Raw genomic sequence first — 111,805 nt, 5'->3', positions numbered from 1 at the left:
GGCTTCGGCGGACGTGGTGCTGATCGGCAGCGACCTGCGCCGCCTCGGCACCTGTGTGCGCTTGAGTCGCCAGTGTCGGCACACGTTGCAGGTCAATGTGATCATCGGTCTGGGCTGGACGCTGGCGATTGTGGTGTTCGCCGCATTTGGCTGGTTGGGGGCCGCAGGGGCAATGATCGCGGCAGTGTTGCACAACCTCAGCACGTTGCTGGTGCTGGGTAACGCCGGGCGTTTGCTACGCTTCCACGAGCCGCTTTTGAAACTCGACGAATAATTTTCAGCAATATTTGCGCACCGCTGTAACGCCGGTGGGGGGCCTCACTCTAGTGGTGTGTCGAGACTGAACAATCCGTTCAGACCGACGCCACTACTGATCATGAGGAATACAACAATGAACATTAAATCCGCTGCTGCTGGTGCCGCTTTCGCGATGGCCGCCGCTACCATGTTTGCTGGTGTCGCCACCCAGGTACAAGCCGCAGACGCGCCAGTGCATTGCTACGGCGTAACCTCCTGCAAGGGCATGAACGACTGCAAGACCGCTGAAAACGCCTGCAAAGGCCAGGCAGAGTGCAAGGGCCACGGCTTCAAGGCTATGACCAAGGCAGCCTGTGACGCGGCTGGCGGCAAAGTCGGCGAATAACCGGCAAACGAGTGCAACCGCAGCGGCAGCCCCCCTCCGCTGCGGACACACTTTCCCCAGGAGTCAGCCATGTCCGCTTCCCTTCCAAGTCTGGGTTACGGCCTGGGTTTACGCAGTGAGTACTACCAGCAGATCCTTGAACAATCGCCGGCCGTGGATTGGTTCGAAGTGATCTCCGAGAATTATCTGGTGCAGGGCGGTAAAGCCTTGTACTTCCTGGACGCGATAGCCGAGCGCTATCCCCTGGTGATGCACGGGGTGTCCCTGTCCATTGGCGGGCCCCACGCCATCGATATCGATTACCTCAAGCAGATCAAACAGCTCGCCGAGCGTATTCACCCGGCGTGGGTTTCCGATCATCTGTGCTGGAGCCGCGGCAGTGCGCACCAGTTGCACGACCTGCTGCCTCTGCCTTACACCGAAGAAAGCCTCTATCACGTCGCCAGCCGCGTTCGCCAAGTGCAGGACGTGTTGCAGCGCCCGCTGGTGCTGGAAAACGTCTCCAGTTACGTGCGTTCCAAGGCAGATGAATTCACCGAGTGGGAATTCCTCAACGCCTTGGCTCATCTGTCGGGGTGCCAGTTGTTGCTGGACGTCAATAATGTGTATGTCAGCTCTCGCAACCATGGCTTCGATGCCTGGACCTTTATCCGCAACCTGCCGCCCGACAGCATTCGTCAGCTGCATTTGGCGGGGCATATGGACTATGGCGACTACGTAGTCGATACCCACGACCATCCGGTCTGTGATCCGGTGTGGGCGCTGTACCAACAGACCCTGGAGCACGTGGGGCCTGTGTCGACGCTGTTGGAGCGCGATGACCATTTTCCGCCGTTCGAAGAGCTGCTCACCGAGTTGAGCAAGGCCCGCGAACTGGGCGCCACCGCCTTGGCCAGGAGAGCGGTATGCGCCTGACCGATTGGCAGTTGGCCTTCGAACAGCATTTATTAGCCCAAACTCCCGATGCCAACAGTGGCTTTGCCGCCACTTTATTGGGCGGGCCGACGCTGGACGTAGACACGGGCCTGGCGATCTATCACAACGCCTATATCGCGCGGTTGCAGGAAGTACTGCGGCACGACTTCAGCGCCATCCTCTATTGGCTGGGGGATGATGAGTTTGCGGCGCTGACCCACGCTTATGTACGCCGTTATCCGTCGGCCCATTACAGCTTGCGTTGGTTTGGCGAACGGTTGCCGGCGTTTATCCACGAGCACCTCGTGGCCGAACAAAGTGCACCGCTGGCAGAGCTGGCTAAGTTGGAGTGGGCTTTTACCCTGGCCTTCGATGCGCCGCAGGGTCAGCCGCTGTCCCTGAATGACATGGCGCTCCTGCCGCCCGAGGACTGGCCGGATTTGCAGGTTGCCCTGACGCCGTCCGTGCAGCAGCGACTGTGTCACTTCAACAGCGTGGGCATCTGGCGTGCCAGCAAAGATGGGGCGGATTTCCCAGGCAGCTACACCTTGGACCTGGCGCAGATCTGCCTGGTATGGCGCCTTCATCATGTGTGCCATTACCGCAGCCTGGAACCTGCGGAAGCCTTAGCATTGGCCGGTATGGTGACGACCGGTTGGACCTTCGCAGAACTGTGTGAGCAGCTAGCAGTCACTTATGCAGAGGGTGCGCCGCTGCAGGCTGTTACATGGCTGAAACAGTGGATCCAGGACGGTTTGCTCCAACGCCGAGCTCCATAGAAGAGGGCTATCAAATCGATAGCCTCCTACTTTTATTGGGATGGTCTACCCTCAGTTCAGACGTCTGAAACAAGGGGGGACTACTCATGCTCGCGCAACTTCCACCGGCCTTACAGAATCTTCAGCTACCGCTGCGTCTGCGACTCTGGGACGGCCATGAATTCAACTTGGGCCCAGAGCCCAGTGTGACCATCGTGGTGAAGGACCCCACGGTCGTCTCGCAACTGACCCATCCCACACTCGACTCACTGGGCGAAGCCTTCGTCGAGGGCAAACTGGAGCTGGAAGGTTCCATCAGCGAAGTGATCCGGGTCTGTGATGAGCTGAGTCATGCCTTGATCGAGGGCGACGGCGACAGTCATCCGGTGCGCTCGATCCACGACAAGGCCACGGATGCAGCGGCGATTTCCTACCATTACGACCTGTCCAATGAGTTCTATCAGCTGTGGCTGGATCAGGACATGGCGTATTCCTGCGGCTATTTCGAAACCGGCAGCGAATCCATCGACCAGGCCCAACAAGACAAATTCCGCCACCTGTGCCGCAAGCTACGCTTGCAGGCGGGGGAGTATTTGCTCGACGTCGGTTGCGGATGGGGCGGGCTGGCGCGGTTTGCGGCGCGGGAGTTCGGGGTGAAAGTGTTTGGCATCACCCTGAGCAAAGAGCAGTTGGTATTGGCTCGGGAACGAGTCAAAGCCGAGGGACTGGAAGACCAGATCGACCTGCAACTGCTGGACTACCGTGATCTACCCCAGGACGGCCGATTCGACAAAGTCGTAAGCGTGGGCATGTTCGAACACGTCGGCCACGCCAACCTGGCGCAGTACTGCCAGACCCTGTTCGGTGCGGTGCGTGAAGGCGGCCTGGTGATGAACCATGGCATCACCGCCAAGCACACCGATGGCCGCCCGGTGGGCCGTGGCGCCGGGGAGTTTATCGAGCGGTACGTGTTCCCGAACGGTGAGTTGCCACACTTGGCAATGATGACCGCCGAGATCAGCGAAGTCGGGCTGGAAGTCGTCGACGTCGAAAGCCTGCGCCTGCACTACGCCCGAACCCTGGACCATTGGAGTGAGCGACTGGAGGACAACCTGGAAGCGGCGGCCAAGATGGTGCCAGAACAGGCGTTGCGTATCTGGCGGTTGTACCTGGCCGGTTGCGCCTATGCGTTTGCACGGGGTTGGATCAACCTGCACCAGATCCTCGCGGTGAAGCCTCACGCGGATGGCAGCCATGAACTGCCGTGGACGCGGGAAGACATCTATCGCTGAGCTGATGTTCCAGAAAGGTGGAGATCCAACTGTGGGAGGGGGCTTGCTCCCGATAGCGGTATATCAGTCGCCACCCGTTGACTGACCCCCCGCTATCGGGAGCAAGCCCCCTCCCACATTTTGTTTTGTGTTGTCTGGTTAAAGGATTGGTGAGATCAAGCGCGCCACACGCATCCCAAGTTGTTGCAGGCGCCGTGTTTCGCGGCTTTCTTCCTGGCTGACTTCATGGGCCTGCGCGAAGTCATCGAGCAGCATATGCTCCACCTCCTGGGCGAAGGCTTCATCGACGGTCAGCAGCATCACTTCAAAATTCAGCCGGAACGAACGGTTGTCCATGTTGGCACTGCCAATGGCGCTGATCTCGCTGTCCACCAACACCACCTTCTGATGCAGAAAGCCCGGCGTGTAGCGGAACACCCGCACTCCGGCGCGCACGGCTTCGATGGCGTAGAGGCTGGAGGCGGCATACACAATGCGGTGATCCGGCCGCGACGGCAGCAGCAGGCGCACATCCACTCCGCGTAGTACCGCCAGGCGCAGGGCGGCAAACACCGCTTCATCGGGGACGAAATACGGGCTGGTGATCCATACCCGCTCGGTCGCTGCGTGGATGGCCTCGACGAAAAACAGCGAACAGGTTTCATACGGATCGGCCGGACCGCTGGCGAGCAATTGGCAGAGCACGCCATCTTCGGGATAGGTGTCCGGCAAGATCAGCGGCGGTAGTTCACGCGCGGCCCAGAACCAGTCTTCGGCAAACGACTCCTGCAGGCATGCCACCACGGGACCGGTGACCTGTACATGGGTGTCGCGCCACGGCGCCAATGGCGGTTTTTTGCCCAGGTATTCATCACCCACGTTATGCCCGCCGACAAACCCGGTGATGCCATCCACTACCACGATTTTGCGATGGTTGCGAAAGTTGACCTGGAAGCGGTTGAGCCATCCACTGCGGGTGGCGAAGGCCTTGACCTGCACGCCGGCGTCGCGCAGTGATTGCACGTAGCGATGGGGCAGGGCGTGACTGCCAATGCGGTCGTAGAGCACGTAGATGGTCACGCCTTGGGCAGCCTTTTCTTTCAGCAGCGTATGTAATTGGCGGCCAAGTTCATCGTCATGAATGATGAAAAACTGAAACAACACAGCGGTTTTGGCGTTGCGAATGGCTTCAAAGATCGCGCTGAAGGTGGCGTTGCCATTGATCAGCAGGCGTACTTCATTGTTGGCCAGGCACGGCATGCGACCCAGTTTAGGCATGGCGCGCAACGAGGCGTAAGCGCTGGAGTTGCGCGCAGCGAGCGCCTCCTCAACCCAAGGACGCCAGTTCAGCGCGGTGATGGCGGTGTGCATTTCCTGATTGGCCTGGCGCCGCGCCTGGATATAAGCGTCGAAGGTGCTGCGGCCAAAAATCAGGTAGGGGATCAACGTGAGATAGGGCATGAACATCAGCGACAAGGCCCAGGCTATCGAGCCTTGAGCGGTCCTGACGGTCAGCACCGCGTGGATCGCGGCGAGAGTCCCGAGAAAGTGCAGCGTGGCGATGAAGTAGGCGAGCAGGTGCGGGCCAAAGAAATCCATGGACGACAGTACTCCAGACAATCCAATGCCTAACAGACCATGTTCGGCTGCGAATGTCGCTATTTTATTTGGCGTGCAACACTGGCGCCTTTGCAGCGTCTAACGCCCACAATTGCCCAGGAGTTACCCGATGAATGCTCGTCTGCTCTGTTTATCCATGGTTGTTGGTTTGTCGTTGCCGGTGGCAGCGCAGGCGCAGATGCTGGCGCCGGGCTTGTGGGAATTGACCACCAGCAATATGAAAGTCGATAACCAGGACCTGCCGGACCTGTCGCTGATCCTCGGTCAGCTCAAGCAACAGATGACCCCCGAACAGCGCGCGATGCTCGAAAAGCAGGGCATCACCATGGCAGGTAAAGGCGTGCAGGTGTGCCTCACTCCAGCCCAGGTCGCCTCGGACTCAATCCCTTTGACCGACCCGCAATCGGGCTGCAAACAGGAAGTGACCGACAAAACCGGCAACCAGTGGAAATTCCGTTTCAGCTGCCCGAAAGCTCAGGGCACCGGAGTCGCCACTTTCCAAAGCCAGAAAGAATTCACCACGACCGTCAACGGCACCTTCAATGCCACCGGCATTCAGCAGAAGGGCAGCCTGGACACTCACGCCCAGTGGCTGGGCAACGATTGCGGTACGGTCAAACCACGCGCTTAACGCAGAAAGTGCAGCGGCAAACCCTGGCAGCTGTCGACCACCTTGCCGTTGTGCCAGGCCAGGTGGCCGGAGACCAGGGTGGTGCTGACGCTGTGGCGAAAGCTGCGCTCTGCAAAGGGCGTCCAGCCGCAGCGGGCAAGAATCGGCTCATCCCTGACCGGCTTACCTTCGGGCTCGGGTTTGATCAGCACCAGGTCGGCCCAATACCCTTCACGCAGATAACCACGGTCCGGGATAGCAAACAGGTCGGCGACCCGGTGGCTGGTCTTCGCGACCAGCGTGGCCAGCGGCAGCAGCCCGTCTGCCACCAGCTCCAGTAACGCCGGCAGCGCATGTTGCACCAGGGGCAATCCAGACGGCGCTTCGCGATAGGCCAGTTGTTTTTGCGCCCAGGTATGCGGCGCGTGGTCTGTGCCAATCACATCCAAACGATCATTCAATAACGCCTGGCGCAGCGCGTCGCGGTCGGCGCGGGTCTTGATCGCCGGGTTGCATTTGATCTGATGGCCGAGGCGGTGATAGTCCCGGTCATCGAACAGCAAGTGGTGCACACAGACTTCAGCGGTGATGCGTTTTTGTGCCAGGGGCTTGTCTTCAAACAGAGCCAATTCGCGCGTGCTGGTGAGGTGCAGCACATGCAGGCGCGTGCCGTGGCGCTGGGCTAACTCCACCGCGAAAGAGGATGAGCGATAGCAGGCCTCGGCGTCGCGGATCAGGGGGTGCGCGACGGCGGGGATGTCATCGCCGAAACGCTCGCGCAAGCGCCGTTCGTTGGCCTGGATACTGGGCGTGTGTTCGCAGTGGGCCAGGAGGATGGTCGGGACTTCGGCAAACAGACGCTCCAGGATCCGTGGGTCGTCCACCAGCATATTGCCGGTGGACGCGCCCATGAACACTTTGACTCCCGCCACCTCGCAGGGGTCGAGGGCGGCGACGATGTCGAGATTGTCGTTACTTACCCCGAAGTGAAAGCCGTAGTTGACCACCGAGTGCAGGGCCGCGCGGCGTTTTTTATCGGCCAGCGCCTCCAGGTTCAGGGTGGCCGGGTTGGTGTTGGGCATGTCCATCACACTGGTGATGCCGCCAGCCGCGGCCGCGCGGGACTCACTGTAGAAACTGCCTTTGTCCGGCGCGCCGGGGTCACGAAAGTGCACCTGGTCGTCGATCATGCCCGGCAGTAGCCATTGCCCCTTGGCGTCGATGGCCAGTGGCGCGTTACAGCCGGTGATGCTGCTGGCGATCTTTTCGATGCGGCCATTGGCGACCAGCACGTCGGCGTCGAAAATCTGGCCCTCGTTGACCAGGCGGGCGTTGCGGATCAGCAGGCGGCTCATGGCTTAGAACTCGTTTTGCAGGGCTTTGTAACCGCGCACCAAGTCGACGTTGGTAAGTGCCACGTCTTCGGAAAACTCCGAGGCGCTGACGCTCACCGGTGGGAATTGCGACAGGTCGGTATTCGGTCCGATGCGGGTGGTGGAGGGCACGTAGAACGCGGCGGGTAAATCACGACCGTCGACCACCGAGTTATGGCGCACCACGCACCCATCGCCCACGGCGCAGTTGAACAGCACGCTGTTGAAACCGATGAATACGCGGTCGCCAACTGAGCACGGGCCGTGGACGATGGAGCGGTGGGCGATGGAGGTGAACTCACCGATGGTCACTGCTGCGCCGGATTTGGAGTGGATGACCACACCGTCCTGAATATTGGAATTGGCGCCGATGGTGATCGGATCCATGGCGCCGCTGGCGTCGACTTCGTCTGCGCGGATCACCGCATACGGGCCGACGAAGACGTTCTCGCCAATGATGACCTTGCCGCAGATGATGGCGGTCTTGTCGACGTAGGCCGATTCGGCAATCACTGGCAGATCGCCGGAAGGGTTCTTGCGGATCATGCGCTGGGCTCCGTGATGATGTGGACGTAGTCGCCATCAATGGCGTTGTAGAAACAGGTGGGCCGGCCTGTGTGGCAAGCCGGGCCGAGTTGGTTGACGATCAGCAGCACCGCGTCGCCGTCGCAATCCAGGCGTGCTTCCACCAACTGCTGCCAGTGACCGGAGCGTTCACCTTTGCGCCACAGTTGCTGGCGCGAGCGTGACCAGTAGCAAACTTGCCCGGTAGCGAGGGTTTCGCTGAGGGCCCGGCGGTTCATCCAGGCCAGCATCAATACCTCGCCGCTGCTGTGTTGCTGGGCGATGGCGGCAATCAGGCCATCGCTGTTCCATGGCAGGGCATCGAGTACCGGTTTGAGTGGGAAGCGACTGCCTTTGGCAGCCCCTTCCAGTTCGAGCATGCTCAGGTTCATGGCTTGCTCAGGGCGGCGCACAAGGTGTTGAGGTTGTATTCGAACAGCCCTGTAAACGTGCTGGCCGGGCCTTCGGCGGCGAGGGCGTCGGAGTACAGCGTGCCGCCGATCTGCGCGCCGCTTTCGTCGGCGATTTGCTTGAGCAGGCGCGAGTCCTTGATGTTTTCCATGAACACGGCTTTGACCTTGTCTTTGCGGATCTGTGTGATCAGCGCAGCGACTTCAGCGGCAGAGGGTTCACGTTCGGTAGACAGGCCTTGGGGGGCGAGGAACTGAATGCCATAGGCCTGGCCCAGGTAACCGAAAGCGTCATGGGAGGTGACGATGCGGCGGTTGCCTGGGGGCAGAGCACTGAACTTGGTCTTGGCTTCGGCCAGCAGGCGGTAGATTTCTTTCAGGTAGGTTTGGCTGTTGCGCAGGTAGTCGGCCTTGTTGGCCGGGTCGGCAGCCACCAGCGCCTTGGTGATGTTGTTCACATAGATTTCAGCGTTGGCCAGGTTATGCCAAGCGTGCGGGTCGGGGATGGTTTCGCCATCCTCTTCCATGGTGTGGGAGATCACGCCTTTGCTGGCGGTGACCACCGTGGCTTTGGTTTCGGTGCTGGTGACTAAGCGGTCCAGCCAGGGTTCGAAACCGAGGCCGTTCTTGATGATCAGCTTGGCCTTGAGCAGCGCCTTGGCATCGTCCGGTGTGGGCTCGTAGGTGTGGGCGTCGGCATCCGGGCCGACCATGTTGCTGATCTGAATGTGGTCGCCACCGATCTGGTGCGTAATGTCATTGAGAATACTGAAGCTGGTGACCACCTGGAGTTTGTCGGCGGCCTGGGCCATCGACAGCGGCAGCAGCAGGCTGAACAGCACGAGTAGAGCGCGCATCGGGAGACACCTCATTGGGATGTAAGCAGGGGCGGGCGGCGCATCAAACCGTGCACCGGACCGAAGACCACGGACAGCAGGTACCCAGCGCCAGCCACCAGCACAATCGCCGGGCCGCTGGGCAGTGAGTAGTAGAACGACAACAACAAACCAAGCCATACCGACAGGCATCCCAGCACCGCCGACACCGCAATCAACACCGGCAGGCGCCGGCTCCAGAAACGTGAAGCGATGGCGGGTAACATCATCAGACCCACCACCATCAACGCGCCGATGGCCTGGAAACCGATCACCAGATTCAGCACCACCAGGGTTAAAAACAGCCCATGGGCCAGCGGGCCAAGGCGGCTGACGGTTTGCAGGAACAGCGGGTCGAGGGTGTCCAGCAGCAGTGGTTTGTAGATCAGTCCCATGGCGACCAGGCTGAACCCGGACACCCAGAGCATTCCGGTAAGGGTGGTTGCGTCGACGGCCAAGGCAGAGCCGAACAGCAAGTGCAAAAGATCCAGGCGTTTACCGGCGAGGCCGAGGATCAGTACGCCAGCGGCAAGGGAAATGGGGTAGATGGCGGCGAGGCTGGCGTCTTCGCGCAGGCCGGTACGGCGAGTGATCCAAGCGGAGAGGCCAGCCATGCTCAGGCCGGCGCCGAGGCCGCCGATGGTCAGCGCCGGCAGGCTGAGCCCGGCGAACCAGAAACCCAGCGCAGCGCCGGGCAGGATGCCGTGGGCCACGGCGTCACCGATCAGGCTCATGCGGCGCAGGATCAGGAAGACACCCAGCGGGGCAGTGCTGCACGCGAGTACAAGTCCGCCGATCAATGCGCGGCGCATAAAGACGAAGTCGAGGAAGGGCATCCATAAGTGGGCGGCGAAGTGCATCAGGCCACCTGCATCTGGGGCTGCGGGCGGATCAGCTCTTTGCTATCGCCGAACACACAACCGGTGTTTTTGATTTGCAGCACTTGTTCGGTGTGGTGGCGTACGGACGCCAAATCGTGGCAAACGATGACCAGCGTGCGGCCTTCGGCATGCCAGGCGTGGATATGTTTCCAGCACAGCGTCTGGCCGTCCTCATCGAGGGCTGCGTGGGGTTCATCGAGCAGCAACACCGGCGAATCGGCCAAACTCATGCGGGCGAGCAGGGCGCGTTGCAATTGGCCGCCGGACAACGCCATCAGCGGGCGCTGTTCCAGGCCACTGAGGCACCAGTCTTCCAGCACTGCTTGCAGGCGCTGATTGCGTTGTTGCGGGGGGAGTCGGGTGCCCCAGAAACCTGCGGCGACCAGTTCTTGCAGGCTAATGGGGAATTGGCGGTCAAGGTGTTGCTGCTGAGGCAGGAACGCTAGGCCGCCCCGGCGTGGAACATCGACGACCACCTTGCCGGCCAGCGGCTTTTGCAGCCCGGCGATGACTTTGAGCAGGCTACTTTTGCCGCAGCCATTGGGACCAATTACGCCGGTGAGGCTACCTTTTTCCAGGATGAGATCTATGGCGGGTGTGAGTGGTTGTCCGGGGGCGCCCCAGCGCAAAGCGTTGCAGGTGATCATTCAGGGTGTCTCGTCCAGCGGCTTTCAGCCACGGCATCGTGCGCGTGCAGGCTTTCGGCGTGGATCACTTTGAGGTGGAAGGCGTTGACGGCATCCGAGCGTTTCAAGGCGAGGTTCAGGCGGCGGGCGGCGTCTTCGCAGAACATTAGGTTCTGTCCGTTGGCCAGGGCGAAGGCTTGTTCGTCCGCACGTTTCACAGCGGTTTGTACGGCGGTGCCGAGAGCAGCTTCGGCGTCGTTGATGATGTCGGTCAGCGCCAGTTGCTCGCCTCGCAGGTGTACGTGCAACTGCGCGCTGCTGCGCTGGCTGTGGGGTGTGGCGACGATGCCGTCTGCGCTACCGAGCCAGGTCAGTACGTCTTCATGCTGCAACGGCGTGTCGGCGAAGTCTTCGAGAAATTGCTGCTGAATCAACTGCCTGGCCAGGGCAGCGGAACAGGGGCAAGTTGAGGAATAAGTAACGTTAATTTTTAGTTCCACGTGGAACATCTGGTTTTCCAGGCGCGCTTCGATGCTGACTGGGTAGCCTTTCCAGCCAGCTAAGGGGCTGACCAGCGCCGGGCGTTTCAACAGCAAATTCGTGTGCAGACGCAGGTAGGCGTTCTTAGATAAATCTTCATGACTGTCGAGAAAACGCTGAAGTACATTGCGCAGAAGTGCAGGCGTGAGGGGCTGCTGGTCGAGCATCTCCAGTGCCAGGTACAGGCGTGACATATGAATGCCACGGGCGGTACCGTCATCCAGGCTCACGCCGGCATCGGCGGTGGCGGTCAAGCGCTGACCGTCGATCAGGATTGGTAGGGCGATGCCGCACATGCCGACCCAGTCGAGTGGCAAGGCTTGGCGTGAAGCCTGCGCGGCGATATCCGGCAGAGTCAGCGCGTTCATGAGCAGGTCCATCGTTGGAAATAATTCGACATGTTATAGTATAACAATAGGGTCTACGATGAATTTTCTGTCGTAGCCTTTTTTCAGTCATGTCGAGTACGGACGCTCCTTTATCTGCGGTATTTGTCATGCACAGACGTCAGCTTCTCAACCTGCTCTTGGCCAGCCCCTTTTTTGTTTTGCCGCTCACGGCCTACGCCACGCAGATTCGTAACGCGCGTTTATGGCGCTCAGATGACAAGCTGCGGTTGGTGTTCGACCTCAGCGGTCCGGTGCAGTACAAGACCTTCTCCCTGACGGCGCCGGAGCGCCTGATCATCGACCTGAGCGGCGCGGCGCTCAGTGGCGACTTTTCTCAACTGGATTTGAAGAACAGCGGAATCACCTCGATTCGCTCGGGGCATTTCGGCAAATCGGATACGCGCATCGTGCTCGATCTGGCCGCACCGATGCGGCTCACCAGCTTTGTGTTGCCGCCTCAGGAGGGTCAGGGGCATCGCCTGGTGCTCGATCTCACTGGCGCCACTCAGGCGCCACGTCAGATCGCGGCTGGCCCTGCGCCTTTGGTGGCGCCAGAGGGCAAGGCGCATCCCAAGCGCGACATCATGGTGGTGGTCGACCCCGGCCACGGCGGCAAAGACCCGGGCGCTATCGGCTCCAAGGGCCAGCGCGAAAAAGACGTGGTGTTGTCCATCGCCCAACTGCTGGCCAAGCGTTTGAAGCGCGAGAAGGGCTTTGACGTGAAACTGGTGCGCAACGACGATTTCTTCGTGCCGCTGCGCAAGCGCGTGGACATCGCCCGTCAGCACAAGGCCGATATGTTTATCTCGGTGCACGCCGATGCTGCGCCGCGGCTCACCGCTTCAGGAGCCTCGGTGTATGCGCTGTCGGAGGGCGGCGCGACCTCGGCCACCGCACGCTTTATGGCCCAGCGCGAAAACGGCGCGGACCTGTTGGGCGCTACCACGTTGCTCAATCTGAAGGATAAAGACCCGATGCTGGCCGGCGTGATTCTCGACATGTCGATGAACGCCACCATCGCCTCAAGCCTGCAACTGGGCAGTTCGGTGCTCGGGAGCCTGCAAAGCATTACCAGCCTGCATCAGAAACGTGTGGAACAGGCCGCGTTTGCAGTGCTCAAGTCACCGGATGTGCCCTCGATCCTGGTGGAGACGGGCTTTATCTCCAATGCCCGAGACGCCCAGCGCTTGGTGACGGCGCGTCATCAACAGGCGGTGGCGGATGGCTTGTTCGATGGCCTGAAAAACTACTTCCAGAAGAATCCGCCGATGAACAGCTACATGGCGTGGGTGCAGGAACAAAAGAATGGTCAGGCCTAACAGCCGGTAATGCGGCTGCAGGTGAACTTGGCGCTGGCCCCGCCGGAGCTGGAGAAGCGATTGATCGTGGTCCAACCCACGCGCCGCGTGTAGCCGACCCACGCCTCCCCATCTGACGCCAAACCAGTAAAAAACGTCAGTTGCCCATAACGGCTGTTGGTCTGTGCCCAATAGCGTTTGCCGACCACCTCGAAACCGCGCAAATACGTGGTACTGCCCTCGGTCGACACACTGTAGGCGTTGCCCAGTGGGTCGACACAGGCCAGCAGGTTGGCGCTGCGCGTGCAGTTGGCCAGCAGGCTGGGCGCTTGGGCGCAAGCAGTCCCTGCCGCTGCCAGTAACAGGGCGCACAACAGGTATTTCATAAGGTTTCTCGGGGCAGGGATGCGTTCAAGCATTGCCCTCTTTGTCGAAGCGAGCAAGGGGGGATTGGCTTATTTGTATTGTTATACTATAACATTAAAAAACAGCCTGACCCGTGAACCTCTGCCCATGACTGAACAAGACCTGCTGACCCAACCGCCTGCCGACTACATGAATGAAGCCCAGCATGGCTTCTTCCGCGAACTGTTGTTGGCTCAGCGCACTGAACTGCAAGCGCGTATCGAAGGCGAATTCCTGGTGCTGCGCGAGCAGGAAACCAACAGCGACCCGGCTGACGTGGGCAGCGCCGAAGAGCAGCGCCAATGGCAACTGCGCCTGCTGGAACGGGAGAAGAAGCTGCTGGACAAGATCGACGACGCCCTCGAACTGTTGGCCCGTGGCGAATATGGCTGGTGCCGCGAAACCGGCGAACCCATCGGCCTGCAACGTCTTCTGCTGCGTCCCACCGCCACCCTGTGTATCGAAGCCAAAGAACGTGAAGAGCTGCGCGAGCGCCATAAACGGGCGATTTGACCGGCCAACCCTGATGAGGATTACCTGATGCCCAATCGTCTCCCCGTTACCGTGTTATCTGGCTTTCTCGGCGCCGGTAAAAGCACATTGCTCAACTATGTCCTGCGCAACCGCGAAAATCTGCGCGTGGCGGTGATCGTCAACGACATGAGTGAAATCAACATCGACGGCAGCGAGGTGCAGCGTGACGTCACCCTCAACCGTTCCGAAGAAAAGCTGGTGGAGATGAGCAACGGCTGTATCTGCTGCACCTTGCGTGAAGACTTGCTTGAAGAAGTCGGAAAACTCGCCAAGGAAGGTCGGTTCGATTACTTGTTGATTGAATCCACCGGTATCTCCGAACCGCTGCCGGTGGCAGAAACCTTCACCTTTCGCGATGAAAACGACCGAAGCCTGGCCGATGTTGCGCGCCTGGATACCATGGTTACCGTGGTCGATGGCATGAACTTCTTGCTCGACTACCAGGCCGCCGAAAGCCTGGCCTCGCGGGGCGAAACCCTCGGGGAAGAAGACGAGCGTTCAATCACCGACCTGTTGATCGAGCAGATCGAATTCGCCGACGTCATCTTGATCAGCAAGATCGACCTGATCAGCAGCAGCGAACGCGAAGAGCTGATGGCTATCCTTGAGCGCCTCAATGCTCAGGCGGAAATCATCCCGATGGTCATGGGCGAGGTGCCGCTGCACAAGATCCTCAACACCGGCCGCTTTGACTTCGAGCGTGCGGCCCAAGCGCCAGGCTGGTTGCAGGAGCTGCGCGGTGAGCATGTACCGGAAACCGAAGAATATGGCATCGCGTCCATGGCCTATCGCGCACGCCGACCGTTCCATCCGCAACGCTTCTTCGACTTTATCGATCGACCTTGGGTAAACGGCAAACTGCTGCGCTCAAAGGGCTTTTTCTGGCTGGCCAGCAAGCATCAGGACGCCGGTAGCTGGTCCCAGGCAGGCGGCCTGATGCGTCACGGGTTTGCCGGACGCTGGTGGCGTTTCGTACCGAAAAGCCAATGGCCACAAGACCAAGAAAGCGTCGCGGCGATTATGGGCAACTGGCAACTGAGCACCGGCGACTGCCGCCAGGAACTGGTGTTTATCGGGCAGAACATCGACTTCGCCCACATGCGCGTCGAGTTGGATGCGTGCTTGCTCACCGATGAAGAAATGGCCCTTGGCGTGGAAGGGTGGCGCCTTTTGGCTGATCCGTTTGGTCCCTGGTATGAAGAGGCAGCCTGATGCTGGCACCGGCTATCCCCCTGCGCCCCGTGATTCGCCAGACCCGCGGTGAAACCCCGCTGGCGTTGTCCGACATCCTCGAAGACGGCGTGAACCTGGCGCTATGGCAGCGCCAGTTGCCGCTGCATATCGCTGAGTTCGGCGCCTTGCTGGTGGCACTCAACGAGCCGTTGGCTGATTCGATCGTGATCGAACTCAACAGCGAAGACGCCAAGCCGAACTTGCGAGGATTGGCGTCCAGTTGCCGCGATCTTGAAGGTTATGAAGGCTTTGTCGCCGATGTGTCGTGGCTGGTCAGTGCTTTTGCCTGTCTGCTCGGCGCCAAGCGCATAGGCGTTCGTCTGCGATTGTTGGATAAAGCCATGTGCCCGCGTTTTCACGTCGATCATGTGCCGGTGCGGCTGATCACCACCTATGCAGGTATCGGCAGCCAGTGGTTGCGTGAAGGGGTAATGGACCGGCGCAAACTCAGCCAAGCGGACGCCGAGCCCAGCGAGCGCATTGAGCAGATTCAGTGCGGTGAAGTGGCACTGCTCAAGGGCACCAAATGGCATGGCAACGAAGGCTACGGCCTGATCCACCGCTCCCCCGCGCTGAAAGCGGATGAGCGCCGATTGATTCTGACGCTGGATTGGCTCGCGTAACCGCGTAGGATCAAACGCTCTACACGGTCCGAACGATGGCACTTATGCTGCAGAACATTCCCACCCACGTGATTGCCGGGCCCCTGGGCGCTGGCAAGACCAGCCTGATCAAGCACCTGCTCGCCCAACGCCCGGCCAACGAGCGCTGGGCGGTGCTGATTAATGAGTTTGGGCAGATCGGCCTGGATGCTGCGTTGCTGACCCAGGACGACGACGGCATTGCCTTGGGCGAGGTCGCCGGTGGCTGCCTGTGTTGTGTGAATGGCGCACCGTTCCAGGTAGGCCTGGGCCGGTTGCTGCGTAAGGCCAAGCCGGATCGGTTGTTTATCGAACCCTCGGGCCTGGGTCATCCTGCGCAGTTGCTCCAGCAGTTGCGCGAAGCGCCGTGGCAGACGGTGCTTGCGGTTCAGCCTTGTGTGCTGGTGCTGGATGCCCAAGCGCTGGCTGCGGGCAAACCCTTGCCGCCAGCGCAGCAGGAAGCGTTGGCCAGTGCCGGACTGTTGGTGTTGAACAAGGATGAGGGGCTGGATGCTGAGCAACGCGAGGCCGTCGAACGACAGCTACCCGACCGTGGCATTTATTGGACGCGGCAGGCGTACGTGCCGCTCGGCAAACTGCCAGGTTTGAATGCGCAGGCTGAAGAGGCTGTGGATAACGTCGAGGTGCCCAAGGGGCTGGCTCAATTGCCGGCTATCTGGAGCGATCCGGCATTGCCGATCTGCCTGAGCCAGGCCCAGGATGGCGGTTGGAGTATCGGTTGGCGCTGGCACCCGAGCCAGAAATTCGATTCCGAGCGTCTGCACCTGTGGCTGACATCGCTTGAGTGGCGCCGCGCCAAACTGGTTATCCACAGCCGTGATGGGTGGATATCGGCCAACGCTGTGGATAACAGCCCGCTCGCCTGGCACCCCAGTGAATGGCGCCGCGACTCACGTATCGAATTGATCTTCAGCACACCACAGGATATGGCTGCATTGCAGGCCGCGCTGACTGCCTGCCGTTACTGACGGTTTTTAGTCGCATGGTTCTGACGCCATTGGCTCAGCTCAATGACTTCAGCACTGGGCAGCGCTTCCTTGGCCTCGAACGGGTAGGGCGCCAGTTCGATCTGCGCGCTATGGGCGCCAAATTGCGTGATGGTCCCGCTGTGACGGGTCTCGCCCGTGACGGTGAACTCGAAATTATAGATACGCGCCAGACGCCGCCGGCCATTGGCGTCCTTCACAAAACCGATGCGTTTCAACGCTACGGCACCGTCGAGCAATTCGATATCGAGCTTGGCGCAATGCTGCTTCACCCGCGCGAGCGCCCGTTCGCGCAGGCCGTGGTTGTGCCAAACCCAGGCGGCGCCGGTCGCCAGCAGCATCAACACGAAGATGTTTCCCAGGGTCAGCATGCGAAAAACTCCAACAAAGTGAGAGCAGCTTAACTGTGTCGCTGGCCTGTCGTACAGGCTGTGTTTAGTCGCATACTGCGCGGCCAGAATTTCAATGGCTTTACGGAAATCCCCTGCATGAAACGCACACCTCATCTGCTTGCGATCCAGTCTCATGTGGTCTTTGGCCACGCCGGAAACAGCGCCGCCGTGTTCCCCATGCAGCGGGTCGGGGTGAACGTCTGGCCGCTTAACACTGTGCAGTTCTCCAACCACACCCAGTATGGCCAGTGGGCGGGCGAAGTGTTGGCGCCGCAGCAAATTCCGGCGTTGGTGGAAGGGATTGCCGCCATCGGTGAGTTGGGCAACTGTGATGCGGTGCTGTCCGGCTATCTGGGCAGCGCGGCCCAGGGCCGGGCGATTCTCACCGGTGTGGCGCGTATTAAAGCGATCAATCCCAAGGCCTTGTACCTGTGCGACCCGGTAATGGGTCATCCTGAAAAAGGCTGCATCGTGCCCCAGGAAGTCAGCGATTTCCTGCTCGATGAAGCCGTCGCCATGGCCGACTTCCTGTGCCCCAACCAACTGGAATTGGACAGCTTTGCCGGGCGCAAACCGCAGTCGCTGTTCGATTGTCTGGCTATGGCCAAGGCGTTGCTGGCTCGCGGGCCTAAAGCCGTGCTGGTCAAACACTTGGATTACCCGGGCAAGTTGCCGGATGGTTTCGAGATGCTGCTGGTGACCGCCGACGGCAGCTGGCACCTGCGTCGACCGCTGCTGGCGTTCCCGCGCCAACCGGTGGGCGTGGGCGACCTGACCTCGGGGTTGTTCCTGGCGCGGGTGTTGTTAGGCGACAGCCTGCTGGCCGCGTTTGAATTCACCGCAGCGGCCGTGCACGAAGTGCTGCTGGAAACCCAGGCTTGCGCCAGTTACGAGTTGGAGTTGGTGCGGGCCCAGGATCGCATTGCCCATCCACGTGTGCGCTTTGAAGCCACCCCGATCGGATTGTAAGTACACAACACCCAATGTAGGAGGGGGCTTGCTCCCGATGGCGGTGTATCAGCTACCTAAGTAATGGCTGACCCACTGCAATCGGGGGCAAGCCCCCCACATTTTTGATCGGGTTTGCGGCTTGGGACTTACAGCGCGTCTGCCTTGATTTCCTGGTAGCGCTTCTCCAGCTCCTGGCGAATCTGCCGGCGTTGCTGGGCCTGCACGAACCGGCGCTTGTCTTCACTGTTATGGGGTTGCAGCGGTGGTACGGCAGCGGGTTTACGCTGGTCGTCCACCGCCACCATGGTGAAGAAGCAGCTGTTGGTATGACGCACCGAGCGCTCGCGGATGTTCTCGGTCACCACCTTGATGCCCACTTCCATCGACGTATTGCCGGTGTAGTTGACTGATGCAAGGAACGTCACCAATTCGCCGACATGGATCGGTTCGCGAAAAATCACCTGATCCACCGACAACGTCACCACATAGCGACCGGCATAACGGCTCGCACAGGCGTAGGCCACTTCGTCGAGGTACTTGAGCAGGGTGCCGCCGTGGACATTGCCTGAGAAGTTGGCCATGTCAGGGGTCATCAATACCGTCATCGACAGCTGGGCGTTTCCGGGTTCCATAACACACTCACGGGTTGTAGGCATTGGTTGGGGTGCACCTCTGCGGGTGCTGGAATCTTTGCAGCGCCATCCCTTACGGGACGCCGGTGGGCGGCTTGCCGTCACGCCTGCACCGATCTGTTTCCATATATTGCACCGGCTTTCTGCTGGAAGTCGCGGTGTTAACCTTCAAAAGCCCATGTCAGGGCATTTCTTACGATCAAGGCAGACTTTTCCTTCCGCACTTTGCGCATTTTCATGTGCGTGGGCGGAAGTGGGAAAAGCGCCAGTACCCTCAAGGAGCCCCTCGCCATGCACGCCATCAGCTTTATCCAGGACTTGGCCGTGATCATGCTGGTGGCAGGGGTGGTCACCATCCTGTTTCACCGCCTCAAGCAGCCGGTGGTGCTGGGTTACATCGTCGCCGGCTTCATCATCGGTCCCCACACGCCACCGTTCGGTCTGATCCACGACGAAGACACCATCAAGACCCTCGCCGAGCTAGGGGTGATCTTCCTGATGTTCTGCCTGGGCCTGGAGTTCAGCCTGCGCAAGTTGTTCAAGGTGGGCGCGACGGCGTTTATCGCAGCCTTCCTGGAAATCATCCTGATGATCTGGATCGGCTACGAAATCGGCCGCTGGTTCGACTGGAACACCATGGACTCACTCTTCCTCGGCGCGATCCTGGCGATTTCCTCGACCACCATCATCGTCAAGGCCCTCAATGACCTGAAAATGAAGAACCAGCGTTTTGCCCAGCTGATTTTCGGCGTGTTGATCGTTGAAGACATCCTTGGCATCGGCATCATCGCCTTGCTGTCGAGCATCGCCGTCAGCGGCACCGTGAGCTCCGGCGAGGTGTTCTCCACCGTCGGCAAGCTCTCGCTGTTCATGATCGTCGCCTTGGTGATTGGCATCTTGCTGGTGCCGCGTCTGCTGGCTTACGTAGCTAAGTTCGAAAGCAATGAGATGCTGCTGATCACCGTATTGGGCCTGTGCTTCGGCTTTTGCCTGCTGGTGGTCAAGCTGGAATACAGCATGGTGCTGGGGGCTTTCCTGATCGGCGCGATCATGGCCGAGTCCAAGCAGTTGATTAAGATAGAACGCCTGATCGAGCCGGTTCGCGACATGTTCAGCGCCATCTTTTTTGTGGCGATTGGCTTGATGATTGACCCGCAGATCCTGCTGCAATATGCCTGGCCAATCGCGGTAATCACCGTGGCCGTGGTGCTGGGCAAGATGCTGTCCTGCGGCCTGGGCGCATTTATCGCCGGTAATGACGGCCGCACCTCACTGCGCGTGGGCATGGGGCTGTCACAGATTGGCGAGTTCTCCTTCATTATCGCCGCGCTGGGCATGACCTTGCAGGTAACCAGTGACTTCCTGTATCCGGTGGCGGTGGCGGTTTCGGCGATCACTACACTGCTCACGCCCTACCTGATTCGCGGTGCTGATCCCCTGTCGCTGAAGATTGCGGCAGTGATGCCCAAGCGCATGAGTCGGGTCTTCGGGATGTACGGCGAGTGGTTGCGCAGCATTCAGCCTCAGGGCGAGGGCGCGATGCTAGCGTCGATGATCCGCAAGATCATCCTGCAAGTAGGGGTGAACCTCGCGCTGGTGATCGCGATCTTCTTCGCTGGCAGCTTTTTTGCGGTGCGCATTGGCGGGTATCTGGAGGGTTGGATCAGTGATCCGAGCTGGCAGAAGGCGTTGATCTGGGGAGGGGCGTTGTTGTTGTCGCTGCCGTTCTTGATAGCGGCTTACCGCAAGCTCAAGGCGCTGTCGATGCTGCTGGCGGAAATGAGCGTGAAGCCGGAAATGGCCGGGCGACATACCCAGCGTGTGCGAAGGGTAATCTCGGAGCTGATCCCGATTCTGTCGTTGCTGGTGATCTTTCTGCTATTGGCAGCCTTGTCGGCCAGCATTTTGCCGACCAACAAGTTGCTGGTGCTGATTGCAGTAGTCGCGGCGGCGGTAGCGGCCGTTCTGTGGCGCTGGTTCATTCGCGTGCATACGCGGATGCAGGTGGCCTTGCTGGAGACTCTGGATAATCACAAGGACACGTCGGAGCACTAAGGTGCTGCGGTGCATTCGCTTGTGGCGAGCGAGCTTGCTCGCCACAAAAACCGGTCCGCCACGGGTGACAGGACTCAGCTTTCCAGCCAAACATCCCGCGCCCAGTGCCACACCGATTCCCACGTTTCTTCGGTGACGAGTTCTTCTTCGCCGGACCACAACACCACGGTGCCGTCTTCTTCAACGCAGTAGTAGTCGTCGCCGTCCTGGCAGATCGGGATCATGCTGCGGTCAACGCCGGCATCCCAGGCGTTGGCTGCCACATCCGGCAGGTACGTGTGGGATTGCGGGTCGGTGACGGTCACCGGTTCCAGGCTGCCGTACACCACATCGCTGACGGTCAGCAGGAATTCACGGAAGACAAACGGGATGTCGATGAACAGTTGTTCTTCGATTTCCACCAGTTGATCTTCGTCAGGCAGTTCCAGAGGAACCGGGACCGGTTCGTTGGCTTCACGCAATTGTTCGATGATTTCTTCCACGGCCGGGATCCTCTTGCTAGATGGCGCGGTTTATAGGGGCGTTTTATACAGTAGCTCGCTATAAGTGCAACCGTGAAATAGAAAACCCCGGACATGAGACATGTCCGGGGTTTTTCGTTACGGCGTGCTCAAGCGCGTGGGTATCAGCCGTTTTGGCGAATACCGGCGACCAGCCATGGCTGGTTCTCGCCTTGAGGGCGTTCCATGTTCCAGCTTTCGCTGAACACTTCGCCCTGGTCGAAACGCGAGGTCTTCGACACACCGCTGAAGGTCAGGGTAGCGATGGTCTTGTCGGCGCGATCATCCACACCGTCCAACTGAACGCGCAGGTCGTCAATGTAGGTCGACTGGAACGCGTCGCCGATCTCGGCACGTTCGCGTTTGAGGAACTCCAGCAGTTGCGGGGTCACGAACTCGGCGATCTTGTCCATTTCGTTGGCGTCCCAGTGTTGCTGCAGGGACTGGAAGTGGCTGCGGGCCGCTTCGACGAAGCGCTCTTCATTGAACCAGGCCGGTGCGTTGATCACCGGACGGGCCGCAGCAGGCGCTGCCGAACCACCAAAGATCGAGCCCATGGCTGGTTTCTGCTCGAACACTTCACGCTGCATTGGCGCGCCGGCTGGAGCCAGGTGCTCCTGCTGCTTGCGGCGACGGGCGGCGATAAAGCGGAAGACCAGGAAGGCGATGACGGCCATGATCAGGATGTCGAAGATCTGCATGCCCTCGAAGCCGCCGCCCATGAACATGGAGGCGAGCAGGCCACCGGCCGCGATACCGGCCAGAGGGCCAAGCCAGCGTGAAGCACCGCCAGCCTTGGCTGCGGCGCCAGCAGCACCGGCTGCGCCTGCGGAAGCGGCAGCACCGCCTGCACCGGCGGATGGAGCCATTTGGCTGGTCTGGTGAGTCGGTGCCGCACCCGAGCTTTTGCCGCCACCGAAGCGTTTGGCGTTGGCGTCGAGGCTCATCGTCAGGCCGATGCACAACGCCATGGCGATGCTAAGAAAACGTTTCATAAAGGGAATTCCCATTTGTGGATTGCACGCGCGCCATGTTGCACAGGTGTAGTGGCAGTGGCTAGCGGCATAATGTTTCGGGCTTTTGCGTAAGACCGATTCCGAAGGATCTGTAGGACTGATTACTGATATTGGCCCGCGCTCGTTGAATACAAGGGCGGGCCAATAAGCTTCATGTAGGCAAATGTTTCAGACTGCTTCGAGCTTCGCGTAACCCATCATCAGCCATTTGCTACCTTCGGCGAAGTTCACCTGCGCTCGTGCCTGGGCGCCAGCGCCTTCGAAATTGAGGATCACGCCCTCACCGAAGACCGCATGCCTGACCTGCTGGCCCAAGCTGAACGGAGTTTCCGGAATCTCGGAACCGGCAAACATACTGCTGGAGTTCTGCTGTTGGCCGCCACCGAACGGGCGGCTGACGCTGTTGGACAGGCGAACTTCCTGAATCAGGCCCTTCGGTACTTCACGTACGAAGCGCGACACTTTGTTGTAGGTCTCGCTGCCGTACAGGCGTCGGGTCTCGGCGTAAGTCATGACCAGGTTCTGCATCGCCCGAGTGATACCCACGTAGGCCAGGCGACGTTCTTCTTCAAGACGGCCGGGCTCTTCCAGACTCATCTTGTGGGGGAACAGGCCTTCTTCCATGCCCACCAGGAACACGTACGGGAATTCCAGGCCCTTGGCGCTGTGCAAGGTCATCAGCTGGATGCTGTCTTCATGCTCATCGGCCTGGGTATCACCGGCTTCCAGCGAGGCGTGGCCGAGGAATGCGGCGAGTGGAGTCAGCTCTTCGTCTTCTTCGGTGTTTTCGAACGCGCGGGCTGCGCTGACCAGTTCCTCAAGGTTTTCTACTCGGGCCTGGCCTTTTTCGCCTTTTTCCGCTTCGTGATAGGCGATCAGTCCGGACTGCTCGATCACGGTCTGGGTCATCAAGTGCAGGGGCATTTCCAGGCACTTGGCGGCCAGATTCTCGATCAGCTCTACAAACACGCCCAGCGCACCCGCTGCCCGCCCGGTCAGGCCTTTATTGGCGATCAGCAAGCGCATGGCTTCCCACATCGACACGTCGGCGTGGCGCGCGTGGTCGCGGATTGCTTCGACGGTTTTTTCGCCGATACCGCGGGCCGGGATATTGATCACTCGCTCCAGCGCCGCATCATTGCCGCGACCTTCCAGCAAGCGCAGGTAGGCCATGGCGTTCTTGATTTCCGCACGCTCGAAGAAGCGCTGACCGCCATAGATGCGGTACGGGATGCGTTCGCGCAGCAAGGCTTCTTCCAATACCCGCGATTGGGCGTTGGAGCGGTACAGAATCGCGATATCGCTACGTGCCAGGCCGGTTTTCAGGGCGCTTTCAATGGTTTCCACCACATAGCGCGCTTCATCGTGCTCGTTGAAGGCTGCGTACAGATTGATCGCTTCGCCTTCGCCGCCGTCGGTCCACAGCTCTTTGCCCAGGCGTCCGGTATTGTTGGCGATCAAGGCGTTGGCGGCCTTGAGGATGCCAGCGGTAGAACGGTAGTTCTGCTCCAGACGGATAGTGACCGCGTCCGGGAAGTCTTCGGAATACTGGTAGATGTTCTCGATTTTCGCGCCACGCCAGCCGTAGATGGACTGGTCGTCGTCACCCACTACCATCAGGCTGTCGCCGCCCTTGGCCAGCAGGCGCAACCAGGCGTACTGCACGGCGTTGGTGTCCTGGAACTCATCCACCAGAATGTGGCGGAAGCGTTTCTGGTAATGGGCCAGCAAGCCGGGGTTGTCGCGCCACAGGTCGAGGGCGCGCAGCAGCAGTTCGGAGAAGTCGATCACGCCGGCACGTGCGCAAGCAGCCTCATAGGCTTCATAAATGCTGCGCATGGTGGCCAGGAAAAGATCGCCGCTGGCTTGAATATGTTGCGGGCGCAGGCCTTCGTCTTTCTGGCCGTTGATAAACCACTGCGCCTGGCGCACGGGCCAACGCTGTTCGTCGAGGCCGAGTTCGCGGATCACGCGCTTGACCAGGCGTTGCTGGTCGTCGCTGTCAAGGATCTGGAAGGTCTGGGCGAGGCCAGCTTCCTGCCAATGGGCCCGCAACAGGCGGTGCGCAAGGCCGTGGAAGGTGCCGACCCACATGCCGGCCGGGCTGATGCCCATCAACTGTTCGATGCGATGGCGCATCTCGGCAGCGGCCTTGTTGGTGAACGTCACCGACAGGATGGAGTGCGGAGACGCGTTTTCGACCTGGATCAACCAGGCGATACGGTGCACCAGCACTCGGGTTTTACCGGAGCCAGCACCGGCCAGGACCAACTGACGGCCGACGGGGGCCGCTACGGCCTGGCGTTGGGCATCGTTGAGGGAGTTCAGCAAAAGAGAGAGATCATCGCGCATCGGCGCATTCTAGGGTGCTGGGGGGAGTCGGGCAAATCCCAATGCCGGGTGGTCGATGGAAAATATTCAACGTGATCCGGGCCGGCTCAATATTCTGCTCAGGGTGATGACCGGTCGGTCAATGCCCACAGCCCGCGCCGGGTCTCGCTGAAGCCGTCTGGCACCGAGCTTTGCGGCGTGTGACCACGCAGTTTTTATGACGTGGAGCAGTTTGGCCCAAGCGTTTGCTTGTGTATGCTCCGTCCACGTTTCGGGCTCACCATTATAAGAACACTGCCTATGACCCTCAGCACCGACCTGCCTGGCCCCTCGATGGCGCCTGCGCAGGTTATCCATAAACACTACGCCACTGAGATGGCGGTCGAGCGCACTCGCCTGTTGTATCAAGGTTCGCTGCTGCCGACCCTATTAATGTTGGTGAACGGCCTGGTATGCGCCTGGCTGCTGTGGAACCCCAAACAATACCTGCTCGACAGCATCTGGCTGGTGTGGCTCCTCGCCCTGGTGGCCATGCGCGTGATCCAGGTGGCGGCGTTTGATTCGGCGATGCCAAGCCGACAGGCGCAGCCGGTGTGGCGGCGCATGTTCATGCTCGGTTCGGCGGTCAGTGGCCTGACGCTGGCCACTGCGGCCATCGCCCTGGCGCCGGTTAACAGCTTCATGCAGCAAGCCTGGGTGTTCGGCCTGATCGGCGCGGCGACATTATCGGCCAGCGTGGCCTACGCCGTGAGCCTGCCGGCGTTTCTATCCTTCGCTGTGCCGTGCCTGGTGCCGTCTATTGTCTACCTGTTATGGGATGGTAGCCCGCAGCAACAAGGTTGGGGTGTGCTCGGCCTGATCCTGCTGGTGTCGCTGAACCTGGTGGCCTGGCAGGTCAACCGCCTGATCCAGCGTGAACTCCTGCGGCGTTTCCAGAACCAGGCGCTGATCGAGCATCTCCAGCAGGCGCAGCAGCGCAGCGAACAGTTGAATCAGGATTTGGTGCGTGAAGTCGAGCAGCGCCGTCAGGTCGAGCAAGAGCTGCGCGAAGCCCAGATCGGCCTGCAGGACCGTGTGGCGCAACGTAGTCAGGAGTTGGACGTCGCCAGCCTGGCCCTGAATAAAAGTGAAGCGCGTCTGGCCATGGCGTTGCAAGCCAGCGAACTGGGCTTGTGGGACTGGAACCTGCAAACCGACGAAGTCCATCACACCCAGCTCAAAGAGTTGTTCGGCCTGGAGCCGGAGTACGTCACGGCCATGCTCGGCCACCTCAAACCGCGCTTGCACCCGGATGACTTACCGTTGCTCAAACGCGCGTTGGTGGAGCACCTCAAGGGGCGCACCGAGGATTACCAGGTGGAATACCGCGTGCGCCATGGCGATGGTCACTGGGTATGGATCGAAGACCGTGGCCGCGCGGTGGAGCGCGCTGCGAGCGGGCGAGTGATTCGAATGCTCGGTACGCGGCGCGACATCAGTGCCGGCAAGGCGCTCGAAGAACAACAGCGGCTGGCCTCGACGGTGTTCGAAGCCGCCAGCGAAGGCATCGTGATCCTCGACCCGGATTACGCGCTGATCGCAGTCAACCAGGCCTTCAGTCGCGTCACCGGCTTTGACATCGATGACATGCTTGGTCGCAACGTGGTGGAGCTACCCAGCAGCCGCGATGCCCGCCGTCACTTCCCGGTGATCCGCCAAGCTTTGCTCAGTCACGGCACCTGGCAGGGTGAACTGGTGGAAACACGCAAGAACGGCGAGCTTTACCCGCAGTGGCTGCAATTAAATGTTGTGCGCGATGTTCGTGGAAAAGTCAGTCACATCGTGGGCTTCTTCGCTGATCTGTCGGCGCGGCGCGAGTCCGAGGAGCGCATGCGCTACCTCACTCACTACGATGAATTGACCGGACTGGCCAACCGCTCGCTTTTCCGCGAACGGCTGCGCGAAGCCCACCAGCGCGTGCGCCAGGGCGGGCGCAGTCTGGCGTTGCTGCATATCAACCTGGACCGCTTCAAGCTGCTCAATGACAGCTTGGGTCATGAGGTGGCCGATCAGTTGCTGCAAAAGATGGCCCGCCGGTTGATCAATGCCTTGCCCGAAGCCGACACCATTGCACGCCTGTCCGGCGATGAGTTCGCTGTCTTGTTCGACGCCTACGGTAGCCTGTCGAGCCTGGCGCGGGTGGCCACGCGGCTGCTGGCCAAGCTGCGAGTGCCGGTGACGGTGGAGGGGCATGAGCTGGTGGTTAGCGCTTCGATGGGCGTGAGTTTGCTGCCGGACAATGCGCGTGAAATTTCCGAGCTGGTCAACCAATCGAATATGGCCATGCAACACGCCAAGCACCTGGGCGGCAACAACTTCCAGTTCTACACCGACAGCCTGCAAGGCAGCACCCTTGAGCGCCTGCAGTTGGAAAACCATCTGCGTAAAGCCATCGAGGAGCGCCAGCTTTCGGTGTTCTACCAGCCGAAACTGTGCCTGGCCACCGGTAGGCTCAATGCTGCTGAAGCGTTGGTGCGTTGGGAGCATCCACAATGGGGCATGGTGCCGCCCTGCGACTTTATCGGCCTGGCCGAAGAAACGGGCCTTATCGTGCCGCTGGGCGAATTCGTGTTGCGCGAGGCTTGCTGGCAAGCCTGTGAATGGCAGCGCCAGGGGTTGGCTTCGATTCGGGTGTCGGTGAATCTCTCGGTTCACCAATTGCGCCAGGGCAAGCTGGTCAGCCTGGTGCGCCAAGTATTGGAAGAAACCGGCCTGGACCCGCAATACCTGGAGCTGGAACTGACTGAGAGCCAACTGCTCGACAGCGTTGAACACATCATCGCTACTTTCCAGCAACTGCGTGACCTGGGGGTGAAGCTTGCCATCGATGACTTTGGCACGGGTTACTCGTCCCTCAGCTACCTCAAGCGCATCCCTGTGGACTACGTGAAAATCGACCAGACCTTTATCCGTGGGCTCGGACAGGGGCGCGAGGATGCGGCCATCACCCGAGCGATTATCGCCATGGCCCACGGCTTGGCGCTCAAGGTCGTGGCCGAAGGCGTGGAAGATCAGCAGCAGCTGGATTTCCTGCGGGCGGAGCGTTGCGACGAAGTGCAGGGGTATTTGATCAGCCGGCCGATGCAGGCTGACGGGTTGGCAGAATTGTTACGGAAAAATGCAGATTATCCTTAGCGACGCCAAGGGCGCCGGAGTGGCTACAAAGCTCCTGGCCTTTGAATATGAGGGTGGCAGGGCAATTAAGTGATGCGTCGGACGGGCAAAACGACAATTCTTGTAGTATAACTACAAGCTTGCTACATCCCCTGGCCCTGCCAATAACAAGAGTCCGTCCTTTGAACCTGTTGCAACATATCGCCCAGTCGCGCCACCTGTTACGCAAATCGGAACTCAAGGTTGCCGATCACGTGCTGCTTGACCCTGCGGCTGTGATGCACAGTTCCATGGCCGACTTGGCCCACAGCGTTGGCATCAGCGAGCCCACCATCGTGCGCTTCTGCCGCGCCATCGGTTGCTCCGGGTTCCAGGACCTGAAACTCAAATTGGCCCAAAGCCTGGCCGCCGGTGCCAGTTTTGGTCAGTTTGCAATCCATGAAGACGACTCCGTCGCCGATTACAGCCTCAAGATCTTTGACACCACCTTGCACACCCTCATGGAAGTGCGCGAGAAACTCGACCCGGTGGAGCTGCAAAAAGCCGTGACTGCCATGTCCCAGGCCCAGCGTGTGGAGTTCTACGGCTTCGGTGCGTCCGGCGCGGTGGCGGCAGATGCCCAGCACAAATTCTTCCGCCTGCTGCTGACAGCAGCGGCTTACAGCGACCCGCATATGCAGGCGATGTCGGCGGTGACTTTGAAGCCGACGGATGTGGCGATCTGTATTTCCCAGTCGGGCCGCTCCAAGGACCTGCTGATCACCGCCAATCTGGTGCGTGAAAGCGGCGCGTCGTTGATTACTCTGTGCCCGAGCCAGACGCCGTTGGCCGAACTGTCCACAGTCAACCTGGCGATCGACGTGCATGAAGACACCGAGATCTACACGCCTCTGACGTCACGCATCGCCCATCTGGTGGTAATCGATGTGTTGGCGATGGGCGTGGCCATGGCGCGCGGACCGAGCCTGGTCAACCACCTCAAGAGTGTGAAGCGCAGCTTGCGTAGCCTGCGGTTGTCGCCCAAGTCCGTCAAAGCCCTCGACGACTGATCCAGGGCCATACACGCTCAAAATGTGGGAGGGGGCTTGCTCCCGATAGTAGTGGGTCAGTCAAAGAGAAATCGGCTGATGTACTGTAATCGGGAGCAAGCCCCCTCCCACATTGGGATTGTTTACCTATTCGGAAGATTCATCGTCCTGTAACCCCCGCGCCGTTAAACCGTCATCGCTACGACCCATCCTGTACTCCCCGTACTCGATTTGGGAGACACCAAATGGCCCGTCCCTACGAAGACAGCAACAGCACTGTAAAGACCCGTCGTCAGCAGGAAGACCAGCGTCGCATGGCGTTCCGTCGCGCAATTGAAGACCGTTGCCAGGAGCGCCAACTGCTCCAGAGCATCAGTGACTACCCAGAACTCCACTGGCAGGCACCCGCGGCTGCCCAGCGAAGCGTTCAGCCAGCGCGCTGATTTGCACACGCTCGCTGCGAATAAAGCCCAGGAACGCATGGGCCACCGGTGACAGGCGCTTGGCCTTGGCTTGCACCAGGCACCAACTGCGGTACAGCGGCAGCTCTTCCACCGGCAGCTCCTTGAGCCCGCCGGTGGCCAGTTCCATATTCACCGCATGGCGCGTCAGCAAAGCCACGCCCAAGCCTGCGCACACGCATTCACGCTGCGCCTCGGCCGAAGCCACTTCCACCGTCTGGGTGAAGTGCACGCGCTTCTCCTTGAAATACTCCTCGCAGGCCAGTCGCGTGCCGGAGCCCGGTTCGCGCACCAATAGTGTGTAAGGCTCCAGGTCTTGCAGACGCAGTGGCCCCTGCAGACTCAATGGATGATCGGGTGGAGCGACGGCAACAATCGGATTGTTGAGAAACGGCAGGAATTCCAACCCCATGTCTTGGGGCACCATGGACATAATCACGAGGTCGTCGCGGTTGTCGGAAAGACGCCGGATCACCTGGGCGCGGTTGACCACTGTCAGGTGCAGTTGTACTTCCGGATGCTGACGCTTGAACGCGGCAAACAGGTGCGGCACGAAATACTTGGCACTGGATTCAATCGCGAGCTTTAGCTGACCTTGCAATGAACCTTGCATGTCCGACAGCTGCATATCGAGGTTTTCCAGGCGCCCGAAGATGTCACGACTGGCCCGTTGCAGCGCCTCGGCGGCCTCGGTCATGTAGAGTTTTTTACCCACATAATCGAACAGCGGCTGGCCGATCAGCTCCTCCAGCTGACGAATTTGCAGGCTGACGGCCGGTTGTGTCAGAGACATTTCCTCGGCTGCACGGCTGTAAGAGCGTAAATCGCACACTTCATTGAAAATCTGCAATTGACGCAATGTCATACGCATCAATGACTTACGCATAATTCAAATACCCATCCCGGCCGTAATGCGGTGACTATAAGTCTTTACTTATACACAACCCAATAATTATTGATTTTTGTTAATCCCTGCTGGGGCTTAGTGTGTGTCTCGCGACTGTCATGAAACATTTAGTCACGCGCCGACCCAGCTCCAGGGGTCGAAGAACGCAGCAATCGGCTCAAGGGAATTTCCAAGTGATAAAAAAGATCCTGATCGCCAACCGTGGTGAAATTGCCGTACGAATCGTGCGTGCTTGCGCCGAGATGGGCATTCGCTCGGTCGCGGTCTATTCCGACGCCGACCGCCACGCGTTGCACGTTAAACGTGCCGACGAAGCTCACAGCATTGGTGCCGAGCCTTTGGCCGGTTATCTAAACCCGCGCAAGCTGGTGAACCTGGCCGTGGAAACCGGTTGTGATGCGCTGCATCCTGGCTATGGCTTCCTGTCGGAAAATGCCGAGTTGGCAGACATCTGTGCTGAGCGTGGGATCAAGTTCATCGGCCCGTCCGCTGAAGTGATCCGCCGCATGGGCGACAAGACCGAAGCGCGCCGCAGCATGATCAAAGCCGGCGTGCCGGTCACGCCAGGCACCGAAGGCAACGTCGCCGACATCGCCGAAGCCCTCACCGAAGGCGACCGCATTGGTTACCCGGTGATGCTCAAGGCCACCTCGGGTGGTGGCGGTCGCGGGATTCGTCGTTGCAACAGTCGCGAAGAACTTGAACAAGCCTTCCCCCGCGTCATCTCCGAAGCCACCAAGGCCTTTGGTTCGGCGGAAGTGTTCCTGGAAAAATGCATCGTCAATCCCAAGCACATCGAGGCGCAGATCCTCGGTGACAGCTTCGGCAACGTGGTGCACCTGTTCGAGCGCGATTGCTCGATCCAGCGTCGCAACCAGAAGCTGATCGAGATCGCCCCAAGCCCACAGCTGACCCCTGAACAGCGCGCCTACATCGGCGACCTGTCGGTGCGCGCGGCCAAGGCCGTGGGCTACGAGAACGCCGGCACCGTGGAGTTCCTGCTCGCCGAGGGCGAGGTGTACTTCATGGAAATGAACACCCGGGTTCAGGTGGAACACACCATCACCGAAGAAATCACCGGGATCGACATCGTTCGTGAGCAGATCCGCATCGCCTCGGGCCTGCCTCTGTCGGTGAAACAGGAAGACATCCAGCACCGTGGCTTCGCGTTGCAGTTCCGCATCAACGCGGAAGACCCGAAAAACAACTTCCTCCCAAGCTTCGGCAAGATCACCCGTTATTACGCGCCCGGCGGTCCCGGCGTGCGCACTGACACGGCTATCTATACCGGCTACACCATCCCACCGTTCTACGACTCCATGTGCCTCAAACTGGTGGTGTGGGCGTTGACCTGGGAAGAAGCCATGGACCGCGGCCTGCGTGCCCTGGACGACATGCGCCTGCAAGGCGTGAAGACCACCGCCGCCTACTACCAGGAAATCCTGCGTAACCCGGAATTCCGTAGCGGCCAGTTCAACACCAGTTTTGTGGAAAGCCACCCTGAGCTGACCAACTACTCGATCAAGCGCAAACCCGAAGAGCTGGCCCTGGCCATCGCCGCCGCCATCGCCGCCCACGCAGGCCTGTGAGGAACATAATAATGAGCAAGAAAATCTTCGTTACTGACACCATCCTGCGCGACGCCCACCAATCGTTGCTGGCGACCCGCATGCGTACCGACGACATGCTGCCGATCTGCGATAAGCTCGACAAAGTTGGCTACTGGTCCCTGGAAGTCTGGGGCGGCGCGACCTTCGACGCCTGCGTACGCTTTCTGAAAGAAGACCCGTGGGAGCGCCTGCGCAAACTGCGCGCCGCGTTGCCTAACACCCGCCTGCAAATGTTGCTGCGTGGTCAGAACCTGCTGGGCTACCGCCATTACAGCGACGATGTGGTGAAAGCCTTCGTCGCCAAGGCAGCAGTGAATGGCATCGATGTGTTCCGTATCTTCGATGCGATGAACGATGTGCGTAACTTGCGCGTGGCCATCGAAGCCGTAAAAGCCGCCGGCAAACATGCTCAAGGCACCATCGCTTACACCACGAGCCCGGTGCACACCATCGACGCGTTCGTGGCGCAGGCCAAGCAACTGGAATCCATGGGTTGCGATTCGATCGCGATCAAGGACATGGCCGGCCTGCTGACCCCATACGCCACCGGCGAGCTGGTCAAGGCGCTGAAGGCCGAGCAGAACCTGCCGATCTTCATCCACTCCCATGACACCGCCGGCTTGGCCGCGATGTGCCAACTCAAGGCCATCGAAAACGGTGCCGACCATATCGACACGGCCATCTCCAGCTTCGCCTGGGGCACCAGCCACCCGGGTACCGAGTCGATGGTCGCCGCCCTTAAAGGCAGCGAATTCGATACCGGCCTCGACTTGGAACTGCTGCAAGAGATCGGTCTGTACTTCTACGCCGTGCGCAAGAAGTACCACCAGTTCGAAAGCGAATTCACCGCCGTCGACACCCGTGTGCAAGTCAACCAGGTACCGGGCGGGATGATTTCCAACCTGGCCAACCAGTTGAAAGAGCAGGGCGCCCTCAACCGTATGAGCGAAGTACTGGCCGAAATCCCGCGTGTGCGTGAAGACCTCGGCTTCCCGCCGCTGGTCACGCCAACGTCGCAGATCGTCGGCACTCAAGCGTTCTTCAACGTGCTGGCCGGTGAGCGCTACAAGACCATCACCAATGAGGTGAAGCTTTACCTGCAAGGCGGCTACGGCAAAGCGCCGGGCACTGTGAACGAGCAGTTGCGTCGCCAGGCCATCGGCAGCGAAGAAGTGATCGACGTGCGCCCAGCCGACCTGCTTAAGCCAGAGATGACCAAGCTGCGCGGAGAAATCGGCGCATTGGCCAAATCCGAAGAAGACGTGCTGACCTACGCCATGTTCCCGGACATCGGCCGCAAGTTCCTCGAAGAACGCGACGCCGGCACCTTGGCCCCGGAAGTGTTGTTACCCATCCCTGAAGCCGGCGGCGTAGCCCGTGCCGGTGGCGAAGGTGTGCCGACCGAGTTCGTCATCGACGTACACGGCGAAAGCTACCGCGTGGACATCACCGGTGTCGGCGTGAAAGCCGAAGGTAAGCGTCATTTCTACCTGTCCATCGACGGCATGCCGGAAGAAGTGGTGTTCGAGCCGCTCAACGAATTTGTCGGCGGCGGCAGCAGCAAGCGCAAGCAGGCCAGCGAGCCGGGCCATGTCAGCACCGCAATGCCGGGCAATATCGTTGACGTGCTGGTCAAGGAAGGCGACGTGGTCAAGGCCGGTCAGGCGGTGTTGATTACCGAAGCCATGAAGATGGAAACCGAAGTGCAGGCACCGATTGCCGGCAAGGTGACCGCTGTTCATGTGGCCAAGGGCGACCGGGTGAACCCTGGCGAAATCTTGATTGAAGTCGAAGGCTGATACAGCCTTCGACACTAACGTTTAATCCTCGGGGGGCATGTGCCCCCTTTTTTTTCGCCTTTAAAACGCCATCGCCCACTGGCCCGTCAGACCCTGGTTGCGGCTGTTGCTGCCAAATTCCGCGGTGTAGGCCAGGCCGACGCTGTGTTCGGCCGACAGCGTCAGGTCCAGGCCGGTGCGCAGCGCGAGGCTGTTGCGGTCAAGAGACGTGCCGCCGATGGTGAACTCACTGTTGAAGTCCTCGCGTTTTTCATGGACGAAGGACTGGCGCACGCGGCTGTCGACATTGCCATACAGGTGTTTCCAACTGCTGCTCAGGTGCGGTTTGAGGGTCATGCGGTTGCCCAGCGCGAAGTCTTGGGAGACACGCACGCCGAAGGTATTGCTGAGGTTTTGCTGGGTTTGTGCGCCAACGTTCAGCGCGCCGTAGCCGCCTTTTTCCTCGAAACGATCACGCTGGTAGCGCTGGAAACCGACGGCGGCATAGGGCTCGGCGCGCCAGCCGGCAGCGTCCAACTGATAGCCCAACTCGGCAAAAGCGTTCTGGCTGTGGGCCTTGTATTTGCCGCTGAGCTGCTCACGATAGTCGAGCAAGCCTAGATCGACCGAGCGTTTGTTCTGCCCGCGATGGCTGCTGTAAAGCGCACCGAGGCGCATCGAGAGCGGCCCGTCCTGACGTGCGGCGTAGGTGCCGAGGTGCCAGCTGTCCACTTCACCCTTGAAACCCTTGGTGCTCAAGTCGCTGCCGGACTTGCCGCCCACCACACCGATTCGCCACGCGTGGTCGATTGACCAGTCGGCGCCGAGCAGCACGCCTTGGGTGCTTTGGCTCAAGCCGGCACTGCCGTGTTGGGCGTCGAGCCTGCCGCCGCTGTCCAGGCCCTGCAGCCAAACTCGGCCTGTCTCGCGGGTGTCCATATCTAACTGACGTACTGCCGAGAGCAGGCTGGCGTTCAACTGCTTCAGGGCGTTTTGCGTGGCGGTGCCCAGATTGGCGTTTTGGCTGCCGGCCAGTTGCTCAAGCGCGGCCCCGACCTGGCCGGGTGCAAGGCTGGACAGGTACTGACCGTAATCGTCCAGCTCGTCCTTGGCCTGTTCGCTGATTTCGTCCGACGCGTACAGTTCATCCACGGCAGCGTCGAGCACGCGGGCGACGTTCAGGCCGTTGCGACTCGTCGTCCGATCCGCGAAGTAGAAGTCATCTGGCCCTGGGACGGCCGGTTCGAACTGTCGGCTTTCATCGGGCATGACAATCCAATCAAGCCATTCGCTGTCCGGCTCCATATCGCCCCGTGCCTGCGCGTCTTGAGTACTCGCGACACCCAGCGACAGCATGATCGCCAGTGCGAGTTGTTTGTGTATGAACGGCATGTAGGCCCACCTCTTGATATTTGAGGCGGGGAATTTAGCGATGCTCAGGCGGGATAAATGTCAGGCGCAGTGCCGCTGGATTGCAGGAGACTTCCCAGGTCTTGTGCGATAAGGCGCGCGGTTTGCAGAGGGGGGCGGGTGCGACGCCCGCTCTACTGACTTTACCCGCGCCGAACATAGCCCTTGCCAAAGTGACGTTCCATCCGCGCCTGGATCAATTCCAGGGCGAGGGACATCACCCAGTAGATGATCGCGGCGGTGGTGAGCATCTCGATGTAGCGATAGCTTGAGCGGCCGTAGGATTGCGCGAGGAACATCACTTCCCACACGCCCATCACCGAGATCAGGGACGAGTCCTTGAGCATCGAGATGAATTGGTTAGTCGCGGGCGGAACAATGGTGCGCATGGCTTGGGGCAGGGTGACGTGCCAGAAGATCGCGTTATCGCGCATGCCCAGCGCGAGGGCGGCTTCGCGTTGGCCGTGGGGCACGCCGAGGATGCCGGCGCGGAAGATTTCGCTCAGGTACGCGCCATAGTTCAGCGACAGTGCAATGATCCCAGCCGTGATCGCGCCGGGCACCAGGCCCAGTTGCGGCATGCCCAGATAGATCAGCAGGATCTGGATCAGCAACGGCGTGCCACGGAAGAACGAGGCGTAGAAGGTGGCGATGCCAAACGCCACCGCGCTGCTGGACAGGCGCCCCAGTGCCGTGACGAAGCCCAGCGCCGACGACACCAGAATCGAACACAGGCACAGGAACAGCGTTAACGCCGCGCCCTGCAGGAAACCATTGGGCGCCAGGTGCAGGCCGACCAGGTTGGGCAGCTTGTCGAGAATGATCGAGAACTTCAGGTCAAAGCTCAGGAAGAAGCTCGCAAACAGGGCGAACAGCGCCGCCCAGGTCAGGTAAAGCCGCGTGCGAAAACTCATCGGCTGATATCAGCGCCGATCCATTTTTGCGACAGCTTGCTCAAGGTGCCGTCCTGCTTGAGCTGGGCAAACACCTCACGCACTTTGCTGTCCCACGCGGCGTCGCCTTTTTCGATAGCTACCGAGTTGGGCTCCGAGTACAGCGGTTCGCCAGCAAGCTTGAAGCGTTTGTCCTGGGTCAGGCGAGGCTGTGCGGTCACCAGGTTGGTAAGGATCGCATCCAGGCGCACGCCAGCACCGAGGCCGAGGTCCTGGAAGGCGACGTTGTCAGTGTCGTACGGCGCGATCTGCACCTCTTCGAACGGGTACTGCAGTTGCGTGTCTTCGGCGCCTTCGATCACCAGGTTCTTGTTCAGATAGCTTTCATAGCTGGAGGCACTGGTGAGGCCGACTTTCTTGCCGCTCAAATCCTTGGCGGCGTGAATGCGGTCGTCCTTGGCATTGACCACGATCACGGCCGGCGAGGCGTAGTACTCCACCGGGAAGTCGAACACTTCGGCGCGGGCCTTGCTCGGGGTCATCGAGCAGATGCAAATATCGTAGCGCCCGCTCCAGCGGCCAGCGGCGATCACGTCCCACGATGGCGTTTCCAGACGCAGTTTCACACCCAATTTTTGCGCCACGGCCTTGGCCACATCGACGTCAAAACCATCCAACTGGTTCTGGTCATTGAGAAACGAGAACGGCGGATAGCTTTCCATCAGCACGCCCACCAGCTCTTTTTTCTGTTCGATCCGGTCCAGGGTCGTACCGCCAAACGCCTGGGTGGAGGCAGCCAGTGTCATCAGGCCCAGGGCCAGCAGGGGTTTAAGTTTCACGAAGGACACCTTTAGAAAAAAGAGTTGGTATGAAGCGAATTGAACGTATTAAATAGTTATAAGAACGACTCTCATAGTGAGTTATTTTCATAAGCTTATGAGTAAAAAGCATATGGGCGCAGAAACAGTAATTCTCGATGGCGGCATGGGCCGTGAACTGCAGCGCCGTGGCGCGCCGTTTCGCCAGCCGGAGTGGTCGGCATTGGCGCTGAGCGAAGCGCCGCAGGCGGTGGAGGCTGTGCATGCGGCCTATATCGACAGCGGTGCCAACGTGATCACCAGCAACAGCTACGCGGTGGTGCCGTTTCATATCGGTGAAGCGCGGTTTGCTGCCGAAGGCCAGGCCTTGGCGGCGTTGGCCGGCGAATTGGCGCGTCGTGCGGTAACGGCGTCGGGCAAAAACGTGCGGGTGGCCGGTTCGCTGCCGCCGCTGTTTGGCTCCTATCGTCCGGACTTGTTTGAAGCACAGCGCGTGTCTGAGTTGCTCACCCCACTGGTGCAGGGGCTCGCGCCCCACGTCGACTTGTGGCTGGCGGAAACTCAGAGTTCAATCGTCGAGGCGCGGGCGATTCATGCGGGCCTGCCTCAGGATGGCAAGCCGTTCTGGCTGTCGTTTACCTTGAAAGATGAAGACACTGACGACGTCCCGCGCCTGCGCTCCGGCGAGCCGGTGGCAGACGCGGCCGAAGTGGCGGCGCAGTTGGGTGTGCAAGTGTTGTTGTTCAATTGCAGCCAGCCGGAAGTGATTGGCGTGGCCATCGACGCGGCGCGTCAAACCTTCGAGCGTCTGGGCGTGTCGATCCAGATCGGCGCCTACGCCAATGCCTTCCCGCCGCAACCCAAGGAAGCCACGGCCAACGATGGCCTGGATCCGTTGCGCGAGGACCTCGATCCGCCGGGCTACCTGCATTGGGCCGCGGACTGGCAGAAACGCGGTGCCAGCCACCTGGGCGGTTGCTGCGGGATCGGGCCGGAGCACATTGCGGTGCTGGCCCAGAAGCTGAACTAAGGCTTAAGCCTGGCGGCACTGCGCCAGGCTTTTTACCTGACCCGAGGCGGTTTGGTTGGACTCCGACAACCACGCCTCAAACCCCGCGCCCACCGTCGGCCATTCCGAATCCAAAATCGAATACCACGCCGTATCCCGGTTCTGCCCCTTGACCACCATATGCTGGCGGAACACCCCCTCAAAACTGAACCCCAACCGCTCAGCCGCATATTTGGAGCGGGCGTTGCCGTTGTTGCACTTCCATTCCAGGCGGCGGTAGCCCTGCTCGAACGCGTATTTGGCCAAGAGGTACACCGCTTCGGTGCTTTTGGGTGAGCGCTGCATCGGTGCGCCGAAGGTGACATGCCCGATTTCTATGCGGCCTTGGGCCGGGACGATGGACATCAGGCTGAGGATGCCCTGCACCTGGCCGGTCGCGCGGTCGACGATGCTGAAGAAGTACGGGTCGGTATTGGCCGCGTGGTTGTTCAGCCACGCATCGAACGCGGCGCGCTCGGTAAACGGGCCGTACGGCAAGTAATCCCACAGCTTGGGGTCGGCGCCGGGGCCTTCGAGGGCTTGCCACAGTTGATCGGCGTGGCGCGCCGGGTCGAGTTTTTCCAGGTGGATAAAGCGCCCTTCGAGCAGTTGAGCGGTGGGCGCCGGGACGCCTTTCCAGTCGGCGAGGGAAGTAGACATGCTGCGCTCCTTAAAGACCTTTACGAAATTGAATGAAGCCAGGGCGTTCGGCGATGCGCTCGTAGAGTTGGATCGCGGTGGCGTTGGTCTCGTGGGTCAGCCAGTGCACCTTGCAGCAGCCGTCGGCCTTGGCAGTGGCGTAGACGAACTCGATCAGTTTACGGCCGACACCGGTGCCGCGTTGGGCAGGGTCCACCAGCAAATCCTGCAAATAGCAGGAGTTCTCGATGCTCCAATTAGATCGGTGATAGATGAAGTTGACCATGCCCACCGCCTTGCCGTCCTGCCAGGCCAGTGCCGAATGGGTCGGCTCGCTGGCGTCGATCAGGCGCTGCCAGGTGCTTTGGCTGACGGCGTCCGGCAGTTCGGTGTTGTAGAACGTCAAGTACGCCTGCCACAGCGGCAACCAGGCGGCGTGGTCGGCTGCGGTGACCTGGCGGATGTCGATCTGGCTCATTCTGAAACTCCTTGGGGAATAAAGCGTGCGAGGGTCTGGTCGCGCACGTCCGCGCTGGCGGCGAGGCCGTCGCGCACGCCGGCGATGTCCGCCGCGCTGTGGTTCTGGCTGAGTTTGCGTTTGCCGATCAGGCGATCGATGGGCAATGCAAAGCCGACGATGGCCTTGAGCATGCCGTCGATGTAATCAGCGGGGGCGTCGCTGACTTTCCATGGTTGCGCACGGTTACCTTCGTGGCGGTCGGTGAGGGCGCTGACCAGCGCCAGCAGGCGCTCGGCATCGGTAAACACCTCGGCCTCGCCGTAGGCATGCACGGCGATGTAATTCCAGGTCGGCACCACTTTGCCGTGCTCGGCCTTGGCCGGGTAAAACGCCGGGCTGATATACGCGTCGGCGCCGGCAAAAATCAGCAGGGCGTCGTTGCCATTCTGTAAATCGCGCCACTGCGGATTGGCCTTGGCCAAGTGCCCGTAAAGCGTGCCGTTGGGGCCTTCATCGGGGTTGAGCAGCAGCGGCAAGTGGCTGGCTTGCAGGCCTTGCTCGCCAAAGGTCACCAGTTGCGCCAGGCGGGTGTGCTGGATCAATTGATGCAGTTCGGGTAAGTCGTCGAGGGCAAAGGCGCGAGGTGTGTACATGAATATTTTCCTTGGCGAATGCCAGCATCCTAGGCAGGCTAATGGTCCGTTGTAAGAGCCATCTACGGCCAATTTCATAGGTCCAATATGTCGCCGACTGCGCCGCCTCTGTCATTCAACCCCGCCGGTATCGAGCTGGATCGCGGCCAGGGCCTGACGCGCCAGCTCTATGAAGCCCTACGCCAGCGCGTACTCGATGGTCGCCTGATCAGCGGCACGCGCCTGCCGGCCAGCCGTGACCTGGCCGCCGCGCTGTCGATTTCCCGCAACAGCGTGGTACGTGCCTACGATCAGCTGTATGCCGAGGGGTTTATCGAAGGGCGTGTCGGCGATGGCACTTACGTCGCTCAACTGCCCTCGACGGAAAAACTATCCACAAAAGTACCCACAGGGTTACACACAGGCTTATCCCCAGCCTTATCCACAAAATGGGAAAATTTGCCAGCGGATCTCGATGATGAAGTTATCCACAGACCGGCCCTGGGGCGACTGCAAAACCACTATCTGTCGCAGCCACCCGCAGGGCCGCCGAAGGCGTTTCGGGTCGGTGTGCCGGCTTTCGATCTGTTCCCGTTCGAGGTCTGGGCCAAGCTGAACGGGGCATTCTGGCGCAAGCCGGACCTGCAACAGCTGTGCTATGGCGACCCCGCAGGCGATGGGCGTCTGCGCGGGCTGATCGCGGCATACCTGCGCAGTTCGCGGGGGATGCAATGTACGGCTGAGCAAATAGTGATCACCAGTGGTGCACAGCAGGCGATTAGCCTTTGTGCACAGTTGCTGGTGGAGCCCGGCGATGGCGTGGCCGTGGAAAACCCTGGCTATCGCGCCGCAGGCCATGCATTCGCCCTGGCCGGTGGGTGCCTGCATGGGGTGCCGGTGGACAGTGACGGCATCGACTGCCAGGCCCTCGATCAACTGGGCGACTGTCGCCTGGCGTACGTCACGCCTTCCCATCAATACCCTTTGGGCGTGGTGATGAGCCTGGCGCGGCGCTTGGAATTGCTGGCCTGGGCCGAGCGCCGAGGCGGCTGGATCGTCGAAGATGACTACGACGGCGAATACCGATACAGCGGCGCGCCCCTGTCACCGTTGGCCGCGCTGGACCGCAGTGGTCGCGTGCTCTACGTGGGCACCTTCGGCAAAGTCGCGTTTCCGGCACTGCGCCTGGGTTATCTGGTGTTGCCGTCGGGTCTGGTGGACGCCTTCTCACGGCGCCGCGCTGTCGATATGCGCCACTCGGAAGTCAGCACTCAGGCAGTGATGGCCGAGTTCATGGCGGCGGGCCATTTTCAACGGCACATCCGCCGCATGCGCCGCGCAGCATTAAGCCGGCGCAATGCCTTGCTGGCCGGTTGGCCCAGCGGTCTGCCGGGGGTTGGCGAGTTGCCGAGCGTAGCGGCGGGGCTGCACATGACGGTGCGCGTGGACAGCTTGGCCCGCGAACAGCAACTGCTGGAGCAGGCCCGCTCGGCCGACGTTGAGGTCAATGGTCTGAGCAGCTACTGGCTGGCGCACTCCACCACGCCGGCGGATCAACGCGCCGGCCTGGTGTTGGGGTTTGCCGCCGTGCCTGAAGCCGCGATTGCCGACGCGCTGAAGCGTCTGCGCAAGGCCTGGGGCGCCGACAAGCAGCACGGTCAGCTGTCAAAAAACAGCGATTTGGCGAGTTTCGACCCGATCTGACTGCGGTAAATCGCAATCTGGTCGTGGTCGTTCAAGCCGGTGCGCTGCAGGCTTCCCCCTTGCTTCTGTTGTTCACGCGTCTTGAGGTGCCCGGCGATATATTCTTCGGCGGCCGCTTGCGCTGAGCTGTAGTGAAAGTGGGCATACCACAGCACGTTGTGGGTTTGATGGTCGCGTATTTCGTACTCGTCCAGAAAGTCTTTGCCCGGCCCCTTGAGGCGACGCCGGGTGATGACCTTGGCAATTTCCACCAAACCCCGGTCAAACAGCCACTCCACCCGTGCCGCTGTGGGCGGTTGCTGCTTGGTCATGCTGATCCGGGTCGTGGTGCCCAGCTCGTACAGGCGCTGCGCCGTGTCGTTGAGCTGCTTGTTAGTGGAGGCTGCGGAAGGGCGATCGCTTTCGGTCAGATTACGTTGGGTCAACGCTTCTTCGATGCGGCTGACGGCACGCTCCAGGCGAGCGGCGTATTGGTGGAACATCTCCTCGATTTCGACCGGAATGCGCCCGGCCTTTTTTGAGTGGCCCAGGGTCCGCAAGGTCGCGGCAGGTTCGTCCTGAAGCAACTGGTCACCCTCGTTGAGGCTCACGTTCAGGTCTATTGCCTGGGGCGGTCGCGGTCCGGAAGGGCGGCTGTCGCGTTCGACCCACACCCCAGGCTCTTTCTCATGGAAGGTCGCAATGACTTTGCCCGTCAGCGGCGACTTTACATCCACCAGCCCTTCTTCGGCCGCGCGCGGTTCGCCGACCACCACGCCGTTGAAGCGTGTCTTGATGATCTTGCGCTTGGGGGGTGATGCGGTTTTCGAACTGCCGGGCTTGGGCTCCAACGCTTTGCTTTCCCTGAGCAACAGGGCCAGCTCGCGAACGACGTGCTGATTGAATTCGTTGATCTGCTTGCGCAGGGTTTCCAGGGGCTCGCGCTGTACCTGCTCGGGGTATTCGGCATGCAGGTCCAGCAGGCGCTGGTCAACGATGGAAAATTGATCGACCAGGCTGTTGAGCACGTCGATACGCTCCTCCAACGAGCGAATAGCCGTGTCGGCCAACGCCTCCGTGCAGCTCTGTATGTGAAGATCGGCGGCATCGACGATGGTGTCGAGCAGCTCGCGCGCAGTATCGAACGCTTCGCCGTCGCCCTCTTGGACGCACAGGTGACGGGCCAGGGTGACTTGAAACGCCTTCAAGTCCCGCAATTGAAGCTTGGGCAGGGCGTGCTGCGTGCTCTGAATGACCTTGTTGCCGTCGATGCCAAGCGTTTCCAGTTCATGAAAACGTGTCTCCACGTACTCCATGCGTCTGATCATTTCGCCCGTCATGTCCGACATGGCCCGGGCGGTTTGTGTCTTGGTCTTGGCATCAATGCCGGTGACCGACTCAAGGCTCGGGACGGAGCTTTCCAGGGTTTCACGGAACCGCGGTAAGCGTTGGTTGATGGCGGAGCGCGTCAACAGCAGTTGCTTGTGCAAATAGTCGATCATGGAGCTCTGGTAGTTGGGCACGTTATCGATAATGCCCAGTGACCTGAGTTGGCGGATCGGCACGTCGTAATCCAGGATTCGGGCGTCGACCTTGTCGATGAAGCTCTGGCGGCGCAATTCGGTGGAGGGGCCTGCTTCGTCGCCTATCGCCGTGTGTGCGCCGGCGATTTCCGACTGCCTGCTGCGCTCATTGGCGTCGAATTCGTCGAGCTGCCTGCGCAGGTCGCCGATTCGAGACGTATTGCGGGTTTGCACGGCCTTGCGCCGGTTTTTGAAGCCACCACCGCGCAGGCGCATGCGTGTGTCCACAAACCATTGGCCCGCCTTGTTGTTGAGTAGCATGGGGCCCATTCGCGAGGGATTGCCTGGGTCGATGATGACCACGTTATCCGCTTCGTCTACGTTGACTTCGAACCAGCGCGTGCCGACCACGGCGTACCATTTCTGGGCGTTCGGGTAGAGGTGCAGATAGATACCAGGCTCTGTGACCTGAGGTTCCAGGCCCGCGGGCCTCTCGATTTTGAAGCTGTCCAGCGTGGCCTCCAGGCTTGGACGGTCGGTGGGGATGGCGCCGCGAATGTTCAGCAGGCCCTGATGCCGACTCGGCAGCTCGGTGCCCGTTACGTTGTCCAGCCGGGCCACGGAGGTTTTGCTGGGCGGCGGCTCGATTTTTTCGGCGGGTTCGACCGCTGACGATTCTGTTTTCAGCCTGGTTTCTTCGCTGGGTTTTTCGACCGGCGCGTGACGCAAGGCCCCGTGCAGCGCCAGGGCCATGCCAAGGTTGAGTAACAGGTCGACCTGGGCTATCCAGGCGCCTTCGGGGTCCGCTTCGGTGTTGTCCTGCTGGGCGATGTCCTGCAAGTCATCCATGATCTGCCAGATCCAGGCGGCGATACCGGCCGTGCGCCCCAGGAACGGCAACGTCGCATTGAAGATTTGCCAGCCTGCCTGGCGCAAGGTTGCCCAGCGTTTTTGCGCATTGGAGACTGACTGGCGGCCCGCCAGTTCGACCATGGCCTCGGCATTGGCTTTGAACAGTGCGGCCAGCGGGGCTGCGCCAAGCACCTGGTCGCTCAAGGTAATGGAGCCGCTCATGTACACCATGACCTGCGGCTCGACCAGCCCTCGAATGACCGTCCATGGCGATGGCCATTTATCGGGGAATACATACTGCGCGTAGTTGAAGCGCGCCGCCTCTGGCAGCCAGGCCAGCACCGAGTCGCGAAGTGGGCGCGTGTGTTTGATGGCGTAGATCAGGTTTTGCCGTGACGGATACTGCAGCAGCGTTGGTTCCAGCAAGGGACGGTACAGCAGGCACGGGCCCGCGGCGGCGTCTTTGGCGCCGATCACGAACATATTGGCAACCACATCCTGATCATTGCCGGGGCGCAAGGTCGGTAAGAATGCCAAGGGGCGAATGACAATCTCCTGCCCGTCGACGAGTCGCCCGTGGTCTTCGTCCTGAATTACGGCAGCGACGTAGCGCGCACCGAGTTCATCGACCCCGTGCTGTTGGCGAATCTTGAGTTGCAGTGCCAGCAAAGGCAGCTGTACGCGCAAATGGTTGATGTAGAGCGTTTGTCTGCCCTTGGCCTGAACCGTATCTTCCAGCAGCGTGCGCTTGATCAGCGCCGGGTAGTGCTGGCCGATATCGATGTTTTCAATCACGCCCTTCAGGTAGGTGTAAGACAGCCACGGGGGAGCTGCGCTGCCGTTATAGAGCACGCGGGGTTGGCCGGTCGGCAGGCCTGTGAGGTTTTCCAGGGCTAGGTCGATCAGGTTACGGCGTGTGATGTCCGGCGCCGTGGGCACGATGAACGTGCTTCCCCAGACAACCGGGCTTTCGATGTGAACTTCGATCTTGTCGACGTTGATGTTTGCACCTTGGGCGTGCGCACGAATCTGGCTCTGCAACTGATCGCGGGTGTATTCGCGGATCGGCGCAATATCGTCATTGAAGGATGCGCCCTTCTGGAGGGTATGCAACTCGGCAAGATCGATCAGGCGCCGACTGTAGGTGGAAATATCCAAGTCCGAGGCGTGGGCCAGCCAGTCGGGCAACCGCTCATGGATGTCACGGATATTGGATAGCGAGTGATCGCTCAAGTCCTCGACCACCGGCAGGACGTTGGCAACCGCGACCAGGGGGCTGGCGTCGGCGTCCACGTTGATCGCTTTGCGGTCGTCTTTGTCAATCGAGCCTATTGCGTCGAGTTGCAACGCAATCAGTGCGCCGGCCAGGCTGTCGAAGAAATTGCCCGGCGGTTCGTACAGCCGCCACTGCAGGCTTAGCTCATTGTTCCGTGCGTTCATTCGGTCGGGCAGTTGTTCTCCGAATTGCTCCAGCGAGTCGAATTTTTCGTAGCCGTTGACCAGTGAGTAAACCAGGACCCGCTGGCCCTGCTCATGCTCGCCAATCACTACGGCGATGTCCATGAGGGCGGTGTGAGCGGTCTGGCTGTCTTGCAGCGCATCAACGTCGATCAGGTAGGCGTGAGTGTTGTAGCTGTCCTGGGCAGAGCGTGTGGCTCGCTCCGGAAAAAGGAACAGCGACCTGGCTATGGCGCAATCATGTTCATCCCAGCCCTCTTGCGCCGTGACATTCCATACTTTGCGCAGGGATTGTGAGAACACTTTCCAGCGGTGCCCGCTTCGGCCATCGGAGGCATTCCAGTAATTGAGGTACTGCTCCTGGAAGGCAGACAGCATCAGTTCTGACAGCTCATTGATCATGCGCGCAATGGCATCGATTTTTACCGGTAAATGCACCGGTGGCCGGGCGTCGGGTTGCAGTGTCAGGAAGTGTTCGCCATCGAGGTAGATCACCGGCTTCGGGTTCAGCATCTGGCTTGCCAGCACCGAAGTGAGCGACATGGCATAGGCCGGGGCGGATAGGACTTGATCATCGACGACGCGCCAATTCGGCGTGACGACCATGGCCAGGTCCGGGTCTATGGCCAGGGTTGGATACAGCTCCTTGAGCGCCGAGCGCAGGGTCACGGCGGCCACCTCCCGGCTGTTCGGGCCGGAGGTCAGTTGAGTCAGTAGCTCATAGGTAGTAGGGGGTCGATTGTGGCTGGTGGCCGACGGATGATCAGGAAGCGTTGCTTCAGGCATAGGCAAGTCCTTTGCAGAAATGAAGGGCGCTTGAGCGTGGGTGGCTCGGGGCCCTTTCTTGGGAGGTACGGCGCCGCGGTGCGGCGCCGTTGCAGAGGACAACGGTAGTGAGGGGAGGATTGGCGCGGGCGGTAATTACTTAGCCTGAGTCCTGTGTGAGGGGCGGTCAGGTCCCCGATTTGATCTTGGTCCAGGCCCGGGTCCTGGCGCGTTCAGCTTTACTGTCCAACGGCTTCAAGGTGTACAACGTCGCCATCGCCGCCTCGGTCGGGTACAGGTTAGGGTTATTGCGGATGGTCGGGTCGACCCGTTCGGTGGCGTCCTTGTTCGGGTTGGGGTAGCCGACGAAATCGCTGATCGGCGCAATCACCTCAGGTTGCAGCAGGTAGTTGATGAAGGCGTAGGCGTCCTGCGGGTTCTTTGCGCCCTTGGGAATGGCGAGCATGTCGAACCAGATCGGCGCGCCTTCCTTGGGCAGGCGCATGTCCACGGTCACGCCGTTCCTGGCCTCCTTGGCGCGGTTGGCAGCCTGGGAGAAGCTGCCGGAATAACCGACGGCCACACAGATGTCGCCATTGGCGATATCGGCCATGTATTTGGAGGAGTGGAAGTAGGTGATGTACGGGCGGATTTTAAGCAGCAGGGCCTCGGCTTTCTCATAGTCCTTCGGGTTATTGCTGTTGGGGTCCAGGCCCAGGTACTGCAAGGCCAGCGGCAGGATTTCCGATGGCGAATCCAGCAGGGCGACGCCGCACTGCTTGAGCTTGCTGATGTTCTCTTCCTTGAAGATCAGGTCCCAGCTGTTCACGGGAGCGTTGTCGCCCAGCACGGCCTTGACCTTGGCCGGGTTGAAGCCAATCAGGATGGTGCCGTACATGTAGGGCACGGCGAATTTATTACCGGGGTCATTGGCCTCGATCAGCTTCATCAGCTTGGGGTCGAGGTGGTTCCAGTTTGGTAACTGGCTGCGGTCCAGGGGCTGAAACACACCGGCTTCAATCTGTTTGGCCAGGAACACGTTGGACGGCACCACCACGTCATAGCCGGAGTTGCCGGTGAGTAGCTTGGCTTCCAGGGCTTCATTGGTGTCGAAGATGTCGTAGACCAGTTTGATCTGAGGGTTCTGACCCTTGAAGTCTTCCAGCGCCTTGGGGGTGATGTAGTCGAACCAGTTGTAGACCCGCAGGGTTCTTTCTTCGGCGTGGACGGCGCTGCTTAATACGGCGGCGCACAGCGCAAGCGACTTGAGCATGTTCATTGGATTGACCCCTCAAAACCTTCGAGAACGTTGACGGCATTGATGCCGATTTCTTCCACCGCGTAGCCGCCTTCCATGACGAACAGCGTGGGCTTGCCCAGCCGGGCGATACGCGCACCCATCGCCAGGTAATCCGGGCTGTCGAGCTTGAACTGCGAGATGGGGTCGTCCTTGAACGTGTCTACCCCCAGGGACACCACGATGATGTCGGCGCCATAGCGCTCGATTTGCGCGCAGGCCTGATCCAGCGCGGTGCTCCAGGTATCCCAGCCGGCACCGGCCGGCAGCGGGTAATTGAAATTGAAGCCCTTACCGGCGCCGTCGCCCAGCTCATCGGCATAGCCGAGGAAGAATGGAAACTCGGCTTCCGGATGTCCGTGGATCGAGGTGAACAGCACGTCACTGCGGTCATAGAAAATCGATTGGGTGCCGTTGCCGTGGTGGTAATCCACATCAAGGATCGCGACCTTGGCATGGCCTTGATCGAGAAAGGCCTGGGCGGCAATCGCAGCGTTATTGAGGTAGCAATAGCCGCCCATCAAGTCGCCTGCAGCGTGGTGCCCCGGTGGGCGGCAGAGGGCAAAGGCACTTTGAGCACCTTGTTGAATCGCTTGTTGCGCGGTCAGCGCCACCTGCGCTGCGCTATAGGCCGCTTGCCAGGTGCCGGCGGTGATCGGCGCGCCGCCGTCGAAGCTGTAATAGCCCAATTGACCGTGCAGGCTGGTGGGCAGCACGCGGCGCAAGGTGCGGGCTGGCCACGTGTAGGGCAGCAGGTCGCCGTCCTGGCCGAACTCAACCCAGCGTGCCCAGGCCCCTTTGAAAAAATCCAGGTAGGCGTGGCTGTGGATGCGTTGCAGCGGTGCCAATCCAAAGTCCTCGGGGGCTCGCACCGGCCCCAGATCACGGTCCTTGACCCGTTGCAGTACGTGATCAGCACGGGAGGGCATTTCGAAACAGGGCATCAGTTGCCCGTCCATCAGTTCGCATCGACCGTGGTGCAGATGGTGATCGTCCGAGTAGATCGTCAGCATAGTGGTGTACTCGCAGGCGTTTGGCGGTGTCTTGCAGTGTTGCCTCGCCGACGCGGCAAGAGAACGGCAGGAGCGGCCAAAAGGGGATGAATATGGCCAAAGACACTGTCCGTATTCGCCCCGCCTGGACGTGGGGATCAGGGGCGGAACTGGCTTGGCGCGACCCCGCTCCAGCGCACAAAGGCATGACGGAAGCTGGCGGTCTCACTGAAACCCAGGTGCTCGGCAATGCGGTGGATGGGCATTGCATCGTTGGCCAGCCACTGCTTGGCCTGCTCGAAGCGCAGTTCGTCGAGCAACTCCTGATAGCTGCTGCCCAAGTCATGCAGGTGCCGGCGTAAGGTGCGTGGCGAGCAATTCAACTGCTCCGCCAGTTTATCCAGCCCTGGCGCTGCCGGCAGTTGCGCCGCCAGCAGTTGACGCACGCGGCCCAGCCAGGCCTGGCGTCCGGTGAACTCGGTGTTTTGTTTGCGGCAGCGCTCGGTCATGGCGCGATGGGTGACGGCGTCGGCCAAGGGCAGCGGTTGATCGAGCCACTGGCGGTCGAAGGCAAAGGCGTTGCTGGTGGCGTTGAATTCCAGCGGGCAGGCGAAGCGCTCTTCGTAACGCGCCTGGTAGGTTGGCGCCGGGTATTCAAAACGCGCACCCAGCAGAGGGAGCGGGCGACCGAGCAAGTCGTCGCAGATGACGTTGAGTGAAGCCAGGCACAACTCAATATTGAACGCGGCCAGCGCAGGGTCTTCACGGTAATCGCGGGCGGTGAACCAGACGCGTTGGCCGTCCTCCTCAAGGCTCAGCTCGAAAAGTGTTCCCAACAGCGCCGGGTAGCGCAGGGCCAGGCGCAAAGCGTCACCGAAGGTGGCACTGGTGAGCAGCGCATAGCCCAACAGGCCGTAAGACGACACGCGCATGCGCTGGCCCAGTTCCAGGCCGATGGCTTGGCGCAGGGCCACCGCGTTGGCGCACACCTGCATTTCCTGGCGCGTGGTGATGCGTGTATCGGCGTGGTTCAGGTCCGCAGCTGCAATACCGCTGCCGGCCAACAGCACCTCAGGGCTGATGCCCTGGGCGCTGAAAGCCTCAAGCACCAGCGAAACGGCGTTGAGGGTGGTCAGGTGCGAGTGCAGCATGGGGATGATCCCGGCCAATGAATACTTGAACCGAGCAATTCCCATGCCGTGCGCCGCCGGGATCGTGGCGGGAGTGACGCTCTACCGGATCGCTTGAATCGGATCTCAAGCCAACTCGGCGCACAGGTCCAGTTCGACCAGTCGGCGAATCTCGGCGTTGGCCAAGCCTGCGCCGATCAACGCATTGAGCTTGCCGAACGCGGCCTCGCGGGTCATGCCGCCACCGGACAGCACGCCCACGCCGCGCAGGCGGCTGCCGGCTTCATACACATCCAGCTCCACGCCACCTTCATGGCATTGGGTGATTGCGACCACGACCACGCCCTGATCCTGCGCGCGCTGGAGGCTGGCGAGGAACGCCGGGTTGTCGCTGGGCCCGGTGCCGCTGCCATAGCATTCAAGCAGCAGCGCCTGGATGCCGCTGTCGACCAGCGCATCCAACTGCGCGGCGGCGATGCCCGGCACCAGCGGCAACACGCCGACGTTGGCCACGGCCTTGGGCTGGCGATAATCCAGGGCGGCGGGCAGTGCCTCGGCCTTGGCTACGCCACCGTTACGCTGCAGCGCGGCGAAGGGGTTGCGACCAAAGCTGCGCACTTTCGCGCAGCGGGTCGGCGCCATCAGCGCACCGTGGAAAAACAGGTGCACGCCGGCGTTCAGGCCTTCGCCCAGCGCGGTCAACGCGCCGCTGACGTTTTCCCAGGCATCGCTGTCAGGCACGCCGGCCGGCAGCATCGAGCCGGTAAACACCACCGGCGCCGGTAAACCCAACAGTTGGAAACTCATGGCCGCTGCGCTGTAGGCCAGGGTGTCGGTGCCGTGCAGGATCAACACCGCATCGCAGCCCTCGTCCACGGCCTCGACCACGGCACTGCGCAGGCGCTGCCAGTAAGCGGGGGTCATGTTGGCGCTGTCGATCAGCGGCGCCATTTCGCGAAAGCGCCAGGCTGGCAATGGCGCGTCGGCCAGTTGCTCGCGCATGCGCGCTTCGAAGCCGGACGCGGGCGCCAGGCCATTCGCGCTGGCCTGCATGCCAATGGTCCCGCCGGTGTAGAGCACCATCACGTTGTTAGCTGGTTGCATGAACAAATCTCCTGAACGAAAAACGCCGCCGGGCCCAGAGCATGCCCAAGGCCAGGCGGCGTGTCATCTATCTAGCTGCGCTCAGCGTTGTACTTGAGCGTTCAGTTCAGCCGATGGGGCCGTGTCCGGTTTTGCCGGGTTGGCCGGCCAGGCCTTGCGGTCCAGATCCAGGTCCGGGAATTGGCTGGAATCGAACACCGGGGTCTTGATGCCCGCAGCGCGTTGGCGGTCGTAGTCGTCCAGCACACGCATGGCGATCTTGAACAGGAACGCCAGGGCGAACAGGTTGACGAAGGCGAGCATGGTCATGGTGATGTCGGCGAAGGCGAATACGGTGCCCAGGTTCTCGATCGAGCCCCAGAAAATCAGCACCAGCACCAGCGCGCGATAACCCATCAGCACCTTACGGTTGTTGCCCACCAGGAAGCGCAGGTTGCTCTCGCCGAGGTAGTAGTTGTACATGATCGAGGTGAACACGAACAAAGCCAGGGCCACCGAGATGAACATGCGGCCCCAGTCACCGACCACAGCGGCCAGGGAGTTCTGGGTCAGGGCAATGCCGTCGCCTTCAAAGCCTGGGGTGTAGAAACCGGAGAGCAGGATCAGCAGCGCGGTGCAGGTGCAGATCACGAAAGTGTCGAGGAAAACGCTGAACGCCTGGACCACGCCTTGGGCGATCGGGTGTTCTACGGAAGCCACCGCTGCCACGTTAGGCGCACTGCCCAGACCGGCTTCGTTGGCGAACACGCCGCGTTTCACGCCCATGATGATCGCGCTGCCTACCAGGCCACCGAAGGCTTGGTCGAGGCCGAAAGCGCTCTTGACGATGGTCGCGAGCATGGCCGGCACGTGGTCGAATTGCAGCACGATCACGTACAGGGTCACGGCGATGTACACCAGGGTTTTGACCGGGACCAGCAGGTCGGCGATGGACGCGATGCGCTTGATCCCGCCGATGAACACCAGGCCCAGCAGCACCGCCAGCGCGAGGCCGGTGTAGGTGGTGTCGAGGCCGAAAGCGTTGTTCAGCGAGTGAGTCACGGCATGGGCTTGCAGGCCGTTGAAGGCGAAGCCAAAGGTCACCAGCAGCAGGAACGCCATGACCATACCCAGCCAGCGCTTCTGCAAACCGTGCTGGATGTAATAAGCCGGGCCGCCACGGTAGGTGCCCTCTGCGTCGGTGCGCTTGTACAGCTGGCCGAGGGAGCATTCGATGAAGCTCGACGACATACCCACCAGCGCGGTGACCCACATCCAGAACACGGCACCCGGGCCGCCGAGGGTTACGGCAATACCGACACCGGCGATGTTACCGGCACCCACGCGACCGGCCAGGCTGAGCATCAGCGCCTGGAACGAGCTGAGTTGGCCGGAGCTGCTCTTCAAGCTGTCTTTGAACACCGAGAACATGTGGAAAAAGTGACGCAATTGAACGAAACGCGAGCGGATCGTGAAATAACCGCCGAGCCCGACAATGAGCACGATCAGTACTTTCCCTGAGAGGAAGTCGTTGATGACTTCGAGCATGGAGTGTTCCTCGCTGATTTTTCTAATGGCAAACGCAGGACGGTCCGACACGTCGCATGGCACCAGGCAGTGCGCGACAGTTCGACCCCAATCCTTTTGCGGGTGTTGTTATTCATGCGGTTTCGCGCTGTACCGGGCCTCGTTACCGACGGCCGCAGACGCGAGAGGGGCGGCACTATACCTAGGAGTACGTGATACGTCTGCACGGGCCGATTAAAGGTTTCAGCGCCGCTGATTCGGGCAAGGCGGGTTTGCAGGGCGATATTGGAATTTTTATGGGCTTCATTTCACAACCTTGAGGCAAAAAAAAGGGCCTGAAGAACGAGCCTTCAGGCCCTCAAAAGGTGAGAGGTGTCTAGTCCCTCAACCTGGTGAGCGGTGCAACAAACGCTTAGGCCTTCAACGGGACCAAACGTGGAGCGATCATGTTTTCGGGGCGCAGGATGTCGTCGAGCATGGCGTCGTCGAGCAAGCCTTCTTCGCGCACCAGTTCCAGCACTCCGCGGCCGCTTTCGAGGGCGATACGCGCAATGCGGGTGGCGTTTTCATAGCCGATGTACGGGTTCAGCGCGGTGACCAGGCCGATGGAATGTTCCACCAGTTCGCGGCAGCGTGCTTCGTTGGCGGTGATGCCGACGATGCAGTGCTCGCGCAGCATGTCCATGGCGCGTTGCAGCAGGCGGATCGAGTCGAAGATCTTGAAAGCGATCAGCGGCTCCATCACGTTCAACTGCAGTTGGCCGCCTTCGGCTGCCATGGTCAGGGCCAGGTCGTTGCCGATGACTTGGAACGCTACCTGGTTCACGGCTTCCGGGATGACCGGGTTGACCTTGCCGGGCATGATCGAGCTGCCTGGCTGACGCGCTGGCAGGTTGATCTCATTGATCCCTGTGCGTGGGCCGCTGGACAGCAGGCGCAGGTCGTTGCAGATCTTCGACAGCTTCACGGCGGTACGCTTGAGCATGCCGGAGAACAGCACGAAGGCGCCCATGTCGGAGGTGGCTTCGATCAGGTCGGCAGCCGGTACCAGCGGTTGGCCGCTGATGGTGGCCAGGCGTTGCACGGCCAGGGCCTGGTAACGCGGGTCGGCGTTGATGCCGGTGCCGATGGCGGTGCCGCCCAGGTTCACTTCGGTCAGCAGCTCTGGCGCCAGGGTTTTCAGGCGTGCCAGGTCTTCGCTGAGGGTGGTGGCGAAGGCGCGGAATTCCTGGCCGAGGGTCATCGGCACGGCGTCTTGCAATTGGGTGCGGCCCATTTTCAGCACGTGGCCGAACTCGACGCCTTTGGCGGCGAAGGCTTGGATCAGGCTGTCGAGGCTGGCCAGCAGCGCGTCATGGCCCAGCAGCAGACCCAGACGGATCGCGGTTGGGTAGGCGTCGTTGGTCGACTGCGCCATGTTCACGTCGTTGTTGGGGTGCAGGTATTGATATTCGCCCTTCTGGTGACCCATGGCCTCCAGCGCGATGTTGGCGATGACTTCGTTGGCATTCATGTTGGTTGAAGTGCCGGCGCCGCCTTGAATCATGTCCACCACGAACTCTTCGTGGAAATCGCCGCGGATCAGACGGGCACAGGCTTCGCTGATGGCAGCGTGCTTGGCTTCGCTAAGCTGACCCAACTCGCGGTTGGCATCAGCGGCTGCTTGCTTGACCATTGCCAGGCCGACCACCAATTTCGGGTAATGCGAAATCGGAACGCCCGAGAGGCGGAAGTTATTCACCGCTCGCAGGGTCTGGATGCCGTAATACGCTTGGGCGGGTACTTCGAGTACGCCAAGCAGGTCTTTTTCTGTGCGGAATGATGCAGCGGAGGACATGACGGAAATCATCTCAATATGGACCCGGAACAGGCCGGAACGCTGCGAATGCTAGGCCTGTAGGAAAATTTGGGCCAATGCTGTTAAGCACTGGCCTATGCATAAACGGCATAATGCAGATGTGACCCGGCTATCATGGCGGGCGTGTGTGCCAAAATGGTGCGTACCCGTGGGAGGCAGTGATGAACCTTGAGAGCAAATGGCTGGAAGACTTCAGCGCCTTGGCGGCGACGCGCAGCTTTTCCCAGGCGGCGGAGAGGCGCTTTGTCACTCAGCCAGCGTTCAGCCGACGTATCCGTAGCCTTGAGGCCGCGTTGGGCCTGACCCTGGTCAATCGCTCACGCACACCGGTGGAATTGACGGCAGCGGGGCAGCTGTTTCTGGTCACCGCGCGCACCGTGGTCGAACAGCTCGGCGAGGTCCTGCGCCATTTGCATCACTTGGAAGGCGGGCAGGGCGAAGTCATGCAAGTGGCCGCCGCCCACTCCCTGGCGCTGGGCTTCTTCCCGCGCTGGATCGCGCAGTTGCGCAACGAAGGTTTGAACATCGCCACCCGCCTGGTCGCCACCAACGTCGGCGACGCCGTGCACGCCCTGCGCGAAGGCGGTTGCGACCTGATGCTGGCGTTCTACGATCCGGACGCGGCGATGCAGATGGACGCCGAAATCTTCCCTTCACTGCACCTGGGTAACACCGAAATGCTCCCGGTGTGCGCGGCCGATGCTGATGGCAAGCCGCTGTTCGATCTGGAAGGCGAGGGCAGCGTGCCGTTGCTGGCCTACAGCGCCGGCGCGTTCCTTGGTCGTTCGGTGCACTTGCTGCTGCGCCAGCGCGCGCTGCGCTTTACCACCGTTTACGAAACCGCCATGGCCGACAGTCTCAAGAGCATGGCCCTGGAAGGCCTGGGCATTGCCTGGGTGCCGCAGTTGAGCGTTCGTGCCGAACTTGCCCGAGGCGAACTGGTGGTCTGCGGTGGGCCGCAATGGCATGTGCCGCTGGAAATTCGGCTGTATCGCTGCGCGTTGGTGCGCAAGGCGAATGTGCGGTTGTTGTGGCGCAAGTTGGAAGGTGGCGCGGCGCAGAACACCTGAGCCCGATCTCGGACCGAATGCAGGGCAAATGTGGGAGGGGGCTTGCCCCCGATAGCGGTGTATCAGTGACAGATAAGTGCCTGGCACACCGCCATCGGGAGCAAGCCCCCTCCCACAGTATTTCGCGGTGTATGGGACTGACTCTTAAGTCAATAAAACCGCCGGTTTGCCCCGCTAGACAGATGGTCATCCGAGGGGCTGTTTATCTGGATTATTACGGTATACTGCGCGGCCTTCGGCCGGTCCAACCGGCCAAAATTCGTACAACAAGCCACGCCGGATTTCCCGCGTGGCTTGTTGTTTTTTGACGCGCCTGCGGGCGCCCAGAGAGAAGAGGCACGACGATGAGTGCATTGGTTGGCGTGATCATGGGCTCCAAGTCCGATTGGTCCACCCTTAGCCACACCGCCGATATGCTGGAAAAACTCGGCATTCCGTATGAAGTGAAAGTGGTCTCTGCCCACCGCACCCCGGATTTGCTGTTCCAGTATGCCGATGAAGCAGAATCCCGTGGCATCGAGGTGATCATCGCCGGTGCCGGCGGCGCAGCGCACCTGCCGGGCATGTGTGCAGCCAAGACTCACCTGCCAGTGCTTGGCGTACCGGTGCAGTCGGCAATGCTCTCGGGCGTCGATTCGCTGTTGTCCATCGTGCAGATGCCGGCCGGCATCCCGGTGGCGACCTTGGCAATCGGCAAGGCCGGCGCGATCAACGCAGCCCTGCTGTCCGCCAGTATCCTGGGCGCCAAGCACCCGCAGTTCCACGCGGTGCTGAAAAAATTCCGTGCTGAGCAGACAGACAGCGTGCTGGACAATCCAGACCCACGTATCGCCTGAGGTTGTTGACGATGAAAATCGGTGTAATCGGTGGCGGCCAACTGGGCCGTATGCTGGCCTTGGCGGGCACCCCGCTGGGCATGAGCTTCGCTTTCCTGGACCCGGCGCCGGACGCCTGTGCGGCGGCCTTGGGTGAACACCTGCGCGCTGACTACAGCGACCCGGACCACCTGCGCCAACTGGCCGATGAAGTCGATCTGGTGACTTTCGAGTTCGAAAGCGTCCCGGCTGAAACCGTGGCCTTCCTGTCCCAGTTCGTGCCGGTGTATCCGAGCGCCGAAGCCCTGCGCATCGCTCGCGATCGTTGGTTCGAAAAGAGCATGTTCAAGGACCTGGGGATTCCGACTCCAGCCTTCGCCGATATCCAATCGCAGGCGGACCTGGACGCCGCCGTCGCCAGCATCGGCCTGCCAGCCGTGCTGAAAACCCGCACCCTGGGTTACGACGGCAAGGGCCAGAAAGTCCTGCGCACTGCAGATGATGTGGTGGGCACCTTCGCCGAGCTGGGCAGCGTCGCTTGCCTTCTGGAAGGCTTCGTGCCGTTCACCGGTGAAGTCTCGCTGATCGCCGTGCGTGCCCGTGATGGTGAGACCCGCTTCTATCCGTTGGTGCACAACACCCACGACAGCGGCATCCTCAAGCTGTCGGTGGCCAGCACCGACCACCCGTTGCAGGCCCTGGCCGAAGACTATTCCAGCCGTGTGCTCAAGCAGCTGGATTATGTCGGCGTGATGGCGTTCGAGTTCTTTGAAGTCGACGGCGGCCTCAAAGCCAACGAAATCGCCCCTCGCGTGCACAACTCCGGGCATTGGACCACCGAAGGCGCCGAGTGCAGCCAGTTCGAAAACCACCTGCGGGCGGTGGCGGGCTTGCCACTGGGCTCCACGGCCAAGGTCGGCGAGAGCGCCATGCTCAACTTCATCGGCGTTGTGCCGCCGGTGGAAAAAGTCATCGCCATCGATGACTGCCACCTGCATCACTACGGCAAGGCCTTCAAGGCCGGGCGCAAGGTCGGCCACGCCAACCTGCGCTGCAAGGACCGTGCGACGCTGCAAGCGCAGATCCTCAAGGTTGAAGCGCTGATCGCTGAGCAATAAGCCTGGTGACGGCGGGAACCATTGGTTGCCGCCGTCTCTCTGATTGCAGGATGGCAAAGCCTGACTAGGCTTTGGCATGACTCACATTCAATCAGAGGGAAATGCCATGGGCATCATCGGAACCATCTTTATCGGCTTTATCGTCGGCCTGCTGGCGCGTTTCCTCAAGCCCGGCGACGACAGCATGGGCTGGATCATGACTATCCTGCTGGGTATCGCCGGCTCCCTGGCCGCGACCTACGGTGGTCAGGCACTGGGTATCTACCAGGCTGGCCAAGGTGCAGGCTTCCTCGGTGCGTTGGTCGGTGCCATTGTGCTGCTGGTGATCTACGGCCTGATCAAAAAGAAGTAATCAGCCGACAAAGTCCTCTGCGCTGCGCAGGCGCAGAGGGCTAGAATGCTCGGCACTTGTACTTGCCGAGCCTCTCCATGCGCCGTCTTCTGTTGACTCTCCTCCTGCTGGGCTCTGGCCTGGCGCACGCCGGCGAATTGCCGGAAACCGACTGGCTCGACCTGATGCCGCTGTCGGACCAAAAGGCTCTCGAAGCCATGCCCGAGATCGATCACAACTCCCCGGAAGCCCAGGGCACCTTTACCGATAAGGGCGGCCTCAAGCAGAGCAAAGGCTTGCCGGCGGTGATGTATTCCACCAAGACCGTGGCTGCGATGAACGGCAAGGACATCCGCATCGGCGGCTACCCGGTGCCGTTGGAAACCGATGCCAAGGGCCGCAGTACGTTGTTCTTCCTGGTGCCGTATCCGGGCGCGTGCATTCACGTCCCACCACCGCCGCCTAACCAGCTGGTGCTGGTGCGTTATCCCAAAGGGTTGAAGCTGGATGATATCTACACGCCGCTTTGGGTTACGGGTACGTTGAAGGTAGAGAAGGTGAATAACGACCTGGCGGATGCGGCGTATGCGCTGGATGCGGGCAAGGTGCGGGTGGTGAAGGAGTCAGATCTCTAAAATCCGGCGCATAACAATGTGGGAGGTGGCTTGCTCCCGATAGCGGTCTATCAGCAATAAATCTGCTGACTGACACTCTGCTATCGGGAGCAAGCCCCCTCCCACATTTTCGATTGGGTTTACAGGGCGATAGAGGTGATGCTCACGCCCAGTGTGTGGCTTTCACCTGGGGCCAAGCTCACCACATCATCCAGCACATTCGCCGTCTCGATGCACAGCATGCCCTGCCAGCCATCGTCGGCCATGTCGTCGAAGGCCTTGGCGCGTTCGGTCCAGGGGTTCCAGATCACGGTCGATTTCGAGCGTTGACTGGTGAGTTGGATTTGGCGCTGCCAGTCTCTGTCGACAATGCTCAACTGCGCGGGCGTATCGAGGTAAATGCGGTCGGTTTCGGCACTGAAGTGCAGCAGGCCGGATTGCTTCTTCTCGCTCCAGCCATCGGCGGTATCGATGTACGCCGAGCCGTCCAGGCCGTCGACCTGCACGTTGCGCACATCGCTCACGGCGAAGTAGGTGTGCAGCGCCTGGCTCAGGGTTACGGTGTCGGTGCCACGGTTATGGCTGGTCAGGCGGATGTGCAGTTGATCGTTTAGCAGCAGACTCAAGGTCAGGTCGACCTGATGGGGCCAGCCGGGAAAGCCGCCTGCAGGAACGGGTAGTTCCAGGTCCACCCGCAGCGTTTCACCTTCAAGTATTGTCCCGGCCAATGCCCAGGTCGCGGTACGCACGAAACCGTGAGCGCCCGCAGGTTGATCACTTTGGCGCATCGCCTTCACGCTTTGCGGGTTGCGGTCGAACACCCCGAACCATGGCCAGCACACCGGTACGCCAGTGCGGATGCCTTTGCCTTGCTTGAATACCGCTTCAGGGTTCGGCCAGATCAGCGGCTGCTCGCCCTCACGCCCGTAACTGAAGATATGCGCGCCCTGCTGGGCAATCATCAGTTCAGCGCCGTTGTGGCGGATACGCCAGCAGTCCAGCTCGTCGATTTTCACGGTTTCAACGTGGGGCGTAGGCATACACAGCACTCTCAATGGCAGGCAATGGGGCAATTGACCGTCAAAACCCGGCGAGGTTTAACGCGCGCGCGACGGCACTGAGCGCGTGCGGCCGCTGCCATCGATAGCGACGAATACAAACACCGCCTCGGTCACCTTGCGCCATTCGCTGGACAGTGGGTCGTCGCTCCACACTTCGACCATCATCTGGATCGAGCTGCGGCCGATTTCCAGGGCCTGGGTATAGAAGGACAACTGCGCGCCCACGGCCACCGGCACCAGGAACGCCATGCGATCAATCGCCACGGTAGCCACGCGACCGCCCGCAACCTTGCTGGCCATGGCGGTACCGGCCAAGTCCATCTGCGCGACCAGCCAGCCGCCGAAGATATCGCCAAAGCCATTGGTTTCACGCGGGAGCGCGGTGATTTGCAGGGCGAGATCGCCTTGCGGGATAGGATCTTCTTGTTCGAGTTCGATCATGCCGTGGGGCCTCTGACCCGTGACGCTTTTATAGGTGGAGCAGGGTGGATAGCCGACTGTTAGAAAAACGTTTCAGCACAAACATACTCCGTTCGATACGTTTCTCGTAAGGCGTACTAAAGGGAAACTCTGCCAAATCGGCTGGATGGCACCCAACGACGTTTTGGCACAGCAGCCCCTCAAGGCTGCGGGTCTTGCGCTCGCAAGGGCCGAGTATATCGAGACCCTGGCGCCACGACGACCTCCCGGCGTTCATTTGGTCGGTAAATAGACGCTGTATCGCGGCTTTTGTGCACAACTGTTCTCCTGGCGCTGTGCTTTTACAAGCGATTTGCTATCTTGCCAGACCCGCCGCAAGTCCCGGGCGTGCCGTCCTTATTACGATGATTACTATAAGAGAAGCCTTGCCATGTCCTCCGTGCCCGCAAGCAGTGCGCAACCTTCGCGCCCGCTGACCCGCAACGACTACAAAACCCTGTCGCTGTCTGCCTTGGGCGGGGCGCTGGAATTTTATGATTTCATCATTTTCGTGTTTTTCGCCACCGTGGTCGGAAAGCTGTTCTTCCCTGCCGATATGCCCGAATGGCTGCGAATGATGCAGACCTTCGGCATCTTCGCCGCCGGTTACCTGGCCCGCCCGCTGGGCGGCATCATCATGGCGCACTTCGGCGACCTGCTGGGTCGCAAGAAAATGTTCACCCTGAGCATCTTCATGATGGCCGTACCGACCCTGATCATGGGCCTGCTGCCAACCTACGCGCAGATCGGCCTGTGGGCGCCGATCCTGCTGCTGCTGATGCGCGTCATCCAGGGCGCGGCGATTGGCGGTGAAGTGCCAGGCGCGTGGGTGTTCGTCTCCGAACACGTTCCGCCACGCCACATCGGCTACGCCTGCGGCACCCTGACCAGCGGCCTCACCGCCGGCATTCTGCTGGGTTCGCTGGTGGCTACCGCGATCAACACTATTTATAGCCCTGAGCAGGTCTCGGATTACGCCTGGCGTATCCCGTTCCTGCTTGGCGGCGTGTTTGGCCTGCTGTCGGTGTACCTGCGTCGCTGGCTGCATGAAACGCCGATCTTCGCCGAGATGCAGCAACGCAAAACCCTGGCCGCCGAGTTGCCATTGCGCGCGGTACTGCGCGACCACCGTGGCGCGATCGTGCTGTCGATGCTGCTCACCTGGCTGCTGTCGGCCGGCGTGGTGGTGGTGATCCTGATGACTCCGACCGTGCTGCAAACCATCTACCATTTCAGCCCGACCGTTGCGCTGCAAGCCAATAGCCTGGCCATCGTGACCTTGAGCCTGGGTTGCATCGCCTCCGGCGCCCTGGCCGATCGCTTTGGTGCCGGCCGCGTGCTGATCAGTGGTTGCGCGCTGCTGCTGGCGACCTCTTGGACGCTCTACCACAGCCTGCTGACTCACCCGGACTGGCTGTTCCCGCTGTACGCCTTGACCGGCCTGTTCGTCGGCACCATTGGCGTGGTGCCGTACGTGATGGTGAAAGCCTTCCCGCCAGTGGTGCGCTTCAGCGGCTTATCGTTTTCCTACAACGTGGCCTACGCCGTGTTTGGTGGCCTCACGCCGCTGGCGGTGTCGCTGCTGATGAAGGAAAGCCCGATGGGCCCGGCTTACTACGTGGCCGCGCTGTGTGTCATGGGGATGGTGGTAGGTGGCTATCTGTGGAAGCGTGGCCGCTAAAAGCAGCCCGATCCACCCGTGGCGAGAGAGCAAGCTCCCTCGCCACGGGGCAGGTGTCCGTTCATTGATTGCAGTGTGTAGCTGATTTACCGCGTTACCTGCGCATTACCCCCGTTTCTCCGCGCCATACCTTCCTGACCTGCTTGATCTCCCAATGCTGGCCTTTCATCCAATTGTCATATTTCAGACATAGAGTGTTCACACGGCCTCTCGATACTTGGCCCCGATCCAACTATCCCTATCTGCTAGGAGCAAGGCATGAAACTGAAACGTTTGATGGCGGCAATGACTTTTGTCGCTGCTGGCGTTGCGACCGCCAACGCGGTGGCCGCAGGTGTTGATCCGGCAATCCCGGCTTACGTTAAGACCACTGGTGTGTCGGGCAACTTGTCCAGCGTCGGTTCCGATACCCTGGCTAACCTGATGACCCTGTGGGCCGAGGGTTACAAAAAGGAATACCCGAACGTCAACATCCAGATTCAAGCTGCCGGCTCCGCTACCGCACCACCTGCGCTGACTGAAGGCACCTCCAACCTGGGCCCGATGAGCCGCAAGATGAAGGACACCGAACTGGCTGCCTTCGAGCAGAAGTACGGCTACAAGCCAACCGCTATCCCGGTTGCCGTGGATGCCCTGGCCGTGTTCGTGCACAAGGACAACCCGATCCAGCACCTGACCATGGAGCAAGTCGACGCGATCTTCTCCTCGACTCGCCTGTGCGGTGGCAAAGCCGACGTGAAAACCTGGGGCGACCTGGGTGTGACCGGCGACCTGGCCAACAAGCCAGTACAGCTGTTCGGTCGTAACTCGGTATCCGGCACCTACGGCTACTTCAAGGAAGAGGCCCTGTGCAAAGGTGACTACAAGCCTAACGTGAACGAACAACCTGGCTCGGCGTCGGTCGTGCAGTCGATCAGCTCCTCGCTGAACGGCATCGGTTACTCGGGCATCGGCTACAAGACCGCCAGCGTGAAGACCGTGGCCCTGGCTAAGAAAGGCAGCACTGACTTCATCGAAGACACCGAAGAAAACGCCCTGAACGGCAAATACCCGCTGTCGCGTTTCCTCTACGTTTACGTCAACAAAGCCCCGAACAAGCCTCTGGCTCCGCTGGAAGCTGAGTTCGTGAAGCTTGTGCTGTCGAAGCAAGGCCAGGAAGTTGTAGTGAAAGACGGCTACATCCCACTGCCAGCCAAAGTTGCCGCCAAGGCCCTGGCTGACCTGGGTTTGAAAGAAGGCAACTGATTGCCTCCGCGGGGCCGGCTCACCGGCCTCGCATCCGAATTTTCTAGTCCGCTGCCAGCTATGCTTCGCGGCGGATTTGTTGCGTCACTGCACTGTCATCTTTCTGTCATACAGGATCGCTAGGGTGTGCGCATGAATGATCTGGCCAATTCCACCATGACGACGACTTCTCCTCCCAAGCGCATTGATTTCAATACGCCTGAGCTGCAACGCAAGCGCCGCATTCGCGCGCTTAAAGATCGCCTGACCCGTTGGTACGTGCTGGTGGGCGGCCTCGCTGTCCTTGGCGCTATCACCCTGATCTTCTTCTTCCTTGCCTACGTCGTCGCGCCATTGTTTCAGGGCGCCTCGTTGACCAAGGAAGACGCGCTGACCCCGGCCTGGATTCAGGACGCCGGCAAGCCGCTGATGATCTCCCTCGAAGAACAGAACCAAGTCGCCATGCGGGTTTCCGACAAGGGCCAGGCGCTGTTCTTTGAAGTCGAGACCGGTGCTGAACTCAAGCGCGTCGACCTGCCGCTTCCAGCCGGCACCAGCGTTGCTTCTATTGGTGAAGATCAGCCGGGCAGCCCGCTGGTTATCCTCGGTTTGTCCAATGGGCAGTCCCTGGTGTTCCGCCACACCTATAAGGTGTCTTACCCGGACGGAAAGAAAACCATCACCCCGGCGATTGAATACCCTTACGGTGAAACGCCGATCGTGCTGGATGACGCCGGCCGCCCGCTGGAGCATGTCGCCCTCAACGCCACTGATAGCTCGTTGGTGATCGCAGGCTCGGCCGGTTCGCACTTGAACGTGCTGACCCTGAGCCGCGAAGAAAACATGATGACCGGCGAAGTCACCAGTGAGCAGAAGCGTGTCGAGCTGCCGCAAATGACCGAGCCGGTGAAGGCGATCTTCATCGACCCGCGCCAGCAATGGCTGTATGTGATCAACGGCCGTGCCCTGGCGGATGTGTTTAGCCTGCGCGACAAGAGCCTCAACGGTCGCTACAAATTGTTGGAAGACGGCAACGCTGAAATCACGGCCAGCACCCAACTGGTGGGCGGTATCTCGCTGATCATCGGTAACTCCAAAGGCGGCCTGGCCCAGTGGTTCATGGCCCGCGACCCGGATGGCGAACAGCGCTTCAAGCAGATCCGCACCTTCCAGATGGGCACTGCGCCTATCGTCGAAATCACTGCCGAAGAGCGCCGCAAAGGCTTCACTGCCCTGGACGCATCCGGCAAGTTCGGCGTGTTCCACAGCACCGCCCACCGCACCCTGCTGGTGGACCCAGTGGTCGACGGCCAGGGTGTGTTCGGCCTGTCGCCGCGGGCCAACCGCGTGATCGTCGAAGCCGGCGGCAAGCTGCAACCGCTGCTGCTCGACAACCCGCACCCGGAAGTGTCATGGAGCGCGCTGTGGAGCAAGGTCTGGTACGAAAACTACGACGAGCCTAAATACGTGTGGCAGTCGACCGCCGCCAACACCGACTTTGAACCCAAAATGAGTCTGGCCCCGCTGACCTTCGGTACCTTGAAGGCCGCGTTCTACGCCATGCTGCTGGCCGCACCGCTGGCCGTTGCCGCTGCGATCTACACCGCCTACTTCATGGCCCCGAGCCTGCGCCGCAAGGTCAAGCCGGTGATCGAATTGATGGAAGCGATGCCGACGGTGATCCTCGGTTTCTTCGCCGGCCTGTTCCTGGCGCCGTATGTCGAAGGGCATCTGCCGGGGATTTTCAGCCTGCTGATGCTGTTGCCGATTGGCATCCTGGTGGCCGGGTTTGTCTTCAGCCGCCTGCCTGAATCCATCCGCCTGCGCGTTCCCGATGGTTGGGAAAGCGCGATCCTGATTCCGGTGATCCTGTTTGTGGGCTGGCTCTCGCTGTACATGAGCCCGTACCTGGAAACCTGGTTCTTCGGCGGCGACATGCGTATGTGGATCTCCCACGACTTAGGCATTACCTACGACCAGCGCAACGCCCTGGTAGTCGGCCTGGCCATGGGTTTTGCGGTGATTCCGAACATCTACTCCATCGCCGAAGACGCCGTATTCAGCGTGCCGCGCGGCCTGACCCTGGGCTCCCTGGCGCTGGGCGCCACGCCGTGGCAGACCATGACCCGCGTGGTGATCCTGACCGCCAGCCCGGGCATCTTCTCCGCACTGATGATCGGCATGGGCCGTGCAGTGGGCGAAACCATGATCGTGCTGATGGCCACCGGTAACACGCCGGTGATGGAGATGAACCTGTTCGAAGGCCTGCGAACGCTCGCGGCCAACGTCGCGGTGGAAATGCCGGAGTCGGAAGTGGGCGGCAGTCACTACCGCGTGCTGTTCCTCTCGGCGCTGGTGCTGCTGCTGTTCACCTTCGTCATGAACACCCTCGCCGAGCTGATCCGTCAGCGTCTGCGCAAGAAATACTCGTCGCTTTAAGAAAGGTAGAAGTCTGTGAAACAGAACTCCCTGAATGGATGGTTCAAGAGCGGCGCCCCCGGCGTCTGGATCAGCGGTGGCGCGGTGTCCATCGCGGTCATCATGACCATTGGTTTGCTGGCCGTGATTGCCGTACGTGGTTTGGGCCACTTCTGGCCAGCTGACCTGATCCAGGCCAACTACAACGTGCCGGGCCAGGAAAACCACATCGTCATCGGCGAAGTGGTGCAGAAAGAAGAAGTGCCCCGCGAGCGCCTGAAAAGTGCTGGCCTGCCGGTGCCTGATGAAGGCCCGGAATTCATGACCCGCGAGCTGATCAAGGTCGGCAACCGAGATTTGAATGGCAACGACTTCACCTGGATCGTTGGCGAGTGGTTGAAAGACCAGAGCACACCGAAAAACCTCATGGCCATCGAGCGTCGTGAGTGGGGCAATTTCTACGGCACCCTGGTCAACGTCAAGCAGGATGGCAAGGTCATCGCCGAAGGCGAGGCCGCTTGGCCGGAGCTGCAAGCCCGTGTCGATCGCGTCAACAAGCTCGCCGCCCAGCTTAAAAGCCTGGAAAAAACTGATATCGGTGCGATCAACGCCGGACTCGAACGCATTCGTCTGCACGGTCGCAAACTGGAGCTGGAAGGCAAGCTTGATGCCGCCGCCCAGGCCGATATGGATGCTGACCGCGCCGAGCTGAATGCCCGCTACCAGGACATCGAAGCGCGCCTGGCCGACCTGCACGCCCAGTTCAACCGCGATGCTTTGACTGCTCGCGATGGCAACGGCAAGGAAATTGAAATCGGCATCGGCAAAGTGGTCCACGCCTACCAGCCGAACGCCATGGGCACGATGACCAAGATCGGCTTCTACTTCAGCAAGGTCTGGGAATTCTTGAGCGATGACCCACGGGAAGCCAACACCGAAGGCGGGATTTTCCCGGCGATCTTCGGCACCGTGATGATGACCCTGATCATGGCGATGATCGTGACCCCGTTCGGCGTGCTGGCGGCCGTATACCTGCGTGAATACGCCAAGCAGAACACCCTGACTCGAATCATCCGCATCGCCGTGAACAACTTGGCCGGTGTACCGGCCATCGTCTACGGCGTGTTCGGCCTGGGCTTCTTCGTGTATGTACTGGGTGGCTCAGTTGACCGCCTGTTCTTCGCCGAAGCCCTGCCGGCACCGACCTTCGGTACGCCGGGCCTGCTGTGGGCCTCGCTGACCCTGGCGCTGCTGGCGGTGCCGGTGGTGATCGTGGCCACCGAAGAAGGCCTGGCGCGGATTCCCCGCACCGTGCGTGAAGGCTCCCTGGCTCTGGGCGCGACCAAGGCGGAAACGCTGTGGAAGATCGTGCTGCCGATGGCCAGCCCGGCGATGATGACCGGCATGATCCTGGCCGTGGCCCGTGCCGCCGGTGAAGTGGCGCCGCTGATGCTGGTCGGCGTGGTGAAACTGGCCCCGTCGCTGCCGCTGGATGGCAACTACCCGTACCTGCATCTGGACCAGAAGATCATGCACTTGGGCTTCCATATTTATGACGTCGGCTTCCAGAGCCCCAACGTCGAAGCCGCACGGCCACTGGTGTACGCCACCGCCTTGCTGCTGGTGCTGGTGATCGCCACGCTCAACTTGTCGGCGGTGTGGATTCGTAACCACCTGCGCGAGAAGTACAAGGCGCTGGACAGCTGATCTGAATTGAACGCGGACTTATTTGTGGGAGGGGGCTTGCTCCCGAGCGGTGTGCCAGCCGGCACACATGTTCCTGAAGCATCGCTATCGGGGGCAAGCCCCCTCCCACACAACAGCACAGGGAGCATCCCATGCAACACGACACCCATTCCCATGGCATCAACATGTCTGCCCTGGGTCGCGACAAGCAGAGCCTGAGCCTGGCCCAGGAAACCGTGGCCATCGAAGTACCGGGCTTGAGCCTTTACTACGGTGACAAGCAGGCGCTGTTCGACGTCAGCATGAACATTCCCAAGCAGCGCGTGACTGCCTTTATCGGCCCGTCGGGCTGCGGTAAGTCCACGCTGTTGCGCACGTTCAACCGCATGAACGACCTGGTCGACGGTTGCCGTGTGGAAGGTGCGATCAACCTCTACGGCACCAACATCTACCGTAAGGGCGAAGACGTGGCCGAGCTGCGTCGCCGCGTGGGCATGGTGTTCCAGAAGCCGAACCCGTTCCCCAAGACCATTTACGAAAACGTGGTCTATGGCCTGCGTATCCAGGGCATCAACAAGAAGCGCATCCTCGACGAAGCGGTTGAGTGGGCCCTTAAAGGCGCGGCGCTGTGGGACGAGGTCAAAGACCGTCTGCATGAGTCGGCACTCGGCTTGTCCGGTGGTCAGCAGCAACGTCTGGTGATCGCCCGAACCATCGCCGTGGAGCCGGAAGTGTTGCTGCTCGACGAACCGTGTTCGGCACTCGACCCGATCTCGACCCTGAAAGTGGAAGAGCTGATCTACGAGCTCAAGTCCAAGTTCACCATCGTTATCGTGACCCACAACATGCAACAGGCGGCGCGGGTTTCCGACTACACCGCCTTCATGTACATGGGCAAGCTGGTGGAGTTCGGCGATACCGATACCCTGTTCACCAATCCGGCGAAGAAGCAGACCGAAGACTACATTACCGGTCGCTACGGCTAGGAAGCTGTGGTTCTGTTTGCACTGACGCTGCGGTTCTCCGCACCTTACCGGACGCTCCAAGGACGCCAACATGATTAGCAAAGAAGGCCTTACCCATCACATCTCCGCGCAGTTCAACGCCGAGCTTGAGGAAGTGCGCAGCCACCTCCTGGCGATGGGCGGCTTGGTGGAGAAGCAAGTCAACGACGCCGTGACCGCGCTGATCGAGGCCGACTCGGGCCTGGCCCAGCAGGTGCGTGAGATCGATGACCAGATCAACCAGATGGAACGCAATATCGACGAAGAATGCCTGCGCATTCTGGCCCGTCGCCAGCCAGCGGCCTCGGACCTGCGTTTGATCATCAGCATCTCCAAGTCGGTAATCGACTTGGAGCGCATCGGCGATGAGGCCACCAAGATCGCCCGTCGCGCCATCCAGCTGTGCGAGGAAGGCGAAGCGCCGCGCGGCTACGTGGAGGTTCGCCACATCGGCGACCAGGTGCGCAACATGGTGCGCGATGCGCTTGACGCGTTTGCCCGTTTCGACGCCGATCTGGCGTTGTCGGTGGCGCAGTACGACAAAGTCATCGACCGCGAATACAAGACAGCCCTGCGTGAACTGGCCACCTACATGATGGAAGACCCGCGCTCTATCTCGCGGGTCTTGAGCATCATCTGGGTGCTGCGTTCCCTGGAGCGGATCGGCGATCACGCGCGCAATATCTCGGAACTGGTGATCTATTTGGTTCGCGGTACTGACGTACGGCACATGGGCCTTAAGCGCATGAAGGCTGAAGTTGAAGGTTCCGCCGATCAAATCCCTAATGTTCCGGGCGAATCTGACGATAAGTAAGGTTGCCCGAGAAATTAACGCCCGGCCTTTGGCCGGGCGTTTTCGTTTCTGGTGTCTGAATTTTTTGCGCAGCGGAATAAATAAAGTCCAGCTGTGACTACCGAGTTTTGGCAAAATGCCATCAGTCAGGCGTTCTGCGTGCCGAAGTTTTTATAGGATGAAGGGTCGATGAGTAAAGTCAGTGTATTGGTGGTGGATGACGCCTCGTTTATCCGCGATCTGGTGAAGAAGTGCCTGCGCAACTACTTCCCCGGGATCAAGCTTGAAGATGCGGTAAACGGCAAGAAGGCCCAAACCATACTGATGCGCGAGAGCTTCGACCTGGTGCTGTGCGACTGGGAAATGCCGGAGATGTCCGGCCTGGAGCTGTTGACCTGGTGCCGTGAGCAACCGCACCTCAAAGCCATGCCGTTTGTGATGGTGACCAGCCGGGGCGACAAAGAGAACGTAGTGCAGGCGATCCAGGCCGGGGTTTCTGGTTACGTCAGCAAACCGTTCACTAACGAGCAACTGCTGAACAAGGTCAAACAGGCCCTGCACAAGGTCGGTCGCCTCGACGCCCTGGTTGCCAGCGCGCCGACCAAAATGAACTCGGCCTTTGGCAACGATTCCCTGAGCGCCCTGACGGGCGGCAAGCCTGAAGCGTTGCGTTCGGCCCCCGTTGCAGCTGCGGCGTCAGCGCCCAGCAAAGGCCTGCTCAACAGCCCGCCAGTGCAAGCCCCTTCCGCCGCGCCGGCCGCCGGTCGTGGCCAGGGTCAACTGCGGCTGTCCAGTGGCACCCAGCAATGTGTCATCAAAGCGCTGAGCATCAAGGAGGCGCTGCTGGTAGTGCGTCGCACTGAAGTCCTGCCTCAGGTGCTGGAAAGTGCGGTGCTCGACCTTGAGCAAGGCGACAACGCCGAGGTGGCCCGTCTCAACGGCTACCTGCACGCCATCGTCGCCTTCGAGCCCAAGCCCGACAGCGACTGGCTGCAACTGACCTTCCGGTTTATTGACCAGGATGCGCAGAAACTCGACTACATTTCCCGCCTGATTGCGCGCGGTACGGCTCAGAAGCATTTTGTGCCGGGTGCCTGATCCTTTAAGGTTCAGCTCACCACAAGATTGTCATTAACCCTTGCTAACCTGCCGCTCAGTCATCCCGGCAGGTTCGCGCCATGCTCCTTCGTCTTTTGATCTGCTGCGGGTTGGCCACGGTCACCACCTCGACCTTGGCCATGACCCTCTACAAATCCACTGACGCCAATGGCGTGGTGTTTTTCAGCGACCGTCAAACCCCCGGCGCCCAGGCGTTCGTGATCCAGGAACGCAAGGTCGAGCGTCCAATGCTCGATCGGCCAACCCCCCGTTATCGACCCCAAGCCTACCGCTACCCCTTGCCCTGGCGCGGCGGTCCGTTCCGCTTGACCCAAGGTCCCAGCGGCAGCTTCAGCCACACCGACGTCAAGAGCCGCTACGCCATGGACATCGCCATGCCCGAAGGCACGCCGATCATCGCCGCGCGCAGTGGCGTGGTGGTGAAGACCGAGAACGAGCAGGCCGGGCGGGGCAATGATGCATCGGGGAATTTTGTGCGGGTGCAGCATGATGACGGCACCGAGGGGGTGTACCTGCATCTGAAGCAAGGGTCGGTCAGTGTGAGGGTAGGGCAGCGCGTGGCGGTGGGGAGTCCGCTGGCGTTGTCGGGCAATACCGGCAACAGCAGCGGGCCGCACCTGCACTTTGTAGTACAGCGCGCCACCGAGGCAGGGCTGGTGTCGATCCCGTATGAGTTCAACCAGCCGGTGGGCGCATTGCCCAACTTTGCGTTGGGCAATTGAGGGTCAATCGAGCATCAATACCTTGGCCAGTACGATCTTCGGTCCTTTCATCTTCTTGATGATGATCCGCAGGCCTTCAACCTCCAGCACTTCTTCCTCTTCCGGCACCCGTTTCAGGGTTTCGTAGACCAGGCCGGCCAGGGTTTCGGCTTCGATATGGTCCAGGTCGATTCCGAGCAGGCGTTCTACCTTGAACAACGGGGTATCGCCACGTACCAGCAGCTTGCCCGGCTGGTAGGCCAGGATGCCGCGTTCGGCCTTGCGGTGTTCGTCCTGGATATCGCCGACCAGCACTTCCAGCACGTCTTCCATGGTCAGGTAGCCGATGATGTTGCCGTCGGCCTCTTCGACCACGGCGAAGTGCGAGCCGCCTTTACGGAACTGCTCCAGCAACTGCGACAGCGGCATGTGGCGCGACACGCGCTCCAGCGGGCGAGTCAGCTCGGCCAGGTTGAACGACTCGGGGATATGGTCGAGTTCGGCCAGCTCCAGCAGCAAGTCCTTGATGTGCAGCAGGCCGACGAACTCCTGGCGGACGCTGTCGTACACCGGGTAGCGGCTGAACTTGTGGCGGCGGAACAGTGCGAGGATTTCCTTGAGCGGAGCGTTGAATTCCAGTGTCACTAGGTCTTCGCGGGAGTTGGCCCAGTCGACCACTTCCAGTTCGCCCATTTCCACGGCCGAGGCCAATACGCGCATGCCTTGGTCGCTAGGGTCCTGGCCACGGCTGGAGTGCAGGATCAGCTTGAGTTCTTCGCGGCTGTAATGGTGCTCATGGTGCGGGCCAGGCTCGCCTTGGCCGGCGATGCGCAGGATCGCGTTGGCGCTGGCGTTGAGCAGGTAGATGGCCGGGTACATGGCCCAGTAGAACAAGTACAGCGGCACCGCCGTCCACAGCGACAGCAACTCGGGTTTGCGAATGGCCCAGGATTTGGGCGCCAGCTCACCGACCACGATGTGCAGGTAGGAAATCACGAAGAACGCCGCAAAGAACGACACGCCCTTGATCACTTCCGGCGATTCGACGCCCACGGCGGCCAGCATCGGTTCAAGGATGTGCGCAAACGCCGGCTCACCGACCCAACCCAGGCCCAGGGAGGCGAGGGTGATACCCAACTGGCAGGCCGACAGGTAAGCGTCGAGCTGGCTGTGTACGGTACGCAGGATCTGGCCACGCCAGCCGTTGGTGTGGGCGATGGCCTCGACTCGGGTGGAGCGCAACTTGACCATGGCAAATTCCGCCGCAACGAAAAAACCGTTGAGCAGTACCAGGATCAGAGCAAAAAGAATCATGCCGAAGTCGGCGAAGAGTGTAGAGAGGGTGATACCAGGGGAAGGGTCCATGATTGGGTTTTGCAGGTTCCATGTGTTCAATAAGGGGTGACAGGCAGGCCCGAGAGGCAGGCGCAAGTCGGCCAATGTAGCGGCTGGCGGGGCGCTTGCCTAGTACCCGCTGCCGGGCGGGGGCGGAATACGGCCTCCAAAATGATGCAAGTCTACTGTGGGAGGGAGCTCGCCCCCGATAGGAGTGGATCAGTTACAGATAACTTAACTGACGCACCGCCATCGGGGGCGAGCCCCCTCCCACATTATCTTTGTGTCGTCTTCGGGTTATTCATCTGCGGCGATTGCCCGCGAACGCGTCACCTGCGCCGGCGGAAAATGGCAGGTAAAGGTGCTGCCATGTCCCAGCACGCTGCTGATTTCCAGGCGCGCTCGGTGGCGCAGCAGCACATGCTTGACGATGGCAAGGCCCAGCCCGGTGCCGCCGGTGTTGGAGTTGCGGCTGGAGTCGACACGGTAGAAACGCTCGGTCAGGCGAGGCAAGTGCTTGGCGTCGATGCCGATGCCGGAGTCCTGCACGCTCAGGTGCGCGCCTTGCTCGTCGGCCCACCAGCGGATGCGGATGGCGCCTTTGTCCTGTGTGTACTTCACGGCGTTGAACACCAGATTGGAGAACGCGCTACGCAATTCGCCTTCGCTGCCCTTGAGCAACACCTGTGGATCGGCTTCCAGGCTGATCTGCTGCCCGCGCTCGCCGGAAAGGGCCTGCGCGTCATTCTTGATGGTCTGCAACAGGCTTTGCACCGCCACCGGATGATTGTCCGAGGGGTAATCGGTGGCTTCAAGCTTGGCCAGCAACAGCAGGTCGTTGAGCAGGGTCTGCATGCGCGAGCCTTGTTGCTGCATCTGCTGCAGGGCACGGCTCCAGCGTGGGTTGATCTCGTCGACGTTATCCAGCAGCGTCTCCAGATAGCCGCAGATCACCGTCAACGGCGTGCGCAGTTCATGGGAGACGTTGGCGACGAAGTCTTTGCGCATCTGCTCCAGTTGGTGGATGCGCGTTACGTCGCGAACCAGCATCAGGTGCTCGTTGTTACCATAGCGCGTCAGGTACAGCTGGATGCGCACACGGTCGTTGGTCGGCGAGGGGATTTCCAAGGCTTCTTCGTAGTTGTCCTGCTCGAAGTATTCCTTGAAGCGCGGGTGGCGTACCAAGTTGGTCACCGGCTGGCCGCTGTCCTGGGGCGTTTTGAGGCCCAGCAAGGTCTCGGCGGCACGGTTCCACCATTCCAGGTTCCCGTCGCTGTCGAGCATGATCACCGCGTCCTTGAGCGCGGCGGTGGACTCCTGCACCCGGTCGATCACCGCTTGCAGGCGACCGCGTACCCGTTGGTCGCGGCGTTGCAGGTGATAAATACTGTCGAACACCTCGCCCCACAGGCCGTAGCCGTCGGGTGGTGCTTCGTCGGGTTTGTGCTGGCGCAGCCATTCGTGCAGACGCAGCAGTTGCTTGAGGGTCCAACCCAAGTACAGGCCGATACCGATGGCCAGGCTCCAGCCGTAGTAGCCGCTGATCAGCCCGACCAACAGGCAGCCGGTGATCAAAAGAAGCATGTGGCGGATCAGGGTGCCATGCCAGTTCTGGTTCACTTAAACATGCGTCCTTGTCAGCTGCTAAGGAAGTAGAAGGGTTGGCTCAGCTTTTGGTGGAGAACCGGTAGCCAGTGCCGCGCACGGTTTGTACCAGATTCTCGTAGGCGTCGCCCAAGGCTTTGCGCAGGCGGCGGATATGCACGTCAACGGTGCGCTCCTCCACATACACATTGCCGCCCCACACCTGGTCCAGCAGCTGGCCACGGGTGTAGGCGCGTTCCTGGTGGGTCATGAAAAATTGCAGCAGGCGGTATTCGGTCGGGCCCATCTCGGCCGGTGTGCCGTCGATGGTGACGCGGTGGCTGATCGGGTCGAGAATCAGACCGCCGACTTCAATCGGCGCTTCGCCATCGGTCGGGCCGGCGCGGCGCAATACCGCCTTCAGACGCGCTACCAACTCCCGTGGGGAAAAGGGTTTGGTGATGTAGTCATCAGCGCCCACTTCCAGGCCCTGAATCTTGTTGTCCTCTTCGCCCTTGGCGGTGAGCATGATGATCGGAATATCCCCGGTCAGTTCATCACGCTTGAGGCGGCGGGCCAGTTCGATGCCGGAAGTGCCAGGCAGCATCCAATCCAGCAGGATCAGGTCCGGCTTACGGTCGACGATAATGGCATGGGCCTGCTGGGAGTTCTCAGCCTCCAGGCAGTCATAGCCGGCCATTTCCAACGCAACGGCGATCATCTCGCGGATGGGCGCTTCGTCGTCAACAATCAGAATGCTCCTGCCAACCATGCTCAAAAATCCTCTTGTCATTTAACTGTCTTGCGCCGCATTAGATAACGGAATTATTGCAGTCGTGTGACAGTAATTTAGTCGCTTGGGCAAATCACGGCACTCTGGACTACCCTTTGGGTCCGAATCCTGACAACCACAAAAGGAAGGTTCCTATGACTTACCGTACTGTTTCCTGGAAAGCCCTGCTGGTAACGGCCGCGTTGACGCTGCCGACCCTGGCGTTCGCGGCGGAGCCGGCGATGACCAAAGACGGGATGCTGGTGGATCACAAGGAAATGACGCTCTATACCTTTGCCAAGGATGCCGATGGCAAATCCATGTGCAACGACAAGTGCGCGACTAACTGGCCACCGTTGATGGCTGAGTCCACCGACAAGCCAATGGGCAAATGGACTGTGATCACCCGTGATGACCAAAAGAGCCAGTGGGCCTACAACGGTAAGCCGCTCTATACCTTCGTCATGGATAAAAAGGCCGGCGACATGACCGGCGACGGCAAAATGGACGGCGCCTGGAAAGTCGCCAAGCCCTGATTCAGGCCACTCTCGGTGAGGGGCCTCGCCCCTCATCGAAACCCGTAATCCGCCACAATCCCAACAAAAATTGCCAACCCGGCCCAGTGGTTGTGCAAAAACGCCTTGAAGCATTTCAGGCGGTCCCGGTCGCGGGTGTACCAGAACTCCCAAGCGAAACACCCCGCCGCAGCTAGCAGCCCCAGATGGAACCATCCGCCCAACTCAAACCGCGTCCCCGCCAGCAACAGGCACACCAGCGCCAGGCTTTGCAGGGTCAGGATGATCACGCGGTCGGCATCGCCAAACAGGATCGCGGTGGATTTCACGCCAATCTTCAGGTCGTCGTCACGGTCGGTCATCGCGTAATACGTGTCGTAGCCTACCGTCCACAGCAGGTTGGCGATGTACAACAGCCACGCAGCAGCGGGCAGGCTGCCGGTCTCGGCGGTGAAGGCCATCGGCATCCCCCAGGAGAACGCCGCGCCCAGCACCACTTGCGGGTAATAGGTGTAGCGCTTCATGAACGGGTAGCTCGCCGCCAGCGCCAATCCACCAAGGGATAACAGGATCGTGGTGGCGTTGGTCAGCAGCACCAGCAGGAAACTGATACCCATCAGCACCGCAAAAAACACCAGCGCCTCTTTGGAGCTGATCTTTCCGCTCACCAGTGGGCGCTGCTCGGTGCGCTTCACATGGCCATCGACCTTGCGGTCAGCCCAGTCATTGATCACACAGCCGCCCGCCCGGGTCAGCACCACGCCCAACACGAAAATCACAATATTGATGAAAGAGGGAGAACCCTTGCCCGCAATCCACAACGCCCAAAGTGTCGGCCACAGCAGCAAGTAAATGCCGATGGGCTTGTCCATCCGGGTCAACTGAATAAAGTCCCAGGCCCTCGGGTTCAGGCGGTTCAGGGATTTGAGCAGACGTTGGTACATCAGCAGTTCTCCGGATGTTCATGCAGCACGTGCCAGAAGTCCGGCAGGAAGATTTCCGCTACCAACACGCTTAGCGATCCACGATCAAAACGTGAGCGGCGTGCCCATAGCCCATCCGCCTGATCGGCTGTCGGCAGCCATTGCCGTGGGTAATGGCACACCTCGATTGCCTGGCGCGTGAAGGCTTGATCGCAGAACAGCAACTCGCCCAGGGAGCGGCTGCCCAGTTCATCCATGTGCAGCCCATCGCCCTGCAAGGCACTGCGCGCCGCCACGCTGCGGGCAAACACCCACGGCTGATCGTGCCCACGCAAATACACCTCGCGCACCCAGCCGACAGTGGCCGGGGCCAAGTTCAGGGCGGCGCACTCGTCGTCTCGCAGCGGCTGCCAGCCTTCGAACAGTGGCGTTACGCTGAAACTGTCGTTGGACAGCCCTGTCAGCCGCCGTGTCAGCGAGCCGTCATCGAACAGCCAATTGAGGGTCAAAGGTGTAGGCAGAGGGCTCAAACGGCTCTGGATCAGCCATTGGCAAGCATCGGGGAGGGCGATTGAGTGCGGCACGGTGAGTCAGTATTGGCAGCAAAAGAGGCGGCGAGCTTACCATGGCACCCTGGGCTTTTGCCGGGCTCAACCGGCACCTTGCGTCGATCGCGCTTGCATCTGCCGGCCCCGATCAGTACAAAACGCCCTGAGCCGCGCGGCAACGCTGGATCCAACGACCGCCGGCCAAGACGCCTGAACCTGAGGAAGCAAGTAATGAAGAAGTGGCAATGTATCGTCTGTGGCCTTATCTACAACGAAGCCGACGGCTGGCCGGATGACGGCATTGCGCCCGGCACTCGTTGGGAAGATGTCCCTGCAGACTGGCTGTGCCCGGATTGCGGCGTGGGCAAAATGGATTTCGAAATGATCGAAATCGCTTAATCCCGAATTTAAGAAACGTACTACAAGGAGAATGGAATGAACGCACCTGTCGTGATCATCGGCACAGGATTGGCCGGTTATAACGTGGCCCGGGAGTTTCGCAAGCTCGACAGCGAAACCCCCTTGCTGCTGATCACCGCAGATGACGGGCGCTCCTACTCCAAGCCCATGCTCTCCACCGGCTTTGGCAAAAACAAGGAGGCCGACGGCCTTAGCATGGCTGAGCCGGGAGCTATGGCCGAGCAACTCAAGGCCGAAGTGCGAACTCACACCCGTGTCAGCGGCATCGACCCGGGCCACAAACGCCTGTGGATCGGCGAGGAAGCGGTGGTTTACCGTGACCTCATCCTGGCCTGGGGTGCAGAAACCGTACGCGTCCCGGTTGAAGGCGACGCGGCGGAACTGATTTTCCCGATCAACGACCTTGAAGACTACGCACGCTTTCGCGCTGCCGCTGCTGGCAAACGCCGCGTGCTGCTGCTCGGCGCCGGTTTGATTGGCTGTGAATTCGCCAATGACCTGATCCTTGGCGGTTATGAAATCGACCTGGTCGCTCCGTGCGAGCAAGTGATGCCAACCCTGCTGCACCCGGCAGCCGCTGCCGCTGTACAAGCTGGCTTGGAAGGCCTGGGCGCGCGTTTCCACCTGGGGCCGGTGCTCAACCGCCTGCAGCGCACGGCGGACGGGCTGGAAGCGCACCTTTCTGACGGTGAAGTGATTCCCTGCGATCTGGTCGTTTCGGCCATCGGCCTGCGCCCACGTATCGACCTGGCTGCCGCCGCGGGCCTGCAAATCAACCGTGGGATCATGGTGGACCGTCACCTCAAGACCTCCCACGCCAATATCTACGCCCTGGGCGACTGCGCCGAGGTCGACGGCCTGAACCTGCTGTACGTCATGCCTCTGATGACCTGCGCCCGCGCTCTGGCCCAAACCCTGGCCGGCAATGCCACCGCCGTCAGCTACGGCCCGATGCCCGTCACCGTGAAAACCCCGGTCTGCCCGCTGGTGGTTTCGCCGCCGCCAAGGGGCACCGAAGGCGTCTGGAGCGTCGAAGGCCAGGGCGCCGACATCAAGGCCCTGTGCCGCGACGCCAGCGGTCGCCTGCTGGGTTATGCGCTGACGGGCACGGCGGTGATGGAAAAACTGGCCCTCAACAAAGAACTTCCACCTTTGCTGGCGTAAATGCCGGTCGTTCTGTCGGAATTAGCACATTCCTACCCTCAGAAAGGTCGCCGCGAGACTGGCGGAGCGTGCGAGGGCATGCCATCCTCACTCCCGTCTGCCGCAGAGTAGAGCCTGCGGCGCTTTGGGCGCTGCTCCAGAAGAGAGCAGCACGGACATAACAACAAAAAACCGTCAAAGAGGCTTCACACATGCGTAAACCAGAACTCGCAGCCGCCATCGCTGAAAAAGCAGATCTCACCAAAGAACAGGCCAACCGCGTCCTCAACGCCGTTCTCGAAGAAATCACCGGCGCCCTGCACCGCAAGGACAGCGTCACCCTGGTTGGCTTCGGCACCTTCCTGCAACGCCATCGTGGCGCCCGCACCGGCAAAAACCCGCAAACCGGTGAGCCTGTGAAAATCAAGGCTAGCAATACCGTTGCATTCAAACCGGGTAAATCGCTGAAAGACACTGTTAACGCGTAATTGCAGTACCGTCTCGACAGGGGGCGGGGTGGTGGAAAAAATGGGCACGCCGACTGGGTCGGGTGCCCATTTTTTGTGGGGGCGTACCATCCGGCTATGTTGAACAGCGCCAGCATACGGGGCGCGACCCTATCTACCCGAACAAGTGCAACGCTTCTATCCGTTTGTGAGCTCACTCATAAACTCTTCAAATGATTCGCAAACAAATGCAAGCTCCTCTTCGTCCATCAAGTAAATATAAATGTATCCAAAGTCATTCTCCTTTACTGACAGGAGAAATGAGTTGCCGACCCTGTCATAAGCAAAGGGGATCATTTGTTTTAGCGATGGAATATCGTCAGTTAAATCTCTATAGATCGTTTCGACAGGTGCGTCACCATATTTGATAGGTGTAAAACCGCCCAAAAAAAAATCATTGTCGTCATTGCTGTCGGATAGATCACCGCCATTATGCTTTAGATAAAACTGTCTAAAGGCCGTCGGTAATTGCACGTGGAATATTTCTTGGAACTCGTTCAGTTCCTGTACAGAAAGAGCCTGTTTGGAGTCTTCAAGTTTCAGCCGCATTTGGGTGCTCCCTTTGTTCTACTCTTAAAGCGACCTGGGTGGGTGTAAGCCCTGCCTGTCGCTGCTTTGTATTGGGCGGCACCACCTTTATGGGTTATGCCGTTATGAGCATCTTTTTTAATTAGTTGCATAGTGCCTTTGTTGGTCTCCGGGTCGTAATCATCCAGGTGGTGCCAGACATGCCCGGCCGGTGCGCGCTTTTGATTCAATTTTGCCGCTTTGTTGGCGAGCTCTTCGTCTTTTTGATAGTCACCAGTGTATTCAATTCTGACAATTGGATTAACACCGGGTTTTTTATTGTAAAGCGCATTGCTGTTTGAATAGTCGAGCCCTCCGCCGGGGGTCTTCGTAACGCCTGTGTAGCCGCGATCTTTCAGTTTTACCAGCGGGTCAACTGCGAGTCCCAGAGGGTCAGCATAGCCGACAGGGTTAGGTGCATAAGTGTAGAAATTGAGGCCTCCAGCCAAACCTATCGGGTCGGGAGTGGTAAAGCGGCCTATGTCGGGATCGTAGAAGCGTCGGGTGTTGTAGTGCAATCCGATCTCACGATCCAGATACTGCCCCTGAAACCTCAGGTTCTGCTCTTCAATAAAGTAAGGCTCCCGCACCTCCTCCACGGTATTGCCCCACACCCGATAAGTCGCCTGCCACAGGGTGTGCCCATCAGCCTCTGTCAGTTGCTCCGGCAGGCCGTTGAGATCGTTGTGGTAGTAGCGAATTTTTTGCAGCTCCCCGATGCCATCGACGCGGGCCAGGGGTTGGTAGCCTTCGTCTTCATAGACGTAAAGGCTGGTCTGGCTGTGCTTTTGCTCCTGTAACAGACGCAAGCCGTCCCACAGGAACTGGGTTTCGCTCAGTGGATAACCATTGCTGCCGTGTTCGGTCTTGCCGATGCGCCGGCCCAGTGGGTCGTAGGCCATTCGCACTACGCTGCCGCCTTCATTACGCACTTCAATCAGCCGGCTTTCGGCGTCGTACGCAAAGTGTTGTACGCCTCGGGCGCCGCTGCGTTTTTCGATCATCCGCCCAAACGCGTCATAGCGATAACGTTTGTCCTGATAGGTCAGCAGCTTGTTATGCGCCACCAACCCGGCACCGGCCTGCGGGCCGTCGAGCAGGTTGGCGGCGGCGTCGTAGGCGAAGGTTTCGCGTTGGCCGTGCAGGCTGTCCTGGCTGGCGATGATGCGGCCGGTGGCGTCGTAATGCAGCAGTTGGCGATGCTGCGTGGTGGGTTGCTGGTCGAGTTTGCCAATCAGGTTGTCGGCGGGGTCGTATTCGAAGTGCTTCTGTATCGCCGCCGGTACCAACGCCGGCTGGCTGGTGTGGCGGCGTTGGCGTGAGCGCAGGCGGCCGCTGCGGTCGTACTCGCTGCGCGTGCTGATCTGGCCTTGGGTGCGCAGTACTTCACGGTGCAGGCGGTCGCGCTCAAAGTCACTGATGACGTGGCCGTCGAGGTTGATCTGATGCAGATGACCACTGCCGTAATGTAGGCGATTGATCCAGCGCCCATCGGGCAGTTTGCTTTGGATCCGGTTCCCCAGTTCGTCGTAGTGATTTTGCAACGAGCCCGCTTGGCTCCGTTCTTCCAGCATTTACCCGAGAGCGTCGTACGAGAACCCCAGTGTCTGTGAATGACCGCTCGTGTCCATGAAGTGGACGCCAGTCAGTTGGTCCAACACATCGTAGGTGTATTGGGTGTGACCATCATCTGTCACCTTGGCGCTCAAGCGCCCCATTGCATCACGCTTGAGTCGATGAATAATGGGTTTTACAGCTATTTCCGGTACCAGCCCAATGGTGCTATGGCCGGCAGGACCCGTGTCAAAGAACAGGCCAACCGCGTCCTCAACGCCGTTCTCGAAGAAATCACCGGCGCCCTGCACCGCAAGGACAGCGTCACCCTGGTTGGCTTCGGCACCTTCCTGCAACGCCATCGTGGCGCCCGCACCGGCAAAAAACCGCAAACCGGTGAGCCTGTGAAAATCAAGGCGAGCAACACCGTTGCATTCAAGCCGGGTAAATCGCTGAAAGACACTGTTAACGCGTAATTGCAGTACCGTCTCGACAGGGGGCGGGGTGGTATAAAAAATGGGCACGCCGACTGGGTTGGGTGCCCATTTTTTAATGCTTCAAACCACCTAAACACTGCTTGTCTATCTCAACGGCAAAGGCAGTCGTCGGGTTAAAGGCCTGAGGCTTTCACGATCGTTCCAGAGCCCCGGAAAGACTTCATATTTCAAATCATCCCGGTTAACACCGGTATCGAAGTAGCGACACAGTCTGTCGCTGAGGTCCTCATCTCCCCACATGTTGGTCAACTCATACTTTTCGATAATGTCGCGACTGTCCGAAAGTTGCAGATCTTCCTTTAGTGCAGGTACCAGGCTGTAGTCAGCATCGCAGCCGATGCCGAGGTCAACAAGATCAGCATCTCGAAACGGAAAGCCACCCTCAAAGCTGACGTGGGGCCTGAGCCAATAACGCTCATGATCCGAAAGGCTAAATGGCGTGACGGAAATTAGTTTTTCCGTTGCCAATCTCTGGGTCACCACCTTGCCGACAAAACCACTGAACAGGATCATACTGTTGTCCAGCGCAAGATCGGTCCAGACGCCGTCCACGCTTCTCACATCGTAGAAGCGCATGACGGAGTTCTTGATCATCTGGCCTACGGTGTATAAGTCATCTCGCAATTTGAGGCTGACTAGATCGCCTTCCTTCCAGAGGATGCGCTTGGCCATGGGCCCACTCCATTTTCAATAGTCATTGATGATATTCACGAGCAGCGGCCTGCTCGCGCACCTCTGCTTTTGCCTGCGACTTTGACAGGGGCTTTGCCCTTGGTTTTATTCGCGGCTTTTATGCGTTTATCCAGTGCTTTGCCTGAGTCTGTCTGAGACAAATGTTTATCCGCCGCAGCCAGGTATTCTTTCCTTCGGCCATTTCCTTTGCCGACCGGGTTTTGTGCGTTGGCGGTTCCATCTTTTCCTCCCAAGCCTTCATACACTCGTTGTTCCAGCCCTCGTGTAGTGTCCTTGCCATCCTGGCCGTAGGCGGTATGCAGGACTTGAGGTGCTTGGCCGCCAAAGCGATCGAAATTTGACCCGTAGCGATAGTTCAATACGTCTGAACCTACCTGTTTGCCTTGCATGCTGGCATAACCGACATAAGGTTTACCGGTCGCTTTGTCGACGCCCAGGTAGGTGATATGAGTCGCTGTGGTTGGACTGCCTGCCAGCCCCCACGCATCACACCAGCCCATCGGATTAGGCCCGTACTGATAGAGGTTCAAGCCACCGGCGAGTCCTATGGGGTCCGGCGTGATAAACCGACCTATATCGGGGTCGTAAAACCTGAACGTGTTGTAGTGCAAACCGGTTTCCCGGTCCAAGTATTGCCCCTGAAACCTCAAGTTCTGTTCTTCGATGTAAGAAGACTCTCTGGTTTCCTCGGCAGTATTACCCCAAGCGTAATAACTGGCCTGCCATACGCGGTGCCCATCGTGGTCCGTCAATTCGTGCGGCAGTCCGTTAGGATCGTTGTGGTAGTACCTGATTCTTTGCAGTGGGCCGAGGCCATCAACACGTGCCAGTGCTTCATAGCTCCCATCTTCATAAAGATAAAGGCTGGTCTGGTTATTACGGTGCTCTTGTATCAGTTGCAACCCGTCCCAGACAAAACGAGTGGTACCAAGCGTATTACCGTTGCTGTTTTGTTCGGTTTTTGTAATCCGACGACCTAAAGGGTCGTAGGTCATTGTGATGACAGTTTCATTGGCGGCGTGCTGATTTCGTATTTCGACCACTCTGCTTTCAGCGTCGTACTTGAATAGTTGAACGGCGCGACGAGCACTACGTTTTTCAACCAGGCGACCGAAACTGTCATACCGGTAACGCTTGTCTTGGTAGGTTATTAATTTGTTATGTACCACCAGGCCTACACCCGGCCGGGGACCATCCAGAAGGTTGGCCGCTGCGTCATAAGCAAAGCTTTCCTGCGTCCCATGTATTGGATTCTGGCTGGCAATGATGCGATCAGTGGCGTCGTAGTGAAACGACTTTTGGTGTGCAATTCCTGCTTTTTGTTCGTGGCGGGCGATCAGGTTGTCGCTGGGATCAAAGTCGAAGTATGTCGAGCTCATTCCCGTCAGTGGTCGCGGCAGGGTACTTGGATACCGTACACGAGCGCGCAACCGCCCGCCCCGATCATATTCAGTGCGGGTGCTGATCTGACCTTGTGTGCGAAGTACTTCACGATGCAGGCGGTCCCGCTCGAAGTCACTGATGACTTGGCCATCGAGGTTGATCTGGTGCAAATGACCACTGCCGTAGTACAGACGGTTGATCCAGCGACCATCGGGTAATTGGGTCTGGGTCAGATTGCCCAATTCGTCATAGCGATGTTTCAAACTGCCGGCCGAGCTTTGCTCTTCGAGTGGCTGGCCGAGGGCGTCATAGCGATAACTCAATTTTTGTTCGTTGCCCTGGGCGTCCTTGAACGTGATTGCGATCAATTGATCCAGGAGATCGTATAAATAATCCGTGCGGCCATCGTCGGTGATTTTGACAACCAGGCGCCCGGCAGCGTCACGCTCCAAACAGTGAACAATAGGCTGTTCAGGGAGACCTGGCGCATTGCTGTCGTGAGTTGGTAAAGCAGTAACGCTGGTGATGCTGTTCAATGCATCGTAGTCATAGCGATGGGCGCTGCCATCTAGGTCGCGCTGCTCGACCAGGCGATCATTGGCATTCCACGTGAAACGATAACATTCGCCATTCTCGTTGGTCAGTGCTTGCAGCCGTGCGTAGCTGTCATAGCTGAATTGCACTTTGCGGCCGTGCGCATCCGTGCGCTGGCGAATGCGCCCGCGAGGGTTGTACTGATAATGAGTCGAGTGGCCTGACGGGTCGGTATGGACCGTCAATTGTCCACAGGCGTTACGTTGAAAATACTCGATACGACCATCTGGCAACTGCTGGCTGAGCATCCTGCCCATCGTGTCGTATGTGAAGGTTGTTCGTTCCCCTAGCGGGTCGGTAATGACCTGCAAATAACCGCGCTCGTCATAACTGAAACGCGTCGGGTAACCCGAACAATCAATATGCTCAACCAACTGCCCGAACGGGTTCCAGCGCATCTTCTTGCTTTTGCCGGTGGCGTCGATGATCTCCACGACCTGGCCGTGATCGTCATAGCGGTAGCGGGTGACGTAGCCCAGCGGATCGGTTTCGGCGATGCAGTTGCCGCGCTGATCGTAGCGATACGCCCAGCTATTATCGGCGGCGTCGGTCTCCACCAGCGGCAGTGCCCAGTGCTCAAGCCACAAGGTCGAGTCGCTGCGGCCCAGCGGGTCGGTCTCGCCGATCAGGTTGCCGGCGTCGTCGTAGCTGTATGCAAAGCGCCCGCCCAGCGGGTCGGTGGCGCTGAGCAATTGGCGCTCGTCGTTCCACTCGAACCGCCAGGTTTGCCCGAGGTTATCGCAGTAGCGAACGATCTGGTGCTGGGTGTTCCAGTGGCGGCTACTGACGCGTTGCAAGCCGTCGGTAATCCGCGTGATACCGGCCTGCAAGTCATAGTCGAACTGGTAGGCGTCGCCTTCGTCGGTCCAGTGCCGGACCACGCGCCATTCCACGTCTTCAACCAAGGCCCATTCGTAGAAACAGCGCAGACCGGTCGGCAACTGGTGCTCGACCATGCGCCGGCCGGCATCGTAGCTGAAGCGCCGCTGCACCTGGCCGGTGGCGTCGCGTACTTCAGCCAGATTACCGGCGGCATCATAGCCATAGCTGACCAGTACTTCGCGGCGTTGATCGGGGTAAAGACGTTCGAGCCGCATCACGTGGCCTTGATCGCGGATCAACTCCACTTGCACCAAGTCGAACGTATCGCGCAGCCGGATCAGCCGCCCGGCTTCGTCGTAATCAACATGGATGCGGTTTTTGTTGCGGTTGCCGAGCTGGCTGAGGCGCAGCAAAGCCGGGTTGGTGGAAGGCTCAAATAAGCGATACAGACCGTCATCGCTTTCAATCAGCAACTGCCCGTTGAGGTGTCGCCGCACGGCCAGCCCTTCACCGGCGCTGAACACCGCGCCGCCCAGGGGAATACTGCCCATGTCGATAGGCCGGCCCTGTTCATCGGTGTAGACCAGCGTTTCGCCGCCCTCGGGATGGGGACGAATTTCGACGCACACCTCATACGGCACGCTCCAACCCGCACCGAACAAACCGCCCGTGCGCTCGTCACGGCTGTTGTAGAAACGCTGCCAATCAATCGGCAGGATGCCAGGCAGTACGAAATCCAGCTCATCATCGCCGCCCAACACCTTGGCGCCGGTGGCCGCATGCACCGGGTTCGACGAGCCCATCGCCGCGTTGGCCATGGCCCCCATCGCACTGCTCACGGCCATCGAGGTCGCGCCGCCGATCAACATGCACGGCAGCTTGCTGAAGAACTTGCCCTTGCCACCCTTGAGCATCAACAACGCCGTCACCGCCAGCCCCACACCCGGGGTCTTGCCGCTGCGAATCTCGCGCACCACCACCGAGCCGCCGCCGATGGTCACGTTCGATGAAATCAACCCGGACGACACCACGGTCGCATCGCACGTACTGCGATCACCACTGCGCACCGCCGGCTGGCCGTTGATCGTGACCTTGTTCGAGCCCTCGGCAAGGAACTGCGGTGGCATAGGTGGGTGCTTCATGCACACCACCAGGTCCAGCGGCTTGGGCACGGCGCCGGGAGCGGGGGTTGCCACTGTAGGACGCCACATCTGCGAGAAGAAACTCTCGGCCATGTCCAGGTAGCTGGCTTCTGGCTCAGGCTCGGGTTCTTCCAGCTCGGTGCCGGCCGGCGCGACGTGGGAGCTGATCGCCCCGGCGGCACGGGCGGCGGGGATGTTGTTGGTGAGGGTGTCGGTGGAGCCCGTGAGAATGTTCGCCTGCACCGTGGGCGGGAACAGCGCATTGCTGAAGCTATCGCATAAATTCGTCAGACCTTTATCTGCCCCCGTCTTGCTCATGGCCAGGCCGACAATCGTGCCCACCACCGCGCCCAGCAGGAAGCAACCCAGCCCGCCAGTGGCGACGGTAATGCCGGTGGCCGCAACCACGGCCGCGGTCGCCACGGCGGTGATCGCGATATTGGCCGCCACCTCCAGCACACCGCCAAGGATGTCGGCCATCATCGAAGTGTGGGAAAGCGCATCCCCCATCCGGGCCGCCCATAGGGCATCAGACATAGGCTGCTCTGCTGGGCCAATCGGTGTTTAGCACGTTACCTTCCATAGTCACAGGATCCTTGTGTTTTAAGGCATACAGGTCAACGCGGTCTTCAGGCGCTTGATCAGGATAGGGTTGCCCAGACAATCCAATGGCCTTGACGGCGTAGCGGCTATAGCGAATATAAAATGTTGTAGAACACGGTTGGGCTATCGTTTATTGAGGAAAGATCGTGATCTGTCAGAATATTCCTGAAGCATTCTTTTTTGACAGACATCCGGCGAGAGACGATTGCTTGCACCACTTTTTCGAACACGGCTTTATCACGGGTATGCTTTTTAAGTCTCAATATTTCTTGAGGTTTATTTTTAATAATATAAAAGGCGTAGTTCATTAGGATGATGTTGGAAACAAAAAGATTGTGTGTGGATTGAAGTGGGTTGACCGTATCAACGATAGCGTCAAATAACGTTTGCCTGTCGTTAGCGTAAGCATGCAGAAATACATCTGGATACATGAATTCGCTGTGGCAATCATTAAATCGGAAACGATAATTCGTGTCGTTGGGTTTTGTCAGTAGTGTAATAATACTTTTTTGGTAGTCTTTTAAGACGCTAAAGATTACATTTTCTTTTCGGTCGTCGGCCTTGATTGCCTGATAAATCAGGTCAATAACGTCCAGTAGTGGGGTTGGCCCTAGAATATCTGCGTTTAGTATCAGTTTATTATTTTTGATGCTGAAACGCTTATAAATTTCGTCTTCAATGCTCAGTTCGAAAAGCAGGGATTTGAGTATGTGGTTTTTGAACTGTTCATTCGCATCGATCTGATTGTTTTTCAAAGTGATCAATTGAATTATATAGAAGAAGATAAAGTAGTCTTTATTGGTCCGTTGACGGTTGTCTATTTCAAGTAAATAACCGAAGCGTGACAGGACTGACAGGAGGGCATAACAGTCCGGTTCTGTGAAGCCGAGCTTCGACATGGCTTTTTCGAAGGTACTGATGGAAAACAGGTCATGCCAGCGGCTCACATAAAGCGTAGTCCCATTGAGCTTTCTGGCGGCGACAGAGAGTAGAGAAGGCTCATCTTCTCGGTAAAAAACATCACCGAACTCTGTCGGACATGGCCGGATGTTCAGGAAATTTTCAAGCTTGTATGAAAGGAGGTTGAACAGGTCCATTTTCCGCTATCCGCATGTCTTCCACTTTCCGTTCGGGCCTTTTTTCTCGACTCGAAAGGAGGTAATGGTTTTGTTAAATTTGTCGAGTAATCGGTTACCGATTCCTTTTGCCTTGGGTTCATTCGTTTTTGACAGCACGCCATCTTTCAACCCTGTCTCTTTATAGTCAACGTCAGAAATATCCTTATGATTGTTGAGCATGCTGACCCCTTCATTGTTGACTGTGGCCACTACCCGATACTGTTCCTTTCCAGGGTTGAAGCCGGGGTTGCTGTCATGATTGACCCAGATGGCTTTCTCACCCCTAATATTCGGAACCAAGCCCCCCTTACCGCCGTTGGCAGCCTTAGAGGCGACAGTTTCGCTTTTGCCCATGTAGCGAATGATTTCGTCCTCTTTTAGTCCGAGCGGATCGATCCAGGTGAATGGATTCGGTGCATAGCGATAAAGATTGAGGCTTCCTGTCAGACCCAACGGGTCGGGGCTGGTGAAGCGTCCTATGTCTGGGTCATAGAAACGAAAGGTGTTGTAGTGCAAGCCTGTTTCCCGGTCTAGGTACTGCCCCTGGAAACGCAGGTTCTGTTCCTCAATAAAGTAGGGCTCGCGGGTCTCATCGACTGTGTTGCCCCAAACCTGAAACTCTGCATGCCATAGCGGGTGACCGTCACTTTCCGTCAACGCGTGGGGCAGCCCATTGGGATCGTTGTGGTAGTAACGAATTCGTTGACCTTCACCAATACCATCGACCCTAGCCAGGGGCTCGTGACCATTATTGAGGTAGAGGTACAGGCTGATTTGACTATTTTTATGCTCTTTCAGTAATTGCAGGCCGTCCCAGTCGAAGCGGGTGTGGCCTATGAGCTGCCCTTTGCTGTTATGTTCGGTTTTCTCAATCCGTCGTCCCAGCGGGTCATAGCGCATTCTGACTACGCTTTCTCCCTCTGGTTTTTGCGTTCGGACTTCGATCAGCCGGTGATCAGTGTCATAGCTAAAATGCTGTAAACCGTGTCGTCTGCTGGATTTTTCAATCACTCTCCCGAACCCGTCGTAGCAGTACCGCTTATCCTGATAAGTGATCAGTTGGTTATGCGCTACCTGCTCTGTAGAACCGGATGAGCTGTCGAGAAGATTGGCAGCGGCATCGAAGCAAAATGATTCGTTCTGAGTTTGGCGGCCTCCCTGGGTTGCACGGATCCGCCCTGTCATATCGTAGTGCAGCAGTTGGCGTTGTTGTCCTTGTGGGCCCCGTTCGAGACGACCCACAAGATGGTCGCTGGGATCGAACTCAAAATGTATTTGTTCGGGCGCTGGCATCAAGGCCGCTAGGCTGGCATGCCGATGTTGGCGAGTGCGTAAGCGGCCGCTGCGGTCATATTCGCTTCGCGTACTGATGTGGCCTTGTGTCCGGATGACCTCTCGATACAGTCGATCATGCTCGAAGTCGCTTATTACATGGCCGTCGAGATTTAGCTGATGCAAATGGCCACTGCCATAGTGCAAGCGGTTAATCCGGCGGCCATCAGGCAATTGCGTCTGGATTAGATTGCCGAGTTCATCATAGTGATGCTTCAGGTTCCCGGCGGTGCTCTTTTCTTCGGTGAGATAACCCCGCGCGTCATAAGCGAAGCCCACTCGTTGTTGGTTGCCGTCGTTATCGATAGCGATTGCTTCGACTAACTGGTTCAACGGACTGTAGCGGAAGCAGGAGTGTCCATCTGGTGTGATTCGGGTTGTCAGTCGGCCCATCGCATCCCGTTGCAGATGCTGGACGATAGTTTTTTCATTGGTCTGCTGACCTGTTCGCATCGCCGCGATGGTCTCGACTCTGTTTACGTTATCGAGGGCATCGTATGTATAACGTTTCGCGCTGCCATCAAGGTTACGCTGCTCCGTCAACCGATCCCCATCATCCCAGGCAAACCGGTAACGTTCCCCGTTCTCGTTGACCAGCGCTTGCAGCCGACCAAAGTTGTCATACCCGAACTGCACTTGCCGGCCATGGGCATCGGTGCGTTGGCGCACCTGGCCCCGGCGGTTGTGTTGATAGCGCGTGGTGTGGCCGGCCGGGTCGGTATAAGCGGTCAGTTGGCCGCTGATATCTCGTTGGTACTGCTCGCTACGGCCGTCGGGTAATTGGCTGCTGAGCAAGCGGCCTTGGGCGTCGTAGTGGAATTGGGTACGTTCGCCGAGGGCGTCGGTGATGACTTGCAAAAAGCCCTGCTCGTTGTAGCTGAACCGGGTCGGGTACCCCGAGCAATCGATGTGCTCGATCAGTTGCCCGAACGGGTTCCAACGCAGCTTTTTGCTTTTACCCGTGGCGTCGATGATCTCGACGACCTGGCCATGGTCGTCATAGCGATAGCGGGTGACATGGCCCAGCGGGTCAATGGCGGCGGTGCAGTTGCCGCGCTGATCATAGCGGTAGCGCCAACTGTTGCCGGCGGCGTCGGTTTGCGCCAACGGCAGGGCCCAGTGCTCCAGCCATAACGTCGAGTCGCTGCGCCCCAGGGGGTCGGTTTCGCCGATGAGGTTGCCTGCCTCGTCGTAGCTGTATTCATAGCGGCCGCCCTGTGGGTCGGTGGCGTTGAGCAGTTGGCGCTCGTCGTTCCATTCGAACAGCCAGGTCTGGCCGAGGTTGTCGCTGTAGAGGGTGATCTGGTGTTGGCTGTTCCAGTGCCGGGTGCTGACACGCTGCAAGCTGTCGGTAATGCGTGTGGTGCCGGCCTGCAAGTCATAGTCGAACCGGTAGGCATCACCTTCATTGGTCCAATGTTTGACCACGCGCCATTCCAGACCATCTATCAGGGCCCACTCATAAAAGCAGTGCAAGCCGCTGGGCAACTGGTGCTCCACCATGCGTTGCCCGGTGTCATAGGCAAAGCGCCTTTGCACTTGGCCGCTGGCATCGCGTACCTCGGCCAGGTTGCCGATGGCGTCGTAATCGTAGCTTGCGAGTACTTCTCGGCGTTGATCGGGGTAGACGCGCTCGATGCGGGTCACGTGCAGTGGGTCGCGAATCAGTTCGACCTGAGTCAGGTCGAAGGTGTCGCGCAGCCGCACCAGGCCGTCGGCCTCGTCATAATCGAGATAGATGCGGTTGTCGTTACGGTCACCCAATTGGCTCAGGCGCAGCAGCGACGGGTTTGTCGGGGTGGGCTCGAACAAGCGGTACGCACCGTCGTCGCTTTCGATCAACAACTGCCCATTGCGGTTGCGCCGTACAGCAAGCCCCTCACCGGCGCTGAACACCGCGCCGCCCAAGGGAATGGTGCCCATATCTATGGGGCGCCCCTGTTCGTCGGTGTAAACCAGGGTGTCGCCGCCTTCGGGATGGGGCCGGATTTCGACGCACACTTCGTAGGCAACGCTCCAGCCCTTGCCGAACAGCGTGTTACGGCGTTCATCGCGGCTGTTGTAGAAGCGCTGCCAGTCAATCGGCAACAGGCCGGGTAGGACGAAATCCAGTTCGTCATCGCCGCCGAGCACCTTGGCCCCAGTGGCCGCATGGACCGGGTTCGACGAGCCCATGGCGGCGTTGGCCGCCGCGCCCATCGCACTGCTCACAGCCATCGACGCCGCCGCGCCAGCCAACATGCACGGCAATTTGCTGAAGAACTTGCCCTTGCCGCCCTTGAGCATCAGCAGCACAGTCACTGCCAACCCGACCCCCGGGGTTTTGCCGCTGCGAATCTCACGCACCACCACCGAGCCGCCGCCGATGGTGACGTCGGGGGAGATCAGGCCGGAGGACACCACTTTCGCATCGCAGGTGCTGCGATCGCCGCTGCGCACCGCGGGCTGGCCGTTGATGGTCACCTTGTCCGAGCCTTCGGCCATGAACTGCGGCGGCATCGGTGGGTGCTTCATGCAAAGCACCAGGTCTTCGGGCTTAGTTTCTGTACCTGGCGCAGGCGAAGCCACGGTGGGGCGCCACATCTGTGAGAAGAACTCGCCGGCCATGTCCAGGTAACTGGCTTCGGCTTCAGGCTCTTCTTCCGGAGCCTGCATTTCCAACTCCGTGCCGGCCGGTGCTACATGGGAAACAACCGCCCCGGCAGCACGGGCAGAGGGGATGTTATTGGTAAAGGTATCGAGGGATCCTGTGAGGATATTGGCCTGTACCGTCGGTGGGAACAGCGCGTTGCCGATGCCCTCGCATAAATTGCTCAGGCCCTTGTCGGCTCCGGTCTTGCTCATCGCGAGGCCCACCACCACGCCGACTACTGCGCCCAGCAGGAAGCACCCCAACCCGCCCGTGACAACGGTGATCCCGGTGGCGGCCACCACCGCCGCCGTGGCCAGTGCGGTAATCGCGATGTTCGCCGCCACCTCCAGCACGCCGCCGAGAATGTCGGCCATCATCGAGGTATGGTCGAGCGCATCGCCCATCCGGGCCGCCCAAAGTGCGTCAGACATGCAGGCCGCTCATCAAAGCGCGTCGAACGACAGCGAGTTCTTGATCAACGCCCAATGCGCCGCCTCGGCATCACCCAGCTTATCCGCCTTCACATAACTCAACGCGAGCATCTTGCGTGTGCCCGGTATCACCAGGGCCAGCTGATACTGGAACACCTTGTCATTGCCCTTGTTGAACTGGCTGCGCAGCTCGATGCCTTCGACCTCTTGCGCGGCGCCCAGGCGCACATCGACACCCGGTTGGTAGCGCAAGTCCTGCACCTGTTTTTCCAGGCGCTGGAGTTGGTCGTTGAAGTTGCTGTGCAGGGTTTCGCCTTCGGCCAGCAGGCTGCGGCTGACGATCAGGGACGTGCCCAGTTCGGGGAACTTGAGGATGTTGATCGTCGCGTCCTGCAACTCACTGGCGGGCAGTTGAAACTGGAATTCGTTGATTCGGTACGTCATGGCAAACAGGTCTCGTCAGGAGCTTTTAGGTGCGGGGAACGCTGCCTTGATATTGGCGTCAATGGCGCCTTTCTGGCCTTGGCCATCGGGCGTGGCGCCGGGGCCGCCGCCGTTGTTCAGGTGCAGCACGCCGCCGGTGTTGAACTCGGCATCGCCGCTGGCGTGGAAGCTGATATTGACGCCGCTCAGGTTGATCTGCCCGCTGGCGTTCAACTCCAGAATGCTTTTACCGCAGACCAGACGTAGGTTTTCGCCGACTTCAATCACGTAGCTCTGGCTGATACTGTCGGTTTTCCTCTTGCCCACAGAAAGGATGTCTTCCTGCTTGACGATGCGCACACGGTTATTCCCAATCGTCACCGTCTCGTTGTGCCCAATGCTCTTATTGCGGTCATGCCCTACCGAGTGACTTTCGTCCACTTCGACGACGATGTCCTGGTTACGCTCGGCATGGATGTACAACTGCTCCAACCCCTTCTTGTCCTCCATGCGGATTTCATTGAAGTTGGCCGGTGTGCCGCCCTTGCTCGAACGGCTTTTCATGCCGCTCTGGGTCGCGTTTTCCGGCAGATCGTAGGGCACGGTCTGCTCAGCGTTGTACACGCGGCCGGTGATGATCGGCCGGTCGGGGTCGCCTTCAAGAAAGCTGACAATCACTTCCTGGCCAATCCGTGGAATCTGCATCGAGCCCCAGTTCTTGCCAGCCCAGGACTGCGATACGCGAATCCAGCACGAGCTGTTTTCGTTGGATTGGTCGTGGCGGTCCCAGTAGAAGTGCACCTTTACGCGGCCGTACTGGTCGGTCCAGATCTCCTCGCCTTTGGGGCCCACAACCAAGGCGGTCTGCGGGCCTTTGACGATGGGGCGGTGGGTGTTGGCCAGCGGGCGGAAGCTTTGTTGGGCGTCGATGCAGGTCAGGCTGCTTTCGAACTGCGCCGAGCCCGAGCCGCCGCCGCTTTCCAGGCTTTCCTGGACGATGTAATAGCGACAGCCGACGATCAGGTATTCGCGGTTCTGGTCCTGGCGGCTGAAGCCGGTGAGGCTGAACAGGTGGCCAGAACCTAGCCCGCGCGCGTTGCCGGCGAACTCGATTTGCTCATGCAGGGTTTGCAGGGCTTCGATGCGGGTGCGCGCGTAGTGTTCGCCGTCGGCGCTTTGCACGTAGGTGCCGGGGTAGTCGTACAGCGGGTAGTCGCCGGCAGTGTGCGGGCGCGGCATGGCCGAGCGCACGTCGATGCTGGCGCTGGGGCGCTGGAAGTCGTAGTCGTTGAGCTCCAGGGAGCCCGGTTGCACTTCCTGCGCCAGGTGCCAGTTGTGCATGTGGTCGCGTTCGCGCTGCTGCTCGTCCTTGGGGTAATACGGGATAGACGCGTAGCCTGGCACCGTGGTGTGGGCGCCATAGGCGTCGGCCAGCACCAGCACGTGACGGTCTTGTTCATGGCGGAAGAAGTAGTAGATGCCTTCCTGCTCCATCAAGCGGCTGACGAAATCGAAGCTGGTCTCGCGGTACTGCACGCAGTACTCCCACTCGCGGTACGGCCGGCTCAGGGCGTCTTCGAAGTCGGAAAAACCCAGGTCGCGGAACACCTGCTTGATGATCTGCGGGATGCTCAGGTTCTGGAAGATCCGGCAATCGGAGGTGCGGCTGAGCAGCCAGAACCACGGGCGCAGCGTCACCTGATAACTGGCGAACTGACCCTGATCGATGTTCTGGCTGCAACGCGCGACGATGCCGTGGAAGTGCCGCTCACCACCGTCCGCCAGTTGCACGCTGACGCTCATCGGCTTGCCCAGCAACTGGTTGAGGTCGATGTTGGCGTCCAGGGACGTCAGTTGCAGCTCATAGTTGAACAGTCGGCCCAGCTCTTCGCCGCCGCCCATTTCATTGAGCAGCAGCACATCCGGCCCGAGGGGGCTGGTGATCTTGGCCAGGCGTGAGGCTTGGTTGAATAGCATCGGGCGTCTCGAAAATGACTAAATAACTGAAGAAACTGAGTTCAAATGTGGGAGGGGCTTGCCCCCCGATAGCAGTGTGTCAGTTGAGGTATCAGGCGACTGATTCACCGCCATCGGGGGCAAGCCCCCTCCCACACTTAAACCGCATTCCAACAGTCGTTATTCGGCGTCGCTGAAGTCGTAGTGCAATTCATTATCCCGGCTGCTGATGCGCACACCCGCCAGCGCCTTGCCCTCAAGCATGCGCGTGAGGAACTCACGGCTCATGTCCGGCAGCAGGCTGTTGGTGAGGATGGTGTCGATCATGCGCCCGCCGCTTTCGGTTTCGGTGCAGCGCGAGACGATCAGGTCGACCACCGCGTCGTCGTAGTCGAAGGCGACCTTGTGCGTATTCTCCACGCGCTTCTTGATGCGGTTGAGTTGCAGGCGGGTGATCGCCTTGAGCATCTCGTCGCTCAGCGGGTAGTAGGGGATCGTCACCAGGCGGCCGAGCAAGGCAGGCGGGAAGATCTCCAGCAATGGCTGACGCAGGGCCTTGGCGATTTCTTCTGGCTCGGGGATGTTCGCCGGGTCTTTGCAGACGCGGGAAATCAGCTCTGTACCGGCGTTGGTGGTCAGCAGGATCAGGGTGTTCTTGAAGTCGATCACCCGGCCTTCGCCGTCTTCCATCACGCCTTTGTCGAACACCTGGAAGAAAATTTCATGCACGTCCGGGTGGGCTTTTTCCACCTCGTCCAGCAGGACCACGCTGTAGGGTTTACGCCGCACTGCTTCGGTCAGCACGCCGCCTTCGCCGTAGCCGATATAGCCCGGTGGCGCGCCCTTGAGGGTCGACACCGTGTGAGCTTCCTGGAACTCGCTCATGTTGATGGTGATCACGTTCTGCTCACCGCCGTACATGGCCTCGGCCAAGGCCAGGGCGGTTTCGGTCTTGCCCACGCCGGAGGTGCCGGCGAGCATGAACACGCCAATTGGCTTGCTCGGGTTATCGAGGCCGGCTCGGGAGGTCTGGATGCGCTTGGCGATCATCTGCAGGGCGTGGTCCTGGCCGATGATGCGTTTCTTCAGGTGCTGGTCGAGGTTAAGCACCGTCTCCAGTTCATTGCGAGCCATGCGGCCCACCGGGATACCGGTCCAATCAGCGACCACCGAGGCCACGGCCTGGTAATCCACGGTCGGTAGGATCAGCGGAGTTTCGCCTTGCAGCGCGGTCAGTCGCTGTTGCAGATCGACCAGTTTCGCACGCAACTCATCGCTCTCGTTGTTACCCGCATCGCTGTCCACAACCCCGGCCTTTTCACGCAGGGTGGCACGGGTGGCGAGCAATTCATCCACCAGGGTTTTCTCTTCGGCCCAGCGGCTTTCCAGGGTCGCCAGGCGCTCGCGCTCGGCGCTTAACAGGGTTTCGCTGTTGCTCTGGCGCGCACCAATGTCGATGCCGATGGCATGCTCGCGGGCGATGATTTGCAGCTCGGTTTCCAGGGCTTCGATGCGGCGGCGGCTGTCGTCCACTTCGGCCGGTACGGCGTGCAGGCTGATGGCGACGCGGGCGCAGGCGGTGTCCAGCAGGCTTACGGATTTATCGGGCAACTGGCGCGCCGGGATATAGCGGTGAGACAGCTTTACCGAGGCTTCAAGGGCTTCGTCGAGGATCTGCACCTGGTGGTGTTTCTCCATGGTCGATGCCACGCCGCGCATCATCAGCAGAGCTTTGTCTTCCGACGGTTCAGCAACTTGCACGACCTGGAAGCGGCGGGTCAGCGCTGGGTCTTTCTCGATGTGCTTCTTATACTCGGCCCAAGTGGTGGCGGCCACGGTACGCAAGGTGCCACGGGCGAGGGCGGGCTTGAGCAGGTTGGCCGCATCACCCGTCCCGGCGGCGCCACCGGCACCTACCAGGGTATGGGCTTCGTCGATAAACAGAATGATCGGCTTGGGCGAGGCTTGGACGTCTTCGATGACCTGGCGCAGGCGCTGTTCAAACTCGCCTTTCATGCTGGCGCCGGCTTGCAGCAGGCCTACATCGAGGCTGCGCAGTTCCACGTCTTTCAGTGCAGGCGGCACGTCACCGGCGACGATGCGAAGGGCGAAACCTTCGACCACGGCCGTCTTGCCGACGCCGGCTTCACCGGTGAGGATCGGGTTGTTCTGGCGGCGGCGCATGAGGATGTCCACCAGTTGGCGGATCTCTTCGTCACGGCCGACGATAGGGTCGAGCTTGCCGCTGCGAGCCTGTTCGGTCAGGTCGACGGTGAAACGCTTGAGGGCTTCCTGTTTGCCCATCGCACTCGGTGCCATGGCGCCGCTGGCCTCGCCTGGAACACCGGCGTTAAAGCCGTCGCTGGCGCTCAAGGCGTTTTCCGGCGAGTCGCCGACGTATTCGTCAAAGCGTTCGCTCAGGGCTTCGGCCTTGATCTTGTCGAACTCAGACGACAGGCCGAGCAACGCATGGCGCAGGCTTGGGGTCTTGAGGATGCCCAGCACCAGGTAACCGGTGCGCACCTGGCTTTCGCCGAACATCAGGCTGCCGTATACCCAGCCGCGCTCCACGGCTTCTTCCACATGGGACGACAGGTCGGTGATCGACGTCGAGCCACGCGGCAGGCGGTCCAGGGCTTCGGTGAGGTCACGGGCCAGGCGCGCCGGCTCGACGTTGAACTGGCGGATGATGCGGTGCAGGTCCGAGTCCTGCAGTTGCAGCAACTGGTGAAACCAGTGGGCCAGTTCCACATACGGATTGCCCCGCAACTTGCAGAACACGGTGGCGGCTTCGATGGCCTTGTAGGCCACGCTGTTGAGTTTGCCGAACAGTGCGGCGCGACTGATTTCACCCATGCTCTGGATTCCTTGAGGTGGTGGCTTGATCGGCGTAATGCCGGGCCAGGATTAGGTCGTTGGCGTCATGCTCGGGATTGCCGAGCCAGGTGTTAAAGCCCAGGCGGAACTGGCCATTGAGTTGCAGCGCCGGTACTTCGGGTTGTTGCAAAACCAGGTTCAAGTCCCAGTCCAATTCATGGCCCAGGTACTCGGCCACCCACGCCACCAGCTCGTTGAACGGCTGACTGCCGGGCAGCATGCCCATGTAGTCGTCCAGCTTGAGCGGGCCCAGGCGGATACGGAATTTGTGCTGGCGGTCCCACACATGGCTGCCCAGGCAAAAGTCCACACCCAGCCGGTTGGCGCTGACACTCACACGGCTGCGCTCTGGCAGTTCCAGCCATTGGCCGACGTATTCTTCAATCTCCACCGGCAGGCCGAAATACTCGCCGAGGATTGCCTTCAAACCGTCTGGGTAACGGGTTTGCGCTGATAAGTGACCGCTGTAATGCAGCTTCGCCGTGTCGGGAATCAGCCCTTGGTTGAGCAGACTCGGCATGCCTCGACCACTTAAGGCGGCGAGGCGTGCAGACCAGTAGTCATCATCCGGTCGGTCATGGCTGACCGTCGGCCGCGCCTCGGCCCAAGCCCGATAAAACAGGCTTAGCAGGCGGTGGTGGAAGACGTCCAGGAACTGCTTGCTGGTGCTGTCAGCATTGTTGCGCTGGCGCTCGCGTACGTACTCGGTGATGTGCAGCGGCAACGGGCCGTTCGGGCCGCCGAGGCCAAAGAAGAACTGCTCCAGGCGTGCGGGTTTGCCATCGCCGCCGGGGTCGACCGACGCCAGGGTGGCCGGGGCGAACGTGCAATCGGCCTGTTGCCCCAAGCGTAGCGGGTCGTCTGCCAGGCGCAGGGAATGGCCCAGGCGCGGCAGGTCCGGCGATTCGCACTCGATACGCCGCAACGCCTGGAAGAAATCGTATTCCCAGGGCTCCTGATGCATCGCATCCAAAGTACTCACAGGGTCGGACGACGCCCGGGCTTGGCTTTCCATCGCATGATCTCGCCGCGTTCGGTGGTACGGATCACCGTCTCGGTAAAACTGTTGATCGACACGTAGCGTGCCAGGAAGCGTTCCAGCACCGCACCGAGCAGGAACACGCCGGTACCGCGAAACGCGTTTTCATCGAACTCCAATGTGATCTCAAGACCGCGGCCAAATACGATCGGTCCGGGCATCGGCAGGCGCCGGGTGACGGCCTTGCTGCTGACGTCGCGCAGACCTTCGATCTGCAATTGCAGGGCGGCGTCATTGCTGTCGCCATACAGGCGCAGTAATTCGCGCAAGGCACCCGCGCCCTGGCCTTGTTCGCTCAGGGACAAATAGTTGAGCGACAACTGGCTGATCAGGCGCCAGGCCTTGGCGTCATGGGCATGGCTGGCGCGCGGGCGACTTGGGCCGGCGACGCAACGCACGGATAAAACCGGCGCGCTGTCGGAGAGGGTGAAGTCGGTCTTGCCATTGCCCACGCTCATGAACAACGGCAAGTCGCGATTCGTACACAGCGCCGTCACGCCCAGTTGGCGCAGGTCGTGGCCGTAGGGCGCCTGGCGGCTGTCCACCAGGCTGACGAAGGTTTCACTGCCCACGTAGGTAGAGCGTGGGCCATTGCGGCGTTGGTCGCTGGATAGCACGCGCGGCTCGCGACGCACTGTGTAGTACGCCTGGTCGCGGCCATAACGGGATGGATCGCGTACTGCATAGAACGGCAAAAATGGCTGCTCTGGCCCCGTACCGTGGCCGGTGATGCCGCTCAGCGAGTGAATCTCGAAATCCATTGGCCGTGTGCGGTCGGCGATCACGTGGTGCTCGTTGACCCGGTCGGACAAGTGGATGCGGTCCACGCGCTTCGGGAACAGGTTGATCGCCGGGGTGCAGAACGGCAGGAATTGCGCCGCGCCGACGCTGCCTTCCAGGCTCGGTTCGTGACGGTCGAACAGCACGATCAGCTCCAGCTCCTGGCCGTCGCAACGGTTGACCGCGCGGCTCAGTTCGGCGAATTCGACGAACAGGAAACGGTGGGGCAGGGCGAAGTATTCCTGCAACAACCGATAGCCCTGGAATGCGCGCGCAACGACCGGCATAGCCGCGTCGGCATCGTCGAAACCCCGGGAGCGCAGTGCGTCCTGGGGCAACCGCTCAACCCAATCGCCACCGGGCTTGCGCGCAAACACCGCGCAGGCGTTGCCCAGCAGTTGTTCGTAAAGGCGGAACGGCTGCTCGTCGGCGCCGCTGAGGTACAGCGGCAGGTTGTCCAGGTCGAGGCTGTTGAACGGCAATTCGGCGCCGGTGCGTAGGGTCAGGCGCAGGCCGGCCTTGGCTTTCGGCTCACTGGCGGCCAGGCGACCGAGTACGGCGGCGGGGTTGCCGAAGTACTCGGCATTGCTGACCTGCAACGGCCACAACGTCACCGGGTGTGCGGTGCGGTACTCGCAGCAGGTCTGGGTTTCGCGGCCCAGGGCGGCACGCAACACGGTGTCGCGCGGCAGCGGGAAACCGCTGGCCAGGGAGCCTTCGTCGGGGTCGGTCTGCAATTGCACCACGGTCATCGACGGGGTCGGCGCCAGGTAGTGCGGGTAAGCGATTTCCAGCAGGTTGTGGGTGAAGGTCGGGTACTCGGCGTCGAGTTTGAGCTGTACGCGGGCGGTGAGGTAAGCGAAGCCCTCAAGCAAACGTTCGACATACGGGTCGGCGCAGTCCATGCCAGACAACGTCAGCCGACTGGCGATCTTCGGGTATTCCTTGGCGAACTCGGCGGCGCTCTCGCGCACGTGATGCAGTTCTTGGTTGTACAGCTCCAGCAGGCGCGGATTCATGGGCGTCTCCGCTGGTCGGCATTGACCACGCGCACGTGGCCGGATTCAAGGTCGAGGTCGGTTTGCAGCAACAGGCGCAACGGCACTGGCTGCGCCCACAGGTCGCCTTCGATCTCGAAACTCAGGGCGTTGTGATTCATCTCGCCATGGCCGACGCGGGCCTTCACCCGCAGGGTATGGCGAAGGATGCGAGGTTCAAAGGTGGCAATCGCCTGGTAGATCAGGGCTTCCAGAGCCTTGATGTCGACACTGGAAACGCTGTTGCCCGCCAATGCAGGTAGGCCGTAATTGACCACCGAGGTACCGGCCGGGGTGTGCAGCGTGGCGTCGGCATCGAGCAACGACGTGGTATTGAGCAACCACGCAAGGTCGCGCAGCACCGAGGCTTTCAATTGGGTCAGGGACAGCACGCGTTTGTCGGCGCTTTCCTTGGGATTGGTTGGGTCGTCGTCAGTCAGCCGGTCCAGCAAGGACGGTTGCAGACGGTCGCGGGAAGCGATTTCAGTTACCACCAAAGCAGCTCCACGGACGGGTTGTGAGAGGGACGATTGTTCTGAGGGGCAGGGCTAGTGGCCGTGGCATGAGACCACGGCCACCAGGGCTATCAGCGCTTGGTGTTGGAACGGATGTTCCAGCCAAACTTGATTGCACCGCCGTCTTTGGTGCCGTCGGCTTTCTGCGGCTGGTAGTCAACCATCACTTGGGCGAAGTTCAGGGTGACGTTCTCGGTCAGGCGATCATCGGAGCCCGAACCGCCGGTGCTCAGCGACGTGACCAGCACTTCTTCCAGGTTGATCACCATGTACTCGACCTGGCTTTCACCACCGGCCTTGCGCACAGTCAGCTTGACCTTGTCGATGTGCTTGCCGCTGGCGCAGTGCATCATCAGGTTCGGCGAAGCTTTGTCGACGTACTTGGTCAGCGACAGGTCCTGGATATTCACCTTGCCTGCACCACCACCACCGCCCACGTGCATGTTGCCGGACTGGGCCATGCCCCAGCTCCAGTTCAGTACGTCGATTTCGTCCTTGTGGGCCTTGTCCATGGACTCGCCCTTGATGTCGCCGATCTTGATGAAAATATCAACAGCCATGTTTTCTCCCTGTGTGGCGCTTGCCACTGAATTTGAGTAACTCCAAATGGGCAGTGCCTTTGTGTGGGAGGGGGCTTGCCCCCGATGCAGGCACCTCGGTGTGTCAGTCACACCCCAGTGATGCTATCGGGGGCAAGCCCCTCCCACAGAAGAGCCAGCTCATCCGTGGGTTAGGCGCTTTTCGCCGAAGGCAGTTTCGATACCAGGCGCAGCGACACGGTCAGCCCTTCGAGCTGGTAGTGCGGACGCAGGTAGAACTTGGAGTTGTAGTACCCCGGGTTGCCTTCGACGTCTTCCACGATCACTTCGGCGGCAGCCAGTGGGTGCTGGGCCTTGGTGGTTTCGGTGGAGTGCGCCGGGTCACCGTCGACGTAGTTGAGGATCCAGTCCTGCAACCAGCGCTGCATCTCGTCCTTCTCTTTGAAGGAACCGATTTTGTCGCGCACGATGCACTTCAAGTAATGCGCGAAACGGCAGGTGGCGAACAGGTACGGCAGGCGCGCGGCCAGGTTGGCGTTGGCGGTGGCGTCCGGGTCGTCGTATTCGGCCGGTTTCTGCAACGACTGAGCGCCGATGAACGCGGCGAAGTCGGTGTTTTTCTTGTGCAGCAGCGGCATGAAACCGTTCTTCGCCAGCTCCGCTTCACGGCGGTCGCTGATGGCGATTTCGGTCGGGCACTTCATGTCCACACCACCGTCGTCGGTAGGGAACGTGTGGGCCGGCAGGTTTTCCACTTCACCACCGGACTCCACGCCACGGATGCGCGAGCACCAGCCGTAGTGCTTGAACGAACGGTTGATGTTCACCGCCATCGCGTATGCGGCGTTGGCCCAGGTGTACTTGGAGCTGTCGGCGCCGTCGGTATTTTCTTCGAAGGCGAAAGCTTCCACCGGGTCGGTCTTGGCGCCATACGGCAGACGCGCCAGGAAGCGCGGCATGGTCAGGCCGATGTAGCGCGAATCTTCCGATTCACGCAGCGAGCGCCAGCCGGCGTATTCCGGGGTGGTGAAGATCTTGGTCAGGTCGCGCGGGTTCGACAGTTCCTGCCACGAGCCCATGCCCATCACGGTCGGCGAGGCCGCAGCGATGAACGGGGAGTGCATGGCCGCGCAGACTTTCGACAGCTCGCCCAGCAACTCGACGTCCGGAGGCGACTGATCGAAGTAGTAGTCGCCGACCAGGCAACCATACGGTTCGCCGCCGAACTGGCCGTATTCTTCTTCGTACATTTTCTTGAAGATCGGGCTCTGGTCCCACGCGGTGCCCTTGAATTTCTTCAGGGTCTTGTGCAGGTCCGGCTTGGAGATGTTGAGCACGCGGATCTTGAGCTGCTCATCGCTCTCGGTGTTGTTGACCAGGTAGTGCAAGCCACGCCAGGCGCTTTCCAGCTGCTGGAAGTCCTGATGGTGGATGATCTGATTGACCTGGGCGGTGAGCTTGGCGTCGATGGCGGCGATGATCGATTCGATCGACTTGATCGCGTCGTTGGACACCAGGTCTGTTTGCGCCAGAGCCTGTTCGGCCAAGGTGCGCACAGCGGTTTCCACGGCTTCGCGGGCACGCTCGGTCTTGGGTTTGAACTCTTGCAGCAGCAGGTTGGCGAACTCGCTGGCTTCTTCGGTGGCACCCAGGATCTGGCTGCCTTCGCGGGCGGTATTGTCAGTCATGATTATTGGTCCCCTGCAGGCTTAGGCGCGCTGGCAAGTGCCTGAAGCAGTGCCGGGTCCTTGATTGCCTTCATGATGATTTCTTCAGCGCCGGTCTTGCCGTCCATGTAGGTCAGCAGGTTGGCCAGCTGGGTGCGGGCTTCGAGCAACTGGTTCAGCGAGTCGACTTTGCGCGCCACGGCGGCCGGGCTGAAGTCGTCCATGCTTTCGAACGTGATATCCAGGCTCAGGTTGCCTTCGCCGGTCAATTCGTTCGGTACGTGGAACGCTACGCGCGGCTGCATGGCCTTGAGGCGCGAGTCGAAGTTGTCGACGTCCACTTCAAGGAACTTGCGATCAGCCACTGGCGCCAGAGGCTCGGCAGGTTTGCCGGCGAGGTCGGCCATCACACCCATCACGAAGGGCAGCTGGACCTTTTTCTCGGCGCCGTAGAGCTCGACGTCGTACTCGATCTGCACCCGAGGCGCGCGGTTGCGCGCGATGAATTTCTGAGAACTTTGCTTCGCCACGTTGCTGCTCCTGGTCGCTTGAGCGACGGTGTTGTTACTGCGCAGTCGGAAGGCTTACTCGCCGTCCGGCCCACGCAGGTTTTCAAATTGGGACATGCCATCGGGAATCAGATTGCGCACGATCGCGGCAAAGTCGGCATGCACCAGATTCTTCGCTCGGTTCAACAGCACCGGCAGCGGGCTCGAAGGCTCGTGACGGGTGTAGTACGCAAGGATCTTGTCCAGGCTGCGCAGTACATCATCGCGGCTGGCGATATCGCCGGCCGGTCGCGGTGCGGCAGGGGCAGCGGCGTACTCGACCGAGGGGGCATTGTCGTCACTGACGGCCTCGGGTTCGCTGCTGCCTTGGGTGTCTGGAACCGCTTGATTAAGCACTTGCAGCGCCTGCTTGAGCGGTTGTTTCAAGAGGGTCAGGTCCACGCCTTGGGCTGAACCGACCTGGTCGCTGACCTGCTGCTCGATGGCTTCGCAAGCCGCACGCGCGGCGCTCAAGGCGTCGCGGGTGGCTTGCAGGTGTTCGGGGTCGCTGTCGAGGAATGCGGCGTTCAGTTGCTGGGCGCCGAGCTGTTCGTCGGGGAAATTCATCAGGCCGCTGGCATTCAGCGCGGCGCGCAGGCTCACGGGGCCGAAGGTGCGCGAGCGCGTGAGGATGCTTTCGCGCAGCAGGCGAATGGTCGCGTCACTGGTCAGGCCGGACAGGGCGTTGATGCGCACGGTCGGGTCGTTGTCGTCGTCGGCATCCAGGCGCGGGTGCAGGTCGGACCAGTATTCGCGCAACAGGGCGTCGATCAGTTTCAGAACGTCGGCCAGCCCGGCCACACCCTGGAGGGCGAGGGAGCTTTGCAGGAGGAAATGGGTGATGCGCAGGTCTTTGCTGCGCTGCAGCAAGTCGAGGCTCTGCTGCTGGATGCTGCGCCAGTCCGGCGGCTCGGCGGGCAAGATGGAATCACCCATGCTGCGCTCAGGCTGGCCCTTGGCATCACGCTCCAGTTGGAGAAATTGCGCGTCATATTCCATGTCTTCGCCACAAGGCGAAGTCGCGGAAACGGCGGTGAGCAGCAACGGCACATCCACTGAAATTGATCTCCCTATCAGCCCGTTATATGGCGGGCAATTCATGCATTAGTTGCGCGAGGAACTTTGCATGTTTTCTTGGTCATATAAGCACGATGCTACTAATGTGCCATCATTGGTGTTCAAGAAGTTGTGCATTTTTGGTGTAGTAGTTAGGGCTTGTCAAGGTAAGCTATTCGCCCTCTGTGACAGATGTGCGGTGCTTAACAACCTGCGCGACTGGTGGGTCGAACGGCGCACCGGGACAGGATTTTTGTCATAGAGCCCAGTTAAGATCAGCGATCATGCTGGCATCGGCCGGTTGTAGACGGTCGGAGGCACGATCTGATGGGGAACTCGCGGGATTCTCTGTCCCGTGAATCGCTCGCGCGCGAAGTATCAGCAAGGAGGCAAGATGTCGCTGTGTTTGACTATCACTAGTTATCACAAGATTACCCCAGGGCAGTGCGCCGAAAAGTCCATGAATCAGGGCTCGATGGCGATCGGCCGCAGTTCGGATAATGACTGGGTATTGCCTGATCCTGAGCGGCTGGTGTCTTCACAACATTGCGTAATTCAATACAAAGATGGCCGTTATTATTTAACCGATAACAGCACAAACGGTGTGGAGTTGGTTAACGCCGGTGTTCGCATGCGCCGGGGTAATAGCGAGCTGCTGCAAAATGGCGAGCTGATCCGCATCGGCGATTACGAGATTCAAGCGCGTATCGACTTCAACGTTCAGGTCGCCGATAGCCAGCCGTTTGCCGGTGAATCGCCGAACAGCTTTGAAGCACTGATGGGGGCCGTGGTGAACGCTCCGCTGGCGACCCCAGTAATTGCGCCGCAGTTTCAGGGCGCCTCGTCGATGGACACCTTGCCGGACTTGTTCGACTTCCTCAGCCCCACCGCCGTGCCGCCGCCGACCGTGCCGGACCACGTGCCCTGCGAACAACACGACTTCCGTCCGCCGACACCTGTGGCTGTACCGGTGGTCGAAGCGCCCCCAGTGTCGGGCTCGGTGATTCCTGAAGACTGGGACTTGTTCGGCGACGCGCCAGCGCCGTTGGTCAGCGCGCCGCCAGCCCCACCTCCAAGCGCGCCGATCATCCCGCCGCCACCCGTGGTCGAGCCTATGCTCCCCGTGGCCGACAGCCAACAACCCGACCTCTTGCAAGCCTTCCTGCGCGGCGCTGGCCTCGACCAGTTGCGTCTGGACAAAGCCCAAGCAGAAGCCCAGATGGAAAGCATCGGCCGCAGCTACCGGCTGATGGTCGAAGGCTTGATCGACGTGTTGCGCGCACGCGCCAGCCTCAAGGGCGAATTCCGCATGCAGCAGACGATGATCCAGCCTGCTGAAAACAATCCGTTGAAATTTGCCCCGAATGCCGAGGAAGCGTTACTGCTTTTGCTTCGTCATGGAAACCAAGCGTTTATGGCGCCGGACCTTGCCGTGCGGGACAGTTTCGACGACTTGCGTGCCCATCAGTTGGCCGTGATGGCCGGGGTGGAAGCCGCAATCAAACACCTGCTCACGCGCTTCGAACCGGCTCAGCTGGAGGAACGCATGGGCAAGCCCGGCGGGCTATCGAGCATTTTCAACGGCTCGCGCCAGGCCCAGTACTGGCAGCAGTTCACCGAGCTCTACAGCAATATTTCCCGCGAGGCCCAGGAAGACTTCCAGGACCTGTTCGGCCGCGAATTCAGCCGAGCCTACGAAGAACACAGCGCACGACAGCGTCGCTAATCGCCGCGCCGCAGCAATGGATCAACGGATAGCTAAGTACGTCATTGAGGACGCAGGATGATTCCCAGGTTTTTACTCGCAGTCGCCACCGCGCTGCTGCTGACGGCGTGTGCCAATGACGCCGTCAAACCCGAAGCGGCGGCCGAGGAGCAAGCGGATACCGCTGCGGTCGAGTTGCACTTCCACGCGATTTCCGGGCTTAACCCCGGCCCCAACGGCCAGGCCGCGCCGGTTCGGGTGCGCATTTTCGAGCTGAAAAACGCCGCCACCTTCGGCCGCTCCGACTACTTCGCCCTGGCGGACCGCGCCCAATCTACCCTCGGCCTGGACCTGCTGGACCAAGACGAAGTGATGGTCCAGCCCGGCCAACAACTGAGTATCCAGCGAGAACTCGACCCGTCCACGCGCCAGATCGGCTTGCTGGTGGGTTATCGCGAGTTGGACCGCGCGCAATGGCGCACGGTGATCAACGTGCCGGCGCGCCAGTACACCGAATACCAGATCAGCCTCGATGTGCGTGCCGTGCGCGCCGACGTCGTGGTTTCCCCATCCAGCCCTGCCCAATAACAAGCAATCGGAGCCCCCATGTCCTGGAACAATCGCGTGGTCTGGTCGGAAGGCATGTTCATCGGAACGCAGCACTTTCAGCAGCATGACCGTTACCTGGAAAACCTGATCGACGCCCGCAGCCGCCCGTTGGCCGCTGGTGCCTGGGGCTTTTCCGAGTTGCTGATCGACCAGGGCCTGCTGGCCCAGGGCAAGCTGGCCATCGTCTCGGCGCGTGGCCTTTTGCCCGACGGCACGCCGTTCAATATCCCCCAGGACGACCTGGCACCAAGCCCGCTGAACATCGACGACAACCTGCGCGATGGCCTGGTCTACCTGGCCTTGCCGCTCAAACGCGCGGGTGCGCGGGACACGGTTGACGAAGGTGAAGCGCTGGAAGCCGCACGTTACGTGAGCCAGGTGCGCGAAGTACGCGACGACAACGCCCCGTTCGAAAACCGTGCGCCCGTGGCCGTGGGGTCCCGTGCCCTGCGCCTGCTCACTACCCAGGATGGCATCAGCGATTACGCCGCCATCGGCCTGGTGCGTATCAAGGAAAAACGTGCAGACCGCGCCCTGGTGCTCGACGACACCTACATCCCTCCGGTACTGGACGTGGCTGCGAGCAAGCCGCTGACCGCGTTTCGCAGCGAACTGCTGGGCCTGTTGCACCAGCGCGGCGAAGCCCTGGCCGGCCGCGTGGTCGCCTCGGGCGCCGGTGGTGCGTCGGAGATTGCTGACTTCATGCTGCTGCAATTGGTCAACCGCGCCCAACCGCTTATCCAGCATTTCAGCCAGTTGAGCCCACTGCATCCGGAGCGCTTCTTCAGCGAACTGGTGAGCCTGGCCGGTGAGTTCTCGACCTTTTCCACCTCGGGTCGTCGTCCCCAGGAATACCCGCAGTACCAGCACGATGACTTGGCCCTGAGCTACGCCCCGGTGATGGCGGCTCTGCGTGAAGCGCTGTCGATGTTGATCGATAGCAAAGCCACACCGATCCCGATTGTCGAGAAAGCCTACGGCATCCACGTGGCGATGCTCGCCGACAAAACCCTGCTCGACAACGCCAGTTTCATCCTGGTGGTGCGTGCCGATGTGCCTGGCGAAACCCTGCGCGGCCGCTTCGGCCAGCAGAGCAAGGTCGGCGCGGTGGAGCACATTCGCGACATGGTCAACCTGCAACTGCCGGGCATTGGCCTGGTGCCGTTGCCGGTGGCGCCGCGCCAACTGCCGTACCACGCGGGCAGCACTTATTACGAGCTGGATCGGGGCAGTGAGCATTGGCAGCAACTAAGCAACTCCGGCGGCTTTGCCTTCCATATCGCCGGGCAGTTCCCGGGCTTGAACTTGGCCTTCTGGGCGATCCGAGGATAATCCGCGATGCATCCCAATGATGACGACCGCACCCAGTTCATGCCCCGCCCAGGTGGCCGCGCGCCTGAACCTGTGCGTGCAGAGCCGGCTCCGCTGTCGATGCCGGCAGCACCGATGCTCACCGGCAAAAGCCAGGGCCTCAACCCGCTGGAAAGCGCCGCCGGCCCGCTGCTGGCTTTGCTGACGCGCCTGCGCAACACCATCGCCCACCCCGCGCCAGCCAGCCTGCGTGCGCAGTTGCTGGCCTACCTGCGTCAGTTCGAAGAGCGCGCCGAAGCCGCCGGCGTGGCGCGCAACGAAGTGCTGCTGGCCCGTTATGCGCTGTGTACCGCCCTTGATGAAGCCGTATTGAGCACGCCGTGGGGCAGCACCAGCGATTGGGGTAAGCAAAGCCTGCTGATCACTGTGCACAATGAAGCCTGGGGCGGCGAAAAAGTCTTCCAGTTGCTCGACCACTGCCTGCAAAGCCCACGGGAACGTCTGTACCTGCTGGAGCTGTTGTACCTGTGCATGTGCCTGGGTTTCGAAGGCCGCTACCGCGTGATGAACGACGGTCGCAGCCAGTTGGAAGCCCTGCGCGAGCGCACCGCTGCGGCGATTCGCAGTGCTCGTGGCGAGCATGAGCGCGAGCTGTCGCCGCACTGGCGTGGGGTGACCGTGGCCCGTGATCGCCTGGCGCAATTCATGCCGCCGTGGATCGCCGTAGCCATTGGCGTGGCGCTGTTGTTGGCGTTGCTGTTCACCTTGCGCATGCTCCTGGCGTCGCAGGCGGAGCCGGTGTTCAAGAATATCCATGCCCTGGGCGAGATCCCGGTGCAGGCCATCGACCGTCCGGTGGCGCAGCCTAAAGTCATCGAGCGGCCGCGTTTGGCGGGGTTCCTGGCTGAAGACATCAAGGCCGGTCGCGTTGCCGTTGAAGATAAAGTCGACCGTTCCGTGGTCACCATTCGTGGCGATGAACTGTTCGCATCGGCCAGCTCCAGCATTGTCGATGACTACCAGCCGCTGATGCTGCGCATCGCCGATGCCATTCGCAAAGTGAAGGGCCAGGTGCGCGTGACCGGCCACAGCGACAATCGTCCGATTGCCACGCTGCGCTTCCCGTCCAACTGGGCGCTGTCCGAAGCACGGGCCAAGTCGGTGCTGGAAATCCTCGCGGCCAAGACTGGCCAAGCGGATCGCTTCAGTGCCGAGGGCAGAAGCGACACCGAGCCGTTGGCCACCAACAGCACAGCCGAAGGCCGCGCCCGCAATCGTCGGGTTGAAATCACCGTATTGGCGGAGGGCGTCGAGTGAAGGCGTTTTTCAGTTTTATGATTCGCTGGGTGATCCCGCTGCTGGGCCTGATTGCCTTGAGCCTGATCATCTGGTTTGTCGGGCCGTTGCTCGACGTGCTGATGCCGGAAGGGCGCCGTTGGGCGCTGATCATCCTGGTATTCGCGGTGTGGATCGCCTACCGCGTGTTCCGCATCATCCAGGCGCGGCGCCAAGCGGCCGAAGTGATGCGCAGCCTGGCTGCCGAAACCCCGGCCGACCCCAACAGCGTGGCCACTGCCGAAGAGCTGACCACCCTGCGCCAGCGCATGGACGAAGCCCTGGCGCTGCTGAAAAAAGCCAAGCTCGGCGGTGACGAGCGCCGCAATCTCTATGAGCTGCCGTGGTACGTGATCATCGGCCCGCCGGGTTCGGGCAAGACCACCGCGCTGGTCAATTCCGGTTTGCACTTCCCGTTGGCTGCGCAGTTGGGCGCCGGTGCGGTGCGTGGCGTCGGCGGTACGCGCAACTGCGATTGGTGGTTCACCGATCAAGCAGTATTGCTCGACACCGCTGGCCGCTACACCACTCAGGACAGCAACTCCACGGTGGATAAAGCCGCGTGGCTGGGCTTCCTTGACCTGCTGAAAAAGCAGCGTTCACGCCGCCCCATCGACGGCGCGTTTATCGCCATCAGCCTCTCGGATTTGCTGCTCGGCACTGATGCCGAGCGCGCTGCCCATGCGGCCGCGATTCGCCTGCGCATCCAGGAGCTGTACACCCAATTGGGCGTGCGTTTCCCGATCTACCTGATGCTGACCAAGCTCGACCTGGTGCCGGGTTTCATGGAGTACTTCGACAACCTGAGCAAGGAAGAGCGCGCCCAGGTGTGGGGCATGACCTTTGCCCTGGACGACGGTAAAAACAGCGCCAGCCCTCTGGCCCATCTGCAAAGCGAATTCGCGGGTCTGGAGCAACGCCTCAATGAGCGTTTGGTTGAGCGTCTGCAACAGGAGCGCGACCCGGCGCGGCGCGACCTGATCTACGGCTTCCCGCAGCAGTTCGGCGCGTTGAAGGATTGCCTGCAAAGCTTCCTCGAAGGCGTGTTCAAACCCAACGCCTTTGAAGAGCGCGTGTTGCTGCGCGGTGTGTATTTCACCAGCGGTACCCAAGAAGGCAGCCCGATTGACCGACTGATCGGCGCCATGGCCCAGAGCATGAACCTGGACCGCCAGCACCTGGCACGGCAGAGCGGCACCGGGCGCAGTTACTTCATCGAAAAACTCTTCACCGCGGTGGCGTTTGCCGAGCGTGGCTTGGTGGGGGTGAACCCGAAGGTCGAGCGGCGGCGCAAGTGGATTGCGCGCGGCGTGCTAGCGGCCACCGTGGCGTTGGTGGTGGTGGTCAGCGGCCTGTGGTGGGTGAGTTATCGCGCCAACCAGGCGTATATCGCCCAGGTCGACCAAAAGGTCGCGCCGTTGGGCCAGACCGTGCAGAACCTAAGCCCGGCGCAGCGTGAAGTCCTCGCCGTACTGCCGTTGCTCAACGCGGTGAAGAACCTCGCGGGCGACTCGCCGAGCTGGTCCGAAGGTCTTGGCTTGTATCAGGGCGACATGCTCGAAGCCGAATCCGCCAGCGTGTACCGCAAGTTGTTGATCGCGGTCTTCGCGCCACGCTTGGTGACGCGCATCGAGGAGCAGCTGCACGGCGGTGGCAATTCCGATTTCCTCTACGAAGGCCTCAAGGCCTACCTGATGCTCGCCGACAGCGAGCATTACGACCCGGACTTCATCAAGGCCTGGATCGCCCTCGATTGGGACCGCAACCTGCCGCGCGACCTGCCGGCCGATCAGCGCCAGGCGCTGACCGGGCACTTGCAGGCGCTGTTTGATCGTCACCCTCCGAGCGCACGCCTCGATCCGCGCTTGATTGATGACCTGCGTCGCCAGTTGCAACAGCTGCCGGTGGCCCAGCGCGTCTACGACCGGGTCAAACGCCAGAAACTGCCTGAAGGCATCCCGGACTTCCGTATCAACGAAGCCGCTGGCCGCGATGCCGCGCTGGTGTTCAGCCGTAAAAGCGGCAAGCCGTTGGGCGAGCCGTTGAGTGGTTTTTTCACCGCCAAGGGCTATCGCCAGGCATTCCTGCTGAGCAGCCTGAACCAGACCGGCACCTTGGCTGAAGAGCAATGGGTGTTGGGCCGCGAGCAGGCCGATCAGCAGAACGTGGTCAGCCTCGCCGCCGATGTGCGTCGCCTGTACTTCCAGGACTACCAGCGCCAGTGGGATGCCTTGCTCGCCGACATCGACTTTGTGCCGATCACCAGCGTGGCCCAGGCGGCCGATGTCCTGCGGGTAATTTCCGGGCCGACTTCACCGCTGAAAAAGCTGCTGGTGGCGGTGGCCAAGGAAACCGATCTGCAAACTGAAGAGCGCCAATTGGCCGCCAAAGGCGTGCCGGTGGAAGGCGGCGTCGACAAGCTCAAGGAGCGCCTCGGCAGCCTGCTCGGCCAGGAGCAACCGACGGCCAATGCGCCGGCGGCAGCGGATGATCCGGTCACCGCGCACTTTGCCGAACTCAACAGCATCGTCAGTAAAAATGAAGGCGAGCCAGCCGCTATTGATGGCTTGTTGTCGGACATGAATGCGCTGTATGTGCAGGTCAGCGCCATGGTCGGTGCCAGTGGCGACGCGTTGCTCGGTGAGGCGAAGAACCAGGCGGCGGCTGCTGCCACGCGGGTCAGCCTGAACGCCGAACGCCAGCCGCCGCTGGTGCAGGGCATGGTCAAGTCGGTGGTCAACTCCACCACCAACAGCATGATGGGCGGGGTGCGTAACCAACTGAACGCGGCATGGGTCAGCGAAGTGGTCAACGTGTATCGCCAGTCCCTGGCAGGGCGTTATCCGATGTCGCCGGGCAGTGCGCGGGACGCCACGCTGGATGACTTCGGGCAGTTCTTTGGTGTGGGCGGGGTGATGGATAACTACTTCCGCAAATACCTGCAGCCGTATGTGGACACGTCTGCGCAGACTTGGCGCTGGCAGCCGGGCGCGGCGCAGAAGCTGGGGATCTCGCCGGGTGTGCTGCAAACCTTCCAGCGCGCCGCGACAATCCGCGATGCGTTTTTCCGCTCCGGGGGCACGCAGCCCATCGTCCGTTTCGAACTCAAACCGGTGTCGATGGACCCGACCATCACCCAGTTCCTGCTCGATCTCGACGGCCAGCAACTGAGCTACGACCACGGTCCAAGCCGTCCGGTGGCGATGCAATGGCCGAACCCCGGCAGCATTGGCGTGGTGCGCATTTCCATCATGCCGCCATCGGCCAGCGGCCGTTCGGGCGTGACACTTGACGGCCCATGGGCGTGGTTCCGCCTGTTGGAGCAATCGGACCTCACCGCTGGCAACTCGCCGGACCGCTTCAACCTGCGGCTGCGGGTCGACGGCGCGAGCATCGCCTACGAGTTGCGCGCCAACAGTGCTTTCAACCCGTTCAAGAGCCGCGTGCTCAGTGGCTTCAGCCTGCCGGAGCGGCTATGACGACCCTGGGTTTCTACGGCAAGTTGGCCAGTCGCGGGGATTTTGTCAGCCGCGCCTTGCCCCAGAGTTTTGTCGGTCCGTGGGACAGTTGGCTGGCCGCGGGTTTGCTGGCCAGCCAGACCAGCCTGGGCGGTGATTGGCTCAACGTATACCTTGTCAGCCCGCTTTGGCGTTTTGTACTGGCGCCGGGCGTGTGCGGGCCGGATGCGGCGGCGGGTGTGGTGATGCCGAGTATCGATCGGGTCG

93 protein-coding genes and 2 pseudogenes (1 of these 95 only partly in view) are annotated in these 111,805 nt (G+C 60.4%); 44 read left to right on the top strand and 51 right to left on the bottom strand.

Annotation, left to right across the window (positions count from 1 at the left end):
• The 5 genes and pseudogenes from BW43_RS24350 to cfaB all read left to right on the top strand — a co-directional run.
• Positions 1-274, top strand: a pseudogene (locus BW43_RS24350) (cation-transporting P-type ATPase); the annotation flags it as partial.
• 117 nt (positions 275-391) lie between these two features.
• Positions 392-643: a membrane protein gene (locus BW43_RS24355; protein ID WP_032884507.1), complete on the top strand. Its 252-nt coding sequence runs from the start codon at positions 392-394 to the stop codon at positions 641-643.
• 69 nt (positions 644-712) lie between these two features.
• Positions 713-1,558: a DUF692 domain-containing protein gene (locus tag BW43_RS24360; RefSeq protein ID WP_032884506.1), complete on the top strand. Its 846-nt coding sequence runs from the start codon at positions 713-715 to the stop codon at positions 1,556-1,558.
• Positions 1,549-2,337, top strand: coding sequence for a DNA-binding domain-containing protein (locus BW43_RS24365; protein WP_032884505.1), 789 nt, complete (start codon positions 1,549-1,551; stop codon positions 2,335-2,337). The genes BW43_RS24360 and BW43_RS24365 overlap by 10 nt, the downstream gene beginning before the upstream one ends.
• An 86-nt stretch (positions 2,338-2,423) precedes the next feature.
• Positions 2,424-3,608 carry a C17 cyclopropane fatty acid synthase CfaB gene (gene cfaB / locus BW43_RS24370; RefSeq protein WP_032884504.1) on the top strand — a complete coding sequence of 395 codons (1,185 nt, stop codon included), beginning with the start codon at positions 2,424-2,426 and terminating at the stop codon, positions 3,606-3,608.
• 138 nt (positions 3,609-3,746) lie between these two features.
• On the opposite strand, the gene cls is transcribed toward cfaB, so the two are convergent.
• Complete coding sequence (gene cls, locus BW43_RS24375; protein ID WP_032884503.1) at positions 3,747-5,186, bottom strand: cardiolipin synthase; 1,440 nt, start codon at positions 5,184-5,186, stop codon at positions 3,747-3,749.
• A 130-nt stretch (positions 5,187-5,316) separates the two neighbouring features.
• Between cls and BW43_RS24380 the strand changes: the two genes are divergently transcribed.
• Positions 5,317-5,838 (top strand): DUF3617 domain-containing protein, encoded by a 522-nt coding sequence (locus tag BW43_RS24380; protein WP_032884502.1) that lies wholly within the window; start codon positions 5,317-5,319, stop codon positions 5,836-5,838.
• Here the strand turns inward: BW43_RS24380 and BW43_RS24385 are convergent.
• The 7 genes from BW43_RS24385 to folE2 are packed head-to-tail and all read right to left on the bottom strand — an operon-like array spanning position 5,835 to position 11,454.
• Positions 5,835-7,172, bottom strand: coding sequence for a dihydroorotase (locus BW43_RS24385; RefSeq protein WP_032884501.1), 1,338 nt, complete (start codon positions 7,170-7,172; stop codon positions 5,835-5,837). The two genes, BW43_RS24380 and BW43_RS24385, sit on opposite strands and share 4 nt — an antisense overlap.
• A 3-nt stretch (positions 7,173-7,175) precedes the next feature.
• Positions 7,176-7,736, bottom strand: coding sequence for a DapH/DapD/GlmU-related protein (locus BW43_RS24390; protein WP_032884500.1), 561 nt, complete (start codon positions 7,734-7,736; stop codon positions 7,176-7,178).
• On the bottom strand, positions 7,733-8,146 hold the full coding sequence (hisI, locus tag BW43_RS24395; protein WP_032884499.1) for a phosphoribosyl-AMP cyclohydrolase: 414 nt from the start codon (positions 8,144-8,146) through the stop codon (positions 7,733-7,735). The genes BW43_RS24390 and hisI overlap by 4 nt, the downstream gene beginning before the upstream one ends.
• A complete protein-coding gene (locus BW43_RS24400) occupies positions 8,143-9,021 on the bottom strand; it encodes a metal ABC transporter substrate-binding protein (protein ID WP_032884498.1) in 879 nt (292 codons plus the stop codon). Before BW43_RS24400 ends, hisI begins: the two co-directional genes overlap by 4 nt.
• Before the next feature lie 11 nt (positions 9,022-9,032).
• Positions 9,033-9,899, bottom strand: coding sequence for a metal ABC transporter permease (locus BW43_RS24405; RefSeq protein WP_032884497.1), 867 nt, complete (start codon positions 9,897-9,899; stop codon positions 9,033-9,035).
• Positions 9,899-10,567 (bottom strand): metal ABC transporter ATP-binding protein, encoded by a 669-nt coding sequence (locus BW43_RS24410; RefSeq protein ID WP_032884496.1) that lies wholly within the window; start codon positions 10,565-10,567, stop codon positions 9,899-9,901. Before BW43_RS24410 ends, BW43_RS24405 begins: the two co-directional genes overlap by 1 nt.
• Complete coding sequence (gene folE2 / locus BW43_RS24415) at positions 10,564-11,454, bottom strand: GTP cyclohydrolase FolE2 (protein WP_032884495.1); 891 nt, start codon at positions 11,452-11,454, stop codon at positions 10,564-10,566. The genes BW43_RS24410 and folE2 overlap by 4 nt, the downstream gene beginning before the upstream one ends.
• Before the next feature lie 128 nt (positions 11,455-11,582).
• Here folE2 and BW43_RS24420 point away from each other — a divergent pair, with 128 nt between their 5' ends.
• Complete coding sequence (locus BW43_RS24420) at positions 11,583-12,794, top strand: N-acetylmuramoyl-L-alanine amidase (RefSeq protein ID WP_032884494.1); 1,212 nt, start codon at positions 11,583-11,585, stop codon at positions 12,792-12,794.
• Here the strand turns inward: BW43_RS24420 and BW43_RS24425 are convergent.
• Positions 12,791-13,159 carry a hypothetical protein gene (locus tag BW43_RS24425; protein WP_032884493.1) on the bottom strand — a complete coding sequence of 123 codons (369 nt, stop codon included), beginning with the start codon at positions 13,157-13,159 and terminating at the stop codon, positions 12,791-12,793. The two genes, BW43_RS24420 and BW43_RS24425, sit on opposite strands and share 4 nt — an antisense overlap.
• 127 nt (positions 13,160-13,286) lie before the next feature.
• Between BW43_RS24425 and dksA the strand changes: the two genes are divergently transcribed.
• The 4 genes from dksA to BW43_RS24440 are packed head-to-tail and all read left to right on the top strand — an operon-like array spanning position 13,287 to position 16,575.
• Entirely contained in the window at positions 13,287-13,691 is a 405-nt protein-coding gene (gene dksA / locus BW43_RS0127190; RefSeq protein ID WP_032884492.1) for an RNA polymerase-binding protein DksA, read from the top strand.
• 27 nt (positions 13,692-13,718) lie between these two features.
• Positions 13,719-14,924 (top strand): zinc metallochaperone GTPase ZigA, encoded by a 1,206-nt coding sequence (gene zigA, locus BW43_RS24430; protein WP_032884491.1) that lies wholly within the window; start codon positions 13,719-13,721, stop codon positions 14,922-14,924.
• Complete coding sequence (locus BW43_RS24435; protein ID WP_032884490.1) at positions 14,924-15,568, top strand: DUF1826 domain-containing protein; 645 nt, start codon at positions 14,924-14,926, stop codon at positions 15,566-15,568. The genes zigA and BW43_RS24435 overlap by 1 nt, the downstream gene beginning before the upstream one ends.
• A 44-nt stretch (positions 15,569-15,612) precedes the next feature.
• Positions 15,613-16,575, top strand: a complete 963-nt coding sequence (locus BW43_RS24440) for a GTP-binding protein (protein ID WP_032884489.1) — start codon at positions 15,613-15,615, stop codon at positions 16,573-16,575.
• Here the strand turns inward: BW43_RS24440 and BW43_RS24445 are convergent.
• Entirely contained in the window at positions 16,569-16,964 is a 396-nt protein-coding gene (locus tag BW43_RS24445) for a DUF3301 domain-containing protein (protein ID WP_032884488.1), read from the bottom strand. The two genes, BW43_RS24440 and BW43_RS24445, sit on opposite strands and share 7 nt — an antisense overlap.
• A gap of 117 nt (positions 16,965-17,081) precedes the next feature.
• On the opposite strand from BW43_RS24445, the gene pdxY reads away from it, so the two are divergent.
• Positions 17,082-17,954, top strand: coding sequence for a pyridoxal kinase PdxY (pdxY, locus tag BW43_RS24450; protein ID WP_032884487.1), 873 nt, complete (start codon positions 17,082-17,084; stop codon positions 17,952-17,954).
• A 128-nt stretch (positions 17,955-18,082) separates the two neighbouring features.
• On the opposite strand, the gene BW43_RS24455 is transcribed toward pdxY, so the two are convergent.
• Entirely contained in the window at positions 18,083-18,568 is a 486-nt protein-coding gene (locus BW43_RS24455; protein ID WP_003177014.1) for an acyl-CoA thioesterase, read from the bottom strand.
• A gap of 291 nt (positions 18,569-18,859) precedes the next feature.
• On the opposite strand from BW43_RS24455, the gene BW43_RS24460 reads away from it, so the two are divergent.
• Entirely contained in the window at positions 18,860-20,623 is a 1,764-nt protein-coding gene (locus tag BW43_RS24460; protein WP_032884486.1) for a cation:proton antiporter, read from the top strand.
• Positions 20,624-20,697: 74 nt separating this feature from the next.
• On the opposite strand, the gene BW43_RS24465 is transcribed toward BW43_RS24460, so the two are convergent.
• The 3 genes from BW43_RS24465 to uvrD all read right to left on the bottom strand — a co-directional run bounded on the left by BW43_RS24465 (position 20,698) and on the right by uvrD (position 24,491).
• Positions 20,698-21,105, bottom strand: coding sequence for an SMI1/KNR4 family protein (locus BW43_RS24465; protein WP_017739032.1), 408 nt, complete (start codon positions 21,103-21,105; stop codon positions 20,698-20,700).
• Positions 21,106-21,248: 143 nt separating this feature from the next.
• On the bottom strand, positions 21,249-22,118 hold the full coding sequence (locus tag BW43_RS24470) for a Tim44 domain-containing protein (protein WP_032884485.1): 870 nt from the start codon (positions 22,116-22,118) through the stop codon (positions 21,249-21,251).
• A 189-nt stretch (positions 22,119-22,307) separates the two neighbouring features.
• The gene (uvrD, locus tag BW43_RS24475; RefSeq protein ID WP_032884484.1) at positions 22,308-24,491 is read right to left on the bottom strand and encodes a DNA helicase II; all 2,184 of its coding nucleotides are present in this window, start codon (positions 24,489-24,491) and stop codon (positions 22,308-22,310) included.
• A gap of 279 nt (positions 24,492-24,770) precedes the next feature.
• Between uvrD and BW43_RS24480 the strand changes: the two genes are divergently transcribed.
• From BW43_RS24480 to BW43_RS29185, 3 genes are all read left to right on the top strand, one after another.
• Complete coding sequence (locus BW43_RS24480; protein WP_032884483.1) at positions 24,771-27,644, top strand: EAL domain-containing protein; 2,874 nt, start codon at positions 24,771-24,773, stop codon at positions 27,642-27,644.
• A gap of 161 nt (positions 27,645-27,805) precedes the next feature.
• Positions 27,806-28,672: a transcriptional regulator HexR gene (gene hexR / locus BW43_RS24485; protein ID WP_003177007.1), complete on the top strand. Its 867-nt coding sequence runs from the start codon at positions 27,806-27,808 to the stop codon at positions 28,670-28,672.
• 224 nt (positions 28,673-28,896) lie between these two features.
• Complete coding sequence (locus BW43_RS29185; RefSeq protein WP_081797576.1) at positions 28,897-29,094, top strand: PA3496 family putative envelope integrity protein; 198 nt, start codon at positions 28,897-28,899, stop codon at positions 29,092-29,094.
• On the opposite strand, the gene BW43_RS24490 is transcribed toward BW43_RS29185, so the two are convergent.
• The gene (locus BW43_RS24490; RefSeq protein ID WP_032884482.1) at positions 29,024-29,998 is read right to left on the bottom strand and encodes a LysR family transcriptional regulator; all 975 of its coding nucleotides are present in this window, start codon (positions 29,996-29,998) and stop codon (positions 29,024-29,026) included. The two genes, BW43_RS29185 and BW43_RS24490, sit on opposite strands and share 71 nt — an antisense overlap.
• Positions 29,999-30,192: 194 nt before the next feature.
• Here BW43_RS24490 and BW43_RS24495 point away from each other — a divergent pair, with 194 nt between their 5' ends.
• Both BW43_RS24495 and oadA read left to right on the top strand, forming a co-directional pair.
• Complete coding sequence (locus tag BW43_RS24495) at positions 30,193-31,608, top strand: acetyl-CoA carboxylase biotin carboxylase subunit (RefSeq protein ID WP_003213442.1); 1,416 nt, start codon at positions 30,193-30,195, stop codon at positions 31,606-31,608.
• A gap of 11 nt (positions 31,609-31,619) precedes the next feature.
• Entirely contained in the window at positions 31,620-33,428 is a 1,809-nt protein-coding gene (oadA, locus tag BW43_RS24500; protein ID WP_032884481.1) for a sodium-extruding oxaloacetate decarboxylase subunit alpha, read from the top strand.
• Between the two features lie 60 nt (positions 33,429-33,488).
• On the opposite strand, the gene BW43_RS24505 is transcribed toward oadA, so the two are convergent.
• The 3 genes from BW43_RS24505 to BW43_RS24515 all read right to left on the bottom strand — a co-directional run bounded on the left by BW43_RS24505 (position 33,489) and on the right by BW43_RS24515 (position 36,549).
• On the bottom strand, positions 33,489-34,799 hold the full coding sequence (locus tag BW43_RS24505; protein ID WP_032884480.1) for an autotransporter domain-containing protein: 1,311 nt from the start codon (positions 34,797-34,799) through the stop codon (positions 33,489-33,491).
• 161 nt (positions 34,800-34,960) lie between these two features.
• On the bottom strand, positions 34,961-35,731 hold the full coding sequence (locus tag BW43_RS24510; RefSeq protein ID WP_032884479.1) for an amino acid ABC transporter permease: 771 nt from the start codon (positions 35,729-35,731) through the stop codon (positions 34,961-34,963).
• Complete coding sequence (locus BW43_RS24515) at positions 35,728-36,549, bottom strand: ABC transporter substrate-binding protein (protein WP_032884478.1); 822 nt, start codon at positions 36,547-36,549, stop codon at positions 35,728-35,730. Before BW43_RS24515 ends, BW43_RS24510 begins: the two co-directional genes overlap by 4 nt.
• A gap of 112 nt (positions 36,550-36,661) precedes the next feature.
• On the opposite strand from BW43_RS24515, the gene BW43_RS24520 reads away from it, so the two are divergent.
• On the top strand, positions 36,662-37,558 hold the full coding sequence (locus tag BW43_RS24520; protein ID WP_032884477.1) for a homocysteine S-methyltransferase family protein: 897 nt from the start codon (positions 36,662-36,664) through the stop codon (positions 37,556-37,558).
• A 3-nt stretch (positions 37,559-37,561) separates the two neighbouring features.
• Here BW43_RS24520 and BW43_RS24525 read toward each other — a convergent pair whose 3' ends face one another.
• The 3 genes from BW43_RS24525 to BW43_RS24535 are packed head-to-tail and all read right to left on the bottom strand — an operon-like array spanning position 37,562 to position 39,328.
• Positions 37,562-38,236: a GNAT family N-acetyltransferase gene (locus BW43_RS24525; protein ID WP_032884476.1), complete on the bottom strand. Its 675-nt coding sequence runs from the start codon at positions 38,234-38,236 to the stop codon at positions 37,562-37,564.
• A gap of 10 nt (positions 38,237-38,246) precedes the next feature.
• Positions 38,247-38,693, bottom strand: a complete 447-nt coding sequence (locus BW43_RS24530; protein WP_032884475.1) for a GNAT family N-acetyltransferase — start codon at positions 38,691-38,693, stop codon at positions 38,247-38,249.
• Entirely contained in the window at positions 38,690-39,328 is a 639-nt protein-coding gene (locus BW43_RS24535) for an FMN-binding negative transcriptional regulator (RefSeq protein WP_032884474.1), read from the bottom strand. Before BW43_RS24535 ends, BW43_RS24530 begins: the two co-directional genes overlap by 4 nt.
• Before the next feature lie 87 nt (positions 39,329-39,415).
• On the opposite strand from BW43_RS24535, the gene BW43_RS24540 reads away from it, so the two are divergent.
• Positions 39,416-41,011 carry a PLP-dependent aminotransferase family protein gene (locus BW43_RS24540; RefSeq protein WP_032884473.1) on the top strand — a complete coding sequence of 532 codons (1,596 nt, stop codon included), beginning with the start codon at positions 39,416-39,418 and terminating at the stop codon, positions 41,009-41,011.
• On the opposite strand, the gene BW43_RS24545 is transcribed toward BW43_RS24540, so the two are convergent.
• The 7 genes from BW43_RS24545 to aspA form a co-directional block, all read right to left on the bottom strand.
• Positions 40,966-45,609 (bottom strand): dermonecrotic toxin domain-containing protein, encoded by a 4,644-nt coding sequence (locus BW43_RS24545; RefSeq protein ID WP_032884472.1) that lies wholly within the window; start codon positions 45,607-45,609, stop codon positions 40,966-40,968. The two genes, BW43_RS24540 and BW43_RS24545, sit on opposite strands and share 46 nt — an antisense overlap.
• Before the next feature lie 166 nt (positions 45,610-45,775).
• Positions 45,776-46,867 (bottom strand): polyamine ABC transporter substrate-binding protein, encoded by a 1,092-nt coding sequence (locus BW43_RS24550; RefSeq protein WP_032884471.1) that lies wholly within the window; start codon positions 46,865-46,867, stop codon positions 45,776-45,778.
• Positions 46,864-47,898: a histone deacetylase family protein gene (locus BW43_RS24555; RefSeq protein ID WP_032884470.1), complete on the bottom strand. Its 1,035-nt coding sequence runs from the start codon at positions 47,896-47,898 to the stop codon at positions 46,864-46,866. Before BW43_RS24555 ends, BW43_RS24550 begins: the two co-directional genes overlap by 4 nt.
• A 137-nt stretch (positions 47,899-48,035) precedes the next feature.
• Positions 48,036-49,028, bottom strand: a complete 993-nt coding sequence (locus tag BW43_RS24560; RefSeq protein WP_032884469.1) for an AraC family transcriptional regulator — start codon at positions 49,026-49,028, stop codon at positions 48,036-48,038.
• A 105-nt stretch (positions 49,029-49,133) separates the two neighbouring features.
• A complete protein-coding gene (locus tag BW43_RS24565) occupies positions 49,134-50,111 on the bottom strand; it encodes an asparaginase (RefSeq protein ID WP_032884468.1) in 978 nt (325 codons plus the stop codon).
• Between the two features lie 81 nt (positions 50,112-50,192).
• On the bottom strand, positions 50,193-51,638 hold the full coding sequence (locus BW43_RS24570; RefSeq protein ID WP_032884467.1) for a sodium:alanine symporter family protein: 1,446 nt from the start codon (positions 51,636-51,638) through the stop codon (positions 50,193-50,195).
• Between the two features lie 391 nt (positions 51,639-52,029).
• On the bottom strand, positions 52,030-53,454 hold the full coding sequence (aspA, locus tag BW43_RS24575) for an aspartate ammonia-lyase (RefSeq protein WP_032884466.1): 1,425 nt from the start codon (positions 53,452-53,454) through the stop codon (positions 52,030-52,032).
• A 182-nt stretch (positions 53,455-53,636) separates the two neighbouring features.
• On the opposite strand from aspA, the gene BW43_RS24580 reads away from it, so the two are divergent.
• The 5 genes from BW43_RS24580 (at position 53,637) to BW43_RS24600 (ending at position 57,444) form a co-directional block, all read left to right on the top strand.
• Positions 53,637-54,545: a LysR substrate-binding domain-containing protein gene (locus BW43_RS24580; RefSeq protein ID WP_010566930.1), complete on the top strand. Its 909-nt coding sequence runs from the start codon at positions 53,637-53,639 to the stop codon at positions 54,543-54,545.
• Positions 54,546-54,889: 344 nt separating this feature from the next.
• A complete protein-coding gene (gene purE / locus BW43_RS24585) occupies positions 54,890-55,381 on the top strand; it encodes a 5-(carboxyamino)imidazole ribonucleotide mutase (protein WP_003176980.1) in 492 nt (163 codons plus the stop codon).
• An 11-nt stretch (positions 55,382-55,392) separates the two neighbouring features.
• Positions 55,393-56,478, top strand: a complete 1,086-nt coding sequence (locus tag BW43_RS24590; RefSeq protein WP_032884465.1) for a 5-(carboxyamino)imidazole ribonucleotide synthase — start codon at positions 55,393-55,395, stop codon at positions 56,476-56,478.
• A gap of 106 nt (positions 56,479-56,584) precedes the next feature.
• Entirely contained in the window at positions 56,585-56,830 is a 246-nt protein-coding gene (locus BW43_RS24595) for a GlsB/YeaQ/YmgE family stress response membrane protein (RefSeq protein WP_032884464.1), read from the top strand.
• Between the two features lie 77 nt (positions 56,831-56,907).
• Positions 56,908-57,444: a DUF3299 domain-containing protein gene (locus tag BW43_RS24600; protein ID WP_032884463.1), complete on the top strand. Its 537-nt coding sequence runs from the start codon at positions 56,908-56,910 to the stop codon at positions 57,442-57,444.
• Positions 57,445-57,563: 119 nt separating this feature from the next.
• Here BW43_RS24600 and BW43_RS24605 read toward each other — a convergent pair whose 3' ends face one another.
• A complete protein-coding gene (locus tag BW43_RS24605) occupies positions 57,564-58,463 on the bottom strand; it encodes a D-hexose-6-phosphate mutarotase (protein ID WP_032884462.1) in 900 nt (299 codons plus the stop codon).
• A 57-nt stretch (positions 58,464-58,520) separates the two neighbouring features.
• The gene (locus BW43_RS24610; RefSeq protein WP_003176975.1) at positions 58,521-58,925 is read right to left on the bottom strand and encodes an acyl-CoA thioesterase; all 405 of its coding nucleotides are present in this window, start codon (positions 58,923-58,925) and stop codon (positions 58,521-58,523) included.
• 409 nt (positions 58,926-59,334) lie between these two features.
• On the opposite strand from BW43_RS24610, the gene BW43_RS24615 reads away from it, so the two are divergent.
• The 8 genes from BW43_RS24615 (at position 59,335) to BW43_RS24650 (ending at position 69,590) form a co-directional block, all read left to right on the top strand.
• Entirely contained in the window at positions 59,335-60,624 is a 1,290-nt protein-coding gene (locus BW43_RS24615; protein WP_032884461.1) for an MFS transporter, read from the top strand.
• A 258-nt stretch (positions 60,625-60,882) separates the two neighbouring features.
• Positions 60,883-61,869 carry a phosphate ABC transporter substrate-binding protein PstS gene (locus BW43_RS24620; protein ID WP_032884460.1) on the top strand — a complete coding sequence of 329 codons (987 nt, stop codon included), beginning with the start codon at positions 60,883-60,885 and terminating at the stop codon, positions 61,867-61,869.
• 384 nt (positions 61,870-62,253) lie between these two features.
• On the top strand, positions 62,254-64,287 hold the full coding sequence (locus tag BW43_RS24625) for an ABC transporter permease subunit (RefSeq protein ID WP_177326410.1): 2,034 nt from the start codon (positions 62,254-62,256) through the stop codon (positions 64,285-64,287).
• A 15-nt stretch (positions 64,288-64,302) separates the two neighbouring features.
• Positions 64,303-65,973 carry a phosphate ABC transporter permease PstA gene (gene pstA, locus BW43_RS24630; RefSeq protein ID WP_032884458.1) on the top strand — a complete coding sequence of 557 codons (1,671 nt, stop codon included), beginning with the start codon at positions 64,303-64,305 and terminating at the stop codon, positions 65,971-65,973.
• Positions 65,974-66,104: 131 nt separating this feature from the next.
• The gene (gene pstB, locus BW43_RS24635) at positions 66,105-66,938 is read left to right on the top strand and encodes a phosphate ABC transporter ATP-binding protein PstB (RefSeq protein ID WP_032884457.1); all 834 of its coding nucleotides are present in this window, start codon (positions 66,105-66,107) and stop codon (positions 66,936-66,938) included.
• A 70-nt stretch (positions 66,939-67,008) separates the two neighbouring features.
• Positions 67,009-67,770 (top strand): phosphate signaling complex protein PhoU, encoded by a 762-nt coding sequence (phoU, locus tag BW43_RS24640; RefSeq protein ID WP_032884456.1) that lies wholly within the window; start codon positions 67,009-67,011, stop codon positions 67,768-67,770.
• A gap of 168 nt (positions 67,771-67,938) precedes the next feature.
• Positions 67,939-68,847 carry a response regulator gene (locus BW43_RS24645; RefSeq protein ID WP_032884455.1) on the top strand — a complete coding sequence of 303 codons (909 nt, stop codon included), beginning with the start codon at positions 67,939-67,941 and terminating at the stop codon, positions 68,845-68,847.
• 80 nt (positions 68,848-68,927) lie between these two features.
• Positions 68,928-69,590, top strand: coding sequence for a M23 family metallopeptidase (locus tag BW43_RS24650; protein WP_032884454.1), 663 nt, complete (start codon positions 68,928-68,930; stop codon positions 69,588-69,590).
• Between the two features lie 3 nt (positions 69,591-69,593).
• Here the strand turns inward: BW43_RS24650 and BW43_RS24655 are convergent, their stop codons facing one another.
• The 3 genes from BW43_RS24655 to phoB all read right to left on the bottom strand — a co-directional run bounded on the left by BW43_RS24655 (position 69,594) and on the right by phoB (position 73,260).
• Positions 69,594-70,934: a hemolysin family protein gene (locus tag BW43_RS24655; protein WP_032884453.1), complete on the bottom strand. Its 1,341-nt coding sequence runs from the start codon at positions 70,932-70,934 to the stop codon at positions 69,594-69,596.
• Between the two features lie 267 nt (positions 70,935-71,201).
• Entirely contained in the window at positions 71,202-72,488 is a 1,287-nt protein-coding gene (gene phoR / locus BW43_RS24660) for a phosphate regulon sensor histidine kinase PhoR (RefSeq protein WP_185160015.1), read from the bottom strand.
• Positions 72,489-72,570: 82 nt separating this feature from the next.
• Complete coding sequence (gene phoB, locus BW43_RS24665) at positions 72,571-73,260, bottom strand: phosphate regulon transcriptional regulator PhoB (RefSeq protein WP_032884451.1); 690 nt, start codon at positions 73,258-73,260, stop codon at positions 72,571-72,573.
• Positions 73,261-73,415: 155 nt separating this feature from the next.
• Between phoB and BW43_RS24670 the strand changes: the two genes are divergently transcribed.
• The gene (locus tag BW43_RS24670; RefSeq protein ID WP_032884450.1) at positions 73,416-73,796 is read left to right on the top strand and encodes a hypothetical protein; all 381 of its coding nucleotides are present in this window, start codon (positions 73,416-73,418) and stop codon (positions 73,794-73,796) included.
• A gap of 32 nt (positions 73,797-73,828) precedes the next feature.
• Here the strand turns inward: BW43_RS24670 and ubiA are convergent, their stop codons facing one another.
• Together ubiA and BW43_RS24680 are read right to left on the bottom strand one after the other, a co-directional pair.
• Positions 73,829-74,719: a 4-hydroxybenzoate octaprenyltransferase gene (ubiA, locus tag BW43_RS24675; protein WP_032884449.1), complete on the bottom strand. Its 891-nt coding sequence runs from the start codon at positions 74,717-74,719 to the stop codon at positions 73,829-73,831.
• Complete coding sequence (locus tag BW43_RS24680) at positions 74,719-75,282, bottom strand: chorismate lyase (RefSeq protein WP_032884448.1); 564 nt, start codon at positions 75,280-75,282, stop codon at positions 74,719-74,721. Before BW43_RS24680 ends, ubiA begins: the two co-directional genes overlap by 1 nt.
• Positions 75,283-75,477: 195 nt before the next feature.
• Here BW43_RS24680 and BW43_RS24685 point away from each other — a divergent pair, with 195 nt between their 5' ends.
• The 3 genes from BW43_RS24685 (at position 75,478) to BW43_RS24695 (ending at position 77,297) form a co-directional block, all read left to right on the top strand.
• The gene (locus BW43_RS24685; protein ID WP_032884447.1) at positions 75,478-75,645 is read left to right on the top strand and encodes a rubredoxin; all 168 of its coding nucleotides are present in this window, start codon (positions 75,478-75,480) and stop codon (positions 75,643-75,645) included.
• Positions 75,646-75,681: 36 nt separating this feature from the next.
• Positions 75,682-76,830: an NAD(P)/FAD-dependent oxidoreductase gene (locus tag BW43_RS24690; RefSeq protein WP_032884446.1), complete on the top strand. Its 1,149-nt coding sequence runs from the start codon at positions 75,682-75,684 to the stop codon at positions 76,828-76,830.
• Between the two features lie 191 nt (positions 76,831-77,021).
• Positions 77,022-77,297 (top strand): HU family DNA-binding protein, encoded by a 276-nt coding sequence (locus BW43_RS24695; protein WP_003176958.1) that lies wholly within the window; start codon positions 77,022-77,024, stop codon positions 77,295-77,297.
• A gap of 156 nt (positions 77,298-77,453) precedes the next feature.
• On the opposite strand, the gene BW43_RS24700 is transcribed toward BW43_RS24695, so the two are convergent.
• Positions 77,454-77,864 carry an SMI1/KNR4 family protein gene (locus BW43_RS24700; protein WP_032884445.1) on the bottom strand — a complete coding sequence of 137 codons (411 nt, stop codon included), beginning with the start codon at positions 77,862-77,864 and terminating at the stop codon, positions 77,454-77,456.
• Positions 77,855-79,651: pseudogene (locus BW43_RS24705) on the bottom strand (RHS repeat-associated core domain-containing protein); the annotation flags it as partial. The gene BW43_RS24700 and the pseudogene BW43_RS24705, both read right to left, overlap by 10 nt.
• Before the next feature lie 15 nt (positions 79,652-79,666).
• On the opposite strand from BW43_RS24705, the gene BW43_RS0127185 reads away from it, so the two are divergent.
• Entirely contained in the window at positions 79,667-79,912 is a 246-nt protein-coding gene (locus BW43_RS0127185) for an HU family DNA-binding protein (protein WP_032884527.1), read from the top strand.
• A gap of 105 nt (positions 79,913-80,017) precedes the next feature.
• Here the strand turns inward: BW43_RS0127185 and BW43_RS24710 are convergent, their stop codons facing one another.
• The 14 genes from BW43_RS24710 to tssA form a co-directional block, all read right to left on the bottom strand.
• Positions 80,018-80,605, bottom strand: coding sequence for a hypothetical protein (locus BW43_RS24710; RefSeq protein WP_032884444.1), 588 nt, complete (start codon positions 80,603-80,605; stop codon positions 80,018-80,020).
• 35 nt (positions 80,606-80,640) lie between these two features.
• Positions 80,641-85,104, bottom strand: a complete 4,464-nt coding sequence (locus BW43_RS24715) for an RHS repeat-associated core domain-containing protein (protein ID WP_050442791.1) — start codon at positions 85,102-85,104, stop codon at positions 80,641-80,643.
• A 152-nt stretch (positions 85,105-85,256) separates the two neighbouring features.
• Positions 85,257-86,267, bottom strand: coding sequence for a hypothetical protein (locus BW43_RS24720; RefSeq protein WP_032884443.1), 1,011 nt, complete (start codon positions 86,265-86,267; stop codon positions 85,257-85,259).
• Between the two features lie 6 nt (positions 86,268-86,273).
• A complete protein-coding gene (locus tag BW43_RS24725) occupies positions 86,274-90,683 on the bottom strand; it encodes an RHS repeat-associated core domain-containing protein (protein WP_081797574.1) in 4,410 nt (1,469 codons plus the stop codon).
• A gap of 12 nt (positions 90,684-90,695) precedes the next feature.
• A complete protein-coding gene (locus tag BW43_RS24730) occupies positions 90,696-91,127 on the bottom strand; it encodes a DcrB-related protein (RefSeq protein WP_032884442.1) in 432 nt (143 codons plus the stop codon).
• A gap of 15 nt (positions 91,128-91,142) precedes the next feature.
• Positions 91,143-93,083, bottom strand: coding sequence for a type VI secretion system Vgr family protein (locus BW43_RS24735; protein WP_032884441.1), 1,941 nt, complete (start codon positions 93,081-93,083; stop codon positions 91,143-91,145).
• Positions 93,084-93,242: 159 nt separating this feature from the next.
• Positions 93,243-95,918, bottom strand: coding sequence for a type VI secretion system ATPase TssH (tssH, locus tag BW43_RS24740; protein ID WP_032884440.1), 2,676 nt, complete (start codon positions 95,916-95,918; stop codon positions 93,243-93,245).
• Complete coding sequence (gene tssG, locus BW43_RS24745) at positions 95,911-96,954, bottom strand: type VI secretion system baseplate subunit TssG (RefSeq protein ID WP_032884439.1); 1,044 nt, start codon at positions 96,952-96,954, stop codon at positions 95,911-95,913. Before tssG ends, tssH begins: the two co-directional genes overlap by 8 nt.
• Complete coding sequence (gene tssF / locus BW43_RS24750) at positions 96,918-98,777, bottom strand: type VI secretion system baseplate subunit TssF (RefSeq protein ID WP_032884438.1); 1,860 nt, start codon at positions 98,775-98,777, stop codon at positions 96,918-96,920. The genes tssG and tssF overlap by 37 nt, the downstream gene beginning before the upstream one ends.
• On the bottom strand, positions 98,774-99,289 hold the full coding sequence (tssE, locus tag BW43_RS24755; RefSeq protein ID WP_005792513.1) for a type VI secretion system baseplate subunit TssE: 516 nt from the start codon (positions 99,287-99,289) through the stop codon (positions 98,774-98,776). The genes tssF and tssE overlap by 4 nt, the downstream gene beginning before the upstream one ends.
• 92 nt (positions 99,290-99,381) lie before the next feature.
• Positions 99,382-99,870: a type VI secretion system tube protein Hcp gene (locus tag BW43_RS24760; RefSeq protein WP_017735732.1), complete on the bottom strand. Its 489-nt coding sequence runs from the start codon at positions 99,868-99,870 to the stop codon at positions 99,382-99,384.
• A gap of 170 nt (positions 99,871-100,040) precedes the next feature.
• Positions 100,041-101,537: a type VI secretion system contractile sheath large subunit gene (gene tssC, locus BW43_RS24765; RefSeq protein WP_032884437.1), complete on the bottom strand. Its 1,497-nt coding sequence runs from the start codon at positions 101,535-101,537 to the stop codon at positions 100,041-100,043.
• 2 nt (positions 101,538-101,539) lie between these two features.
• Entirely contained in the window at positions 101,540-102,046 is a 507-nt protein-coding gene (tssB, locus tag BW43_RS24770) for a type VI secretion system contractile sheath small subunit (RefSeq protein WP_010207547.1), read from the bottom strand.
• A gap of 54 nt (positions 102,047-102,100) precedes the next feature.
• A complete protein-coding gene (gene tssA / locus BW43_RS24775) occupies positions 102,101-103,120 on the bottom strand; it encodes a type VI secretion system protein TssA (protein WP_032884436.1) in 1,020 nt (339 codons plus the stop codon).
• A 394-nt stretch (positions 103,121-103,514) separates the two neighbouring features.
• Between tssA and tagH the strand changes: the two genes are divergently transcribed.
• The 6 genes in view from tagH to tagF are tightly spaced (at most 57 nt apart) and all read left to right on the top strand, a layout consistent with a single transcriptional unit that may run on beyond the window.
• The gene (gene tagH, locus BW43_RS24780) at positions 103,515-104,846 is read left to right on the top strand and encodes a type VI secretion system-associated FHA domain protein TagH (protein ID WP_032884435.1); all 1,332 of its coding nucleotides are present in this window, start codon (positions 103,515-103,517) and stop codon (positions 104,844-104,846) included.
• 57 nt (positions 104,847-104,903) lie between these two features.
• On the top strand, positions 104,904-105,413 hold the full coding sequence (tssJ, locus tag BW43_RS24785) for a type VI secretion system lipoprotein TssJ (protein WP_032884434.1): 510 nt from the start codon (positions 104,904-104,906) through the stop codon (positions 105,411-105,413).
• Positions 105,414-105,431: 18 nt separating this feature from the next.
• On the top strand, positions 105,432-106,766 hold the full coding sequence (tssK, locus tag BW43_RS24790; RefSeq protein WP_032884433.1) for a type VI secretion system baseplate subunit TssK: 1,335 nt from the start codon (positions 105,432-105,434) through the stop codon (positions 106,764-106,766).
• A 6-nt stretch (positions 106,767-106,772) separates the two neighbouring features.
• Positions 106,773-108,062, top strand: coding sequence for a DotU family type VI secretion system protein (locus tag BW43_RS24795; protein WP_032884432.1), 1,290 nt, complete (start codon positions 106,773-106,775; stop codon positions 108,060-108,062).
• Positions 108,059-111,559, top strand: coding sequence for a type VI secretion system membrane subunit TssM (tssM, locus tag BW43_RS24800; protein WP_032884431.1), 3,501 nt, complete (start codon positions 108,059-108,061; stop codon positions 111,557-111,559). The genes BW43_RS24795 and tssM overlap by 4 nt, the downstream gene beginning before the upstream one ends.
• Positions 111,556-111,805, top strand: partial view of a type VI secretion system-associated protein TagF gene (gene tagF, locus BW43_RS24805; protein WP_032884429.1) — the 5' portion only. Its footprint extends 404 nt past the window's final position; only the first 250 of its 654 coding nucleotides appear in the window; its start codon is at positions 111,556-111,558; its stop codon lies off the right edge, out of view. Before tssM ends, tagF begins: the two co-directional genes overlap by 4 nt.

Origin of the sequence: Pseudomonas sp. RIT357, from assembly GCF_000632245.1 — a bacterium.
Taxonomy (GTDB): domain Bacteria; phylum Pseudomonadota; class Gammaproteobacteria; order Pseudomonadales; family Pseudomonadaceae; genus Aquipseudomonas; species Aquipseudomonas sivasensis.
The sequence above is the reverse complement of the archived record's forward strand: the minus strand, read 5'-3'. Positions and strand labels throughout refer to the sequence as shown.

Bases quoted from the DNA above. Each gene is read 5' to 3' on its own strand.
- BW43_RS24355 (WP_032884507.1), top strand. From the start codon at position 392: ATGAACATTAAATCCGCTGCTGCTGGTGCCGCTTTCGCGATGGCCGCC.
- BW43_RS24360 (WP_032884506.1), top strand. From the start codon at position 713: ATGTCCGCTTCCCTTCCAAGTCTGGGTTACGGCCTGGGTTTACGCAGT.
- BW43_RS24365 (WP_032884505.1), top strand. From the start codon at position 1,549: ATGCGCCTGACCGATTGGCAGTTGGCCTTCGAACAGCATTTATTAGCC.
- cfaB (WP_032884504.1), top strand. From the start codon at position 2,424: ATGCTCGCGCAACTTCCACCGGCCTTACAGAATCTTCAGCTACCGCTG.
- cls (WP_032884503.1), bottom strand. From the start codon at position 5,186: ATGGATTTCTTTGGCCCGCACCTGCTCGCCTACTTCATCGCCACGCTG.
- BW43_RS24380 (WP_032884502.1), top strand. From the start codon at position 5,317: ATGAATGCTCGTCTGCTCTGTTTATCCATGGTTGTTGGTTTGTCGTTG.
- BW43_RS24385 (WP_032884501.1), bottom strand. From the start codon at position 7,172: ATGAGCCGCCTGCTGATCCGCAACGCCCGCCTGGTCAACGAGGGCCAG.
- BW43_RS24390 (WP_032884500.1), bottom strand. From the start codon at position 7,736: ATGATCCGCAAGAACCCTTCCGGCGATCTGCCAGTGATTGCCGAATCG.
- hisI (WP_032884499.1), bottom strand. From the start codon at position 8,146: ATGAACCTGAGCATGCTCGAACTGGAAGGGGCTGCCAAAGGCAGTCGC.
- BW43_RS24400 (WP_032884498.1), bottom strand. From the start codon at position 9,021: ATGCGCGCTCTACTCGTGCTGTTCAGCCTGCTGCTGCCGCTGTCGATG.
- BW43_RS24405 (WP_032884497.1), bottom strand. From the start codon at position 9,899: ATGCACTTCGCCGCCCACTTATGGATGCCCTTCCTCGACTTCGTCTTT.
- BW43_RS24410 (WP_032884496.1), bottom strand. From the start codon at position 10,567: ATGATCACCTGCAACGCTTTGCGCTGGGGCGCCCCCGGACAACCACTC.
- folE2 (WP_032884495.1), bottom strand. From the start codon at position 11,454: ATGAACGCGCTGACTCTGCCGGATATCGCCGCGCAGGCTTCACGCCAA.
- BW43_RS24420 (WP_032884494.1), top strand. From the start codon at position 11,583: ATGCACAGACGTCAGCTTCTCAACCTGCTCTTGGCCAGCCCCTTTTTT.
- BW43_RS24425 (WP_032884493.1), bottom strand. From the start codon at position 13,159: ATGAAATACCTGTTGTGCGCCCTGTTACTGGCAGCGGCAGGGACTGCT.
- dksA (WP_032884492.1), top strand. From the start codon at position 13,287: ATGACTGAACAAGACCTGCTGACCCAACCGCCTGCCGACTACATGAAT.
- zigA (WP_032884491.1), top strand. From the start codon at position 13,719: ATGCCCAATCGTCTCCCCGTTACCGTGTTATCTGGCTTTCTCGGCGCC.
- BW43_RS24435 (WP_032884490.1), top strand. From the start codon at position 14,924: ATGCTGGCACCGGCTATCCCCCTGCGCCCCGTGATTCGCCAGACCCGC.
- BW43_RS24440 (WP_032884489.1), top strand. From the start codon at position 15,613: ATGCTGCAGAACATTCCCACCCACGTGATTGCCGGGCCCCTGGGCGCT.
- BW43_RS24445 (WP_032884488.1), bottom strand. From the start codon at position 16,964: ATGCTGACCCTGGGAAACATCTTCGTGTTGATGCTGCTGGCGACCGGC.
- pdxY (WP_032884487.1), top strand. From the start codon at position 17,082: ATGAAACGCACACCTCATCTGCTTGCGATCCAGTCTCATGTGGTCTTT.
- BW43_RS24455 (WP_003177014.1), bottom strand. From the start codon at position 18,568: ATGGAACCCGGAAACGCCCAGCTGTCGATGACGGTATTGATGACCCCT.
- BW43_RS24460 (WP_032884486.1), top strand. From the start codon at position 18,860: ATGCACGCCATCAGCTTTATCCAGGACTTGGCCGTGATCATGCTGGTG.
- BW43_RS24470 (WP_032884485.1), bottom strand. From the start codon at position 22,118: ATGAAACGTTTTCTTAGCATCGCCATGGCGTTGTGCATCGGCCTGACG.
- uvrD (WP_032884484.1), bottom strand. From the start codon at position 24,491: ATGCGCGATGATCTCTCTCTTTTGCTGAACTCCCTCAACGATGCCCAA.
- BW43_RS24480 (WP_032884483.1), top strand. From the start codon at position 24,771: ATGACCCTCAGCACCGACCTGCCTGGCCCCTCGATGGCGCCTGCGCAG.
- BW43_RS29185 (WP_081797576.1), top strand. From the start codon at position 28,897: ATGGCCCGTCCCTACGAAGACAGCAACAGCACTGTAAAGACCCGTCGT.
- BW43_RS24490 (WP_032884482.1), bottom strand. From the start codon at position 29,998: ATGCGTAAGTCATTGATGCGTATGACATTGCGTCAATTGCAGATTTTC.
- oadA (WP_032884481.1), top strand. From the start codon at position 31,620: ATGAGCAAGAAAATCTTCGTTACTGACACCATCCTGCGCGACGCCCAC.
- BW43_RS24505 (WP_032884480.1), bottom strand. From the start codon at position 34,799: ATGCCGTTCATACACAAACAACTCGCACTGGCGATCATGCTGTCGCTG.
- BW43_RS24510 (WP_032884479.1), bottom strand. From the start codon at position 35,731: ATGAGTTTTCGCACGCGGCTTTACCTGACCTGGGCGGCGCTGTTCGCC.
- BW43_RS24520 (WP_032884477.1), top strand. From the start codon at position 36,662: ATGGGCGCAGAAACAGTAATTCTCGATGGCGGCATGGGCCGTGAACTG.
- BW43_RS24525 (WP_032884476.1), bottom strand. From the start codon at position 38,236: ATGTCTACTTCCCTCGCCGACTGGAAAGGCGTCCCGGCGCCCACCGCT.
- BW43_RS24530 (WP_032884475.1), bottom strand. From the start codon at position 38,693: ATGAGCCAGATCGACATCCGCCAGGTCACCGCAGCCGACCACGCCGCC.
- BW43_RS24535 (WP_032884474.1), bottom strand. From the start codon at position 39,328: ATGTACACACCTCGCGCCTTTGCCCTCGACGACTTACCCGAACTGCAT.
- BW43_RS24540 (WP_032884473.1), top strand. From the start codon at position 39,416: ATGTCGCCGACTGCGCCGCCTCTGTCATTCAACCCCGCCGGTATCGAG.
- BW43_RS24545 (WP_032884472.1), bottom strand. From the start codon at position 45,609: ATGCCTGAAGCAACGCTTCCTGATCATCCGTCGGCCACCAGCCACAAT.
- BW43_RS24550 (WP_032884471.1), bottom strand. From the start codon at position 46,867: ATGAACATGCTCAAGTCGCTTGCGCTGTGCGCCGCCGTATTAAGCAGC.
- BW43_RS24555 (WP_032884470.1), bottom strand. From the start codon at position 47,898: ATGCTGACGATCTACTCGGACGATCACCATCTGCACCACGGTCGATGC.
- BW43_RS24560 (WP_032884469.1), bottom strand. From the start codon at position 49,028: ATGCTGCACTCGCACCTGACCACCCTCAACGCCGTTTCGCTGGTGCTT.
- BW43_RS24565 (WP_032884468.1), bottom strand. From the start codon at position 50,111: ATGCAACCAGCTAACAACGTGATGGTGCTCTACACCGGCGGGACCATT.
- BW43_RS24570 (WP_032884467.1), bottom strand. From the start codon at position 51,638: ATGCTCGAAGTCATCAACGACTTCCTCTCAGGGAAAGTACTGATCGTG.
- aspA (WP_032884466.1), bottom strand. From the start codon at position 53,454: ATGTCCTCCGCTGCATCATTCCGCACAGAAAAAGACCTGCTTGGCGTA.
- BW43_RS24580 (WP_010566930.1), top strand. From the start codon at position 53,637: ATGAACCTTGAGAGCAAATGGCTGGAAGACTTCAGCGCCTTGGCGGCG.
- purE (WP_003176980.1), top strand. From the start codon at position 54,890: ATGAGTGCATTGGTTGGCGTGATCATGGGCTCCAAGTCCGATTGGTCC.
- BW43_RS24590 (WP_032884465.1), top strand. From the start codon at position 55,393: ATGAAAATCGGTGTAATCGGTGGCGGCCAACTGGGCCGTATGCTGGCC.
- BW43_RS24595 (WP_032884464.1), top strand. From the start codon at position 56,585: ATGGGCATCATCGGAACCATCTTTATCGGCTTTATCGTCGGCCTGCTG.
- BW43_RS24600 (WP_032884463.1), top strand. From the start codon at position 56,908: ATGCGCCGTCTTCTGTTGACTCTCCTCCTGCTGGGCTCTGGCCTGGCG.
- BW43_RS24605 (WP_032884462.1), bottom strand. From the start codon at position 58,463: ATGCCTACGCCCCACGTTGAAACCGTGAAAATCGACGAGCTGGACTGC.
- BW43_RS24610 (WP_003176975.1), bottom strand. From the start codon at position 58,925: ATGATCGAACTCGAACAAGAAGATCCTATCCCGCAAGGCGATCTCGCC.
- BW43_RS24615 (WP_032884461.1), top strand. From the start codon at position 59,335: ATGTCCTCCGTGCCCGCAAGCAGTGCGCAACCTTCGCGCCCGCTGACC.
- BW43_RS24620 (WP_032884460.1), top strand. From the start codon at position 60,883: ATGAAACTGAAACGTTTGATGGCGGCAATGACTTTTGTCGCTGCTGGC.
- pstB (WP_032884457.1), top strand. From the start codon at position 66,105: ATGCAACACGACACCCATTCCCATGGCATCAACATGTCTGCCCTGGGT.
- phoU (WP_032884456.1), top strand. From the start codon at position 67,009: ATGATTAGCAAAGAAGGCCTTACCCATCACATCTCCGCGCAGTTCAAC.
- BW43_RS24645 (WP_032884455.1), top strand. From the start codon at position 67,939: ATGAGTAAAGTCAGTGTATTGGTGGTGGATGACGCCTCGTTTATCCGC.
- BW43_RS24650 (WP_032884454.1), top strand. From the start codon at position 68,928: ATGCTCCTTCGTCTTTTGATCTGCTGCGGGTTGGCCACGGTCACCACC.
- BW43_RS24655 (WP_032884453.1), bottom strand. From the start codon at position 70,934: ATGGACCCTTCCCCTGGTATCACCCTCTCTACACTCTTCGCCGACTTC.
- phoR (WP_185160015.1), bottom strand. From the start codon at position 72,488: ATGCTTCTTTTGATCACCGGCTGCCTGTTGGTCGGGCTGATCAGCGGC.
- phoB (WP_032884451.1), bottom strand. From the start codon at position 73,260: ATGGTTGGCAGGAGCATTCTGATTGTTGACGACGAAGCGCCCATCCGC.
- BW43_RS24670 (WP_032884450.1), top strand. From the start codon at position 73,416: ATGACTTACCGTACTGTTTCCTGGAAAGCCCTGCTGGTAACGGCCGCG.
- ubiA (WP_032884449.1), bottom strand. From the start codon at position 74,719: ATGTACCAACGTCTGCTCAAATCCCTGAACCGCCTGAACCCGAGGGCC.
- BW43_RS24685 (WP_032884447.1), top strand. From the start codon at position 75,478: ATGAAGAAGTGGCAATGTATCGTCTGTGGCCTTATCTACAACGAAGCC.
- BW43_RS24690 (WP_032884446.1), top strand. From the start codon at position 75,682: ATGAACGCACCTGTCGTGATCATCGGCACAGGATTGGCCGGTTATAAC.
- BW43_RS24695 (WP_003176958.1), top strand. From the start codon at position 77,022: ATGCGTAAACCAGAACTCGCAGCCGCCATCGCTGAAAAAGCAGATCTC.
- BW43_RS24700 (WP_032884445.1), bottom strand. From the start codon at position 77,864: ATGCGGCTGAAACTTGAAGACTCCAAACAGGCTCTTTCTGTACAGGAA.
- BW43_RS0127185 (WP_032884527.1), top strand. From the start codon at position 79,667: ATGGCCGGCAGGACCCGTGTCAAAGAACAGGCCAACCGCGTCCTCAAC.
- BW43_RS24710 (WP_032884444.1), bottom strand. From the start codon at position 80,605: ATGGCCAAGCGCATCCTCTGGAAGGAAGGCGATCTAGTCAGCCTCAAA.
- BW43_RS24715 (WP_050442791.1), bottom strand. From the start codon at position 85,104: ATGTCTGATGCCCTATGGGCGGCCCGGATGGGGGATGCGCTTTCCCAC.
- BW43_RS24720 (WP_032884443.1), bottom strand. From the start codon at position 86,267: ATGGACCTGTTCAACCTCCTTTCATACAAGCTTGAAAATTTCCTGAAC.
- BW43_RS24725 (WP_081797574.1), bottom strand. From the start codon at position 90,683: ATGTCTGACGCACTTTGGGCGGCCCGGATGGGCGATGCGCTCGACCAT.
- BW43_RS24730 (WP_032884442.1), bottom strand. From the start codon at position 91,127: ATGACGTACCGAATCAACGAATTCCAGTTTCAACTGCCCGCCAGTGAG.
- BW43_RS24735 (WP_032884441.1), bottom strand. From the start codon at position 93,083: ATGCTATTCAACCAAGCCTCACGCCTGGCCAAGATCACCAGCCCCCTC.
- tssH (WP_032884440.1), bottom strand. From the start codon at position 95,918: ATGGGTGAAATCAGTCGCGCCGCACTGTTCGGCAAACTCAACAGCGTG.
- tssG (WP_032884439.1), bottom strand. From the start codon at position 96,954: ATGGAAAGCCAAGCCCGGGCGTCGTCCGACCCTGTGAGTACTTTGGAT.
- tssF (WP_032884438.1), bottom strand. From the start codon at position 98,777: ATGAATCCGCGCCTGCTGGAGCTGTACAACCAAGAACTGCATCACGTG.
- BW43_RS24760 (WP_017735732.1), bottom strand. From the start codon at position 99,870: ATGGCTGTTGATATTTTCATCAAGATCGGCGACATCAAGGGCGAGTCC.
- tssC (WP_032884437.1), bottom strand. From the start codon at position 101,537: ATGACTGACAATACCGCCCGCGAAGGCAGCCAGATCCTGGGTGCCACC.
- tagH (WP_032884435.1), top strand. From the start codon at position 103,515: ATGTCGCTGTGTTTGACTATCACTAGTTATCACAAGATTACCCCAGGG.
- tssJ (WP_032884434.1), top strand. From the start codon at position 104,904: ATGATTCCCAGGTTTTTACTCGCAGTCGCCACCGCGCTGCTGCTGACG.
- tssK (WP_032884433.1), top strand. From the start codon at position 105,432: ATGTCCTGGAACAATCGCGTGGTCTGGTCGGAAGGCATGTTCATCGGA.
- BW43_RS24795 (WP_032884432.1), top strand. From the start codon at position 106,773: ATGCATCCCAATGATGACGACCGCACCCAGTTCATGCCCCGCCCAGGT.